The 115,343-nt window shown below is 39.1% G+C and carries 113 protein-coding genes (2 of these 113 running past the window's edge); 62 read left to right on the forward strand and 51 right to left on the reverse strand.

All coding sequences use genetic code 11. From position 1 onward, the window contains the following. From CLV94_RS00835 to CLV94_RS00845, 3 genes are all read left to right on the forward strand, one after another. Positions 1–335, forward strand: the 3' end of a protein-coding gene (locus tag CLV94_RS00835; RefSeq protein ID WP_121374573.1) for a TerC family protein. 442 nt of this gene lie to the left of the window's left edge; the window shows 335 of its 777 coding nt (coding positions 443–777); its start codon lies beyond the left edge, outside the window; it ends in the stop codon at positions 333–335. Between the two features lie 520 nt (positions 336–855). Next, positions 856–2,337, forward strand: a complete 1,482-nt coding sequence (locus tag CLV94_RS00840; protein WP_121374574.1) for a PhoX family protein — start codon at positions 856–858, stop codon at positions 2,335–2,337. Between the two features lie 70 nt (positions 2,338–2,407). After that, on the forward strand, positions 2,408–4,192 hold the full coding sequence (locus CLV94_RS00845; RefSeq protein ID WP_121374575.1) for a cytochrome-c peroxidase: 1,785 nt from the start codon (positions 2,408–2,410) through the stop codon (positions 4,190–4,192). A 41-nt stretch (positions 4,193–4,233) separates the two neighbouring features. On the opposite strand, the gene CLV94_RS00850 is transcribed toward CLV94_RS00845, so the two are convergent. The 7 genes from CLV94_RS00850 to ychF all read right to left on the reverse strand — a co-directional run bounded on the left by CLV94_RS00850 (position 4,234) and on the right by ychF (position 13,433). Continuing rightward, positions 4,234–6,882, reverse strand: a complete 2,649-nt coding sequence (locus CLV94_RS00850; protein WP_121374576.1) for a DNA gyrase/topoisomerase IV subunit A — start codon at positions 6,880–6,882, stop codon at positions 4,234–4,236. Positions 6,883–6,927: 45 nt separating this feature from the next. Next, positions 6,928–8,781, reverse strand: coding sequence for a DNA topoisomerase IV subunit B (locus CLV94_RS00855; protein ID WP_121374577.1), 1,854 nt, complete (start codon positions 8,779–8,781; stop codon positions 6,928–6,930). A 141-nt stretch (positions 8,782–8,922) separates the two neighbouring features. After that, on the reverse strand, positions 8,923–9,930 hold the full coding sequence (locus tag CLV94_RS00860; protein WP_121374578.1) for a transglutaminase domain-containing protein: 1,008 nt from the start codon (positions 9,928–9,930) through the stop codon (positions 8,923–8,925). Between the two features lie 80 nt (positions 9,931–10,010). Further along, complete coding sequence (locus CLV94_RS00865) at positions 10,011–10,694, reverse strand: TIGR02117 family protein (protein ID WP_245982406.1); 684 nt, start codon at positions 10,692–10,694, stop codon at positions 10,011–10,013. Then, positions 10,691–11,218 carry an NADPH-dependent FMN reductase gene (locus CLV94_RS00870; RefSeq protein ID WP_121374579.1) on the reverse strand — a complete coding sequence of 176 codons (528 nt, stop codon included), beginning with the start codon at positions 11,216–11,218 and terminating at the stop codon, positions 10,691–10,693. The genes CLV94_RS00865 and CLV94_RS00870 overlap by 4 nt, the downstream gene beginning before the upstream one ends. Then, entirely contained in the window at positions 11,215–12,156 is a 942-nt protein-coding gene (locus tag CLV94_RS00875) for a YihY/virulence factor BrkB family protein (RefSeq protein WP_121374580.1), read from the reverse strand. The genes CLV94_RS00870 and CLV94_RS00875 overlap by 4 nt, the downstream gene beginning before the upstream one ends. A 182-nt stretch (positions 12,157–12,338) precedes the next feature. Next, complete coding sequence (ychF, locus tag CLV94_RS00880; RefSeq protein ID WP_121374581.1) at positions 12,339–13,433, reverse strand: redox-regulated ATPase YchF; 1,095 nt, start codon at positions 13,431–13,433, stop codon at positions 12,339–12,341. A gap of 213 nt (positions 13,434–13,646) precedes the next feature. Here ychF and CLV94_RS00885 point away from each other — a divergent pair, with 213 nt between their 5' ends. Further along, complete coding sequence (locus tag CLV94_RS00885; RefSeq protein ID WP_121374582.1) at positions 13,647–14,186, forward strand: hypothetical protein; 540 nt, start codon at positions 13,647–13,649, stop codon at positions 14,184–14,186. A gap of 77 nt (positions 14,187–14,263) precedes the next feature. On the opposite strand, the gene CLV94_RS00890 is transcribed toward CLV94_RS00885, so the two are convergent. Continuing rightward, positions 14,264–14,614: a 4Fe-4S dicluster domain-containing protein gene (locus tag CLV94_RS00890; RefSeq protein ID WP_121374583.1), complete on the reverse strand. Its 351-nt coding sequence runs from the start codon at positions 14,612–14,614 to the stop codon at positions 14,264–14,266. Positions 14,615–14,728: 114 nt separating this feature from the next. On the opposite strand from CLV94_RS00890, the gene CLV94_RS00895 reads away from it, so the two are divergent. From CLV94_RS00895 to CLV94_RS00920, 6 genes are all read left to right on the forward strand, one after another. Further along, entirely contained in the window at positions 14,729–15,787 is a 1,059-nt protein-coding gene (locus tag CLV94_RS00895) for an acyl-CoA reductase (protein ID WP_121374584.1), read from the forward strand. A gap of 145 nt (positions 15,788–15,932) precedes the next feature. Then, positions 15,933–17,006 (forward strand): 3-phosphoserine/phosphohydroxythreonine transaminase, encoded by a 1,074-nt coding sequence (serC, locus tag CLV94_RS00900; RefSeq protein WP_121374585.1) that lies wholly within the window; start codon positions 15,933–15,935, stop codon positions 17,004–17,006. A gap of 17 nt (positions 17,007–17,023) precedes the next feature. Continuing rightward, positions 17,024–17,983 carry a D-2-hydroxyacid dehydrogenase gene (locus CLV94_RS00905; protein ID WP_121374586.1) on the forward strand — a complete coding sequence of 320 codons (960 nt, stop codon included), beginning with the start codon at positions 17,024–17,026 and terminating at the stop codon, positions 17,981–17,983. A 68-nt stretch (positions 17,984–18,051) separates the two neighbouring features. After that, on the forward strand, positions 18,052–18,609 hold the full coding sequence (locus tag CLV94_RS00910; protein ID WP_121374587.1) for a hypothetical protein: 558 nt from the start codon (positions 18,052–18,054) through the stop codon (positions 18,607–18,609). A 116-nt stretch (positions 18,610–18,725) separates the two neighbouring features. Continuing rightward, positions 18,726–19,151, forward strand: coding sequence for a DUF6146 family protein (locus CLV94_RS00915; protein ID WP_121374588.1), 426 nt, complete (start codon positions 18,726–18,728; stop codon positions 19,149–19,151). Between the two features lie 30 nt (positions 19,152–19,181). Next, complete coding sequence (locus CLV94_RS00920; RefSeq protein ID WP_121374589.1) at positions 19,182–19,508, forward strand: DUF6787 family protein; 327 nt, start codon at positions 19,182–19,184, stop codon at positions 19,506–19,508. Between the two features lie 50 nt (positions 19,509–19,558). Here the strand turns inward: CLV94_RS00920 and CLV94_RS00925 are convergent, their stop codons facing one another. After that, positions 19,559–19,858 (reverse strand): hypothetical protein, encoded by a 300-nt coding sequence (locus CLV94_RS00925; RefSeq protein WP_121374590.1) that lies wholly within the window; start codon positions 19,856–19,858, stop codon positions 19,559–19,561. A gap of 43 nt (positions 19,859–19,901) precedes the next feature. Further along, complete coding sequence (gene msrA, locus CLV94_RS00930) at positions 19,902–20,546, reverse strand: peptide-methionine (S)-S-oxide reductase MsrA (RefSeq protein WP_121374591.1); 645 nt, start codon at positions 20,544–20,546, stop codon at positions 19,902–19,904. Positions 20,547–20,691: 145 nt separating this feature from the next. Between msrA and CLV94_RS00935 the strand changes: the two genes are divergently transcribed. The 4 genes from CLV94_RS00935 to CLV94_RS00950 all read left to right on the forward strand — a co-directional run bounded on the left by CLV94_RS00935 (position 20,692) and on the right by CLV94_RS00950 (position 25,250). After that, entirely contained in the window at positions 20,692–21,351 is a 660-nt protein-coding gene (locus tag CLV94_RS00935) for an ABC transporter ATP-binding protein (RefSeq protein ID WP_121374592.1), read from the forward strand. Between the two features lie 6 nt (positions 21,352–21,357). Further along, positions 21,358–23,049, forward strand: coding sequence for an LIC_10190 family membrane protein (locus CLV94_RS00940; protein WP_147406545.1), 1,692 nt, complete (start codon positions 21,358–21,360; stop codon positions 23,047–23,049). A 3-nt stretch (positions 23,050–23,052) separates the two neighbouring features. Next, positions 23,053–23,817: a TIGR02757 family protein gene (locus CLV94_RS00945; protein ID WP_121374594.1), complete on the forward strand. Its 765-nt coding sequence runs from the start codon at positions 23,053–23,055 to the stop codon at positions 23,815–23,817. 80 nt (positions 23,818–23,897) lie between these two features. Further along, positions 23,898–25,250, forward strand: a complete 1,353-nt coding sequence (locus CLV94_RS00950) for a DEAD/DEAH box helicase (RefSeq protein WP_121374595.1) — start codon at positions 23,898–23,900, stop codon at positions 25,248–25,250. 8 nt (positions 25,251–25,258) lie between these two features. On the opposite strand, the gene CLV94_RS00955 is transcribed toward CLV94_RS00950, so the two are convergent. Beyond that, the gene (locus CLV94_RS00955; RefSeq protein WP_121374596.1) at positions 25,259–26,371 is read right to left on the reverse strand and encodes a lactonase family protein; all 1,113 of its coding nucleotides are present in this window, start codon (positions 26,369–26,371) and stop codon (positions 25,259–25,261) included. Positions 26,372–26,513: 142 nt separating this feature from the next. On the opposite strand from CLV94_RS00955, the gene CLV94_RS00960 reads away from it, so the two are divergent. From CLV94_RS00960 to CLV94_RS00975, 4 genes are read left to right on the forward strand one after another with little or no spacing between them, the layout of a single operon-like run. Beyond that, positions 26,514–28,454, forward strand: a complete 1,941-nt coding sequence (locus CLV94_RS00960; RefSeq protein ID WP_121374597.1) for a vWA domain-containing protein — start codon at positions 26,514–26,516, stop codon at positions 28,452–28,454. Next, positions 28,451–29,707 carry a dihydroorotase gene (locus CLV94_RS00965; protein WP_121374598.1) on the forward strand — a complete coding sequence of 419 codons (1,257 nt, stop codon included), beginning with the start codon at positions 28,451–28,453 and terminating at the stop codon, positions 29,705–29,707. The genes CLV94_RS00960 and CLV94_RS00965 overlap by 4 nt, the downstream gene beginning before the upstream one ends. Positions 29,708–29,710: 3 nt before the next feature. Next, positions 29,711–30,037 carry a hypothetical protein gene (locus CLV94_RS00970; protein ID WP_121374599.1) on the forward strand — a complete coding sequence of 109 codons (327 nt, stop codon included), beginning with the start codon at positions 29,711–29,713 and terminating at the stop codon, positions 30,035–30,037. Between the two features lie 4 nt (positions 30,038–30,041). After that, positions 30,042–30,692 carry an alpha/beta hydrolase gene (locus CLV94_RS00975; RefSeq protein WP_121374600.1) on the forward strand — a complete coding sequence of 217 codons (651 nt, stop codon included), beginning with the start codon at positions 30,042–30,044 and terminating at the stop codon, positions 30,690–30,692. Positions 30,693–30,738: 46 nt separating this feature from the next. On the opposite strand, the gene CLV94_RS00980 is transcribed toward CLV94_RS00975, so the two are convergent. The 3 genes from CLV94_RS00980 to CLV94_RS00990 are packed head-to-tail and all read right to left on the reverse strand — an operon-like array spanning position 30,739 to position 32,547. Next, the gene (locus tag CLV94_RS00980) at positions 30,739–31,221 is read right to left on the reverse strand and encodes a hypothetical protein (protein ID WP_121374601.1); all 483 of its coding nucleotides are present in this window, start codon (positions 31,219–31,221) and stop codon (positions 30,739–30,741) included. A 50-nt stretch (positions 31,222–31,271) separates the two neighbouring features. Further along, on the reverse strand, positions 31,272–31,769 hold the full coding sequence (locus CLV94_RS00985) for a hypothetical protein (RefSeq protein WP_220477617.1): 498 nt from the start codon (positions 31,767–31,769) through the stop codon (positions 31,272–31,274). A gap of 13 nt (positions 31,770–31,782) precedes the next feature. Beyond that, positions 31,783–32,547: an MBL fold metallo-hydrolase gene (locus CLV94_RS00990; RefSeq protein ID WP_121374602.1), complete on the reverse strand. Its 765-nt coding sequence runs from the start codon at positions 32,545–32,547 to the stop codon at positions 31,783–31,785. An 85-nt stretch (positions 32,548–32,632) separates the two neighbouring features. Here CLV94_RS00990 and CLV94_RS00995 point away from each other — a divergent pair, with 85 nt between their 5' ends. Next, a complete protein-coding gene (locus tag CLV94_RS00995) occupies positions 32,633–34,105 on the forward strand; it encodes a TonB-dependent receptor (RefSeq protein WP_121374603.1) in 1,473 nt (490 codons plus the stop codon). Between the two features lie 73 nt (positions 34,106–34,178). On the opposite strand, the gene bcp is transcribed toward CLV94_RS00995, so the two are convergent. After that, on the reverse strand, positions 34,179–34,631 hold the full coding sequence (bcp, locus tag CLV94_RS01000) for a thioredoxin-dependent thiol peroxidase (RefSeq protein ID WP_121374604.1): 453 nt from the start codon (positions 34,629–34,631) through the stop codon (positions 34,179–34,181). Positions 34,632–34,713: 82 nt separating this feature from the next. Here bcp and CLV94_RS01005 point away from each other — a divergent pair, with 82 nt between their 5' ends. Further along, positions 34,714–35,364 (forward strand): endonuclease III domain-containing protein, encoded by a 651-nt coding sequence (locus CLV94_RS01005; protein WP_121374605.1) that lies wholly within the window; start codon positions 34,714–34,716, stop codon positions 35,362–35,364. Between the two features lie 37 nt (positions 35,365–35,401). Here the strand turns inward: CLV94_RS01005 and CLV94_RS16960 are convergent, their stop codons facing one another. After that, entirely contained in the window at positions 35,402–35,545 is a 144-nt protein-coding gene (locus CLV94_RS16960) for a hypothetical protein (RefSeq protein ID WP_170148721.1), read from the reverse strand. A gap of 53 nt (positions 35,546–35,598) precedes the next feature. Next, positions 35,599–36,183, reverse strand: a complete 585-nt coding sequence (locus tag CLV94_RS01010; protein WP_121376189.1) for an RNA polymerase sigma factor — start codon at positions 36,181–36,183, stop codon at positions 35,599–35,601. A gap of 316 nt (positions 36,184–36,499) precedes the next feature. Between CLV94_RS01010 and uvrA the strand changes: the two genes are divergently transcribed. Next, on the forward strand, positions 36,500–39,286 hold the full coding sequence (uvrA, locus tag CLV94_RS01015) for an excinuclease ABC subunit UvrA (protein ID WP_121374606.1): 2,787 nt from the start codon (positions 36,500–36,502) through the stop codon (positions 39,284–39,286). A 195-nt stretch (positions 39,287–39,481) separates the two neighbouring features. On the opposite strand, the gene CLV94_RS01020 is transcribed toward uvrA, so the two are convergent. The 4 genes from CLV94_RS01020 to CLV94_RS01035 all read right to left on the reverse strand — a co-directional run bounded on the left by CLV94_RS01020 (position 39,482) and on the right by CLV94_RS01035 (position 45,122). Continuing rightward, positions 39,482–40,954, reverse strand: a complete 1,473-nt coding sequence (locus tag CLV94_RS01020; protein ID WP_121374607.1) for an oligosaccharide flippase family protein — start codon at positions 40,952–40,954, stop codon at positions 39,482–39,484. Between the two features lie 43 nt (positions 40,955–40,997). Then, the gene (locus CLV94_RS01025) at positions 40,998–42,272 is read right to left on the reverse strand and encodes a glycosyltransferase family 4 protein (RefSeq protein WP_394345735.1); all 1,275 of its coding nucleotides are present in this window, start codon (positions 42,270–42,272) and stop codon (positions 40,998–41,000) included. A gap of 45 nt (positions 42,273–42,317) precedes the next feature. After that, the gene (locus CLV94_RS01030; RefSeq protein WP_121374609.1) at positions 42,318–44,771 is read right to left on the reverse strand and encodes a YfhO family protein; all 2,454 of its coding nucleotides are present in this window, start codon (positions 44,769–44,771) and stop codon (positions 42,318–42,320) included. A 72-nt stretch (positions 44,772–44,843) separates the two neighbouring features. Beyond that, on the reverse strand, positions 44,844–45,122 hold the full coding sequence (locus tag CLV94_RS01035; RefSeq protein WP_121374610.1) for a DUF4834 family protein: 279 nt from the start codon (positions 45,120–45,122) through the stop codon (positions 44,844–44,846). Between the two features lie 128 nt (positions 45,123–45,250). Between CLV94_RS01035 and CLV94_RS01040 the strand changes: the two genes are divergently transcribed. Next, positions 45,251–46,216 carry a transporter gene (locus CLV94_RS01040; RefSeq protein ID WP_121376190.1) on the forward strand — a complete coding sequence of 322 codons (966 nt, stop codon included), beginning with the start codon at positions 45,251–45,253 and terminating at the stop codon, positions 46,214–46,216. A gap of 6 nt (positions 46,217–46,222) precedes the next feature. Then, entirely contained in the window at positions 46,223–47,341 is a 1,119-nt protein-coding gene (locus CLV94_RS01045; protein WP_121374611.1) for a GTP cyclohydrolase, read from the forward strand. A 57-nt stretch (positions 47,342–47,398) separates the two neighbouring features. On the opposite strand, the gene CLV94_RS01050 is transcribed toward CLV94_RS01045, so the two are convergent. From CLV94_RS01050 to CLV94_RS01105, 12 genes are all read right to left on the reverse strand, one after another. Then, complete coding sequence (locus tag CLV94_RS01050) at positions 47,399–47,866, reverse strand: hypothetical protein (RefSeq protein WP_121374612.1); 468 nt, start codon at positions 47,864–47,866, stop codon at positions 47,399–47,401. A 161-nt stretch (positions 47,867–48,027) separates the two neighbouring features. After that, entirely contained in the window at positions 48,028–49,296 is a 1,269-nt protein-coding gene (locus tag CLV94_RS01055; protein ID WP_121374613.1) for an aminotransferase class I/II-fold pyridoxal phosphate-dependent enzyme, read from the reverse strand. Positions 49,297–49,536: 240 nt separating this feature from the next. Next, positions 49,537–50,208: a DUF4339 domain-containing protein gene (locus CLV94_RS01060; RefSeq protein WP_121374614.1), complete on the reverse strand. Its 672-nt coding sequence runs from the start codon at positions 50,206–50,208 to the stop codon at positions 49,537–49,539. 442 nt (positions 50,209–50,650) lie between these two features. Next, positions 50,651–50,983: a DUF4339 domain-containing protein gene (locus tag CLV94_RS01065; RefSeq protein ID WP_121374615.1), complete on the reverse strand. Its 333-nt coding sequence runs from the start codon at positions 50,981–50,983 to the stop codon at positions 50,651–50,653. A gap of 189 nt (positions 50,984–51,172) precedes the next feature. After that, complete coding sequence (locus tag CLV94_RS01070) at positions 51,173–51,553, reverse strand: PH domain-containing protein (protein WP_121374616.1); 381 nt, start codon at positions 51,551–51,553, stop codon at positions 51,173–51,175. Between the two features lie 28 nt (positions 51,554–51,581). Further along, entirely contained in the window at positions 51,582–52,127 is a 546-nt protein-coding gene (locus CLV94_RS01075; protein ID WP_121374617.1) for a lipoprotein, read from the reverse strand. Between the two features lie 66 nt (positions 52,128–52,193). Then, positions 52,194–53,483, reverse strand: a complete 1,290-nt coding sequence (locus CLV94_RS01080) for a metallophosphoesterase (protein ID WP_121374618.1) — start codon at positions 53,481–53,483, stop codon at positions 52,194–52,196. A gap of 89 nt (positions 53,484–53,572) precedes the next feature. Next, positions 53,573–53,779: a helix-turn-helix domain-containing protein gene (locus CLV94_RS01085; RefSeq protein ID WP_121374619.1), complete on the reverse strand. Its 207-nt coding sequence runs from the start codon at positions 53,777–53,779 to the stop codon at positions 53,573–53,575. A 3-nt stretch (positions 53,780–53,782) separates the two neighbouring features. Then, positions 53,783–54,283, reverse strand: a complete 501-nt coding sequence (locus CLV94_RS01090; protein ID WP_121374620.1) for a hypothetical protein — start codon at positions 54,281–54,283, stop codon at positions 53,783–53,785. Positions 54,284–54,377: 94 nt separating this feature from the next. Next, positions 54,378–54,878 (reverse strand): hypothetical protein, encoded by a 501-nt coding sequence (locus CLV94_RS01095; protein WP_121374621.1) that lies wholly within the window; start codon positions 54,876–54,878, stop codon positions 54,378–54,380. Positions 54,879–54,901: 23 nt separating this feature from the next. After that, positions 54,902–56,908, reverse strand: a complete 2,007-nt coding sequence (locus CLV94_RS17125; RefSeq protein WP_121374622.1) for a cytidine/deoxycytidylate deaminase family protein — start codon at positions 56,906–56,908, stop codon at positions 54,902–54,904. A 464-nt stretch (positions 56,909–57,372) separates the two neighbouring features. Further along, entirely contained in the window at positions 57,373–57,792 is a 420-nt protein-coding gene (locus CLV94_RS01105; RefSeq protein WP_245982408.1) for a hypothetical protein, read from the reverse strand. A 368-nt stretch (positions 57,793–58,160) separates the two neighbouring features. Here CLV94_RS01105 and CLV94_RS01110 point away from each other — a divergent pair, with 368 nt between their 5' ends. After that, positions 58,161–60,149, forward strand: a complete 1,989-nt coding sequence (locus CLV94_RS01110; protein WP_121374624.1) for a S9 family peptidase — start codon at positions 58,161–58,163, stop codon at positions 60,147–60,149. 208 nt (positions 60,150–60,357) lie between these two features. Here the strand turns inward: CLV94_RS01110 and CLV94_RS01115 are convergent, their stop codons facing one another. After that, positions 60,358–62,748: a TonB-dependent receptor gene (locus CLV94_RS01115; RefSeq protein ID WP_121374625.1), complete on the reverse strand. Its 2,391-nt coding sequence runs from the start codon at positions 62,746–62,748 to the stop codon at positions 60,358–60,360. A 311-nt stretch (positions 62,749–63,059) separates the two neighbouring features. Here CLV94_RS01115 and CLV94_RS01120 point away from each other — a divergent pair, with 311 nt between their 5' ends. From CLV94_RS01120 to CLV94_RS01130, 3 genes are read left to right on the forward strand one after another with little or no spacing between them, the layout of a single operon-like run. Continuing rightward, positions 63,060–64,418 (forward strand): sensor histidine kinase, encoded by a 1,359-nt coding sequence (locus CLV94_RS01120; RefSeq protein ID WP_121374626.1) that lies wholly within the window; start codon positions 63,060–63,062, stop codon positions 64,416–64,418. After that, on the forward strand, positions 64,415–65,107 hold the full coding sequence (locus tag CLV94_RS01125; protein ID WP_121374627.1) for a response regulator transcription factor: 693 nt from the start codon (positions 64,415–64,417) through the stop codon (positions 65,105–65,107). The genes CLV94_RS01120 and CLV94_RS01125 overlap by 4 nt, the downstream gene beginning before the upstream one ends. 6 nt (positions 65,108–65,113) lie before the next feature. Next, positions 65,114–65,656, forward strand: coding sequence for a hypothetical protein (locus tag CLV94_RS01130; RefSeq protein ID WP_121374628.1), 543 nt, complete (start codon positions 65,114–65,116; stop codon positions 65,654–65,656). Positions 65,657–65,716: 60 nt separating this feature from the next. On the opposite strand, the gene CLV94_RS01135 is transcribed toward CLV94_RS01130, so the two are convergent. The 3 genes from CLV94_RS01135 to CLV94_RS01145 all read right to left on the reverse strand — a co-directional run bounded on the left by CLV94_RS01135 (position 65,717) and on the right by CLV94_RS01145 (position 67,735). Beyond that, entirely contained in the window at positions 65,717–65,992 is a 276-nt protein-coding gene (locus CLV94_RS01135) for a hypothetical protein (RefSeq protein WP_121374629.1), read from the reverse strand. A gap of 47 nt (positions 65,993–66,039) precedes the next feature. Beyond that, positions 66,040–66,201, reverse strand: a complete 162-nt coding sequence (locus CLV94_RS16965; protein WP_170148722.1) for a hypothetical protein — start codon at positions 66,199–66,201, stop codon at positions 66,040–66,042. Positions 66,202–66,640: 439 nt separating this feature from the next. Continuing rightward, positions 66,641–67,735, reverse strand: coding sequence for an MBL fold metallo-hydrolase (locus tag CLV94_RS01145; protein WP_121374631.1), 1,095 nt, complete (start codon positions 67,733–67,735; stop codon positions 66,641–66,643). Between the two features lie 146 nt (positions 67,736–67,881). On the opposite strand from CLV94_RS01145, the gene CLV94_RS01150 reads away from it, so the two are divergent. From CLV94_RS01150 to CLV94_RS01165, 4 genes are all read left to right on the forward strand, one after another. Further along, complete coding sequence (locus CLV94_RS01150) at positions 67,882–68,187, forward strand: hypothetical protein (protein WP_121374632.1); 306 nt, start codon at positions 67,882–67,884, stop codon at positions 68,185–68,187. A gap of 122 nt (positions 68,188–68,309) precedes the next feature. Then, positions 68,310–68,882 (forward strand): non-canonical purine NTP diphosphatase, encoded by a 573-nt coding sequence (locus CLV94_RS01155; RefSeq protein ID WP_121376191.1) that lies wholly within the window; start codon positions 68,310–68,312, stop codon positions 68,880–68,882. A 100-nt stretch (positions 68,883–68,982) separates the two neighbouring features. After that, entirely contained in the window at positions 68,983–70,881 is a 1,899-nt protein-coding gene (locus tag CLV94_RS01160; protein ID WP_121374633.1) for a DEAD/DEAH box helicase, read from the forward strand. Between the two features lie 86 nt (positions 70,882–70,967). Further along, the gene (locus tag CLV94_RS01165; protein ID WP_121374634.1) at positions 70,968–71,726 is read left to right on the forward strand and encodes a carboxypeptidase-like regulatory domain-containing protein; all 759 of its coding nucleotides are present in this window, start codon (positions 70,968–70,970) and stop codon (positions 71,724–71,726) included. Positions 71,727–71,729: 3 nt separating this feature from the next. Here CLV94_RS01165 and CLV94_RS01170 read toward each other — a convergent pair whose 3' ends face one another. Then, positions 71,730–72,407 carry a TrmH family RNA methyltransferase gene (locus CLV94_RS01170; RefSeq protein ID WP_121374635.1) on the reverse strand — a complete coding sequence of 226 codons (678 nt, stop codon included), beginning with the start codon at positions 72,405–72,407 and terminating at the stop codon, positions 71,730–71,732. Positions 72,408–72,462: 55 nt separating this feature from the next. Between CLV94_RS01170 and CLV94_RS01175 the strand changes: the two genes are divergently transcribed. The 6 genes from CLV94_RS01175 (at position 72,463) to CLV94_RS01200 (ending at position 78,624) form a co-directional block, all read left to right on the forward strand. Further along, on the forward strand, positions 72,463–72,993 hold the full coding sequence (locus CLV94_RS01175; protein WP_121374636.1) for an RNA polymerase sigma factor: 531 nt from the start codon (positions 72,463–72,465) through the stop codon (positions 72,991–72,993). Beyond that, positions 72,993–73,775: an anti-sigma factor gene (locus CLV94_RS01180; protein ID WP_121374637.1), complete on the forward strand. Its 783-nt coding sequence runs from the start codon at positions 72,993–72,995 to the stop codon at positions 73,773–73,775. Before CLV94_RS01175 ends, CLV94_RS01180 begins: the two co-directional genes overlap by 1 nt. A 67-nt stretch (positions 73,776–73,842) precedes the next feature. Next, a complete protein-coding gene (locus tag CLV94_RS01185) occupies positions 73,843–74,535 on the forward strand; it encodes an SIR2 family NAD-dependent protein deacylase (protein WP_121374638.1) in 693 nt (230 codons plus the stop codon). A 107-nt stretch (positions 74,536–74,642) separates the two neighbouring features. Beyond that, positions 74,643–75,989: an adenylosuccinate lyase gene (gene purB / locus CLV94_RS01190; RefSeq protein ID WP_121374639.1), complete on the forward strand. Its 1,347-nt coding sequence runs from the start codon at positions 74,643–74,645 to the stop codon at positions 75,987–75,989. Between the two features lie 153 nt (positions 75,990–76,142). Then, positions 76,143–76,748: an NAD(P)H-dependent oxidoreductase gene (locus CLV94_RS01195; protein WP_121374640.1), complete on the forward strand. Its 606-nt coding sequence runs from the start codon at positions 76,143–76,145 to the stop codon at positions 76,746–76,748. Between the two features lies 1 nt (position 76,749). Next, positions 76,750–78,624, forward strand: a complete 1,875-nt coding sequence (locus tag CLV94_RS01200) for a monovalent cation:proton antiporter-2 (CPA2) family protein (RefSeq protein ID WP_121374641.1) — start codon at positions 76,750–76,752, stop codon at positions 78,622–78,624. Positions 78,625–78,679: 55 nt separating this feature from the next. Here the strand turns inward: CLV94_RS01200 and guaB are convergent, their stop codons facing one another. The 4 genes from guaB to CLV94_RS01220 form a co-directional block, all read right to left on the reverse strand. Beyond that, entirely contained in the window at positions 78,680–80,152 is a 1,473-nt protein-coding gene (gene guaB / locus CLV94_RS01205; protein ID WP_121374642.1) for an IMP dehydrogenase, read from the reverse strand. Positions 80,153–80,224: 72 nt separating this feature from the next. Then, positions 80,225–82,066 carry a tetratricopeptide repeat-containing sensor histidine kinase gene (locus CLV94_RS01210; RefSeq protein ID WP_170148723.1) on the reverse strand — a complete coding sequence of 614 codons (1,842 nt, stop codon included), beginning with the start codon at positions 82,064–82,066 and terminating at the stop codon, positions 80,225–80,227. Positions 82,067–82,168: 102 nt separating this feature from the next. Next, the gene (locus tag CLV94_RS01215; protein ID WP_121374644.1) at positions 82,169–83,032 is read right to left on the reverse strand and encodes a hydroxymethylglutaryl-CoA lyase; all 864 of its coding nucleotides are present in this window, start codon (positions 83,030–83,032) and stop codon (positions 82,169–82,171) included. A gap of 80 nt (positions 83,033–83,112) precedes the next feature. Continuing rightward, positions 83,113–84,132: a quinone-dependent dihydroorotate dehydrogenase gene (locus tag CLV94_RS01220; protein WP_121374645.1), complete on the reverse strand. Its 1,020-nt coding sequence runs from the start codon at positions 84,130–84,132 to the stop codon at positions 83,113–83,115. Between the two features lie 161 nt (positions 84,133–84,293). Between CLV94_RS01220 and CLV94_RS01225 the strand changes: the two genes are divergently transcribed. The 3 genes from CLV94_RS01225 to CLV94_RS01235 all read left to right on the forward strand — a co-directional run bounded on the left by CLV94_RS01225 (position 84,294) and on the right by CLV94_RS01235 (position 86,816). Then, on the forward strand, positions 84,294–84,911 hold the full coding sequence (locus CLV94_RS01225) for an HD domain-containing protein (protein WP_121374646.1): 618 nt from the start codon (positions 84,294–84,296) through the stop codon (positions 84,909–84,911). 75 nt (positions 84,912–84,986) lie between these two features. Then, a complete protein-coding gene (gene pepT, locus CLV94_RS01230) occupies positions 84,987–86,228 on the forward strand; it encodes a peptidase T (protein WP_121374647.1) in 1,242 nt (413 codons plus the stop codon). 12 nt (positions 86,229–86,240) lie between these two features. Continuing rightward, a complete protein-coding gene (locus CLV94_RS01235) occupies positions 86,241–86,816 on the forward strand; it encodes a YdeI/OmpD-associated family protein (protein ID WP_121374648.1) in 576 nt (191 codons plus the stop codon). 48 nt (positions 86,817–86,864) lie between these two features. On the opposite strand, the gene yajC is transcribed toward CLV94_RS01235, so the two are convergent. The 4 genes from yajC to CLV94_RS01255 all read right to left on the reverse strand — a co-directional run bounded on the left by yajC (position 86,865) and on the right by CLV94_RS01255 (position 89,767). Beyond that, positions 86,865–87,140, reverse strand: coding sequence for a preprotein translocase subunit YajC (gene yajC, locus CLV94_RS01240; RefSeq protein WP_121374649.1), 276 nt, complete (start codon positions 87,138–87,140; stop codon positions 86,865–86,867). Positions 87,141–87,147: 7 nt separating this feature from the next. Further along, positions 87,148–87,624: a DUF1573 domain-containing protein gene (locus tag CLV94_RS01245; protein WP_121374650.1), complete on the reverse strand. Its 477-nt coding sequence runs from the start codon at positions 87,622–87,624 to the stop codon at positions 87,148–87,150. Positions 87,625–87,641: 17 nt separating this feature from the next. Next, positions 87,642–88,550 (reverse strand): transcription antitermination factor NusB, encoded by a 909-nt coding sequence (gene nusB, locus CLV94_RS01250; protein ID WP_121376192.1) that lies wholly within the window; start codon positions 88,548–88,550, stop codon positions 87,642–87,644. 116 nt (positions 88,551–88,666) lie between these two features. Next, on the reverse strand, positions 88,667–89,767 hold the full coding sequence (locus CLV94_RS01255) for a Glu/Leu/Phe/Val family dehydrogenase (protein ID WP_121374651.1): 1,101 nt from the start codon (positions 89,765–89,767) through the stop codon (positions 88,667–88,669). A gap of 201 nt (positions 89,768–89,968) precedes the next feature. Between CLV94_RS01255 and CLV94_RS01260 the strand changes: the two genes are divergently transcribed. From CLV94_RS01260 to CLV94_RS01275, 4 genes are all read left to right on the forward strand, one after another. Beyond that, on the forward strand, positions 89,969–91,717 hold the full coding sequence (locus tag CLV94_RS01260; protein WP_121374652.1) for an ABC transporter ATP-binding protein: 1,749 nt from the start codon (positions 89,969–89,971) through the stop codon (positions 91,715–91,717). 73 nt (positions 91,718–91,790) lie between these two features. Further along, a complete protein-coding gene (locus tag CLV94_RS01265; RefSeq protein WP_121374653.1) occupies positions 91,791–92,168 on the forward strand; it encodes a PUR family DNA/RNA-binding protein in 378 nt (125 codons plus the stop codon). A gap of 80 nt (positions 92,169–92,248) precedes the next feature. Further along, positions 92,249–93,280, forward strand: a complete 1,032-nt coding sequence (locus tag CLV94_RS01270; protein WP_121374654.1) for a WG repeat-containing protein — start codon at positions 92,249–92,251, stop codon at positions 93,278–93,280. A gap of 83 nt (positions 93,281–93,363) precedes the next feature. Continuing rightward, positions 93,364–94,515 (forward strand): DUF6438 domain-containing protein, encoded by a 1,152-nt coding sequence (locus CLV94_RS01275; protein ID WP_121374655.1) that lies wholly within the window; start codon positions 93,364–93,366, stop codon positions 94,513–94,515. Here CLV94_RS01275 and CLV94_RS01280 read toward each other — a convergent pair. Beyond that, the gene (locus CLV94_RS01280; RefSeq protein ID WP_121374656.1) at positions 94,512–94,865 is read right to left on the reverse strand and encodes a tRNA-binding protein; all 354 of its coding nucleotides are present in this window, start codon (positions 94,863–94,865) and stop codon (positions 94,512–94,514) included. The genes CLV94_RS01275 and CLV94_RS01280 overlap by 4 nt on opposite strands. A gap of 85 nt (positions 94,866–94,950) precedes the next feature. Between CLV94_RS01280 and CLV94_RS01285 the strand changes: the two genes are divergently transcribed. After that, positions 94,951–95,505 (forward strand): thioredoxin family protein, encoded by a 555-nt coding sequence (locus CLV94_RS01285; RefSeq protein ID WP_121374657.1) that lies wholly within the window; start codon positions 94,951–94,953, stop codon positions 95,503–95,505. 9 nt (positions 95,506–95,514) lie between these two features. Here the strand turns inward: CLV94_RS01285 and CLV94_RS01290 are convergent, their stop codons facing one another. Both CLV94_RS01290 and CLV94_RS01295 read right to left on the reverse strand, forming a co-directional pair. Then, on the reverse strand, positions 95,515–96,051 hold the full coding sequence (locus tag CLV94_RS01290) for a hypothetical protein (protein ID WP_121374658.1): 537 nt from the start codon (positions 96,049–96,051) through the stop codon (positions 95,515–95,517). Positions 96,052–96,151: 100 nt separating this feature from the next. Next, positions 96,152–97,084: a peptidylprolyl isomerase gene (locus CLV94_RS01295; RefSeq protein ID WP_121374659.1), complete on the reverse strand. Its 933-nt coding sequence runs from the start codon at positions 97,082–97,084 to the stop codon at positions 96,152–96,154. Between the two features lie 162 nt (positions 97,085–97,246). On the opposite strand from CLV94_RS01295, the gene CLV94_RS01300 reads away from it, so the two are divergent. The 8 genes from CLV94_RS01300 (at position 97,247) to uvrB (ending at position 105,984) form a co-directional block, all read left to right on the forward strand. Beyond that, positions 97,247–97,696 carry a DUF1569 domain-containing protein gene (locus tag CLV94_RS01300; protein WP_121374660.1) on the forward strand — a complete coding sequence of 150 codons (450 nt, stop codon included), beginning with the start codon at positions 97,247–97,249 and terminating at the stop codon, positions 97,694–97,696. Positions 97,697–97,789: 93 nt separating this feature from the next. Next, positions 97,790–98,467 (forward strand): tRNA (guanosine(37)-N1)-methyltransferase TrmD, encoded by a 678-nt coding sequence (trmD, locus tag CLV94_RS01305; protein ID WP_121374661.1) that lies wholly within the window; start codon positions 97,790–97,792, stop codon positions 98,465–98,467. A 206-nt stretch (positions 98,468–98,673) separates the two neighbouring features. Continuing rightward, positions 98,674–99,024 (forward strand): 50S ribosomal protein L19, encoded by a 351-nt coding sequence (gene rplS, locus CLV94_RS01310; RefSeq protein WP_121374662.1) that lies wholly within the window; start codon positions 98,674–98,676, stop codon positions 99,022–99,024. Between the two features lie 180 nt (positions 99,025–99,204). Continuing rightward, on the forward strand, positions 99,205–99,969 hold the full coding sequence (locus CLV94_RS01315) for a hypothetical protein (protein WP_121374663.1): 765 nt from the start codon (positions 99,205–99,207) through the stop codon (positions 99,967–99,969). 310 nt (positions 99,970–100,279) lie between these two features. Next, on the forward strand, positions 100,280–102,502 hold the full coding sequence (locus CLV94_RS01320) for an NADP-dependent isocitrate dehydrogenase (RefSeq protein ID WP_121374664.1): 2,223 nt from the start codon (positions 100,280–100,282) through the stop codon (positions 102,500–102,502). A gap of 105 nt (positions 102,503–102,607) precedes the next feature. Further along, positions 102,608–103,270 carry a thiamine diphosphokinase gene (locus tag CLV94_RS01325; RefSeq protein ID WP_121374665.1) on the forward strand — a complete coding sequence of 221 codons (663 nt, stop codon included), beginning with the start codon at positions 102,608–102,610 and terminating at the stop codon, positions 103,268–103,270. Between the two features lie 45 nt (positions 103,271–103,315). After that, positions 103,316–103,900, forward strand: coding sequence for a GDP-mannose pyrophosphatase NudK (gene nudK / locus CLV94_RS01330; RefSeq protein WP_121374666.1), 585 nt, complete (start codon positions 103,316–103,318; stop codon positions 103,898–103,900). 95 nt (positions 103,901–103,995) lie between these two features. After that, positions 103,996–105,984 carry an excinuclease ABC subunit UvrB gene (gene uvrB, locus CLV94_RS01335; protein WP_121374667.1) on the forward strand — a complete coding sequence of 663 codons (1,989 nt, stop codon included), beginning with the start codon at positions 103,996–103,998 and terminating at the stop codon, positions 105,982–105,984. Between the two features lie 6 nt (positions 105,985–105,990). On the opposite strand, the gene CLV94_RS01340 is transcribed toward uvrB, so the two are convergent. Beyond that, positions 105,991–106,392, reverse strand: a complete 402-nt coding sequence (locus tag CLV94_RS01340; RefSeq protein ID WP_121374668.1) for a TerB family tellurite resistance protein — start codon at positions 106,390–106,392, stop codon at positions 105,991–105,993. Positions 106,393–106,449: 57 nt separating this feature from the next. Between CLV94_RS01340 and CLV94_RS01345 the strand changes: the two genes are divergently transcribed. From CLV94_RS01345 to CLV94_RS01355, 3 genes are all read left to right on the forward strand, one after another. Further along, positions 106,450–107,244 carry an alpha/beta hydrolase gene (locus CLV94_RS01345; protein ID WP_121374669.1) on the forward strand — a complete coding sequence of 265 codons (795 nt, stop codon included), beginning with the start codon at positions 106,450–106,452 and terminating at the stop codon, positions 107,242–107,244. 80 nt (positions 107,245–107,324) lie between these two features. Beyond that, the gene (locus CLV94_RS01350; protein ID WP_121374670.1) at positions 107,325–107,744 is read left to right on the forward strand and encodes a DUF1456 family protein; all 420 of its coding nucleotides are present in this window, start codon (positions 107,325–107,327) and stop codon (positions 107,742–107,744) included. 3 nt (positions 107,745–107,747) lie between these two features. Beyond that, positions 107,748–108,269 (forward strand): DUF4269 domain-containing protein, encoded by a 522-nt coding sequence (locus tag CLV94_RS01355; protein ID WP_121374671.1) that lies wholly within the window; start codon positions 107,748–107,750, stop codon positions 108,267–108,269. Between the two features lie 55 nt (positions 108,270–108,324). On the opposite strand, the gene sucC is transcribed toward CLV94_RS01355, so the two are convergent. After that, on the reverse strand, positions 108,325–109,521 hold the full coding sequence (gene sucC, locus CLV94_RS01360; protein ID WP_121374672.1) for an ADP-forming succinate--CoA ligase subunit beta: 1,197 nt from the start codon (positions 109,519–109,521) through the stop codon (positions 108,325–108,327). Positions 109,522–109,757: 236 nt separating this feature from the next. Here sucC and CLV94_RS01365 point away from each other — a divergent pair, with 236 nt between their 5' ends. From CLV94_RS01365 to CLV94_RS01390, 6 genes are all read left to right on the forward strand, one after another. Further along, positions 109,758–110,171 (forward strand): hypothetical protein, encoded by a 414-nt coding sequence (locus tag CLV94_RS01365; RefSeq protein WP_147406546.1) that lies wholly within the window; start codon positions 109,758–109,760, stop codon positions 110,169–110,171. Positions 110,172–110,296: 125 nt separating this feature from the next. Continuing rightward, positions 110,297–111,517 carry a diaminopimelate decarboxylase gene (gene lysA / locus CLV94_RS01370; RefSeq protein WP_121374674.1) on the forward strand — a complete coding sequence of 407 codons (1,221 nt, stop codon included), beginning with the start codon at positions 110,297–110,299 and terminating at the stop codon, positions 111,515–111,517. 169 nt (positions 111,518–111,686) lie between these two features. Beyond that, positions 111,687–113,102, forward strand: a complete 1,416-nt coding sequence (locus tag CLV94_RS01375; protein ID WP_121374675.1) for an alkaline phosphatase — start codon at positions 111,687–111,689, stop codon at positions 113,100–113,102. Between the two features lie 96 nt (positions 113,103–113,198). Then, positions 113,199–113,879: a potassium channel family protein gene (locus CLV94_RS01380; protein WP_121374676.1), complete on the forward strand. Its 681-nt coding sequence runs from the start codon at positions 113,199–113,201 to the stop codon at positions 113,877–113,879. Positions 113,880–113,882: 3 nt separating this feature from the next. Further along, positions 113,883–114,899: a bestrophin family protein gene (locus CLV94_RS01385; protein WP_121374677.1), complete on the forward strand. Its 1,017-nt coding sequence runs from the start codon at positions 113,883–113,885 to the stop codon at positions 114,897–114,899. A gap of 6 nt (positions 114,900–114,905) precedes the next feature. Continuing rightward, positions 114,906–115,343, forward strand: partial view of a carbonic anhydrase gene (locus CLV94_RS01390; protein ID WP_121374678.1) — the 5' portion only. 195 nt of this gene lie beyond the right edge of the window; only the first 438 of its 633 coding nucleotides appear in the window; it begins with the start codon at positions 114,906–114,908; the stop codon falls past the right edge of the window.

Raw genomic sequence — 115,343 nt, forward strand, 5'->3', positions numbered from 1 at the left:
ATTCCATCCTAACAGCTGTCGGAATGACCAACGGCCTAGAAGGTGCCTTATATATTATGATTACGGCTGTAGTTATCTCTGTCGGAGTCATGATGCTTTTTGCAGTTCCTGTTGGAAATTTTGTCAATGCCAACCCATCCATCCAGATTTTAGGGCTGGCTTTCTTGATTCTTATCGGTTTTATGCTGATTACAGAAAGCATGCACCTATCTGGCGCACAATTGGCCGGACAGCACGTAGGTGCCGTTCCAAAAGGTTATTTGTACTTTGCCATTGCCTTCTCGCTTGCGGTAGAATTTATCAATATGAAAATGCGCAAGAGGGCTTCTAAATAAGCTTACAGTACATACTATATAAAACGCTTCCAGATTGGGAGCGTTTTTTTTGAAGAGCATCTGTCTTACTATCCTAGCTCAGTAAAAATGACGCTCCAAACCCCACGCTTGACGTTCAATCATCCGCCATTGGCGTTGTAAGTCCCGCGTACGGGGTTCTTAACTCCGGGCGACACGTTAGTAACCCTAAAACTGGCGTTCGCGACCCCAATTTTGGCGTCCTGAGATTGGATTTTGAGGTTCGGAACGCCAAGCGCGGGTGTCGCGACGTCAAACACGGATGATAGAACGTATCGGACGGGGCATTTTCATGCGTTGGCGGGTGTTTTTATCGGGCTCGCGGGTGTTTTTCATAAGCTTGGAGAGGAATTAGGTACTTATACCCTTTCATGCACATAAAATAACATTCCGTTGGTTTCAAAAACAATTCCTTTACGTTTAAATATACTTTTAAAAATCATTCCTTAATTTAATGTTAACGTCTCATAAATAGCTTTGTGCCAAACAAAAAACCAACAAAATGAGACAACTAAAAACAAAAAACTTCGCTTTATTGGCGACATTGAGCCTTGTGATGGCAAGCTGCCAGAACGATGACAATTCTAACGGAACTCCCGTAAACAAGGACATTGATTTTACATCGCATTCCTCAATACCGCCTTTCGTTTTTCCGATGGCCGGATTTGAAGACATGCAAATCAGCACCTTAATTACAAGTGCCGACCAACTATCGCAATCGCCAACCTTCGTGTATGGCGCGCAGCCGGATGGTGCAGGATTGATGAAAAACCCTTCTGGAGAAGGCTACATCTTGATTTCCAACCACGAAATCCTACAGGCGGTTTCTAGAGTATACCTAGACAAGACGTTCAAGCCTGTCAAAGGAGAATATATTGTTGACGGTGTTGGAGGTATGACGCGTTTGTGTTCTGCAACATTGGCTGTTCCAGAAATCCACGGATTTGGACCGATATTCTTGACGGCTGGAGAAAGCGGTGAAGAAAGCATGGTTCACGGTATCGACCCAATGGGACTTACGAACGACAGAAGCAGAACTGACCGAGTACTTCCTGCTTTAGGAAAAGCAAGTATGGAAAATGCCGTGCCGCTTCCAAAAGAAGCGTACCAAGGCAAGACTGTTATCTTGATAGGAGAAGACCAATCGTATGCTACGTCTCATGCCAGTGCCGGACAGCTAATCATGTACATGAGCAATACCGTAGGCGACCTGTCGAACGGAAAATTATATGCCTTAAAAAGAACGGACGGAAACCAAGTAGAAACGGCTATGACCTTAAACAATACGTATAATGTTTCGTTTGTTGAAATTCCGAATGCCAAAAACCTTACAGGTGCGGTAATCAACACGACGGTAAACAACTTAGGCGCTATCCGTTTTTCAAGAGTGGAAGACGTTGATTACAGAAAAGGCGGAGGCAGCAACAGCCGCGAGGTCTATTTTACAGCAACAGGTCAGGCGACATCAAACGCTCCTGTAGATGGCTATACGATGTGGGGACGTGTGTACCGATTAAAAATGGATGCCAACAACCCATTGGCTGGAACTCTTGAAGTAGTAGCCGAAGGCGACAGTACTCCGGGAACGGGATTAATCAATCCTGACAACCTTTGCGTTACCGAAAACTTCGTGTACATCCAAGAAGATGGCGACAGCTACTATGCTGCGGCACAACACGATTCGTATATCTGGCAATACAACATTGCTACTAAGCAAAACAAGCCTTGGCTGAACATGAACCATAAAAGAACGGATGCTGCTTGGAACTCTTTGTACAACCAGACAGGTGAAATGCGTTTCGGAAGCTGGGAATTTGGAGCCATGATTGATATTTCTGATGTCATCGGCGTTCCGGATACCTTCATGGTCAACGTACATCCGCACACTTGGCAGAAAGATGCTTTCCTAAATGCTGACGGAAGCGGCAGAAGCACAAACAAAGAAGGTGGCCAGACGGTAATCATCAGAAACGTACAGCGCTAATTTTCAATTTAGATATCCATAACCGACAACCCTTATCCTTCATAAGGGTTGTTGCTTTTATTCAAATTACATGAAATTGAAATACTTTGCCCTTCTCTCGCTAGTGCTTTCCTTGCTCCTTTCTAGCTGTAAAGAAGCCGTGCCTGAGAAAAACATAAAGCAGGAACTTTTGGTCGATCTTACAAAACTGAAAAATGAGATTATCCTTTTTCAAGAAATCGTGTTTAAGGAAGCTTCCCAAAAAGAAATCGTAGAGCAGTTTAAAAAATCAAGACTGCAATACAAAAGGATTGAATGGGCTGTGGAATATTTTGTACCAGAAACAGCACGATTCATGAACGGGCCAGCGTTGGACGAGATGGAATTGGAAGAAAACAAATTTTTCGTGCCTAACGGTTTTCAGGTTATCGAAGAACTCATCTATCCTGAATACAGTCCCGAAAACAAAAAAGAGGTCATCCGCGAGCTAGACATACTCCTCTCGAATGCCAAACAAGTAGAAGCTACTTTTGAAGCCATTACCATCAGCGACGATTATGTAGTAGATGCTGTGCAGCAAAATGTCTTTAGGATCTTGACGTTAGGAATTACAGGTTTTGATAGTCCGATACTTAACTCTTCTATCCCCGAAGCCAAACAAAGTCTGGCATTAGTACCGGAACTGCTTTTGCTTATCAATCCAAAAAGCAAGACTTTGGCTGAACTACAGCAAATCGTTGCCAAAGCAAAGGCCTACTGCGATTCAAACCCTGATTTTAATACGTTCAACAGGGCTGAATTTATCACGCAATACCTAAATCCGATTTCCAGAAAACTAAGCGCTTTCCAGAAAGAAGAAAAGATACCTTTCGTTGAAAGAAATCGTCCGCTAAAAGCGACGGCTACGACTTTATTTGATGAAAATGCTTTCGACGTGGATGGATTTGTGGCTTCCAACGAATACAAATATTCTAAAGAAAAAGTGGCTTTGGGCGAGAAACTGTTCTATGACAAAACCCTATCTAAAAACAACGACAGAAGCTGTGCTACCTGCCATAATCCCGAAAAAGCATTTACGGATGGATTGAAAACCAACATTTCCTTAAAAGGCAAGAACCTAAACCGAAATACGCCTACACTCACCTACGCTTCCCTGCAAAATGCCCAATTTTGGGACATGAGACAGCTCGACTTAGAAAAACAGAGCGTTGATGTTATTGAAAATAAAGACGAAATGCACGGGTCGCTGGCGGACATTCATTCAAAAGTTTCGGCAACTACAGAATACCAAAAGCTATTTAAGAAAGCTTATCCGAAATCCGAAAAGTCAGAAGCCTGGCAGATCCAGAATGCCATTGCCAGCTATGTACGTTCGCTCAATTCGTTTGATTCTAGGTTTGATTTGTACATGAGAGGCGATACAGCCAAGATGAACACCGAAGAACTTCAAGGCATGAATGTTTTTATGGGAAAAGCAAAATGCGCTACCTGCCACTTTACGCCTTTGTTTAACGGAACGGTGCCTCCGAATTTTGCAAAAACAGAACACGAAGTTATCGGCACGCCAGAAGACGCTTCCGGAAAACACCTAAGCGATGATACTGGAAGATATCTTTTCAACCAGTTGCCACAGCTCAAAGGAGCTTTTAAGACACCGACGCTCCGCAATGTTGCGGTAACGGGGCCTTACATGCACAACGGCGCTTATAAAACGTTAGAGAAAATTGTAGAATTCTATGATTTGGGAGGCGGAACAGGATTAGGCCTTTCCGTAGAAAACCAGACGCTTCCGACGGACAAACTAAACTTGACGGCAGCAGAGAAAAAGGCCTTGGTTGCCTTTATGAAAACACTCACCGACAAAAGGTATGAATAACGAAAAACGGAATGCAATTCGATTGCATTCCGTTTTTTATTTTAGTCTAAGCTTAACGTAATCTGTCCGTCGTCATCCAACTGTATGTCTCCTGAAATTTCGGTATCGCCAGACACTTCAATTTCTTCTGGGATTTCTTCTTCCGGAATTTCATACGGCAAAGGTTCCAGCAGATTGACTTGTTTTAATTTATCGGCTGTCAATTGATTTCCGATTGCTTTTATTCCTTTCACGGCAATAAAGCTTTCTAAATCAACCGTCTGATTTTCTTTCTGAACACCTTTTACCTTGGCGAATACTACCTCCGCTACAGGGCGATAATCTGTTGCAACAATTTCTAATTGTGATTTCGGATGTTCTGTAATAAAAACTTCTTCTTTGTTTTCGTTTTCGATCAAGAAACGCTTTACATAATAGCGTTCTTTTTCGCCATCATAATAAATCGCAGAAATCGGTTTTTTAGGAATCCATTTTTCCAAAACAACCATATCTTCATCAAAATGCGTCGTCAGTTCTGGAATAATCGTTTTTAATTTTCCAGACTGATTGATAATCAGCAGCCTGTCATTTGGTCGGAATTCGCCTAACAATTCGCCTCTTCCGTCTACATTTAGTTTCTGTACCGTATCGTCAAACCAGATTCTTCTTGGCTTTAAGGTCGAAATTCCTTTCTCCTTCAATTCGATTTTTTTGATCGGGTATTTGGTGACCAAATTTCCTTTAGAAGCCCTACCCTTGATGGCCAGCGTCGCAAAATCAATATCGAATTTCAGTTTTTTGATGCTTCCTACCTGGCGCAATAAGATCGTAATGACTTCCGCTTCGCCATTCGGATTATGGGAGAAATACAGTACTTGCGAGCCTGCTTTTTCTTGGGTCAGGTCATACGCTTTATCACGTGTAATTCCAGAAACGTTGAAACGTTTGATATAAGAAGGCCCGGATTTACCATCGCGGTAGATCATGTTATAAATCGTGCGCTTGTCGTTTTTATCGAAAATGGCGACATGGATAATATCCTTCCCAACGAACTTTTTATCATCGACTTTAGAAACCATCATGGTTCCGTTTCGAAGAAAAACAATAACATCATCAATATCGGAACAATCCGTAACGTATTCGTCTTTTTTCAAGCCGGTTCCGATAAAGCCTTCTTCCCTATTTACATAGAGTTTCGTATTTCTCAGCACTACTTTTGTCGCTTCGATATCATCAAAAATTCGGAGTTCGGTCTGGCGTTCTCTTCCCTTTCCGTATTTCTCTTTTAGCTTCGTAAAAAAAGTAATGGCAAAATCAATAATATGCTCTAAATCGTATTTTACTTGCTCGATGTCGCCTTCCAAAGCTTCAATCTTTTCTTGTGCTTTGTCAATATCAAACTTAGAGATTCTCTTGATTCGGATTTCTGTCAAACGGACAATATCTTCTTCGGTTACGGCACGTTTCAAATGCTGTACATACGGTTTTAGTCCTTCATCGATGGCTTTGATAACGCCTTCCCACGTTTCTTCTTCCTCAATCAAGCGGTAGATTCTTTTTTCAATGAAAATACGTTCCAAAGAAAGGAAATGCCATTGTTCTTCTAACTCGTCAAGCTGGATTTCCAACTCGCGTTTCAGCAAATCAACCGTCCTATGCGTCGATATCTTTAGCATATCGGAAACGCCGATAAACAGAGGCTTATGGTTCTCGATGACGCAACCTAACGGCGCTACAGACGTTTCGCAAGCCGTAAAAGCAAACAGCGCATCAATCGTCTTATCAGGAGAAACCCCTGGAAAAAGATGGATCAAGATTTCTACCTCAGCGGCGGTATTGTCTTCAATTTTTTTGATCTTGATTTTCCCTTTTTCGTTCGCTTTCAGGATACTTTCAATCAACGTCGACGTATTCGTGCTGAACGGAATCTGGGTAATCACCAACGTCTGCTTGTCCAATTGCCCGATTTTAGCACGAACGCGGACACGTCCGCCACGCATACCATCGTTATAATTAGAAACATCGGCAATACCCGCAGTCGGAAAATCAGGGTATAGTGTAAAAGGTTTTCCTTTTAATATTTTTATGGAACTATCAATCAGCTCATTAAAGTTGTGCGGTAGTACTTTTGTGGAAAGTCCGACGGCAATACCTTCGGCACCTTGCGCTAATAATAGTGGAAATTTTACGGGAAGATTGATGGGCTCGTTGCGTCTTCCGTCATAAGAAGCCTGCCACGATGTAATCTTTGGCGAATACAAAACGTCATGCCCAAACTTGCTGATTCGTGCTTCGATATAACGAGAAGCTGCGGCACTATCTCCAGTAAGGATGTTACCCCAGTTACCCTGCATGTCTATAATCAAGTCCTTCTGTCCGATCTGTACCATGGCATCGCCGATACTCGCGTCACCGTGAGGATGGTACTGCATGGTATGCCCGACAATGTTCGCTACCTTATTGTAACGACCATCATCCAACTCTTTCATGGAGTGCATGATCCTGCGCTGTACAGGCTTGAAACCATCTTCGATAGCAGGAACGGCACGTTCAAGGATTACGTAGGAAGCATAATCCAAAAACCAGTCTTTATACATTCCAGTTACCTTGGTAATGGTATCCTGGCTGTCCTCTTCTTGATTGTCGTAAAAATGCTGTCCTGTTCCTTCTGGCTGACCTTCTATTGGCTCTAAATTCTCTTCTTCGTCCATTTATTCAAGTTCGTTCCTTAAATTATTTCGATTGTAAATTGTATTCTATTTTTCCACCACATCCAATTCCACCTTCAAGTTATTGATGATGAATTCTTGTCGGTCTGGCGTATTTTTGCCCATGTAAAATGACAAGAGCTGTTCGATAGAAGTCAGCTTGTCCAACATAATCGGGTCTAATCGGATATCATCGCCTATGAAATGCTTGAACTCATCAGGAGAAATCTCTCCCAAACCTTTAAATCGCGTGATTTCTGGCTTCGGTTTTAGCTTTTCGATGGCGTTTACGCGTTCTTCTTCGGAATAGCAGTAAATCGTTTCCTTTCTGTTTCTAACCCTAAACAAAGGCGTCTGCAAAATATACAAATGCCCTTCTTTGATTAATTCTGGGAAAAACTGCAGGAAGAAGGTAATCAGCAGCAATCGGATGTGCATACCGTCGACATCGGCATCGGTTGCGATTACGATATTGTTGTAACGCAGGTCGCCCATATCCTCCTCTATATTCAAAGCGGCTTGGAGCAGGTTGAATTCTTCGTTTTCGTAGACAATCTTTTTGCTCATGCCATACGAATTCAGCGGTTTTCCACGCAAGCTGAAAACGGCTTGGGTATTAACGTCACGCGATTTCGTAATGGAACCCGAAGCCGAATCTCCCTCGGTGATAAAAAGCGTGCTTTCTAAGCTTCTTGGGTTTTTAGAATCGGTCAAGTGTACACGGCAGTCGCGTAATTTTTTATTGTGAAGACTGGCTTTTTTAGCGCGGTCTTTGGCTAATTTTCGGATTCCAGATAATTCTTTTCTTTCACGCTCCGCCTGCAAAATCTTGCGTAAAAGTAACTCAGCCGTTTCTGGATTTTTATGAAGGAAATTATCTAATTTATTTTTAACGAAATCATTGATAAACGTACGAACCGATGGCAAGTCCGGCCCCATATCTGTCGAACCTAACTTTGTTTTGGTCTGTGACTCGAAAACAGGCTCCATCACTTTGACACTAATGGCGCTGACAATTGATTTTCGTACATCTGAAGGTTCAAAACCTTTGTTGTAGAATTCACGAATCGTTTTTACGAGCGCTTCGCGGAAGGCAACCAAATGGGTTCCTCCTTGCGTCGTATTCTGACCGTTCACGAAGGAATGGTATTCTTCTGAATATTGTGATTTGCTATGCGTAAGGGCTACCTCGATATCGTCTCCTAGCAGGTGGATGATTGGATAGACCATATCGTCTTCGGCAATATTTTCTTCTAATAAATCCTTAAGTCCGTTATCGGAATAAAATTTTTCGCCATTGTAAATTATCGTCAAGCCCGTATTCAGGTAGCAATAATTTTTCAGCATTTTCAGGATATATTCGTTCCTGAATTTATAGTTCTTGAAAATGGCTTCGTCTGGAATAAAGGTAACTTTCGTTCCTTTTCGCTTTGTGGTATCGATTACATCTTCTTCAAGCACTAAATTACCAGCCGAAAACTCAGCCGCTTTCTGTTTGTCTTCACGAACAGATTCTACCCTAAAATAATTGGATAAGGCGTTTACGGCTTTGGTACCGACACCATTCAGACCGACCGATTTCTTAAAGGCAAGCGAATCGTATTTACCACCCGTATTCATTTTCGAGACTACATCGACTACTTTTCCAAGCGGAATTCCACGGCCGTAATCGCGTACGGAAACCGTCTTGTCCTTGATAGTCACCTCGATAGTTTTTCCGGCGCCCATAACGAACTCATCGATACAGTTGTCTAAAACCTCTTTTAATAAAATATAGATACCATCATCTGGTGAAGAACCGTCTCCTAATTTCCCGATATACATTCCCGGACGCATTCGGATGTGCTCTTTCCAGTCGAGAGAACGGATATTGTCTTCAGTATACTGATTTTGTTCTGACATTTGAAAATTATGGATTTTGTGCTAATATACAGTATCGACAAGAAAAATGAAAGTCTTGCAGGGTAAAGTTATCAATAGAATATTGACAAATGAATTGGGGATTTGTGATGGAAGATTTATGATTTTTGCTTTGCTTATCTGTTAGATTGCGGTCGATTTTCCGCGTATTATTTTGTACATGGAAACGGCTTTTTGGTTTACAAAAATAGTCAAATAACAATCTGAATTAGGAGCTACATGAACATCAAATTCTGTACTATTTCCGTTTCGTTTTAAGATGGCATTTTGAGCTTTATTGTCTGAACTCAGGACATAAAATATTTTGTCATTTTCTCCTAAATTTTCTAATTTAAATGGAATAGTGTTCGATTTTTTAAGGGACAAAATTCCGTTTTGTGGAGCAATAAATCGAAAGTCAGACTTTATATAATCGGCATAATAAAAAGGAAAGTTGGCATACTCTTTTTCGGAAAAATTGCCTAGAATCCAATTCTTTTCGTCTGGAAAATGATTCAAGACAAAGAACTCGGGCTCGGTAAAAAAATAGCCTGAATTAAACTTTGGAACAAAAGTTCTTTTTTGTTCGTTCACGACGCCTGCACCCCACGTTACATCGAGCAATTTCCATTTGCCATTGACTTTTACAGCATTCCAAGCGTGCGTGCTTTCTGTGGGCAATTTCCCGATGTCACTCGGACTTGTTTTTGCATTTCCGGTCACGACTGCACTTTCTAATCCTGACAAATTAGCAAGATGCTCATAAAGCAAGGCATAGCCTTGACAGAGCGCTACATTTGTCTTTAACACTTTATTGATTTTATCCAGCTTGATCTGCTTTTGCTTTTGTACTTTTTCTTCTTCTGTTCGGTAGCGATAAGCAGTTACGTTTGCTCCTGACCTAGAAAAAAAACTTTTTACATCGTATTTTACATTGAAAGCAATCCACGAAAAAATTGCGCGTGCTTTGTCTTCTTCCTTCGAAAAATCACGGTTAATTTTTGAAGCTAGTTCTTCTGGTTTTGAAAATGTTTTGGGATAATTGGAAACAATGGCATCCACTTTTGAAAAATCCTGCGCAAAAACAGGCAGGCACAAAAAAAGCATCCATAAAAATGCCTTTTTTAAAACGCTTACATATATCTCTTTCATAGCATGACAATTAGCAAGAATCTTGCCAAAAAATAAAGCTATAAAATGAGGAAATTATTCGTGCAATTTGTGAATTCGCATTATCTATAATGACAAAATATTCCAGTATCCGAAGGCGTCCAAACCGCGGCTTTTTGATCCGCACTTTTCAAGGCATTATTTGCCCATGTATTGCAGGTATAGAATAGGCTGTATTTGCGTTTGGCTTCGTAAAAGCTGTCATTCTGCCCATAGGTCGTCGCATGAATCAAGATTGGATTTCCATCTGCATCATACTGAAAACTATCTTCAATATATTTTATCAGCTTTGCATATTCTTCTTTGCTGATATTGATTTTTATGCAATCTTCATTCTCTTTTAATTGCTTAAAAAAAGTCGCATGCATCGCTGAAGTTCCGAGATAAAATGCAGCATTGAAAGCAGTACTGAATTTTAAATCAGACCATTCTGGCGTATTCAGATAAAATCCTTTATCGCCCCAACCAAAGCCAATAAATTTCATCGTAGCGTCTTTTGAGGCGATGTGGTCAAATTTAATTTTCTCGCTCCAATCCTTATATTCAGTCTTTATCGGAACTACGATATCGGTATGAACACCATTACTTTTGATATAAATCGCTACATCTTCGGTCGGATTCTTGTCTTCAGAATTGACTGAAAATCTTGGCAAAACCAAGGCAACAATTATATATAGAACAAAAAAAGCTAAAATCCCTAAAAGGAATTTCAGCAGTAGGCGCAGTATTTTTCTTAAGGATTTCAAAGAGGAAAGTTTTTTACGATTTCTTTCAATTGATTATCATATTCTGGGTTTGAAATAATTCGCTTTTCAACATCGAAATTAGTATAAAAGCTTGGCAACGAAAAAAGGGCTTTGATATTTCCGCCATGCCTTGGAAGGTTGCCGTTTGCAAATTCCAAAACACCTTTGCCTCCTCTTCCGCCTGGAGAAGTCGCCATCAGCAGCATTGGTTTTTGCTGGAATACTTCGTTTTCTATCCTAGAACACCAGTCGTAAATATTTTTAAAAGCGACCGAATAGATGCCGTTATTTTCCGCAAGCGAAATAACCAAGATATCGGCTTCTGCTAATTTTGCCAAAAACTTTTTTGCGATTTCGTGCTGCCCGATAACTTTTTCTCTATCTACCGAAAAAAGAGGCATTTCATAGTCGTTGAGATCTAATACTTCTACTTCCGCTTTTTCAAAAAGACCGGTAGCATAGGTTGCCAGCATTTTATTAATAGAGGTCGAGCTATTGCTACCACCAAAGGCAATTATTTTCATAGTTTGGATTTAGTATTCGTTTCCGCGTCTGTAATTTCAAAAATCTCTTTTTGAATTTCTACAGAATATTCATTCGGGCTGATGCTGCCGCCAAAAGCTTTGGCATAGACCTTAGTGAATTCTGCACCAAAGTAAAGAATTATTGCGGAATAATATACCCAAAGCAAAATAATTATCACCGATCCTGCGGCTCCATAGACAGTTGCTACTGCTGAACTTCCCAAATAAAATCCAATGGCGAATTTGCCAATCATAAACAGTATGGAAGTACTTGAGGCTCCGATAAAAGCATCTTTCCATTTTATATTTCCGTCAGGCAATGTTCTAAAGATTATGGCAAAAAGTATCGTAATTATAAGAAATACGATTATTAGATTTAAGACATAAAACAAATAAACCGTACTTTCTGGAAAATACAGCTTGAGCCTTGCGCTTAATAAATCCATGACAGAATTGACCAGCAAACTGACCAATAGAAGGAATCCCACAGAGGCAATCATCGAGAAAGACATTAATCGATTTTGAATGAATTTTTTAATTCCTTTATTCGGTTTTGCTCGAAGTCCCCAAATAAAATTAATAGAGCTTTGTATCTCTGCAAAAACTCCTGAAGCTCCAATTAAAAGCATGACACCTCCAAATATCGTTGCAAAAACATTACTATTGGAAAGCTCTACATTTTTGATCGCGTTTTGTATTTGAATAGCGGCATCATTTCCGACCAATCCATTTATTTGCCCATACAATTGTCCTGTAACCGCTTCTGTCCCAAAAAAGAAACCGCAGATAGTGATGATAATAATCATTAAGGGAGGCAATGCGAAAATGGTATAATAGGATAATGACGCGCTTAATTTGATCGCGTTGTCATCGTTAAATTCATTAAAAGTCGTCTTGAGCAAGTACCATGTTTTTGAAAGCAATCCTTTGGTTTTCATGATAATTTTTGGTTTTGGTTTACTCAAATATAACGTATTTGGGGAAGTTTAAGAATTGGTTTATGGGATTTTTAACGCAAGGAAGCTTTAGTTGAAGGATTGAAGCCACATTCTTCTCCTTATTGTCATACCATAAAAAAAAGCGACACCAAGTGTCGCCTTTTAAAATTTGTTTAAAGAGATTAAACGTTGAATCTGAAATGCATTACGTCTCCGTCTTTTACAATATATTCTTTTCCTTCTACACGAAGTTTTCCTGCTTCTTTTACTTTCGCTTCTGAACCAAAAGCTACATAGTCATCATAAGCGATAACTTCTGCACGGATGAATCCTTTTTCGAAATCGGTGTGGATAACGCCTGCCGCTTGCGGTGCCGTAGCTCCGATATTAATAGTCCAAGCACGAACTTCTTTCACACCAGCCGTGAAATACGTCTGTTGCTTCAATAATTTATAAGCTGCACGAATCAAAACAGAAGCTCCTGGCTCTGTCAAGCCCATGTCTTCTAAGAACACCTGACGCTCTTCGTAGCTTTCTAATTCTGTGATATCCGCTTCAGCGCCTACAGAAAGTACGATAACTTCTGCATCTTCGTCTTTTACCAATTCGCGAACTTGATCTACATATTTATTGCCGCTTACAGCAGAGCTTTCGTCAACATTACAAACATATAATACTGGTTTTGCCGTAATCAATTGGAAAGATTCCATCAAAGCTTCTTCGTCATTATTTTGTGGCGTTATCGTTCGTGCCGATTTGGCTTGCAAAAGCGCTTCGCGGATTCTGTTCAACAATGCTTGCTCAACCTGCGCTTCTTTGTTTCCTGTTTTTGCCGCACGGTTTACTTTCTCAAGACGTTTCTCAACAGTCTCAAGATCCTTTAGCTGCAATTCAATATCAATAGTTTCTTTGTCGCGGATAGGATTTACATTTCCGTCAACGTGAACAATATTATCATTATCAAAACAACGCAATACGTGGATGATAGCGTTGCACTCGCGGATGTTTCCAAGGAATTGGTTTCCTAGACCTTCACCTTTGCTCGCTCCTTTTACCAATCCTGCGATATCTACAATATCTACTGTCGCCATCTGAACGCGTTCTGGCTTTACCAATTCTTCCAGCTTGTTGATTCTCGGGTCTGGCACATTCACGACTCCAATATTAGGCTCAATGGTACAAAACGGGAAGTTCGCGCTTTGTGCTTTTGCATTCGATAAACAATTGAACAATGTTGATTTTCCAACATTTGGCAATCCTACAATTCCTGCTTTCATTATGATATAAGTATGATATTGATAATTTTAAGGGTGCAAATATAAGCTTTTGGATTTGAAATTAAGCGCTATTTGCATTTCTATTTTGATTCCCAAAAAATTAAAATATTCCTATTCAAAACCATATTTTACAAATACTTTATGATTTTTTATTAATTATTTTAATATAAAAAACTTAAATTTGTTAAAATAAACACTCTAATTCAAATCACTATGAAAACGATCTTATTAAGCAGTGTAGCCTTATTAGCTACAATCAGCCTTCAGGCACAGAATAAAAATGTTACTGATGTTTCCAAAACTACTGTAACCACGGTGAAGGATTCAGATGGAGAGAAAAAATATTTAAAAACTCAAGAGGTACAGGAAGTTCAAAATATCGAGTTCCAAAATGCAGATTCTAAAGCCTTAAACAAGGACATGAAAGAAACGCCTGTTGAAGTAGTTTCAAAAACCAAAGTAATGAATCCTGACGGAAGCACAAGAACTGTAGATATTGACCGTTCTTCTTATTATACTTCAAACGGAAAAACATATCAATTGACTCTAGATCCTGCCGGATATGTGATTTCTACGCAAGACAAAAAACGATTGGGAATCTTGAGAGCAACAACTACAAACAGTTATATCTATAGAGGAAAAAACCAGACTTCAGTAGGTTATTTCGACACTAACGGAAATTTAGTTGTTGAAACGTATGATGACAAGTCAGATAAAGTAAGCATTGAAACGTACGTTCGTTCGCAACAATAAGCATTTATATAAATCACTTCATAAAAAAACCTGAATTAATAATTCAGGTTTTTTTTATTTTATGTTTTAGAAGAAAGCTATTCGCCGTGCAAGAATGCTTGTCTGTTTAAAAGGGTTTCTTCGCTTTCTACATGATTATCATCCGGAACGCAACAATCTACAGGACATACTGCAGCACATTGCGGTTCTTCGTGAAATCCTTTACATTCTGTACATTTTCCTGGAACAATATAATAGATATCGTCCGAAAGTGGCGTCTGTGCATCGTTAGCATCAACTTCTTCGCCGCTCGGAAGCACTATCTTGCCACTTAATTTTGTCCCGTCTTTATATCTCCAGTCGTCCGCACCTTCATAGATGGCGGTATTCGGACATTCTGGTTCGCACGCACCACAGTTGATGCATTCGTCTGTTATTATGATTGCCATTTTTTCTTTTTTTTGCTGTAAGCTATAGGCATTCTGCTTTAGGCTTGCCTACTGCCTAGAAAAGGTTTATTTTTGTGCAAAATTACGTCCAAAACAATTCATAAGCAAATCAATATGACTTTAGAACACAAAAAAAATATTTTTGTTGAACTTGGCAAATTTCTTAGCCAATTTTCTGAAAATGAAAGTATTAAAAAAGAAAACGTTTTATATAATGATTTGTTTTTCAATGATTTCCTGGATCTGATTCAATTATCGCAATCGCATAATGGCTGGTATACTCCTGAACAGGTCTTTTTTGCCGTAAATTCTTGGGCAGAAGCGTTGACAAAAGACAATCTGGATCAATGGCTTTCCAGCTATAATTTGGAAAACACAGGAGGCAAAACCGTCGGACTGATTTTGGCCGGAAATATTCCGCTGGTAGGCTTTCATGATTTTTTATCCGTACTCATCACTGGACATAAGGTCTTAATCAAAACATCTTCAAATGACCAGCATTTGTTGCCTTTCTTGGCGAAATATCTCATCGCCATAGAACCTAAATTAGCCGAATACATTACTTTTGTAGATGGAAAACTAGAAAACTTTGACGCCGTTATTGCTACCGGAAGCAACAATACGGCACGTTATTTTGAATATTATTTCAAAGACAAACCGTCTATAATTCGTAAAAACAGAAATTCCGTAGCTGTCTTAGGCGGCTCCGAATCTAAAGAAGATTTCATTGGACTGGGTGAAGATATTTTTAGATATTTTGGTTTAGGATGCCGAAATGTCTCCAAGCTGTTTGTTCCGAAAGACTATAAATTTGATTCTTTTTTTGAAGGGATTTTCGAATATCAAGACGTTATCCACTACGAAAAATACGCTAATAATTATGATTATAACAAGGCTGTCTTCTTGATGAGCAACTTCAAATTGTTAGATAATGGATTCCTTACCATCAAAGAAGATACAAGCTATTCCTCTCCTATTTCAAGCGTTTTTTATGAATTCTACGACGATCTAGAAACGCTAAAAAACCGATTAGAAGCTGACAATGAACAAATTCAGTGCATTGTTTCAAAAGGAATTGTCGACAATAGCATTCCATTCGGAAAAACACAAAAACCAGAACTTTGGGATTATGCCGACAATGTCGATACTATTGCATTTCTTTCATCAATTTAAACAAAACATTGTATAAACATAATCTTACTATATCGTTTTCGTTAATAACCTTGTGAAATTATTACAAAAACGTAAAGGAATCTTTAATGCTAATTTCTGAAATTTGCTTTTCAGAATTTTAGACAACACTTCCTAAACACACACAATGAAAAAACACAATTATAGCGCAGGTCCTTGCATTTTACCGCAAGAAGTCTTCGAAAAATCAGCACAAGCAGTTTTAAATTTCAATAATTCTGGCTTATCGATTTTAGAAATTTCGCATAGAAGCAAAGATTTCGTAGCCGTCATGGAGGAAGCCCGAGCTTTAGTCTTAGAACTTTTAGACCTGGAAGGAAAAGGCTACCAAGCTTTATTTTTGCAAGGCGGCGCCAGCATGGAATTTTTAAGAGTCCCTTACAACTTGCTAAAAGAAAATGGCAAAGCGTCTTATCTAGATACAGGTACTTGGGCCGCTGGAGCCATCAAAGAAGCAAAGGCTTTTGGAGAAACAATCGTAGTCGCTTCTTCTAAAGGAGAAAATTACAACCATATTCCGAAGCAGTATGAAATTCCTGCGGATGCAGATTATTTCCACTGTACTTCAAACAATACGATTTTTGGAACGCAAATGAAGGATTTTCCGAACACGAATATTCCTATCGTTTGCGATATGAGTTCTGATATATTTTCACGCCAGTTAGATTTTTCAAAATTCGACCTGATTTATGCAGGCGCTCAAAAAAATATGGGACCAGCGGGCGTTACGCTCGTTGCTGTCAAAGAAGAAATTTTAGGCAAGACAGGCAGAGCTATTCCAAATATATTAAACTACCAGCAGCATATCGACAAAGAAAGCATGTATAATACTCCGGCGGTTTTTGCAGTCTATACCTCGCTTTTGACCTTGCAATGGCTTAAAAACCTTGGAGGCATTCCTGGAATTGAGAAAATCAACGAAGCCAAAGCAAAGCTTTTGTACACAGAAATCGATAGAAATCCTTTATTTATAGGAACTGCCGTAGCTGAAGATCGTTCTACTATGAATGCTACTTTCCTTCTAAAAGACGAAACCCAAGCTGCTGCTTTTGACAAATTATGGAAAGATGCCGGAATTTCTGGCATATCAGGACATCGTTCTGTCGGAGGTTATAGAGCCTCAATGTACAATGCATTACCGCTAGAAAGCGTCCAGGTATTGGTTGATGTAATGCAAGAATTTGAAAAGACAATTTCTTAAATAGTAAAGTAAAAAAAATGAAAGTATTAGCCAATGACGGTATCTCTAAAAGCGGTATCAAAGCTTTGGAGAAAGGCGGATTTGAAGTCATCACTACAAAAGTAGCTCAAGAACAGGTAGCCAATTATATCAACAAGAATGAAGTCGCTGTGCTTTTGGTTCGCAGCGCGACAAAAGTGCGTCAAGACATCATTGACAATTGTCCTTCGTTGAAGGTGATCGGCCGTGGCGGTGTCGGCATGGACAATATCGATGTGGATTATGCCCGTGAAAAAGGCATCCATGTCATAAATACCCCAGCCTCATCATCAGAATCTGTGGCTGAATTGGTATTTGCTCATTTGTTTTCCGGTGTACGATTTCTTCACGATGCCAACCGCAACATGCCTCTTGAGGGCGATTCTAACTTTGAAGGCTTGAAAAAAGCCTACGCAAACGGAATTGAATTAAAAGGCAAAACACTTGGAATTATCGGCTTTGGAAGAATCGGAAAAGCAGTCGCCAAAATTGGCCTCGGTCTTGGAATGCGCGTTATTGCCTCTGATAAATTTGTAGGCAATGCTGAAATCAAGGTCGATTTTTATAACGGGCAGTTCATTAATGTAGACATCGTTACCGAGCCTATGGAAGATATTTTCAAACATTCTGATTTTATTTCCCTCCACGTCCCTGCCCAAGATGGCTATGTAATCGGAAAAGAAGAATTTGAGCTGATGAAAGATGGCGTAGGAATCGTAAATGCTTCGCGAGGCGGCGTAATTAATGAAGTAGAACTAATTGAGGCTTTGGATAGCGGAAAAGTTTTATTTGCAGGCTTAGACGTTTTCGAAGAAGAACCGACACCTGCTGTACAAGTTTTGATGCATCCAAAAATATCATTGACACCACATATCGGAGCAGCTACTCTTGAGGCGCAAGACAGAATTGGCACCGAATTGGCAGAACAGATTATAAGTTTATTAAAATCAGACATATAAATTTATTATTTCTGTTAAATTTAAATCTTTTTTACATAGATTTGTTTTAAACTTTAAATCTATAGAAGATGCTAGAACAATTATCAGATTTAGTAAAACAATATGGAAATGAGGCGGTTGTAAACAACAATGCCGTACCAAATGAGCTGAATGAAGGTGTGATGGATGAAGCCAGCACTTCTATTTTTTCTGGACTGCAGAAAATTATTTCCGAAGGCGGAGCTGATAAAATCGGTGAATTATTCCAAGGCGAGAATGCGGGTTCTGCTTCAAATCCTGTCGTAAAACAATTGACAGAACAGTTTTCTGGAAATCTGGGTGAAAAATTCGGACTTAGCGGCGACGCAGCTTCAGGAGTTGCTGGAGGATTAATCCCAAAGGTATTAGGATCGTTAATTGGGAAGGCAAAAAATCCAAATGATAAAAGTTTTGAAATTTCCGACATCGTAAATTCACTTTCTGGCGGCCAAGGAAATTCTTCTGTCATGGACGCTATCCAAAAATATGGCGGCCAATTTGGTCTAGACCAAAACAACGACGGCAAAGTGGACATGAGCGATGCAATGGCTGCTGTCAATAAAAAAGGCGGCATAGGAGGCTTGCTAGGGAAATTATTCGGAAGATAAAAATCTATTTCTATAAACTTAGAGCTAGGCAATTGCCTGGCTTTTTTTATGTTAAAAATATAAAAATCAATAGAATCCTCTGTTCAGAATGAGTAACTTTATGCAAACTTCCCGATATGAAAAATCTGGTTTATATAGGAATTCTCTTCATCGTTATTTTTGGATGCACTGCAACTAAAAACAACAATGCAAAGACTTTTAAACAAAACGACAAAGCTGTACAAAATGACACGGTCAGGATTGCTAATGACGAACTGGAGTATGAAGTAATTATCATCGATCCAGGCTTTAACAGCTGGTTTTATACCTATGCAAAACCAAGAGATTATTATTCACAACAGTATCTAGAAGCTCGAAACCGCACCTGGGTTATCGAATGGAATGCTAGAGCTTATCGAGGCGATAGGCTTATCGACATGAGCATCGATTACCAAAACAATATCGATTATGGTTACGAAGTAAATTATATGCTCTACAATTACCTTACTTATTTTCAACTTACCAATAATATAAAGCTGGGAGGTTTTGTCCCTCGAATTTAAAATTGTAGTTTTGCATTATATTTATTAAGTATGAATAAGCTTAAAAAACGCTGGGGAATTACATCCAATTTCCAGCTTGTCATAATATTTATTGTCTTTGCCATCAACGGTTCGCTTTCTGCCCGAATTTCTTATTTCTTGATGGGACTTCTCGGAATTACAAAAGAAAATACGCATTGGTCGCTTTATTATATCATCTTATTGGTTTTGGTGCTGCCACTCTACCCTTTTATGCTGATGGTATTTGGATATCTTTTCGGTCAGTCCGGATTTTTCTTCCCGTTTGCCAAAAGAATGATCCGAAGCATGAGATTGGGGTTTTTATTGCCAAAGGAAAAAGTTGATCCCGAAAAATAAATAAAAAAGCCAGAAACTAATTCTGGCTTTTTTTATGCTAATTTGCTAGCTTACTTCTTTTCCTTACTGAAATAATATGTATAAATCCAAGTTAGGGTAAATGTCGGCAGGATGTCAGTGAAAGGAAAGAGTTCTTCTAAAAAAGAAATAATTCCACCAACAGTTCCAACAGTTCCTTTGTACATCCTTGCCAAGATAAATCCTGATATAGGAGCCCAAGCAAAATCTGCAAATTCTCCCAAGAAAGGCAAAGCATACGAAAACATTCCAATAGCATCAAACAAAAGGCTCAGCATAAGCTGTTTCTGCTTTTTATCTGACGCGGTCTTTATCTGAACTTGTTCTGTCATTTTCAATCGTTTAGTTGCTTGTATAACGCAAAACTAATGCCAATTATTTTTTCAGCTTCTCAGAGTACTGCTTTCTTACTTTTTCTACTTTTGGCGTAATGACATAACTGCAATAGGATTTCTCTTTATTCCTTGCATAATAATTTTGGTGATAATCTTCGGCAACATAAAATTTAGTCGCTGGAGAAACCTTTGTCACCACCGGCTTACCGAAAGTATTCTGAGAATCAAGTAGCTTGATATAGTCTTCTGCAATTTTCTTCTGTTCATCGCTATGATAAAATACTTCGCTTCTGTATTGCGTTCCCACATCAGCGCCTTGACGGTTCAAGGTTGTTGGGTCATGGGTAGCAAAAAAGATTTCCAGCAATTCTCCAAAACTGATCTTGCTTGGATCAAATGTAATCTGCGTTGCTTCGGCATGTCCGGTAGTTCCTGTAGAAACTTCCTCATACGTTGGATTTGCAGTCTTTCCGCCTATATATCCTGATTCTACTTTTTTAACGCCATCCAATTCTAAAAAGATAGCCTCTGTGCACCAAAAACAGCCGCCTCCAAATGTGGCGACTTCTAATCCTTTTTCTACTTCCATTTTTACGGGTTCCTTAACTTCTGAAATTAATTGTTCTTTTTCTTTTGACTGGCATGAAATTGTAATCAACGTCAGCAGTCCGATCATCTTTTTCATTGTATCATGTTTTCCTCAAAATTAATCAATCTATAAGTTTCCTAGACAGCATTAACTAAACTTTATCACTGTATCTACGAAAGAATATAGTACTAAAGATGTGAAATTTTTCAAAAACTTTGTTTCTTTGTAGAAACTGCAAAAAATGATTCAGGCAAAGAATTTACATAAATATTACGACAAGCTTCATGTGCTGAAAGGCGTTGATCTTCATATAGAAAAAGGCGAAATCGTATCTATTGTTGGGGCATCAGGAGCTGGAAAAACTACGTTGCTGCAGATTCTTGGGACTCTAGACAAACCTAGCATCGAAAATGGTACGCAGCTACAGATAAACGGAGAAAATATCTTGCAGCTAAACGATAAAGCACTTTCTCGTTTTAGAAACTTACAGCTCGGATTTATTTTTCAGTTTCATCAATTGCTACCTGAATTTACCGCTTTAGAAAATGTATGCATTCCTGCCTTTATTGCTGGAAAATCAAAATCGGAAACTGAGGCTGAAGCAAAAAGACTATTAGATTATTTAGGATTATCACATAGAATTAATCACAAACCTGGAGAACTTTCTGGAGGAGAACAGCAAAGAGTTGCCGTCGCACGTTCGTTAATCAACAAGCCTGCTGTAATATTTGCTGACGAGCCTTCTGGAAACCTCGATACCGCTTCTGCAGAAAACCTACACCAATTATTTTTTAAGCTAAGAGATGAGTTCGGACAAACCTTTGTTATTGTAACTCACAATGAAGAATTGGCAAATATGGCTGACAGAAAACTGATAATGTCTGATGGATTAATTCCTTAAAACAAAATGATCTTATTACTTTTAAGTTGGGTCTATATTTTATTTACCACCATAAACCTAGGTTTTTTTCTAGATAAAATCCTTAAGCTTAAAGTTCAGAATCTTACTTTCTTATCAATTCTTGGGTTATTCTCGACCACTATAATGGCTAGCTTTTGGGCCATTTTCGGAAGGATAAATTTCGAGTTTCATTTGGCTCTTTTGTTTTTAAATTTTGCTTTATTCTTGAGTAACAAAAAAGCTATAATTTCTATTTATAAAAACTTCTTTCTAGAATTAAAATATCTTGACAAAACCTTAAAAATTCTTCTCGGCTTAATTGCTCTTTTAATAGTAGCACAATGTGCCTCAATTCCTTTTATAATTGATAACGAATCCTATTATATTCAAACAATTAAGTGGATGAACGAATATGGCTTTGTAAAAGGCTTAGGCAATTTGCATATTTATTTAGGACAAACAAGTGGATGGCATGTGCTACAAAGTGCTTTTAATTTCTCTTTTATATATCCTAACTTTAATGATTTGAGCGGATTTTGCCTGCTTTTAGGAAATATTTTTTCCATCCAAAAACTTGACAATTATTTCAAAACAAAAAATAAAACAGACCTGATTATTGGATTATTTCCTCTTTCAAATATTTTACTTTTCCAATTTATAAGTGCTCCTTCGCCCGACCTTCCGATTTATGTTTTTACCTTTATAATTTGTTCACTATTTTTAGATAATTACAGAAAGATTAATTCCGAGACTTTCAACTGGATTTCAATTTTAGTGCTCTTCTCGCTTTACATAAAAACAACATCCATCGCATTGTCTTTGATTCCGATTCTTATTCTTTTTCAAAATTATAAGAATTTAAAAATCTATAAGATTACCAGTTTAGCTCTCGTCATCTTATTTCTCTTTATCGTTAAAAATTTAATTATCACAGGATATCCTTTATTTCCAATAACTAAAAATTTTGGATTGACCTTTGACTATCAGATTCCAGAAAAAATAGCAACATACTATTATGATCTGACAAAACATTTCGGCTATTCTTTATCGAAATCAAAATTTCAAGAAATGTCTTTTCCTGAAATTTTTATGCATTGGTTAAATCTTCCAAAACTTCACGGATTTTTTAATAAGATAAGCATTGTCTTAATTGTACTATCTCCAATTATAATTTATAAATTTTATAATAAAACTAAATTTTGGGTTTTTTATGCTGTGATGGTTCTTCAATTTATACTGCTTTTTATGTCGTCTCCGCAGTATCGTTTTGTTATGAATTTCATTCTGATTTTTAGTTTTTTACTTCTATCTTTAATACTAAATAAAAAACAAATAATTCTAATTTCACTTTCAGCTTTCACCCTCTTACTAACAATACTTGTTTTTATACCTTTGAATTTTAGCTTATTAACAAAAAACAAACATACGCTAGAATCAAGTAATTTTAGTTTTAAAAATTTCGTTTTCCCTTATACAGACACCAAATACGATACCGCTTTTGAATTGCTAAAAAATGAGAATCTATATTATTATAATCCAACAAATATTGACTTTTTCTGGGGAACTGGAGATGGTCCGTTACCCTGTGTAAGAAAGAAGCAACTCGATTATTTTGAAAAAAAATACCAAGTAAAGCCACAAATGCGAAGTGATACTATAAAGGATGGATTTTATGCAAAAGACACTTCAAAAAGATAAGAAATGACTCAAAAAGAACTAAAGATTTTCCTCGACGAAAAAGTCGAATTATATAACAAGCCTGATTTTATCGAAAGCGACCCGATTCAGATTCCGCATTTATTTTCCCTAAAAGAAGATATTGAAATTGCTGGTTTTTTGAGTTCCATAATTGCTTGGGGAAATCGAAAGATGATTATCAACAACTCTAAAAAAATGATGGATTTGATGGGGAATTCTCCTTATGATTTCATCATGACGCATCAGGAGTATCAATTGGAACGGTTAGAAAATTTTGTACATAGAACTTTTAATGGCCAAGATTTTATCAGTTTTATCAAGGCTTTGCAGCATATCTATAAAAATCACAACGGATTGGAAGCTGTCTTTTTGAAACATCAAGAAGCCTATTCCATGCAGAAAAGTATACACGAATTCAAAAAAATCTTCTTTGAAATTGAACATCAGCAAAGAACTCAAAAGCACATCTCTGATCCGCTAAATAATTCTGCTGCCAAAAGAATCAATATGTTCCTGAGATGGATGGTACGCCAAGACAAAAAAGGAGTTGATTTTGGCATTTGGAAAAGCATTTCGCCCTCAACATTATCTTGTCCGTTAGATGTGCATTCTGGAAATGTGGCACGTAAATTAGGTCTTTTGACTCGAAAACAAAATGATGGAAAAGCACTGGCTGAATTAGACCAACAATTGCGAAAACTAGATCCTAAAGATCCTGTAAAATACGATTTTGCATTGTTTGGATTGGGCGTCTTCGAAGGATTTTAGCTCATCATCTAATGGCCTAAAAATCAAACAATCCAACGAAGTCCAAATTTTAACGTACCTTTGCACAAAATTTACACATTATGTCCACTTTTGAGCAATTCAACCTTCCTAAATCCTTACAAAAAGCAATTGATGACTTAGGATTCACATCGCCTACTCCAATTCAGGAAAAATCTTTTTCTGTGATTGCGTCTGGTCGTGATATGATGGGAATTGCACAAACTGGTACAGGTAAGACTTTTGCGTATCTTTTGCCTTTATTAAAACTATACAAATTCACTCCTACACATACGCCAAAAATCGTAATTCTTGTCCCAACAAGAGAATTGGTCGTGCAAGTTGTGGAAGAAGTCGAAAAACTGACAAAATACATGTCAGTCAGAACTTTAGGCATTTATGGAGGGGTAAACATAAACACTCAAAAAACGTCTGTTTATCAAGGAATTGACATTTTGGTTGGTACGCCTGGCCGTGTGATGGATTTGGCTTTGGACAATGTTATCCGTTTTGACGAAACACAAAAGTTAGTTATTGACGAATTTGATGAAATGCTGAATCTTGGTTTCCGCGTACAGCTGACTTCCATCTTGGCAATGATGAAACCAAAACGCCAAAACATATTGTTTTCAGCTACGATGACAGATGAAGTCGATGCTGTTCTTGAAGATTATTTTGATTTTCCAGAAGAAGTTTCGTTGGTTCCATCGGGAACGCCGTTGGAAAAAATCAAACAGATCAAATACGCTGTTCCGAATTTCAACACAAAAATCAATCTTCTGAAATACCTTTTGTCAAATGATGAAAGTATGTCGAGAATCTTGATATTCGTCAATAACAAGAAATTTGTAGACATGGTTTATGACCGAATCACAGACGATTTCGGTGACCAATTTGGCGTAATCCATTCTAATAAATCTCAAAACTATCGTCTGACAACGATGGAAAACTTCCAGCAAGGAACACTTCGAGGAATCATCACCACAGACGTCATGGCGCGAGGTCTGGATATTTCGGACATTACCCATGTACTGAATTTTGATGTTTCGGAAGTTCCAGAGCAGTACATCCACAGAATCGGAAGGACGGGACGTGCTGACAAAGACGGAATCGCCATCAGTTTTGTCGGTCCGAAAGAAGAAGAATTCTTTATCGAAAGCGAAGTGCTGATGAACAAAGAAGTCGATACAGAACCAATCCCAGAAGGAGTGGAAATTTCAACCGTCTTGATCGAATCTGAAAAAGTAAGACAGCCCGTTAAGCTGTTGATGAAGAAAGTCAAGAAAGAAGGCGGAAGCGCTTTTCATGAAAAATCAGACAAGAACAAGAAAGTCAATTTGGGAGGTCCTGGTAAAACAAAACCTAGAAAAACGAAGTCTAGAAATCGTGGCGTGGAAAGATCACGTGATAAAAAACGAAAAGATAAGGACAAATAAAATTTTCCTTAAGCTTTCGTAAAAACCAAACAGACCGGAGCACACAATTCGATTCGTTTGCCTGTATCAGAGAGTTTTCCTGTCGTTTCATCAATCTTAAAAATTACGATTTCATTCGTGTACTGATGCCCTACCAACAAAAATTTACCCGTTGGATCAATCACAAAATTCCTCGGCCCTTTGCCCTTTGTGCTTACCTGATTCACCAAATCTAAAGTCCCTTTTTTATTGATGACAAAGGCATTGATTGTGTTGGCATCTCCCCTATTTGTAGCATATAAAAACTTACCGTTAGGCGAAATATGGATATCTGCAGCACTATTTTCACCTTTAAAATCTTTGGCAACGATAGTCGTTTCTTGAAGCTGCTTTAGCGAACCATTTTTGTATTTAAAGACAGTCAGTGTTCCGTCCAATTCTTGAAGCAGATAGGCAAATTTTCCATCTTTACTAAATGTCAAATGACGCGGTCCGCTGCCTGATTTTACGGCAATTCTTTCTTTTAATTCTAAAACTTTTTCAGGAGCATTTTTATCGTATTTGTAGACAGAAATCTGATCTGTTCCCAAATCATTTGCAAAAACATATTTCTTGTCTGGCGAAAAATAAACCATGTGCACGTGGGCGCTTTCTTGACGTTGGGCATTGATTCCTTTTCCTTCATGCTGTATGACTTGTTTCGCTTTATTCAAGCTGCCATCAGCATTTTTCCCAAAGACAGAAATACTTCCTCCTGAATAATTAGCTACAATGACATTTTTTTCGTCATTGATAATATAACAAGGATCGGCTCCATGGGAATCTTGGGAATTCAAGAAATTTAATTTCCCGTTTTTGGAATTAAATCCAAAAGCACTCACTTGGCTGTCGGCTCCATTTTCATTTACGCTATACAAAAATTTTGTATCGCCAGAAATAGTCAGATAGCTTGGATTTATTATTTTATCGGAAGTACTTTTCAAAGAAAAATCACCCGTATCGGTACTAAAATCATAGACATAAATTCCGTTGCTCTCGCAGGAATTAGTATACGTACCCACAACCAAACTATAGATTTTATCCTGAGCGTTGGCCGTTAGTACTAAGAAAAAGGTAGAAAGTAGAAACCCGACTTTTTTCATTTTCAATAATTGTTTACCGCAAAAATAAGGCTTCGAACCGCAAAAGCATCTTCAAGAACTGTTAATTTAATAGTTCAAAAAAATCACAAAACTAGCAATGACAACTGCCAACTAATTTGTATTTTTGACAAACTTTCAATGAATGCAGTTCAAACACCCTGAAATTCTTTACTTCCTTTTCTTATTGGTTATTCCAATTCTGGTCCATTTGTTTCAATTGCGACGCTTCAAGAAAGAATATTTCACCAACGTACATTTCCTAAAAGAGCTTGCCATACAGACTCGAAAAAGCTCAAAACTAAAGAAATGGCTTTTGCTGCTCACCCGATTGTTCCTTTTGGCCTGCTTGATTATTGCTTTTGCACAACCATTCTTCCAAGCTAAAGACAGCAAAGGAATCACAAATGAAATGTTTATCATTCTGGACAATTCGTTTTCGATGCAAGCCAAAGGAAAACAAGGCGAACTGATGAAAAGGGCTGTGCAGGAATTATTAGAAAATGCTCCGGAAAATCAGACATTTTCACTGGTCACAAATTCAGAAATTTTCTGGAATACAGATATAAAATCCATCCAAAGAGAATTGCAAAATCTAAAATATAGCGCTTCGCCATTTGCTTTAGACAACCTGATGGCGAAGATAAAATCTAGAAAATCACCTTACAACAAAGACATTGTCGTGATTACAGATGCTGTCGGTTTACAGCCAAAACAGCTGAAAAGTATTGATTCTACTTTCAATACGTATTTTATCATTCCAAAGGCCGAACAGAAAAACAATATTTCTATCGACAGCGTGTTTATCCACCAGACATCAGACAATTTTTATGATATAGGCGTAAAACTTTCTTCGTATGGCGATAATGAAAACGACATTCCGATTGCCTTATACAATGATAAAAAGCTTATTGCCAAGACCATCGTAAATTTTGAAGGCAAAGAAAAATCCATCAATTTTACGATTCCAAAAGAAGATTTTAACGGTTATGCTTTGATTGAAGACAATGCTTTGCACTATGACAATCAATTGTTTTTCAGCATTTCGAAACCGCAAAGACTGAATGTCGTCAGCATCGGGCAGCCCGAAAAAAGCAACTTCTTGAAAAAGATATATTCCGACAGCGAGTTCGTATTCAATAATTTCGACTTAAAATCGCTGGACTATAATATTCTGGAAAAGCAAGATGCTATTGTCTTGAACGAACTGCCAGAAATACCGCAGGCTTTGCAGACCACTTTAAAATCTTTTGTAGAAAAAGGAGGCAATCTAATTGTAATTCCATCAGCAGAAGGTAGTGTTTCAAATCTGAACAGCCTAATGGGTAATTTTGGGGGAATCCAGTTCAAATCTTTAGAAAACAAAGAAAAATTAGTCACAAAAATTGCTTTCAATAATCCGCTATACAGCACGGTATTTGAGAAAAAAATCGACAACTTCCAATATCCGAATAGTGCTAGTTCGTTTGGAATATCAAGTGCCTATCCATCCATATTGAGCTTTGACGACCAAAGCGCTTTCCTTACGGCTGTACAAAATCCAGTCAGTTCGGTTTATGTATTTTCTGCTCCTATAAATAAGGATAATTCTAATTTCCAAAACTCTCCGCTGATTGTGCCGACATTTTACAACATGGCACTCAGCAGCCAAAAAACGGGAATAAACGCATTGACAATCGGTGAGAACAGTCCGTTTTTGATGGATGCTTCCTTGTCAAAAGACGAAATCGTCGAAATCAGAAGTCTTTCCGAAGAAGCCAATGAAAAGTTTATTCCGATGCAGCAGATACTCAATAACAAAGTAAAATTGACTTTTAACGATTTCCCTCAAGAAGCAGGAAATTTTGGAATATACAAGCAAGACAATCTGCTAAAGAAAATTAGCTTTAACTACGGCAGGACCGAAAGTGACTTGAGCGCTTCTAACGAATCCTTATTATCCGATTATAACGTTATTGAAAGCATCGACAACGTTTTTGATACTTTACAGACGGAACGAACCGACAACGAAATCTGGAAATGGTTTGTGTTTTTGACCCTGCTGTTTCTAGTCACTGAAATATTGATACAAAAATTTGTAAAATGAACATAATCATCCGACAAGCTAAAATTATCGACCCTAAAAGCCCGTACCATAATGAAATTGCAGATCTAAAGATTGAGAGCGGCGTCATAACCAAGATTGGAAAGAAATTGCAGAACCCCGACAAGCTAGAAGAAGTATCTCTCGAAAATCTGCACGTATCTCAAGGCTGGTTTGATTCTAGCGTCAGCTTGGGCGAACCTGGTTTCGAAGACCGAGAGACAATTTCTAACGGATTAGATACTGCTGGAAAAAGTGGCTTTACGGCTATTGCGATGCAGCCGAATAGCTTTCCGATTTTAGACAATCAATCCAGCATCAGTTTTGTAAAAAGAAAAGCGGAAGGCTTTGCTACGGACTTATTCCCTATCGGAGCTTTGACCAAAAATAGCGAAGGCACCGATCTTGCCGAATTATTCGACATGAAAAATTCCGGCGCTGTTGCTTTTGGAGATTACAACAAAAGCTTGTCAAACGCCAACTTGCTAAAAATTGCGCTGCAATATGTACAAGATTTTGACGGATTGGTTATCACCTATTCTCAAGATTCCAATATCAAAGGAGCTGGCGTGGCGAATGAAGGAATTGTCAGCACACGATTAGGCTTAAAAGGAATACCGGCCTTGGCGGAAGAATTGCAGATTTCAAGAAATTTGTTTATCTTAGAATATACTGGAGGAAAATTGCACATTCCTACCATTTCGACAGCAAAGTCGGCACAATTAATTAAAGAAGCAAAAGCTAAAGGCTTGAACGTGACGTGCAGCGTAGCGGTTCACAATTTGGTCTTGACGGACGAAAAGCTAGATGGTTTCGACACAAGATATAAAGTAACGCCGCCTTTAAGAAGCGAATCGGATAGAAAAGCATTGGTTAAAGCAGTAAAAGACGGCATTATCGATATGATTACTTCGGATCATAATCCGATAGATATCGAGCATAAAAAAATGGAATTTGATATGGCTAAAAACGGAACGATCGGATTGGAAAGCGCTTTCGGAGCTTTAACAACCGTTTTGCCTGTAGAGAGTATCATTGAGAAATTGGTAGCCGGAAAAGCAATCTTCAGCATTGAGAACCTTGAAATTAAAGAAGGTAATAAAGCCAATATCACACTTTTTAATCCGGAAGAAAAATGGACATTTGGCAAAGAAAATATTTTGTCAAAATCAAAAAACTCGGCTTTCCTAGGACAATCAATGAAAGGAAAAGCCTATGGAATATACAACAACCAAAAATTAGTTCTAAACGACTAGATTATGAAAAATACAGTTGAAGAAGGAAAAAATACGGCAATCATCGCCCATCTTACGATTTTAGGAACGATTATAGCGGCAGTGCTTAACGGCGACAAGAAGAATGCTTTCGCAGGCTTTTACATTCGCCAGACCTTAGGAATATTTCTTTTGTTTTTTGCGTTAGGCTATCCCGTAGGATTGTTCGACAGCTGGATGATTTCCTCGGCATTGTATCTTTTTATTTTTATACTTTGGGCTTATAGCTTTGTGAGCGCGCTCCAAGGACAGATGAACATGATTCCTCTTCTAGGAAGCTTTTTCCAAAAAGCATTCAAAAATCTTACTTAGAATAATGAAATCAAACATAGAATACCTCATTCGAGAGCCCAGAATAAAAAAAGAAAAAAATCCTTTATTGTTGTTGCTTCACGGCTACGGAAGCAATGAAGAAGATTTATTTTCCTTTGCACCAGAACTACCAGATGAATATTATGTAGTTTCGGCAAGAGCACCATATAATTTACAGCCATACGGCCATGCTTGGTATGCCATAAATTTTGATGCCGACGAAAACAAATTTTCAGACAACGACCAAGCAAGAGAATCAAGGGATTTGATAGCAAGACTTATCAATGAATTGGTTTCGAACCTGCCTATTGACTTTCAAGACGTTACTTTAATTGGCTTCAGTCAAGGAACAATATTGAGCTATGCCATTGCGCTGAGCTATCCTGAAAAAATCAAAAACGTTGTAGCGTTAAGCGGTTACCTAAATCCAGACTTGCTGGTTTCTGGTTACGAAAAAAAGGATTTCAGCCATTTAAAAATGTTTGCTTCCCACGGAACCGTAGATCAGGTCATTCCTGTAGAATGGGCCAGAAAAGCTCCCGATGCGCTAAAAAGCTTAGGGATTGATGTGACTTATAAAGAATATCCTATCGGCCACGGAGTTTCTCCACAAAATTTTTATGATTTCAAAAATTGGCTCGAAAACCATAAATAAAAAAAGGATTCCAATATGGAATCCTTTTTTTATCATTATTTAAATTTTAGTCGTCTATTCTGTCGCTTCCTGTGATAACTTCTTCATTAATCAGCGCGCCGGCATACAATAGCGAATCGCCTTTCATAAGTTTATACCCTTTGGTAGTCTGTAGTTTCCAGTCATCCTTCACATAAGGTTTTCCTTCTGATTCTCTTACGAGCATCAAAGGCAATTTTTCGTTAGGTATAAAAAGTTCGGCTCGGTCGCCATTCTCTTCCAAGACAGCAAAAGCACTATAAACGGCATCGCCTTGCTTTATTTCTGTAGCAGGATTAAGGCGGATACCGACTTCAAACGGACGGATGCAATTCTTTTTCAGCTCAGACCAAGTATAGCCTGCCGAAGCAACACAGCCTTTATCATCCTTATCATTTCCGACCACAGTTCCCAAGCTGTCCTTCTGGATCGTCATATCAGATCCGTTGCTTAAATCCTTGCAAGAATAAGCAGAAATGACAACAAGAGCCAGCAAAAATATTTTTTTCATAATCGATTGAGGGTTTAGGCTTGACAGTCTATAAAATTATAAAAAAACTTTTATTTAAGAGTCTTCGGATAAATAAAAGTATCCATCGTTTCATATTCTGTCGGCTTGCCCTCTTCTTTAAAATATTTGATCATGACTTCTCCCCAAGCGCCGCCAATGTTAAAATCGGCTATAATCCAGCGGTTGTTCAAGATTTTTATTTTGTTAATGATTGCTTTGTTATCATTAATCTTATCATATTTTGTAAGCGGATTGCCTTCCGGCTTTTCATTCAAAGAACTGATTTCATCACGAATTTCTGCCGCCAGCTGGTTCACATCAAAGTTTTCAAAATATTCTATCGCATTGTCGTTATATTCCAACGAAAAATAATTGGCATCCATGACCTGATTGTTCAGCGCTGCTATAGAATCTTTTTTTGCTTTGGATTCTTTTTGGAAATTAGCAATCCTATCTTCTTCAAATTTTGTCTTTTTAGTAAAATACATGTACGTGAAAATATTCAACAAGACGGATAATATGAAAAGATAAAGCAGTGGTTTTTTCATAGTTTATTTCAATTTAAATAGTTATTTGCAGGTTGTCATACGCCAAAAACACATTCTCAGGAAGCTGTTTTTGTACTTCCTCATGGAATCCCATTCGGTGGCTGATGTGAGTCAGATAGGCCTTTTCGGGCTGTAGTATTTTGATAAAATCTAACGCTTCCTCAAGATTAAAATGCGAATGGTGCGGTTCTTCTCTCAAGGCATTTACGACCAATACTTTCAATCCTTTTAGCTTTTCAATTTCAGACTGTTCAATAGTCTTGACATCTGTCAGATAAGCAAAATCATCAATCCTATAGCCAAAAACCTGAAGTCCGCCATGCATGACGTTAATCGGAATTGCTATTTTATCTCCGATAGTAAAATTTTGTCCATTGACAACTTCTATCGGTTCTACAGAAGGAGCTCCGGGATACTTATCAACCGTTTCAAAAACATAATCAAACCTTCTCTTTAAAGACTCTAAAACGCGCTTGTGAAGATAGATAGGAATATTGCCTTGCCTGAAGTTGAACGGCCTAATATCATCCAGTCCAGCAGTATGGTCTGAATGTTCATGCGTGAACAAGATTCCGTCTATTTTTGGACATTCGGAAACCAGCATCTGCTGCCTAAAATCAGGGCCGCAATCAATGACAAAAGAGTGATTTTCCCAAGAAATCCAAACCGAAACGCGAAGGCGTTTGTCTCTTGGATCATTGCTTTTACATACAGGATGACTGCTTCCGATTACTGGAATGCCTTGCGAAGTTCCTGTACCTAAAAAATATACTTTCAATTGACGTTAATTTTTTACAAAAATAGGATTAATTCCCTTTAATAAAAGCCCTATTTTGTTAACTTTGCAAAGTATTATCACTATTATGAGAAACGACGAGAACGAAATCAAACTTAAAGGAGATAAGGTCATCGAGCAAATTCCTTCTATAAAGGATAAAGCCCTCCGTATTAACTTGAACGAAAATATTTATGGCACTTTTGCAGAGATTGGTGCCGGACAAGAAACCGTAAGACATTTCTTCAGAACTGGCGGTTCTTCTGGAACTATAGCAAAAGCTATGTCTGCTTATGATAAAGATTTTAGCGACGCTATTTATGGTGCTGAAACCGACGGAAGATATGTCACCGAAGCTAGACTTAAAAAAATGCTTTCGCACGAAGTCAAGCTTGTTGAACAGCGTTTGAAAAGAGACAAGCATCCGAGCAAGATGTTTTTTAGCTATGCTAATACAGTAGCCACTATCGACTTTGCGAAACAATTCAAAGGCCACGGCTGGGTTGGAATCAAATACCAGATCGAGCCAGACGAAGATTATAACGAAATCGTACTGCACATCCGCTTTAAAGAAACTGACGCAAGATTACAGCAAGAAACACTTGGTATTCTTGGTGTTAATTTGATTTATGGTGCTTTTTATAAATACAACGACCCGAAAAAACTGTTGCGTTATTTGTATGACCATTTGGACAAAGACCAATTGGAAATCGATACGATAAACTTTTCAGGGCCTCGTTTTGCTGATGTAGACAACCGTTTGATGAGCCTTCAATTGGTCAAAAACGGAATGACAGATGCCGTGATGTTTGATCCGGAAGGAAAGAATGTTTTGCCGGCCGCGATATTGTACAAGAAAAACATCTTGGCATTAAGAGGAAGCTTTCGACCTGTTACGCGAGTCAACATGGACATGTATGAGAAGTCGCTAAAAATGTTTCTTGAAGAAAATAAAGTAGAAAAGGAAAATACGCTGGTTGTTTTTGAAATTACGCTTTCCAATCTTCGTTCCGATGGAGAAATTGACGAAAGAGATTTCATGGACAGAGCAGAGTTACTTTGTTCGTTAGGACAGACCGTAATGATTTCCAACTTCCAAGAATATTATAAAGTTGTTGAATATTTCTCTAACTATACCAAAGCGAGAATGGGACTCGCCATGGGTGTCAACAACTTGGTAGACGTTTTTGATGAGAAATATTACCGTCACTTGAGCGGAGGTATTTTGGAAGCTTTCGGTAAATTATTCTACCGCGATTTAAAAGTTTTCTTATATCCGATGAAAGATGAAGACGGAGTAGTAATCAACTCAGAAAATCTGAAAGTTCATCCGCGTATGAAGGAATTGTACAAATTCTTCAAATTCAACGGAAAAGTGGTCGATATCACAGATTTTGATGAACATGACTTAGAAATTTTCTCAAGAGAAGTACTAAAAATGATCAGCAAAGGAAAACCAGGTTGGGAAAGCATGTTGCCGCAAGGTATTGCCGAATTGATCAAAAGAGACAATCTTTTCGGATATGACCCGAAGAAACTCATGGAAGAAAGCACGAATTAAGATTCAGTAATAAAAATAAAAAAGCAGTATTCAGATAAAAGTGAATACTGCTTTTTTTATGAATTCGTATAAATTACTTTAAGATCTGATTGGCATGTGCCTTGGTTTTCACATCCGAAATCACTTCATCGATAATGCCTTCTTCATTAATCACAAAAGTCGTCCTGTGGATACCGTCATACGTTCTTCCCATAAATTTCTTAGGTCCCCAGACTCCAAATGCCTGGATGACTTCTTTATCTTCGTCTGCTAGCAACGGGAACGGAAACTTAAACTTATCCTTGAATTTTCCTTGTGCTTTTTGCGAATCGGCACTGACGCCAAGAAGTTCATAATTATTAGCTTTAAAACGCTCGAAATTATCGCGCAAATCACAAGCTTCGGCAGTACAGCCTGGCGTATTGGCCTTTGGGTAAAAGAAAACTACTAATTTCTTTCCTTTATAATCTTCTAATTGGCGGAATTTTCCGTCTTGATCAAAGCCAGAAAAATCCGGTGCCTTGTCGCCTGCTTTTAATGTTGTCATATTTTTGGTATTGGGTTTTTAGAGAATCAGTCAAGGAAAACAAATATTTATCCTAATTTTACAAGTATAAAAATAGCTAAAAATGACCAAAAAAGAACGTGCAACATTTGTTATTAATACGTTAAAACAACTATATCCAACCGTCCCTGTTCCTTTAGACCATAAAGATGCCTATACGCTACTGATAGCTGTGCTGCTTTCTGCCCAATGTACAGATGTAAGAGTCAATCAAATCACGCCTATCCTATTTGCAAAGGCCGATAACCCTTACGATATGATAAAAATGTCAGTCGAAGAAATCCAAGATATTATACGTCCGTGCGGTCTATCGCCTATGAAATCGAAAGGAATTTACGGACTATCACACATACTTATCGATAAGTATAATGGCGAAGTTCCGCAAAACTTTGAAGCGTTGGAGTCGCTTCCGGCTGTAGGCCATAAGACCGCAAGCGTAGTCATGTCGCAAGCTTTCGGAGTCCCTGCTTTTCCGGTAGACACGCACATCCATAGATTGATGTATCGCTGGGGATTGTCAAGCGGAAAAAATGTGGTAGAAACCGAAAAAGATGCCAAAGCGATTTTCCCTAAAGAATTATGGAACGACCTGCATCTTCAGATTATCTGGTACGGAAGAGAATATTCGCCAGCAAGAGGCTGGAATCTCGAAAAAGATATCATCACCCGTACTATCGGAAGTAAAAAAATATTGGCCGAGCTGACCAAAAAGTAAAAAAAATATCCCGATAAAAAATTATCGGGATATTTTCTCAGTTAGCAATTGACTCAAATTTTAGCCCTTTTACTTTAATATAGCTCAAGGCTTTAGAGTAATTTAATAAAAACGATATTGTTTCTTTCTTAGGCTGCATTGGTTGTGTTGCTAATGATTTTTTAGAGTAGATTTTTGCCATATATTTATTTTATAGGTTCTTTCTACTACAACGCAACAATTATACGAATATTGTTAATTAGTCAAGATAATTTGATGCTTGTCGATAACTTTTCTCAAGTTCATCAGAGCATAACGCATCCTTCCTAATGCCGTATTGATGCTAACGCCCGTCAACTCTGAGATTTCTTTAAAACTAAGGTCTTGATAGATTCTCATCAACAGTACTTCTTTCTGATCGTCTGGAAGTTCTTCGATTAGTTTTCTCAAATCATTTTCTACTTGTGCCGTAATCATTTTGCTCTCGATATTCGGGCAGCTGTCAGACATAATCGAAAATATAGAAAAATCTTCCGTCTCTCTAAACATTGGCATTTTTTTATTTCTTCTGAAATGATCTACGATAAGATTATGAGCAATCCTCATTACCCATGGAAGAAATTTTCCTTCTTCATTATAAGATCCTGATTTTAAGGTGCGGATTACTTTAATGAATGTATCTTGAAAAATATCATCAGTAATATCTCTGTCAGAAACCTTGGAATAGATAAATCCATAGATTTTTGACTGGTGTCTTTCGATAAGTGAAGCAAGGGCGATTTCTTCACCTGCTACATATCTCTTTACCAACAAAGCGTCTGGGGTTTGAACATTTGCCATAGTATTACCTTTTAGTTTTTGGTTGTAAACGAAAAATAGAATTTCTAAAAAGTAATTTTTTGTAATAGGCAAGTGTTAAATTAAGATTAATTATGAACCAAATGTAGTATTATTTTTTTTATAGTACAAAACAAAATATTGATTTTTAACATAAATCGTACAATAAAATAAATTTTAACAATGATTATCCATTAAAACATAGCAATTTTCGACACAATTATCACTCCTTTAACATTGAAATACACACATATTTCTCAATTTTAAACCATCAACAGCTTCCTTAAATTAATTATCTTTGCATCTCTCAAAATTTGCTATGATTACTGATATCACAAAAATAGAACCAAAGACAAATATTATCATCAAAGGCGCTCAAATTCACAATCTTAAGAATTTAGATGTCGTCATTCCTAGAAACAAACTCGTAGTAATTACGGGGCTTTCAGGCTCTGGAAAATCGAGTCTTGCTTTTGATACCTTGTACGCCGAAGGACAACGAAGATATGTCGAAAGCTTATCGTCGTATGCAAGGCAATTCCTTGGGCGTTTAGATAAACCGAAAGTAGATTATATCAAAGGAATTGCTCCTGCGATTGCCATCGAACAGAAGGTCAACACCACAAATGCGCGTTCGACTGTAGGTACTTCTACTGAAATATACGATTACCTGAAGCTTCTTTTTGCCAGAATCGGAAAGACCTTTTCTCCTATATCCGGACAAGAAGTCAAGAAAGATACTATTACAGATGTCATCAATGACGTAAAATCGTTTGAATTGGAAAGCAAATGGCTGCTCCTCGCTCCTATCCATCTTGAAGAAGGACGTGCGCTTGAAGACAAGCTGAAAGTGCTTTTGCAGCAAGGTTTCGCCCGTATCCTGATCAATAACGAAATGGTGCGTCTCGATGAAATCGACGGCCATACTTTAGACAACAAGGATATTCTTTTGATTATCGACAGGATTGTTGTTAAAGATGAAGAAGAATTCTATAATCGTCTTGCCGATGCTATACAGACTGCTTTTTACGAAGGGAAAGGCATTTGTTATCTGCAAGAATTAAATACCGAAAAACGTTTTACCTACAGCAATAATTTTGAACTAGACGGCATTCAATTTTTCGAACCAAACGTACACCTTTTTAGCTTCAACAATCCCTATGGTGCTTGTCCGACATGCCAAGGCTACGGAAATATAATCGGGATTGACGAAGAGCTAGTTATTCCAAACACGGCCTTGTCAATTTTCGAAAATGCTATTTATCCATGGCGCGGCGAAAGCATGAGCTGGTACCGAGACGAACTGGTCAAGAACGGCTATAAGTTTGATTTTCCGATACACAAGCCCTACTACCAGCTTACAGAAGAACAGAAGGCGTTGGTTTGGAAAGGCAACAAAGATTTCGTGGGATTGAATGAATTCTTCAAAGAACTCGAAGTCAAAAATTATAAGATACAAAACCGCGTCATGTTATCCCGCTACCGTGGCAAGACCAAATGTCCGGATTGTCGAGGAAAACGTCTTCGCGAAGAAGCAAATTACATCAAGATTGGCGGAAAGACGATTTCCGACTTGGTCGATTTGCCAATCAAAAGACTGGTTGTCTTTTTCAAGGAACTGGAATTATCCGAATACGACCTAAAAGTAGCCAAACGATTGCTTTTAGAAATCAATAACCGATTGGCCTTTTTGACAGAAGTTGGCTTGGATTATCTTACCTTAAACCGAAATTCTGCCACATTATCAGGCGGTGAATCACAACGAATCAATCTGGCCACTTCTTTGGGAAGCAGCCTTGTCGGTTCGATGTATATTCTGGATGAGCCTAGTATCGGACTCCATCCAAAAGACACCGAAAGATTAATAAAAGTATTGCTTTCGCTTCGCGATCTAGGGAATACGGTTATTGTAGTCGAACATGACGAAGACATCATGAAAGCGGCCGATATGATTATTGACATCGGTCCAGAAGCTGGGACTTTTGGAGGTGAATTGGTCGCCCAAGGGACTTTTGACGAAATACTTCAATCGACATCGTTGACTGCGAAATACCTAAACGGGCAGGAAGAAATCAAAACGCCAAGAATCCGCAGAAAATATAAAAACTTCATCGACATCAAAGGGGCTCGCGAAAACAACCTGCAAAATATAGACGTGCGCTTTCCACTAGAAGTGCTTACGGTAATTACAGGAGTTTCGGGAAGTGGAAAAAGTACGCTTGTCAAAAAGATCCTTTTCCCAGCCATGCAGAAAGCGTTGGAAGGCGTTGGAGAAAAAGCCGGACAGTTTACCGAAATGACCGGAAGCTATCAGCTTATTAAGCATATCGAATATATAGACCAGAATCCTATCGGAAGAAGCTCGCGCTCGAATCCGGTGACGTATATCAAAGCCTATGATGATATCCGTGATTTATTTGCCAAGCAAAAACTGTCGCAGATACGAAATTATCAGCCGAAACACTTTTCCTTTAACGTAGATGGCGGACGCTGTGAAACCTGCAAAGGCGAAGGAACCATCAATGTAGAGATGGTTTTTATGGCCGATGTGCAATTGGTCTGCGATACCTGCAACGGAAAACGTTTCAAGAAAGAAATTCTGGAAGTTACGTACGAAGGAAAAAATATCGATGATATATTGACTTTGACCATAGACGATGCCGTAGCCTTTTTCAAGGAACAGAATCAGACAAAAATCATTCAGAAATTACAACCGCTGCAAGATGTGGGATTAGGTTATGTACAGCTCGGGCAATCTTCTTCGACGCTTTCAGGCGGAGAAGCACAGCGAATCAAGCTAGCGACATTCCTAGTCAAAGGTGCGACAAAAGACAAGGCGTTGTTTGTTTTTGATGAACCGACTACAGGCTTGCATTTCCACGACATCAAAAAGCTCTTGGCTTCATTTGATGCGTTGATAGACAAAGGCCATTCGATCATTGTCATCGAGCACAATCTCGATTTGATAAAATGTGCCGACTATATTATTGATATCGGTCCTGAAGGAGGCGAAAATGGCGGACACCTAATTGCATCGGGCACTCCAGAAGAAATCGTACAGAATAAAAAATCGATTACGGGAAAATACCTCAAGGAAAAACTATAGCGCTGTTTAACACTAATTTATCACTTCAGGAAGCATGACATTTTAACTTTGGCATGGAACTTGAATATACTATGATATAAAAGTTAGTTGGTTAACTGATAAAATATTTAAGAGTTTAATAATTTGGTTGATTATTAAAATTGGTTGGTTAGGTTTGTTATAAATCCCGTTGTACTGCAAAGTAGGCGGGATTTATTATTTTGAGCCCTTGCCTATTCTATTCATCACATTTTTTAGTACCAAATTAATATCCGAAGAAATAGCGAAAACATAATTCAGATATACATACGCAATCGTAATCAATATTGATTTCAAGATGATATTCACATACGGATTAAAAGGAAAATCCCAGAAATAGAAAGCACAGAACAATACGATTATAATCCCGAACGATTTTAAGGTATTTCTAGTAAACGGATAGAGATCCATCTTTTTTACCACAAACAAAAGCTTGATGGTATTGTAAACGAAGATTGAAATAAAGGTAGCCAAGGCCGAACCTGTAATGCCATACATCGGTATAAAAAGCATGTTTAATCCGATCATCATTACGACCAAAAGCAAGCCGAAAAGCAAGACCATACGATAGTATTTCGTATTGAGAATGATAGCATTGTTATTTCCTAAGATTACATCATAAAACTTTCCAAGGCCAATCAAGAAAACACTCAAAATTCCGGCTTCATAATTCCCTGGAATTACCAGATAGAGCTGTTTGATATTCAAGAAGATTCCCAGCATCACCAAACCGCCAAATACCTGCAGGCTTATGGCACTTTTTTTATACAGCTCGTTCAATTCCTCCATCTTTTCTTCGCTCATCAGGCGCGCCGTGATCGGGTAGATAATCTGCAGCATGGCACGACTCGGAACTGCGATAACCGTCGCAATATAAATAGCAACAGAATATACTGCATTCTTGCTGATTTCTTCATATGCCGGAATCATTACCTTATCAAAATCAAGCAATAAAACCGCAACGCTTCCCGATAGTATGATAAAAAAAGAATAGCCAAAAATATCCTTTACGTTTTCAGGAACCTTGACATGGAAGGTAGGCATCTTGACATACATCGCATATATAATCATCGCTAGCATCTGCAAACCATACGCTCCGGCAATGCAATAAATAAACGTATCCTTGTCAATCCATCCTAAATAAATAGAACACAAAAGAACAGTCGTCAGGATCCTTACCAAGACTTCGCTGATAAAATTTCCAAAAACAGACTTCATGTGTACTTTTACCCACGCATAAAAAATCTCAAAATAGCCCATAAACAAGCCTACGACAGGAATCAGCCACAGAAAAGGCTCGACTGTAGGGTTGTCTTCCACAATCCAAGAAGCAATCTTCTCGTAGCCAAAAATCGTAATGATGCTGATCGGAACAATCAGCAATAGCGGCATCAAGAGCATAAAGCTCAAGAAACGCTCACGTTCTGTTTCATCTTTGTATTTCGCATAAAACCGAATTAGTGTGCTATGAACGCCAAACGCCATCAGCGGCATCATGATATTGGCGGCCGAAAGCAAAAATGAAACGATTCCGTAATGCGTCTTGCCTAAAAAGCTGGTGTAGAGAAAAAGTGCATTAACAGCGCCAATACCAAAACCAAAATAGGTAACGGCAATGTTCTTGGCAGACTGATTTAATACGATTCCCATGTGAAGATTTTAGATTTTTGATTTAAGATTTTTGTTGATCTTATTACACTATTTTTGAGAGCTTTTCTGTCAGGCTTTTGCGACTGTATTGCTGTAATCCTACTGCGTAGGTTTTTAATTTTCCTTCTTTGAAAAGCGCATAATTGGCCAAGATATTAGATTTCAAGGCATCGAACTCATCGTAATTAAAAAATGCTCCTGTATTCGTTTCCTTAATGATCGTGGCAAAGTCTGAACCTTCTGGACCAATAGCCAAAATAGGCCTTTCTGAAGCCATATATTCAAATAATTTTCCAGGGATAATACTTTTAGTGTCTTCGGAATTAATTTCAATCAGCAAAAGCATTTGCGACTTTCTCTGATGTTCTACTGCCGTCTTGTGCGAAACATAGCCCAGATTACTCACGTAACGATCAAGTCGGAACTCTGATATCGCATCCAATACTTCTTGGCTTACGGCTCCGATTAATTTTAGCTCAAAATCTTTTTTGAAGTCCGGATTTTCCTTGATGATTTCTTTGAGGCATTTCCATAAGATTCTTGGGTTTCTTTCGGACAAAAAAGAACCAATATGCGCTAGGCTGAATTTTTCATCCAGCGACTGTTTTTCTACTTTTTCGACATCAAAACCATTCGTAATCACTTCGATAGGTTTTGAAGTTAGTGCTTCAAATTCCTTTTTTGTAGTATTGCTGGTCACTAAAATTTTATCAGCACCATTCAAGACAATCGATTCCAATTCCTTATGTTTTCTAGAAGCCGAAGCCGATAATTTCAATTGGGAGTGATAGCCTATAGTCGTCCACGGATCGCGGAAATCGGCAAGCCATTGCACTTTTGTTCTTTCTTTCAGCGCCAGTCCGATCAAATGAAGGCTATGTGGCGGACCCGAGGTAATTATTGTATCGATTCCGTTTTCCTTGATGTATTTTTCCAAAAACAATACCGATGGTTTTACCCAAAACACCCTCGCATCCGGAATAAAAACATTGCCACGGATCCAAAGTAAAAGTTTTTCCAAAAGGGATTGTTTCTTTTGGTTTGGGATAATGCCTGAACTGATTTTCTTGGTCTTTTTCTTCGAAAAAACAGAAGCAAAGCCATACGGCTCAAAAATCTTGTTCTTCAAGATGATTGCCTTGTCCGAAACTTCGCTAACCAATCCTTCATCTATAATCGGATAAGTCGGATTTTCGGGAACATACACTATAGGCTGTATGCCAAAGTCTGGCAGGTACTTCACAAACTTCAGCCAGCGCTGTACTCCGGGTCCTCCGGCGGGCGGCCAATAATAAGTTATGATAAGTACTTTTTTCAAAATTATGAGTTATGAATTAGGAATTATGAGTTATAACTCGATAACTTAATTTTTAGGTTCGGATTTCTTCCTTTTGTTTTCGAAATAGATGCCTCCCGCTAAAAGCAATAGCATCAATATTGAGCTGATTAACGTAATCGTGCTTCCTGTTTTTACTACTTGAGGCTCGAATTTAAACTCAATCGTATGTTTTCCTGCAGGCACTTCCAATCCTCTTAAAGTATAGTCTACCCTAAAATGTTCAGTTTCTTTGCCATCAATTGTCACTTTCCATCCTTTTGGATAATAGATTTCAGAAAAAACGGCCAGGCCTTTATTGGCGTTATTAGAAGTATATTTCAAATGGTTCGGCTTGTAGCTGTTCAGCACGATCGTTGCCGTGCTGTCTTTTTGATACGTTTTTGAAATCGGATTCTTAAACTCTTTCTGGTTGAAAACCGCTTGGTTTTTAGTATCTAATTTATCCAAAGCCTTCATCTCCTCGTCTGGCGTGTTTACGAATTTTACTTCTTTTACAAACCAAGCATTGCCGTTGGCATCAGGATTTATAATCGGATACTCCTGCCCTTTTTCATCAACTTGGATGACATATTTGGTATTCAGCATGTTCAACACGTTCAAGTTGTTTTTGCCAATCTGATAGTCAAAAAGTTGCTCTATTCTTCTCGGCCTTACGGCACTGTAACCCGACAATGATTTGTGGAAATAAGATGTTCTGGCCTGCAGTCTTCCTGCAATTTCATAGACGCGGTATTGGGTCGTATCTTTTAAAATCTGCAAATCAGAATGCGTCGGCTGAAACGGCTCGTTCACTTCTCTTGCGCTTACAAAACCAGTACTATCTAAATAGTTTTTGTCAATAAAAAACAAATCGCCGATCATAAAAAGACCGACCAAAATAACCGCAAAAGTCTGCGATAATTTATTTTTCACATGCAGCCATAACAAACCCGCAGCTACTAAGATCAATAATCCAGAACGTAGCAGGTCTCTATTATACATGCTTTTTCTATCTTCTCTTAACGCTTCCACAAAGCCAGAGCCGAAAGCATCGCTTCCTTGTGCTTGGCTAAACATTTGCTGCATTTGGGCATCATACGGTCCTGTAAAATCAAACATACTTTTAGCTACAAAAAGCAATACGATGATTCCTAAGCTTACGCCTGCAGCTAATTTCAAGGATTTCCACTGTTCGTCTTTTTCGGATTTGAAAAAACTTTGGAGTCCCATAATTGCCAGAACCGGAATACACAATTCAAGGATTACCTGAATCGACGAAACCGCCCTGAATTTATCGTACATCGGAACAAAGTCGATGAAAAAGTCAGTCATGATTGGGAAGTTCTTTCCCCAAGAAAGCAGTAGCGAGAAAATAGCTCCTGCTAAAAACGCATATTTTATTTTTCTTTTATCGTGGAACAAGGCCAAAATGCATAAAAAGAAAACGACAGCGCCAATATAAGCGGGAGCCGCCACGATAGGCTGATCTCCCCAATAAGTTTTGGCGTAGGCTTCTGTAAAGCCTTTCGCTTCTTCTGGAGTGGCTCCTTGAGCAGAGATAAACTCGTATACTTTAGATTCGCTTCCTAAGTGTTCAGAATTGGATCCTCCAAACAATCTTGGCGCAAATAGGTTCAAGCTCTCAGAGATTCCGTAGCTGTATTCCGTGATATAGTCATACGACATCGATGACGTCGTGCTGTTTTTAGAACCATCAGGATTGTAGGTCAGCTCGCTTTTGCCACGCATACTGAAGTCTGCATACTCAGAAGTCGCCATAAGACTGGTCGCATTCGCTCCAATAGCCAGAATTCCTGCCACTGCAAATACTCCAAGGGCATATAAAAATCCTTTATAATCTTTCTGCTTGATGTATTTGTATAGAAAAAAGATACCTAATATCAGCAATAAAAACAAAAGGTAATAGGTCATCTGGAAGTGGTTTGCGTTGATTTCCAAAGCGCCGGCTACCATCGTAAGCAGACCTCCCAAGATATATTTTCGCCTAAAGACCAAAACCACACCGGCTACAACCAGCGGCATATAAGCGATGGCATGGGCCTTGGCATTGTGCCCTACACCTAATATGATAATCAAATAAGTCGAAAAACCAAAGGCGAGAGCCCCGAAAAAGGCCTTGAGCGGATCGACTCTAAGTACTAATAGCAATCCGTAAAAACCGAGAAAGTACAAGAAAAGATAATCGGCAGGACGAGGCAGAAAACGCAACGCATCATCCAGCGCACCTACAAAATCATTCGGGTATTTGGCTCCTAATTGGTAAGTCGGCATTCCGCCAAAAGCAGCATTTGTCCAATACGGCTCTTCTTTTTCCTTGGCTCGGAAATCGTTCTGCTCTTTTGCCATACCTGTATACTGCGCAATATCAGACTGGTAAATCTGCTTGCCCTGCATTACAGGATAAAAATAAATTAGGGAAACCAAAACAAAGCCTAAAATGGCCAATAAGTGAGGATAATACTTGCTGATTATTTTCATACGGTGTAAATTGAAAACAAATAAATAAAGGCGTGAAGATACGCTTTACCGCAAATATATTCAAAGAAAAGTTTAGTCTATTTCTTCGTAATCGATGTACTCGCCTACTTTTTTAGTCTCACGAGGCCTGTCTGATCTTCTGTTGGTATTGGTGTTGCCGTTTACAAAATCATCTTGGCTGTTCTGTCTTTGGTAATTTTGCTGCTGCTGTTGAAAACTCTGTTCTGCTTTTTGCACTACAGTTCGTACCATGATTGGAAAAAATATCCTAGCCAACAGCTTGAAGCCGTAATAAATACAGACAAGGATAAACAAGGTTTTCAAAACTCCGTTAAATGAAGCGAATTGCATAATCTAAAATTTTAAAGCGTAAAATTAGCAAATAGAACGCTTAAATTTAAAATATCCTTCTTAAATAAATAATAAATTATAGTACTTTTGGGTTATACTAACCATTGCTAATGAAAACCACAGAGAATATGTCAAAATTAAGATTTGCTTCCTTACTGTTCTTCGCCTTCTGTTCTTCTGCGATTTATGCCCAATTTACTGACGATATCAACTCCAACCGACCTGGAGAATCCATGTCTGGATTTTCAGTCGGAAAGACCGTATTTCAGGCTGAAGCTGGAATTTATGCTTTGGCAGAAGACCATGACCTTCTAAATTACGACGCCAAAGGATTTGGCCTTGATCTGGCACTCCGTTATGGCGCTTTCCTAGAGCAGTTGGAATTCATCATGAACCTGCAATATCAGGCTGACCAGTACAATACCGTTTTAGAATCAGAAAACAGAAACGCAGTGAAAAAACTGACGCTTGGTGCCAAATACCTCATCTATGATCCTTTTAAAAATTACGAAGAAAAAGTAAACATCTATAGCTGGAAAGCCAACCACCGATTCAAATGGAGACAATTTATTCCTGCCGTGGGCGTATATGCCGGAGCTAATATCAATTTCTCCAACAATCCGTATACTTTTCCGACCGACCCGAAGATCAGCCCAAAGCTGATGGTTATTACCCAAAACCATTTCGGAAGCCGCTATGTGTTCGTCATGAATATTATTGCCGACAGGATTACTACCGATTATCCAAGCTACGGAATCATCGCGACCATGACCCGAGGATTTAACGAAAAATGGTCTGGATTTTTAGAACTCCAAGGCTACCAAAGTGATTATTATTCTGATGCCATCGGGCGTGTAGGTGCGGCTTATCTTTTGCAGCCTAACTTGCAGGTCGATGCCTCTATCAGCAAAAACATCAAGGATACGCCTTCGATTTTCTACGGAGGAGTTGGTGTTTCTTGGAGATTCGATGGCTTCTACAAAGACATCATGATTCAAGGTCCGGACAAGAGCGACAAAAAAGATAAAAAGAAGGACAAGAAAAAAGAAGAAGAGAAAAAACGAATTGACGAAGTCGGAGGAGAAAAAGAATAACAAGCAATGATAACAATTAAAGAAGCGAATACCAAAGCCCTGCTTTTGGACTACGTAAAATTTCCATTTTCACTATACAAAGACAACAAATATTGGGTTCCGCCCATCATAAGCGAAGAATTAGAAACCTTCGACAAGACTAAAAATCCAGCTTTTGCCAGCGCCGACGCCAAATTCTATCTGGCTTACAAAGACAATACTATTGTCGGAAGAATTGCCGCTATCATCAACTGGAACGAAGTCAAAGACCAAGGCAAGAAAAAAGTACGATTCGGCTGGTTTGATGTGATCGACGATATCGAAGTTACCAAAGCGCTTTTAGAAAAAGTGCACGAATTCGGAAAAGAAAACCAGCTTGAATATGTCGAAGGTCCTGTAGGCTTTTCCAATCTCGACAAAGTAGGTGTGCTTACGGAAGGTTTCGACCAGATCAGTACCATGATTACGTGGTATAATTTCCCTTACTACAAAGAACATTTCGAAAAGCTCGGAATGACGGTCGAAAAAGAATATGTCGAAAGCAAATTTCCGTTCAGCAACGTAAAGCCTGAATTTTTCCTCAAGGTGAACGACCTTATCATAAAAAGGTACCAGCTCAAGCCGCTGAATTTCAAATCTACTAAAGATGTGATGCCGTATGTAGACAAGATGTTCGACCTGTTCAACAAGAGCTATGCCGACTTGGCTTCTTTTGTGGCGATAACGGATATCCAGAAAGAATATTTTAAGAAAAAATACATCAGCTTTATCAATCCAGAGTTTATCAAGTTTATCGAAGATAAAGACCAGAACATTGTTGCTTTTAGTATCGTAATGCCTTCCTTTTCTGAAGCACTGCAGAAAGCCAAAGGAAAGCTATTCCCTTTTGGATTCTTGCACCTGCTTAAAGCCAGGAAGAACAGCAAGGATATGATTTTCTACCTGATCGGCGTTGATCCGGAATACCAGAACAAGGGCGTAACAGCTATCATCTTCAACGAATATTACAAGACTTTTACAGAAAAGGGAATCCAAACCTGCTACAGGACACCGGAACTGACCGACAATACGGCCATCCACAACCTGTGGAAGCACTTTGAGCCTGTGATCCACAAAAGGAGATGCACCTATGTAAAAAACCTATAACATAAAAAAGTTCCAGCACTTTCGTACTGGAACTTTTTTATACTTAATTAATTCAATCTATTCGCAGGCTACTTTTTTCAGCGCCATCTTCTCATCGAATTTCACTGATTTCTTGTCTTTAAAAACCTGCTTGTTATCTTTTTCGGTTATGTCTCCAAAGCCTTGCAGCAAGGCATCGCCTTTACGCAAGAAAACGGCTTCTCTTACGGAAGTCATGCCTTCCGACTGGAACATATAATCGGCATACAAAGTATCGCCTTTAAACATACCCGTAAACGTCCCTGTATTGCCGTCTTTTTCAAACAGGGCATACTTGAGGTCGCCCGATACATTATTGCCATTGGTTATGGCCAATGATAGACTAATCGTGTCTTTGCCGTTGGCATATTCATAACATTCTTTTGCAGGAGCCGTTATTTCCGGCTGTTCCATTTCAGGCTCTGTGACAACTTGCGTATCTTCTGCTTTTTTATTGCAGGCCGCCAAGCTGATAATCATTCCCAATACTAAAAATCTGGTTTTCATAGGTGTTCTTTTTGTGGTTAGCAGTCCTAAAGGTAAAATTTTTAAGCGAGGCTTTTGTTAATTAAGTCGTAAAGTTGGAAAGCCTGAAAGTTGGGAAAGAGCAAATACTAAATAAAAAAAGCCACCCTTTTCAGAATGGCTTTTTTGCAATGTTTTCTATTTTATCGTTCGTCGCTTACGTCAACCGTAGTCTTGGCAGCGATTTCTTTGTAGGTTCCGTTTACCAGTTTTTCGCGTATCGCTTCAAAAGCAGACAGCGTTTCTTCGATGTCTCCAAGAGTATGCGAAGCCGTCGGAATCATACGCAACAAGATAATACCTTTAGGGATAACTGGATACACTACGATAGATAAGAAGATACCGTAGTTTTCTCTCAAGTCGTTTACCATTACCATAGCTTCAGGGATGCTTCCTTCAAGATATACCGGAGTGATGCACGTATTGGTATCGCCAATGTTAAAACCTCTATCCTTCAATCCTTTTTGAAGCGCGTTTACGTTTTCCCAAAGCTTGTCTTTTATTTCAGACGAGTTGCGCAGCAATTCCAGACGTTTCAACGAACCGATGGTTTGGATCATCGGAAGCGCTTTCGCGAACATTTGCGAACGCAGGTTGTATTTTAGGTAATCGATAATGTCTTTATCTGCAGCCACGAAAGCTCCAATATTCGCCATTGATTTGGCAAATGTAGAGAAATAGACGTCAATTCCATCTTGGCATCCTTGCTCTTCTCCGGCACCGGCACCTGTTTTTCCAAGCGTACCGAAACCATGCGCGTCATCTACCAAAAGACGGAAATTGTATTTTTCTTTCATCGCCACGATCTCTTTCAGCTTTCCTTGCTGTCCTCTCATCCCAAAAACACCTTCTGTGATAAAAAGGATTCCTCCACCTGTTTCGGTAGCCATTTTAGTGGCACGCTGCAGGTTTTTCTCCATGCTTTCCAGATCGTTGTGCTTGTACGTAAAACGCTTGCCCATGTGAAGACGGACTCCGTCAATGATACACGCATGCGAATCTACGTCATACACTATAATATCGTTTTTAGTCACCAAGGCATCAATAATAGATACCATTCCTTGGTAGCCGAAATTCAAAAGATAAGCCGCCTCTTTCATTACGAAGGTAGCAAGCTCGTTTTCCAATTGTTCGTGATACTTGGTATGTCCGCTCATCATACGGGCACCCATAGGATAGGCCGCTCCATAAGCTGCTGCTGCTTCCGTATCTGCCTTGCGTACTTCAGGGTGGTTGGCCAGTCCCAAATAATCGTTAAGACTCCAGTTCAAAATATCCTTTCCGTGAAATTTCATTCTCGGCCCTAAATCACCTTCCAATTTAGGAAACACATAATATCCTTCTGCCTGTGAAGCCCATTTTCCAAGAGGCCCCTTATTTTGCTGTATTCTTTCGAATAAATCTTTTACCATAATATGATAGTTAATTTTCTTTTATTGGAATCGAGTCTTTTAGACTCGCGTGCAAAAATAAATATTTATACATTATTACGCTCCCGAAAGCTGATTTATTTTACCTGCAAATGTATTCTTTCCATCTACAGCCTGCTAGCTTCAAAAATAAAACCGCTCCTGTGCAGGGGAGCGGTTTTCATTAGGGTTGGGTCAAACTTGTGGTATAAATGGAAATTTTTGGTTATTCTCTCTTAATGATCAATCTTCTGCAGATGCTGTGTCAAGCCCATGCATTTCTGCTTTCAGCAGCTTGATTTCGTCTTTCCAGACTTCTATTTTTTTATTGGCAGCTTCTATTTCTTGCTGCCTGACATCCGACATCCTCAAAAACTGAAAGTACCTGGCACCCATAAGCTCTTGCTCTGCCGCTGCCAGATTTTGGTCTGCTATAGCAAGCTCAATCTCAATCTGCGCTATCCTTTTGGTTGATGCCTTTTTCTCTGCCAGCAACAAGGGCTGCTTTTCGGGCAAGGCTTGTACCGATACCACACGCTCTTGCATAAACAGCTCTTTTGATTCTTGAAGCTCATTATGGCTTCGCTGCTCGTCTTGCGTGATGGTGCTCGTAATGTAAAAACTATAAAACAGTATGCCAAAACCTAATAACAATCCCGCAGCTACAAAAAGCAGCAGGCGGTCCTTAAAAAAAGAAGCTGTTTCGTCATCTACCGATTCGCGGAACCCTCCTTCCCTCCTCTTCAAGCTTGTCCGAAACAGCTCTTTTAATTCTGGAATGCTTCTGGCTCTTGACCAGCGCTCCAATCCGAAAAACCAGACTAGAGTATCCCTGTCAATTCCTTTAGATTTCAAATCGTTGAGATCGAAAGGACCCAGATTTTGCTCCCCATTATTTATGTAATACTTTTTCATAAAAGAATAGTGACTTCAAAATTGCAACCTGAGGCAGGCAACCTACATCAAATGTACTATCACAAAAACCGATTTCCTTACGGGTTTCCGTAAAAAGGCTTCTTTTTTGAAAAAATTATTTCTAGTAATGCCGAAAAGCTAGAAAGTACTGCTAAATGCTGCTTGTTCTTTTTATTTATTTTCTCTTTTTCAATGCGAAACGTATAGTTGCATGATGTACAGCAAGAACAAAAAAACCGCCCGAAGGCGGTTTAATCTGGATTCGCATCACTATTATGGCAAGCTCTGCGTGTCCCAACTGTTAATCAAAATATACTTAACACCAAATATAAAGTCCTAAGTTGCTCTTTCCTTACGGCTATCCGTAAAAGCGTTTCTTTTTTGATAAATAGTTTGACAGATGGGAAGAATACGTATTTATTGAAGTCCAAAAGACCTGTATTTATAAGCTAAGACGCATGAAAAAGAAAATAATCGTGCCCGCAAATACAAGCACAAAGAGCAGTAAAAATTTATCGATATGTTTTAGGAAAAAAGATTCTTCTTTTTCCATCTTGGCAATATAATAATTCTCCAGTCCTTGTCGGCCCGTCAGTTCGTGACGCGGAAGGCTGTTAAACAGTACATGAAGTTCTCTGATGTCTTTTGCCGGCGTCCAGCCGTCTAGCCCTATAAACCATACCATCGTTTCCTGTGTAATCTTGTGGTCTTTTAAGTCTTCGAGGCTAAAAGGGCCCAAATTTTCGTTACCCCTGTTCAGATAATACTTCTTCATGGTTTACAATTTACAATCTATATCGCTTTTTGTTACATAACGCCAAAAATAGCCGTCAAAAAAACAATTCCCTTACGGATTCCCGTAAATCTTATTATTTTTTTTATTTGTGTTACAAATTAGTAAATAAAAAAACCCGAAGCAATGCTTCGGGCTATTATTTTTCTTAAAAAAGCAATTACTCTTTTCTTACTTTAACACATGGTGCGCCAATACTTTTTGCACTTCATATACGTTCACCGACTTGTTGAACTGCTTCTTGATACTCGGGTTGGCTTCGCTAGATACCCAGATTTTTAATTCGGCATCCAATTCAAAAGTACCTGCCGTTTCTACGCTAAAGCGACTGATGGCTTTATAAGCGATTGACTTGTATTCGGTCTTGCTTCCTGTAAGTCCTTGTTTGTCAATCAAGATCAATCTCTTGGTCGTAAAGATAAAGGTGTCGCGGATCAGCTTAAAGCCCAGCTCGATGTTCTCATCGTCCGTTAGCAGCTGTCCGTATTTCTTTTGAAGTTCCTCTTGGCTCACCGCACCTGCGTTGCCCAATAAAGCAGAAAATAATCCCATTGTTGTATGTATTTGAGTTACGTTAAATTTATTCTGTTACAGTCATCAGTGCCTTCTCGATCTTTTTGTCGGCACCAAATTCATCATGATAGGCTTTCGTAGCGGCATCAGGAGCATCGGTTACCGTAATCTCGGCCTTTTCTTCTTTCAGGCCTTTTGGATCGGTATCATAAATAATGCCTCTTGACTTTTTTCGCAGCTTTCCCTGCGCATCAATCACGATCGTGCCAATATAATACGACTTGCCTGCTTCGGGAACCGCAATGTTCGCATAGCCGATCGGAAGGTTGATCGAGCCATAAGGCGTATAGATGTATTTTACAAAATGATTGCCTTTTGGCAGCTTCATGACCAGCAGTCCGTGTTCGGACAGTTTATACGACAGCACTCCTTTCTCATTTTCGTCAAAATAAATCTTGGCATTTTTGGTCACGTCCTTGCCTTCGTTTAAGATCTTGATTTCACCCAAAATGATGGTTTCGGACTCCGAAAGCGCGTCCGATTTCGACAGTCTTCCCGTACTGCAGGAAGCCAGCAGAGCGGTAAAGCACAGCAAGAGGATGTATTTTTTCATGGCAGAATATTTCCGCTAAGGTACGAGTATTTGTTTACAATTCCTCCTTTTTCAGTACCCTCCAGGCTATAACTTTGTCTTCCTGCCGAGGTCATCAACAGCATATTCTTTCCCTTGTTCGATAAGCAGTCCTAGGGTCTTGCCGCTGCTTTTTTCGGTTCCGTGCTTTACGTCAATCTTAAAAACCCTGCCCTCATAATCGGCGGTAATCTCATCGACAACCGAATGTCCGATGACCAGCTTTTCGCCTCCATAATAGCGCAGCACGCCTTCCAGCTCTTCTTGCGAAGGCTTGTGCGTAGGCGCATTAGAAGGGTCATTAAAGAAATAGACCGCGCGGTAGAGCATAGTGAGCGACAGGCTCCTGTCCCAATACGGACTGTAATACGAACTGAGCACCAGCGCTTCGCGTGGGTTCTCCAGCTTTTGGTCAGGATAGACTCCATAGTATTTTCTGGCAATGGCGTTCATTTCCGAAAACGACAGCTTTTCAGCGACATGCTTCGTATTCAGTCCGGCGTGCACAAAAAGGTAGGGACCGATCTTTTCCGCTACGTTTTTGGTACGGAGCCACTTTCCCAATTCTGAATCGGCAGAAAACAGCCGCCGTAATCCTTGGTCCCAGCGCGTCGTCTCGGCAATGCGTTTGGCAGCTTCCATATATTTGAAATCGCAGTACGATACGTCACCGTAAAGATTCATGATTTCGTGATTGCCCAAGATATAATGCACCTTGCCGCCCGCTTTTTCGGCTTCTTGTTCCAGCCTGTAGATCAGCCATAGTACCTGCGTGGTATTCTTGCCGCGGTCTACAAAATCCCCGTCGAGTACCAGATGTCCTTTGCCGAATGTCCAGCGGTACTGCTTGTCCATCACGCCGTTGGCCATCAGAAAACTATAAAAGCCATCAAAGTTGCCTTCAATATCCGAAATAGCGAGCAGCTTTTCGGGAAGCGGAAACTGATCCGGACCCGTTGCATAACTATTCCGAAGGCTAACGCTGAATTCATCGTTGTCTGCATTAGCTGCTTTTACGATTACGCTGCGCGAACTGTCAAGCGGTTCTACATACAGACTGTTCGTGCTATCCACTCGATAGATGGTGTCACCAAACACATAAGGTCCGTCTTCGCCGTCTAGCTTGGTCTCGAAGATTTCGTTGTGCTTAAAGCCGAACTCCTTGTCGTCGCGCCAAAGCGCATTCAGTCCCGACCAGTAATAGATATAGGTTCCCTCCCGCTCGTCAATGTCGGAATAGCCAAAATACAGTGTGGTGCCGACCCAGTAGCCCAGCACGACGATAGCCGTCCATTTTATAATTTTTTTTGCTCGTTTTTTGAATTTTGATGATAGCATGATTGCTAATTTTAGTGTTATTTTTTGGACATACGAATCCTATCCGAGCCTTTGGGGCTCAGCAATTAGTATGGCAGTACGGTCGGGGATTAGTCTTCCTGGTATTCCAGCAGATCGCCAGGCTGGCAGTCAAGTGCCTTGCAGAGCGCTTCCAAGGTCGAAAGCTTTAAGGCCTTGGCCTTGCCTGTCTTTAGCACCGACAGGTTGCCCTGCGTGATGCCGATCTTTTCGGCCAGTTCTTGCGACTGCATCTTGCGCCTCGCCAGCATGATATCGATGTTGATGATGATGGCCATTCGTTATATGGTTAGTTCGGTTTGAGACTGCAGCTCATAACCTTCTTTAAAATAGGCCAGCATAAAATAGATCACGATGCCCAGCACGAGGTGCAGTACTATATAGGAGTCGTTTCTTGCATAGGCTTCGTCCTGAAACTGCAAAAAGCCGAGCAATAACAGTAAAGGCACTGCCAGCACGTTAAGCAGGGCAAAGCACTTGAGCCAGGCAATGACCTCTTGATTAAAGGTGATTTCAGAACTCATGCCATGGAAAATCTTGCACAAGAAAAACGTAAAGACGGCATAGAAAGCCAAATAAAACAGTGCCATGCCCAAGTTGGCAAAATTGGCGCTGGCAACCAGCGCACCACCCTTAAATGGAATCTCGATCTGCTTTATGCCTGTAGCTCCCGAAAAGTAAGCAAAGGCAGCATAACCCAGGTTCAACAATTGCAGGGCAAAAGCAATAAAGCAGCCGTGTACCAGCAGCCGCGAAAGCGAATTTTTTCCGATGAGTTTCATTTGCGATAGAATTTATTACCGCAAAAATAGAATAATTTACCGTATTAAGGTAAATTTATTTCGTATTGGAGTAAAATTTAACATTTTACGCTTACTAAAGTGCTTCGAGTAAAACTGTCATTTCTGTTTGGACTTTCGGGTCTTTTGATTTTGCGGTTATGGTTCGCAGTACGGCTTCTATAAAAGCGATTTCATCTTCGTGCCTATCGTCCAATTGATCAAGGTTTATTGTTTTTCCGTCGTTCGTGTGGGCTTCTATAGATGACAGCATTCCGTTACCATGCAGCGTGCGTTGTTGCGGAGCCCTATCGATGGCATTAAAAAGGTTCAGGATCTCCGTAAGCGAGGTTTCATCAAGAGGCACGGTTTGGCTATCTGACGGATGGTTCTTCACATCGGCAGACGCTGCTACTACGCTATTCAGGTTCTTAACCTCGGCAACCCCTTTTTTGCTATTGATGGTAATCTGTTTGGGATATTTGGCATGGCTTAGGTTGATGATGATGGTTGAAACGCTGGCGAGTTCTTCTTTTCGCTGCTCTTTTTGGGAGCAGGAAATACAGGTTAGCAATAAGAGGAAAAGTATGTTTTTCATAATTTATCTATTATCTTTAAAATTTAGGCTTTACTTTTTAACCCTCTTTCTATTAAATCAATAATGTCTTCATTTGTTATTCCCTCTGTTTTTTCTTTTAAATAATCCTTAACAAATTGAGAATCAATTTTTTTTAAAACATTTTTAAACTGTATGCCTATGCCATTTTTAGGATTAATATTTAATGTCATTGAAATTTCATCCTTATAAGCAAGGAAAGGCTCATATAATTTATGATATACTGTACCTATAGCTCCAGAAAAAGGAATCATTTTTGGTCTTTTATCCATATCCCCTCCTTTTAATATTTGATCATTTGAAATTCCTGGATATGGGTCTATAAAATAAATTTTCCTTATCCCTAATTGATAAGCTTTTTTTGAGCATAATTCGCAAGGACTTGCCGTAGTAAACAAGGATCCATTCACAACCCCTTGCCCTCCAAGTTTAGTAATTTGTAGCATCGCATTTTCTTCTGCATGTAAGGATCTCGTATGTACTTGATTTGCTTCTCCTTCATAATGATTGTGGATCGTTTTAAAACAGAAAGAACAGTTTTTACCATTTAAATCTTCTTTATTTTGTTTTAACGAATCATTAAAATAATCAATTAATACCGCTTTGAAATTACCTAACTTTTCATTTTTATATTTGAAATTTGATAAATTTGAAACTATTCCCTTTTCAAAATCACTATAATGTACACTTTTGTTAAGTTCTTTTTCATCTCCAAAATAGTCTTCAACACTTCTTAAATTACAAGGAGTATGCCCTTTGGCTACATCATTCCATCCGCAAGACATAAGATAATAGTTTACGTCAGTAATAACAGCTCCGACCTTTCTCGAGATACAGCCAGAATTTAATTTTGCCGTATTGGCAATTTGCATACTTCTTTCAAGAGAACTGGGCGTTATTAATCCAGGCTGCTGAATAAGAGCTATAAATTTCATTAACTGTTCTTCACGAACTAAAAAACCATTTTTATTTACATTCGTATTATCAGTAAATTTTTTTATTTGATTCTTTTTAAGATTAAATATATGATAATCACTTTTTTGTATGCAATTTTCTACATCAGGGGATGAAAATTTACCACTTGCAAAATCATTAGTTTTATATTCAGTTTCGTCCAACTCTAATAGTTTTTTTACAACTTTATCTCTCTCAATATCATCTTTTATTTTGTTCTTTAAACGAAATTCTATTCTTCCTTTTGCATTATTTAAAACATCTTTCGTAGCAAGCATGTAAAAAGCCGAATATCTTTCTTTAAAAAACATAATCTCTAAAGAATTTCTTAGTGAATCAATTACAATTTTTGTCGGTTTGTTACCATTAAAATCCTTACGTGCTTTCACCAATTTATTAATTAATAATGCTATAGAAAAAATACTGTCGATATTAACATGCTCATCATCTAAGGGATCTCCATTGCTCCTTATATTACATGAAACAGAATGTAACAAGCGTGTTCTCCTATAATATCCATGATTTTCTAATAATTCGAAAATCTTCTTTGATAAATTTTTAAAATTACCTTCAAAATATAAATCATTTAATTTTTTTAAATCAGGTACTGAATTTATTGATTCAAACTTTTTTAATTCTCTAATTTTCTTTATTGTATCTTTATATTCCTTGTCTAGCTTTTGAATTTCTTTCAATATTTCACTTACAGCCTTGCCGTTATTATCTGTTTTTGATTCTCTAAAAAATTTTCTAAATAAGCTCTTCATTTTGGAATAGTCCCCTCCATATCTATGTAATATATAAAAAAGGAGCACACTTTTATATTTAATTACTTCAAATGGTTGCCAATTACCCTTATGGGATAAAAAAGATTTTGTAATCTCATATTTTCTTCTAAATATCACATCATCAAATTCACTTTCTTTTCTTAAACCTTTCAATGATTGAAAATCTTTTGATAAAAATTCAGATATCATTGTACATCCAGACCCGGTCCTTCCAGTAATACCAATTAACGTAAATTCTTTTCTTAATGAATATAAATTATCTAGCTTCATTTTTTACATTTTTTTATAAATAATTAAAAATTAAAAACTCAATATTATTAATAATTAATAAATAATTAACTTTTTTTTTAAATAAAAATAATACTCCAAAAATACTAAATCATAAAAACACCCCTTACGGTTTCCCGTAATCTTCCTAAAAATCTCCACCAACCCCTCAAAATACCCCGCGCGATACGTTCTATCACCCGCGTTTGGCGTTATACAACGCCACGGATGGCGTTCGGAACGTAAAAATTGGCGTTCAGAACGCCAAAATCCACGTTAGGTAACGCCAAATTTGGCGTCGGGAACGTGTCGCGCGGGGTTCCGGACGCCGCGCGCGGGGTTCGGAACGCCAAACGCGGGCGATGGAACGCCATCCGTGGCGTTCCGGACGCCAAATGCACATAAAAAAACCTGGGAGCTTTCGCTTCCAGGTTCACTATATATACGGTTTTAGGGGTAATTAAGAGCTATTCAGACTTAGGGCCTGAATCTGGCTGGCTTGTAGCAGGGCCGCCACCTTTAAAAAACTGCTTTAGTTCTGATACCTTAGCTTCAAAACCTCCCATACCCGACGCCACTTTATATTTGGTGTAGTCGTAGTCGGTAAGCGCAGCTTGATAATTGTCCCAGTCATGAAGGATTTTCGAGCTGTCAAGCCCGATCTTCAAGTTGTCCAGTCGCATCAGCAGTCCCTGAAGGAACGAACGGCTGTCAAAATCCTTCTTGAACTCTACCCAGTCCACATCCGGACTGGCTAAACTACTCTGGGTGTCATAAAAGTCATTGACCTTGTTAATCACGAGCTTGTTCTGCTCGTTCACGCTTCCGTACAACATACGTTCTTGTGGCGTCAAGGCTGACAGTTTAGGGGTCAGCGCTGCCTCCATGGCAGCAAGCGCATTTAACACCGCCGTCTTTTCTTCGGGGGTGAAATGCTTCGAATTTAAATTTACAAACGGCATTGAAAAAAGTATTAAGTTATTACTACCACATGAACGCATAAAAACAACAAAAAGTATAGTTATAGTTAAATTTTACTATATTTAATTATAAATTAACAATTACACAAACAAATACACACCAAAAAAAAGCATACACAACATAAATTCCAAATCAAAAACCCTAAATCAAAAAATCACCAATCCTAAATCCCTCCATGTAACAAAACACAACAACCCACGACATATACCTTTGAACGGCAGCACCTTGTACGGCTTCCGTTTTCTATTACCGTTCAACCTTAAACAACTAAATCATGATCAAAAAAACAACAGTGATGCTGTCGTTATTGGCCCTGTCGGCAGCCCATGCCCAGACCCAAGACAGTCAGCCGGGCAACAAGTCCCTGCCATCGAGCAAAGAAGAGCTTGCCAAGCTCGCCGCCTTAGAAACAGGCACCTACGGCTATTCTGTAGACGATTATTTCAAGAGACCTGCACAGAGCAGCTTCCAGTTTTCTCCAAACGGACTTTATTTTTCGTATAAGGAACGCGACGACAAGGGCAAGAACCATGTCTATATCAAGAACACCGCTACCGGCAAGGTTGTCAAGGCCATCGAAGAAAAAGACGAACTGATCCGCGGCTACGGCTGGGCGAACAATGAGCGCCTGATCTATGTGCAGGACAAAGGCGGTAATGAAAACTTCCACATCTATGGCGTAGACCTTGACGGCGGCAACAAGATGGACCTTACTCCTTTTGAAGGCGTTCGTGCAGGCATCATCAAGATACTGAAAGAGCAGCCTGACTATATGATCATCCAGATGAACAAAGACAATCCGGAAATCTTCGAACCTTTCAAGCTCAACATCAAGACCGGGGCGCTGGTCAAATTGTTCGAAAATAAAGATGCCGCCAATCCGATTGGAGGTTATGATTTTGACAAAGACGGCGTGCTGAAAGGCTATACCAAACAGCACAACGGTACCGAGAACGAAATCTATTACAGAACTGCCGAGGACAAGCCTTTTGAAAAGATTGCCACGACTACCTGGAAAGACCAATTTTCGATCATTGCCTTCGACTATACGACACCGAATCCGCATGATGCGTATGTATTGAGCAACTTGGAGAGCAACACGGCCGAGATCATACTATACGACTTTGCTACCCGCAAGACCATCAAGAAAGTATTCTCGAATCCTACGTTTGACGTGGGCGGCCTCAGCACTTCCCGAAAAAGAGGCTATGAGGTAGACTACTACAGCTATACCGGAGAGAAAAACGAAACCGTGCCCGTGAGCGCGACCTATAAGAAATTGCATGCCAAATTCGAAAAACAATTCAGCGGCAGAGAATTCGGCATCAGCGGGGTAACCGACGATGAGGACAAATTCTTACTGTATGTTTCCAGCGACAGACTCTATGGCAGCTACTACCTGTATGATGCTAAAAAAGACAGCTTTAAAGAAATCATGAACCTGATGCCGCAGCTTAAAGAAGGCGACATGGCCGAGATGCGTCCGATTAAATTCAAATCCCGCGACGGACTTGATGTGTATGCGTATCTGACCATTCCGAAACAAGCCACGCTGGGCAAGAAAGTACCATTGATCGTGAATCCTCACGGCGGACCTTACGGCGTAAGAGACGAATGGAGCTTTAACCCAGAAACACAGCTGTTTGCAAGCAGAGGTTATGCTACGCTACAAGTCAACTATAGAGGTTCTGGAGGCTATGGCAAGAAATTTTTCTTGGCAGGTAACAAGCAGATCGGCCGCAACATGCTGAACGACCTAGAAGACGGCGTGGCTTATGTCAAGTCGCTCGGATTGATCGACGACAAAAAAATAGCGGTATATGGCGCCAGCTATGGCGGACTGGCTACTTTGGGCAGTTTGGTAAAAACACCCGATTTGTATGTATGTGGCGTAGACTATGTGGGCGTATCCAACCTGTTTACCTTCTTCAAGTCGTTCCCACCCTATTGGAAACCTTTCTTGGCACAAGTATACCAACAGTGGTATGACGAGAACAGCGCCGAGGACCAAAAAATCATGCGCGAGGTATCTCCAGCCCTGAATGCAGACAAGATTACCAAACCGCTCTTTGTAGTACAAGGCGCCAACGACCCAAGAGTCAACATCAACGAATCTGACCAGGTTGTCGAAAACCTCAGAAAACGAGGACTGGACACACCGTATATGGTAAAATATAACGAAGGCCACGGCTTCGGCCGCGAAGAAAACCGCATCGAGCTCTATAAGTGCATGATGGGCTTCTTTGCCAAACATTTGAAATAAAAAAAATCCCGCTTTTACAGCGGGATTTTTTATTTAGGATTTTTTTATTTAGGATTTTTGATTTTAGATTTAGAAGTTGATAGTTGATAGTTCATAGTTGATAGTTGATAGTTGATAGTTCAAAGTTCGCAATTCCTAATTCAAAATTCGTAATTCTCAAAAATCCTAAATCAAAAATCCTAAATCCTAAATCAAAAATCTAAAATCCCTAAATTCTCCTCTGCTCTTCCGTCTGCTCCTTATTTCTTTCTTTTAATTTCTGATTCCCGAAACTATAACGGAAGCCCAGCCTGAAATTCTGCGTGTCGCCATAAGAATCAGATGAATTGTATTGGTTGCCGTAGTTGGTCGTTATGGTAATTTTTTCGCCGCGGTAGATGTCCGAAAAGATACCATACACCTCTCCGTTGCCTTTTAGTATCTTTTTGCGCAGTGCCAGCGACAGGTTGGTCGTAGACGTAAAGACAAAAGTACCCTGTACCGAAGACGAATTGTAATAAAAATTGATCTCGCCATTAAAATCTTTCTTTTTGTTCAATGCAAAACGATTGTTGATGCTCGCATTATACGTCGGCTTTCCGTTTTTATACAGCTTGCCATCAATCCCTTGAAAACGATCTTCTACATAGCTCAACCCAGACTGGATTCCCGCATCCCACCAGCCCGTAAACGCCAGATTGGTATTGAACTCCAAGCCAAACGCATAATCCTTGTCGATGTTCGTAAAATGATACACAACGGTATTCGTCTCGTAATCCTGGTACGAAATCTCCATCGACGGGTCTTTCTCCAATCGGTAGAACAAGTCGAAATTATACTTGCCTTTTAGCGTATACAGCAAATTCAGGTTGTGCGTGATGGTCGGCAACAATTTTGGATCGCCCGTGAAATACGAATAATTATTGTTGTAAACGCGAAACGGATTGAGCATGCTGTAGCGCGGCCTGCTGATTCTCTTGCCGTACGAAAACCCGATCTCATGATTTTCAGAAGGCTTATACATCGTATAAAACGTAGGGAAAAGCTTGAAATAATTTTGGTCGTTCACTTCAGAAGTGGTAACCGAGTTGCCTTCGAGCGAGGTATATTCGCCGCGCAGTCCGGCCTTGACGCTCCATTTGCCAAATTCCCTGCCATAGCTCACATAACCCGCATAAATCCACTCGTCATACAGAAACTTGCTCGTGCGCCCTTCATTCGGCACCAATACCCCGCCGATAGCATCGCGGTAATCTAAGTTGCTATTGGCCGATACATTGCCATATTTGATTCCCGCCTCTAACGCACCGTTTGTCTCGTTGCTGTAATCCGCCTGTGCCGAGAACAGCTTGATGCCTTGGCGGCTCTTGCTCACAAAACGCACATCGCGGTAAGGGGCGCTGTCTGGCAACGAAAAAGTCGTATTGATATCCTGATTGTCCTTAGACAGATAGTTTGTAAAATCAGAATTGAAGACCAGCTTCGATTTTTCCGAAAGCTTGCGTTCGTATAAAAAATTGTACGCCGCATTACGGGCTGGATTCTTGCGGTTGTTCATCGTGACATAGAGCGAATCAAGCTGTCCGTCGGCACCCGTGATAGAAGTCGGGGCTGCATACTTTCCGTGCTGTTCTGGTGCTTGGAAACCCGTAGTACCGATAGAAAATAAATTCAGTGAATCCAGTTCATACGATGCCTCCAGACGGTACGAATGCTGCTCTAGCGATTTGCTCTTGCGGCGCAGCAAGCTCTTCCATTCCGATGCCGTGTTGCCGTTTTCATCATAATAGCGCACAATGTCGGTACTTTCGTCAACATATTCGCCCATCCCAAAACTGTAGCGCCCCATCAAAGACAGCTTCTTGCCTTTGTAGATATGTCCTGTAGAAGTTATCGCTTTCGGATACATCGACTGCACGTAGGCCGTATTGATAGATCCTTTGTAGCCTGGGGAAATCGCCTTCTTGAGCTTGATGTTGAGCACCGCGCTGCCCTGCGCATCATATTTGGCGGGCGGGTTCGTGATGACCTCAACCGACTTTACGTCTTCTCCGCTCGTATTTTCAAGATATTGTTTCAGCTCGTCTCCCGACATGTATACTTTTTTGTCGTTGATGGTTACCAGTATGCTCTGGCTGCCGCGAATGGTGATGCCCCCGCCTCCCGAAGTAGTCACGCCTGGCGTTTTGGAAACAATCTCCCATGCATTGTTAGACGCCAGCGACGAGTTTTCGACCGTAAACTCCATACGGTCGACCAGCCTTTTTACTACCGGGCGCTTGGAAACGATCTCTACGCCTTCTAGCATTTCAGAAGCACGGGCCAGCACGATATCGCCCAGCTCCATGTCGCCTGTAACCTCTATATTTTTGTAGGCAGTAGACATTCCTACCGAACTTGCCTTTACAATGTAATTTCCTTTTTCGACCGCTCCTATCTCAAAACGCCCGAGCTCGTCGGCAAGCGCCGTCCTGTAGGCAGAAGAGTCCTGTGCTTTTAGCAACGCCATGTCGGCAAAAGGCACTGCCCTGCCCTCGGCATCCTTAACGGAACCCGAGAGCCTGTGCTGTGCCATGCTCCCGAAAGGAAGCAGTAATAAAAAAATAACTAACTGTTTCATGATTTGATTGATGATTGAAATTCGATTGATTGACTTGATTGATGATGATTGAAACTCGATGATTGATGGTGCAAATCTCTGCAAACCCTTTCTGCAATCGGGTTAACGAAGGGTTAATGAAGGGTTAAACACAAAAGCGCTGGCGGCTGCCTATTTAACAAAGCAAGCTATCCCGTGACGCCCTGCCGTGCAGCGTGTGGCATGGCGCAAGGCTGCCCTTTCAAATTTGGTTAAAGAACGGTTAACGGTTTGTTTTTTAGCACAGCCAAGCCAAGAAACCCCTAGCTTTGTCCCAACAAACCAGCTTTGCCATGAAACGAAAAATAATGCTATTGATAGGAGCCTGTATCTTTACGGTAGCTGCGCTGGCAGCCATCCAGGGGTATTTTATATACAATACCTACCTGCTGACCGAAAAAGAAGTAAGCGCCAAGATCAAGAAACAGCTGATAGAATTAGAAGATACCGAAGAATGGTACGAGCTCAACGACAGCTGGATGAACCAAGCGGGCCAGTTTGTCAGAAACTATACTTTTGAAAGGCTCGAGAAAAAGGACTTTGTGGAGTTTATGAAAAGCAAATCCGATTCGCTGTCTACCGTAATGACAGCGTATATGAACCAACGCAAGCGACCAGGCGATTTTGATATCGGGTATTCCATCTATATCACCTCGGCCACCATCAAAAAAGACAATACGATTGACAGCCTCTATCGCGGAAAATTATTCGTGCTGGGTAACAACGTAAAAAACAAAGACGAAGTGGTAGCCTCTACCGGACGATGGGAAGGCGAAAAAGAATATGTAGACGACAGGGCAGCTGTGCCCATCAAGAAAGCAGTCGATTTTGAAATCAAGAGCGAACGCTATTACAGCATTGCCAACTGGGGGCAGACAATCATCCGCCAGATGGCAGGATTGCTTATCTTTTCATTGCTGCTGATGGTCTTTGTGGTCTATCTCTATTACCTGTCGCTTAAAAACCTTATCGGCCAAAAAAGAATCGCCGATATCAAGACCGACTTTGTGAACAATATCACGCACGAGTTCCAGACACCGCTTGCTACGATGGACATTGCCATCAAGACGCTGCAGCGCAAGGAAAACGAAATGACTCCAGAGCACTACAGGCATACGCTTTCGATGCTGGAAAGACAGAACGACCGATTGCAGAAGCTGTTCCGACAGGTGACCGAGGCTTCGCTGACGCCTACCGTAAGCCGCAATGCAAAAATGGAAATCGGCTGCAGCGAGATTCATAACATCATTGATGATTTCAAATTGTCGCATCCGGCTACGGAAATCCGCTGTCATCAGGAACAGGAAAACATCACGGCCAAGATCGATCCTTTCCACTTGAACACGATTATCGTGAACCTTATGGAAAATGCCGTAAAATATGGCGCGACAGAAATCGACATACGAATGGAAAAACAGCATGGCCGCTTTGCCATGGGCATCAAGGACAACGGAAAGGGCATCGCGACCAAAGAACAGACGGCTATTTTCGATAAGTTTTACCGTATCGAAAAAGGAAACATACACGAAACCAAAGGACTCGGCCTCGGGCTGTTTTATGTAAAACAGCTGGTGGAGTCGTATAAAGGAACCATCAAGGTAGAAAGCGAAGAAGACAAAGGAGCTTTATTTTTAATCACCATTCCCTCATGAAAAAGCACATCTTATTAGCAGAAGACGATTTTGATTATGCTTCCATACTGAAGCAATATCTTGAATTTTCAGGCTTTACGGTCACTTGGGCCAAAGACGGCAAGGAAGCGCTCAAGCTTTTTCCCGATGCCCAGCCCGACATCTGCGTCTTTGACGTGATGATGCCGCAGATGGACGGCTTTACGCTGGCCGAAAAAGTCGTAGACGCCTATCCCGAAACGCCTTTTATCTTTTTGACAGCCAAATCGATGAAGGAAGACAAAATCAAGGGATTGAGGCTCGGGGCCGATGATTATGTCATCAAGCCTTTTGAAGTTGAAGAACTGATATTGCGGATTACGAATATCCTGAAGCGCGTGCAGAAAACGGCGCCACAGCATGTGTCTGAAAAGAAATTCAAGATCGGACAGTATCTTTTTGACAGCGAAAACTATCTCTTAACGCATGAAAAAGCGACGCACCGCATCACGGAAAAGGAAGCCCACCTGATCCAGTTCTTGTATGCCAGCAAAAACAAGCTCGTTAAAAGAGAAGACATCTTGAAAGAAATCTGGGGCAACGACGATTTCTTTTCCGGCAGGAGCATGGATGTCTTTATCAGCCGACTGCGCAAGTATTTCAGCGAAGATCCTGCCATAGCTATTCCAAGCGTGAGAGGCTTGGGCTTTGAGTTTAACATTAAAGAATAAAACATTATGAGACTATTTATCATCATCGCATTTATTGTCTGCAGCCATCTGGTTAGCGGACAGGTCAGGACTACACCTCCAACGCCTCCTACACCTCCTACACCGGCAACCCCTGGTACCAAGGTGACGGTCAATTCGAACACTAGCGTAACGATTAACGGAAAGACGTATATATCCAGCAGCACTTCTTCTGGAAAAGGAGAGGCTTCCAACTCGAAAGTCAAAATCAAGCAGAACAGCTCGAGCAGCTCTACTTCGGTATCTATCGACAATTCAGACATCACCTACAGTATCAGGGCGAGCTTTGACGACCACAAGACCGAAAGAATCAAAAAACTCTTGATGGAGAACCTTGAAAAGGAACACCTGACCGCAAAAGGGGATTCTTATGTCTGGAAAAGAATTGAAGACGAAGACATAGCGTACAGCTTTGCATTGTCTGACGGAAGACTGAGAGCCTTCGTGAACAAGGAACTCAATTCTAAAAGCTCTATCGAACGTTTCGTAGCGCTGGGCGAAAAGATTTCAGACGCGCTCTCTGAGAAATAAGCATAAAAAACGGCTTGCTGATAATCAGCAAGCCGTTTTCAAACTAACAAATGAATCAAATCAGCTTACAGCGTTTGACGTTTTGTCGTTTAGTCCGGCAGCGGCATCGATAGCCTTACCGGCAATGTTTTTACCTTCTTGGATAACCGTATCTGCTTCGGAAACTGCGGCCTCTTTTATTTTGCTTAAAGAGCCTTTTACTTTTCCGGCAATGTCGCCCGCTTTGTCAAGCATCGATCCAAAATTGATATATCCTTTTTTGTTGCAAATAATTCCTACTACTGCTAGGGCAGCGACTCCGGCCGCAATCCCTATAATCAGATTCTTGTTTTTCATAGCGCTGTTTTTATATAATTTGATTCGAAATTGTTCTTTTGTTATGCCTAGATGAAAAGCGGAAAGCCATATTCCTCATCCTGACCGTCTAGTTCTTGATCTTCTTCCTCTTCTTCATTAAAGATTTCCATTCTGTTCATTACCGTCTTTATTATAGTCACCAGAGAGAGACTCACGATTCCGATTAGCAAAAGGCTTTTTGTTTTCATTTTGGTTGCGATTTTTGAGTTTGTAATTATTAATTCGTCATGAAGATACGACAAAAGACCCAATGAGAATGCGGATTTAATATAATTTTAATACAAAAACAGTGTATTTTGTAACCAAAAGGAAGAAACGTGTAATGAGATTTTTTAGGAAACGCTGTGGAATTTCGGATTTTTGATTTTTGATTTATGATTTGGGATTTCGGTCTTTCAAACTTTAGACTTTCCAACTTTCGACTTTCGATTTGCAACTTTCCAACTTTCGACTAAAAAAACTAAAATAAAACTTGCAGTTCTACTAAATAAGACTACTTTTGCAGCGAGAGACCTGGAAACAGGGTTACGCTCTCACCGCTAAAGTCGATCGCTCCAGGTCGGCTTTTGCATTTTTTAGGAATTACGAATCTTGTTCAGATCCTAATTCATAATTCCTAATTCGTAATTAATCAATCCCTTCCCACCATTTTTTTCTGCTATCTAAAAGATCAAGATCCAGCGTTTCACCAATCATCGGGTGCACGATAGGCTGTCCTGCTGTTTCGGCTGCGGCTGCGGCTCTCTTGATAGGTTCGTCCCAAGCATGCAGTGCCAGCGGGAACTTGCCCCAATGCACCGGAAGCAATACCTTGGCGTTAAGATCTTGCGCTGCTTGTACAGTCTGTTCAGGCATCATGTGGATAAATTTCCAGCTCTTGTTGTATTGCCCGCATTCTAGTATGGCCAAATCAAACGGACCAAAAGCATCCCCCGTTTGCTTGAAAAAAGTATCATAGCCAGAATCACCGCCTACATAAATCCTGCGCTGCGGCGTGTCTACTACAAATGCCAGCCATACCGCTTGGTTTCTTTTGAAACCTCTTCCGGAGAAATGGCGCGCGGGAACCGTATTGATCTTGAATCCCGAACCGAGGTCGAGCGATTCGTGCCAGTTAAGCTCATCTACAATATTTTTATCAAAATTCCAGCGTTCGAAATGTTCGCCGGTTCCTATGCCCGTGATGATTCTTTTCACTTTTGGTTTCAGCTTGAGCATCGTATCATAGTCCAAATGGTCCCAATGGTCGTGGGAAATCAGCAGAAAATCAATGTCCGGCATGTCGTTGGCCGAATACACATTGGCACCTTTGAACGCATTTACCGTAAAAGACAGCGGCGAGGCATGGTTGCTGAAAACTGGGTCGACAAGGAATGTCTTTCCAGACAATTGCATGAAATAAGACGAATGTCCGAACCACACCAACACATCTTTGCTTGGATCTAGATTTTTAAGATCTGTCTTTTGAGAAGGAATGCGTCCTGCGGGAATATTTCGCTTGCTCTTCCCGAAGAAAAAATCTTTGAGTACTGTATAATAGTTCGCGCCGTCTGTCAGATCGGGCGTGTTTGAAATATTTTGGAATTGTCCTTGTCCGTAATTAGACATTTTTTTGATTCGTTCGAGTCTTCCGTTAGACGGCCTTCTCCCAAACTTAGGATGGTTGAAGAATAAAAAGACATAGAATGCCAGCAGAATGCAGAGTATAACGGTAAAAGTCATTGTTGTAATTTTAGCTTTGCCAAAGCTATTGATAAATTAAATCCAAAAAATAAAAGCACTGCTAAATATAACTTAAGAAAGCTATTGGGGTGGCAATTTCATTTTTAAATCGTATATTAGTAAGGCAATTTTATACATCCGCTACCATGAACGATAATTTCAAGACCATCATCGAATCGCTGATTATGAACGGTTTCATAGAATCAGAACAGCACGTCAAGGAACTTGGCGGCAAGCTTGATTTTAAGATTACGCAGTATTCCCTAAATACGCCGCTGAGTTTCAAATTCCATAATAGCGAGGAATTTATCACTTTCCTCAACTTTTCAAGCCCGGAAGAAATCGACGAGGAAAAAATAGGACTCATCAATGCCGCCATCCTCGAGCAAGGACTAGATCCAGATGATTTCTTCTACGTCAACTTTTATAAGAAAGAAGTCAACGAGTTATAGGATTTTTGATTTGGGATTTTTGATTTGGGTTATATTTGCAGACACTATTTACATCATAAATCTCAAATCACGAACTCTAAGGCTAAAGCCTAAATCTAAAATCACAAATCTAAAATAAAATGATGCAGCTCGTTTTCGCTTCCAACAATAAAAACAAGATTAAAGAAATACAAAGCCTGCTTCCTGATGATATACAAATCCTAAGTCTGGAAGACATTGGCTGTCATGAAGATATACCCGAAACTGCCGATACGATTGAAGGCAATGCTATATTAAAAGCAGATTACGTGACCAAAAACTACGGTTACGATTGTTTTGCCGACGACTCCGGTCTCGAAGTCAATGCCTTAGAAGGTGCTCCTGGTGTCTATTCTGCCCGCTTTGCCGGAGAACATAAAAATGACCACGACAACATGGACAAACTGTTGCGTGAATTGGAAAATACGACAGACAGGTCTGCCAACTTCAAAACTGTTATAGCGCTGAACCTTAACGGACAGCAAAAATTATTTACCGGAAAAGTATTCGGAACTATCCTTTTTGAGAAGAAAGGAACGAACGGTTTCGGCTACGATCCTATCTTCCAACCTGATGGATTTTCTTACACGTTTGCACAACTTTCGCTCGACGAAAAGGGTGCTATAAGCCATCGAGCTAAAGCAGTGAAGCAACTCATCGCCTACCTAAAAAACTAACTTTCTGATTTTCAATTATTCATAAAAAAATAAACTTCCAATTCGGATTAGTTTTAATGGTTTTTTAAACGTACCTTTGCAGCCTATTTTAAATACATATATGAATAAATTTGAACAATTAGGATTGAGTGAGTCGCTACTGAGGGCGATTTTAGATCTAGGATTTGAAAATCCGACCGAGGTACAGGAAAAAGCGATTCCCCTATTATTGGCACAAGACACAGACATGGTTGCGTTGGCTCAAACAGGGACAGGAAAAACAGCAGCGTTTGGTTTTCCGCTTATCCAAAAGATTGATGCCGACAACAGAAATACTCAGGCGTTGATTTTATCACCGACACGCGAACTTTGTTTGCAGATTACAAATGAAATTAAAAACTACTCGAAATACGAAAAAGGTATTAATGTAGTTGCGATTTACGGCGGTGCCAGCATTACAGAGCAGGCTAGGGAAATCAAGAGAGGAGCACAAATTATCGTGGCTACTCCGGGAAGAATGCAAGACATGATCAATAGAGGTTTGGTGAACATTTCACAAATCAACTATTGCATACTTGACGAGGCAGATGAAATGTTGAACATGGGATTCTATGAGGATATCGTGAACATCCTTTCTACATCGCCAGACGAAAAAAGCACATGGTTATTCTCGGCTACAATGCCGCAAGAAGTTGCCCGAATTGCAAAACAATTCATGAGCGAGCCATTGGAAATCACTGTAGGAACTAAAAATTCAGGTTCGGCTACAGTTTCACATGAATTTTATTTAGTAAACGCTCGTGACCGTTACGAAGCTTTGAAAAGATTGGCAGATGCAAATCCGGATATCTTTTCTGTGGTGTTCTGTCGTACCAAAAGAGACACGCAGGCAGTTGCTGAAAAATTAATCGAAGACGGATACAGCGCTGCAGCTTTGCACGGAGATTTATCTCAAGCACAAAGAGATGGCGTAATGAAATCGTTTAGAGGAAGACAAATCCAGATGCTTGTAGCAACAGACGTTGCAGCACGTGGAATTGATGTTGATAACATTACACACGTTGTAAACTATCAGCTTCCTGACGAGGTAGAAACTTACAATCACCGTTCTGGTAGAACCGGACGTGCTGGAAAACTAGGAACTTCTATCGTAATCGTTACTAAAAGTGAATTGCGAAAAATCTCTGCGATCGAAAGAATCATCAAGCAGAAATTTGAAGAGAAATCAATTCCTTCTGGAATCGAGATCTGCGAAATCCAATTGTTGCACTTAGCGAACAAAATCAAGGATACAGAAGTTGACCACGAAATCGACAACTACCTTCCAGCAATCAACAATGTTCTTGAAGATCTTTCAAAAGAAGAATTGATCAAGAAAATGGTTTCTGTAGAATTCAACCGTTTCATCAACTATTACAAGAAAAACAGAGATATTTCTGCTCAGTCTGCTGGCGAAAGACGCGAAAGCGACGGCGCTCCAAGAGACAACAGCGGTGCAGTTCGTTATTTCGTGAACATCGGTTCTAGAGATAACTTCGACTGGATGTCGTTGAAAGATTTCTTGAAAGAAACGCTAGATCTTGGACGTGATGACGTTTTCAAAGTAGACGTAAAAGAAGGTTTCTCTTTCTTCAATACAGATGCAGAACATTCTGCTAAAGTAATGGATATCCTGAACGGAATCGAATTGGAAGGAAGAAAAATCAATGTAGAGATTTCTAAAAACGACGGTGGCGGCAGAAGCAGCTCTAGAAGAGACCACAACGGAAGAAGCGGTGGTTTTGGCGGAGGCAGATCTGGCGGCGGAGGCGGTTTTAGAAGCGACAGAAGTTCGGCTCCAAAAAGAGAAGGCGGCTTTAGAAGCGACAGAGGCGGATCATCTGACAGACCAGTTCGCAGAAGCGAAGGTTTTTCATCTGACCGACCAAGAAGAGAGGGCGGATTTTCTGAAAGAGCTCCACGTCGTTCTGAAGGAACAAGATCTGAAGCTCCAAGAGCAAGAAGACCGAGAAGAGACTAAATCTTTTAGTTAATTTTCTTATAATTATAAACAGACTGCAAAATATCTTAAAGAGTTTTATTACTTTTAACGCTTCTAACAAGGCTATGAGATATTTTGCAGTTTTCTTTTTCTTATTCGTAACCTCTTTTGCTTTTGCACAGGATACAAAAATTTCGGCTACAGTAATTAACGACAATACTTTGCTCCCCCTCGCAGACGTCAGCATCATCAACCTCAACAAGGTGAAAGGAACGACGACAAACGCAAGCGGCTACTTTGAATTGGTTGCCGAAGTAAACGATACTCTTCACATTTCGACTCTAGGATACAAATCCATCAAAGTAAGAGTCACCAACGACTGGTTTAAGACCAAAAGCACAAAAATAAAAATGACCGAAAAGGCCTATGCCTTGGAAGAAGTTGTCATTAACCAATACAACCTGACCGGATATCTTGAAATCGATTACAAAATCATTCCGATTAAGGAAAACTTCAGATATAGCATTTCCGGATTGTCACAAGGCTACGAAATGGGAAGATACGCCCCTGGTGCTTTCTCAAGAGTCGTAGGATCTATCTTCAACCCTGCCGACATGCTTTATAATTTCTTTGGAAAAAAGCCTACAGAGCTGAAAAGGCTGAAAGAAATGAAAAAGGACGATGCGGTAAAAAATCTTCTTTCGTCTAAATTCGACCGAGAAACTTTAGGAGCCCTTTTAGGTGTCAGCCCGAACGAGATTGCTGAAATCTTAGAGCGTTGCAACTATTCCGAAACTTTTATCAAGACCGCTAATGACCTCCAGATTATGGATGCTATTAACGAATGCTATGAAGAATACAAAATCTTAAAAGGCAAGAAATAATCTTTACAAGAGATTATTGATTTCCTTATAGCGCTGTTCAATCCGCTTGATATCTTTGATCGAATTTTTGGTCCAGGCCAATCTCCTTGAAATTGTTTCCTCTTCCGTAAGCTTCCAATCTACATCCGATTTTCGCAATCGGCTCATGATACTTTGTATGATGATAGCCGCAGAAACAGAAATATTCAAGCTTTCGGTAAAACCGGCCATCGGTATCTTTAAAAAGCCATCCGCTTCGTTCATGACTTCGTCCGAAAGTCCGTTCCTTTCTGTACCAAAAAAGATAGCCGAAGGTTTTGAGATATCAAAATCATCGAGCAGGCAGGAATTGTCATGCGGCGTTGTCGCGATAATCTGATAGCCTTTTTCTTTTAAAGCCTTCAGGCAATCCATATTGGAATTGTAACGGCTCACATCGACCCATTTCTGCGCTCCCATCGCAATTTCCTTGTCGATTTTCTTTCCGTATTTTTCTTCGACCACATGAAGATTCTGGATGCCGAATACTTCGCAGCTGCGCATGACGGCACTCGTATTGTGCAACTGAAAGACATCTTCTATAGCGATAGTAAAATGATTTGTGCGCTGCTGAAGGACTTTTATGAATTTTTCTTTTCTGTTTTCTGTTATAAACTCTTCTAAATAGGCCAAATATTCGACTTCGGATGTTTTTTCTTTCATGCATGAATGGATTTATAAAATAGTTTCCTTAAATTGGCTTACCTAAAATTCGGCTATGACTCAGGAAGAATTACTACCACAAATTTATAAAAAAGACGACAGAGCATTCACTTTGATGTATGATATGTATTCTAAAAGTCTCTACAGCGTGATTTACAATCTCGTACGCGACAATGAAGAGGCCGAAGATATCCTTCAGGAAACTTTTGTGAAAATATGGAAAAACATTGACAGCTACAACGAATCTAAAGGAAGATTCTATACGTGGATACTCAATATTGCTCGCAATACTTCTATCGATAAGCTTCGTTCTAAAGGCTTTAACAATCGGCAGAAAAACCTTTCGTCTGATAATTTCGTACATCTACTCGACGACAGTAACAAACTGAGCAATAAGATTGACACGATTGGAATCAAGGAATTTGTCAAGAAATTAAAACCTAAATGCATCCAGATTTTAGACCTTTTGTTTTTTAAGGGATACACTCAGCAAGAAGCCTCAGAAGAATTGCAGATTCCGCTTGGGACTGTAAAGACCCAGAACAGAAACTGCATCAATGATTTAAGAAACTTTTTAAAAGTATAATGGACAAACAAGAATACATAGAGTCAGGTATTTTAGAACTGTACGTCTTTGGGCAATTGGACGAGCCGGAATTCAGCGAAGTCACAAAAATGGCCGAAAAAGACGAGGACATACGTAATGAAATTATTTCTATAGAAAAAGCGATTATCAATTTTTCAGAAAGCGTTGCTCCTTTCCTATCGTCAGGAAACTATGAAAAAATACGCGAAGCATTGATGCTCAAACACGGAGTTGTCGATATGAAGCCGAAATCGAGCATCTATCTTTATTTGGGATGGGCGGCTTCTATTTTACTGCTGATTGGCGTAGGATATCAATACGTACAACTGGAAGACAAGAAAACTAAAATAGAAACGGTAGAAACCGAAAAAAGCAAGCTGCAAGAATCGGTAGTGGACTTGACCCTTCAGAATAAAAATAACGAGGCTACTTTGGCCATCATTCGCGACAACAGCAATACAATAGTAAAGCTGGAAGGGCAAGAAGTTTCGCCGCAATCGTATGCAAAAGTATATTGGAACAAAGACACCAAAGCTGTCCATATCGATGCCGCTGGACTTCCAGAACCGCCTGAAGGCATGGTCTATCAAGTATGGGCTTTAAAACTGAATCCTCTGACACCGACAAGTATCGGACTTTTAGAGAATTTCAAAGGCAATGCAAAACGAATCTTTACAGTTGAAAATGCCAATGAAGCCGAAGCCTTCGGAATCACACTGGAACCAGCTGGCGGAAGTGCATCGCCTACATTGGAACAATTATATACTTTAGGAAAAGCATAATCAAACACTATTTTTAGAGCGGAAATGGCATTAGTAATGTCCGTTTCCGCTTTATATTTTTAATTCTATGAAAAAGAAACTTGTAGTCCTTACTGGAGCCGGAATCAGCGCCGAAAGCGGCATCAAGACCTTTCGCGATTCAGACGGCTTGTGGGAAGGCCACGACGTCATGGAAGTCGCATCCCCAGAAGGCTGGAGAAACAATCCTGCTTTGGTCATGGATTTCTATAACAAGAGAAGGCAGCAATTAAAAAAAGTCGTGCCTAATGCCGCACACTTAATTTTGGCCGAACTGGAGCAACATTTCGACGTACATATCATTACCCAAAATGTAGACGACCTTCACGAAAGAGCCGGAAGCTCTAATGTGCTTCACCTTCATGGCGAGCTGCTGAAAGCACGAAGCACCAAAAGAGAAAATTACATATTGGATTGGACAGACGACTTAAATTTTGGCGATCTTGACGATAACGGACACCAGCTCCGCCCGCACATTGTGTGGTTTGGAGAAGCCGTCCCTGCTCTAGAAGAAGCGATCAGCATCACCAACGAAGCCGATTTCTTTGCCGTGGTAGGAACATCGCTCCAAGTCTATCCAGCAGCCGGACTGGTTGATTTCGCAAAACCTGGGACTCCCTTGTTTTATGTCGATTTAAATCCTGCCCGTATTCCAAACCTCAGAAACGAATTAGAAGTGATTCCAACAACAGCTTCCGAAGGGATGAAACTGCTAAAAGAAAAGCTGCTGGCCCGTTTATAATCCAAAAAGGTTATAAAACCGGAAGAAAAAGCAGTACAAATCGCATTTATCTTTTAATACTTCAGACATATAAAGTATATTTGCGCTTATCTGAATAACAACACAAAATGACAACTTTAACTGAACTGAACGCTATATCTCCAATTGATGGACGGTATAGAAACAAAACGTATTCTTTATCACAGTATTTCTCTGAAGAAGCCTTGATAAAATACCGCGTACTTGTTGAAATAGAATACTTTATCTCGCTTTGCGAAATTCCGCTGCCGCAGCTAAAAACGGTGGATGCTTCGGTTTTTGACAGCTTGAGAAACCTCTACAAAAATTTCAGTGCCGATGATGCGAAAGCCATCAAGGAAATCGAAAAAACAACCAACCACGATGTCAAAGCCGTAGAATATTTTATCAAGACTGCGTTTGACAAATTGGGCTTATCAGAATATAAAGAATTCATCCACTTTGGACTGACTTCTCAAGACATAAATAATACCGCAATTCCATTATCGACAAAAGAAGCTTTTCAAGAAGTCTACTTGAAATCATTAATCGAATTGACTTCAAAGCTTAAAGATTTAAGCACAGAATGGGCCGACGTGCCAATGCTAGCCAGAACCCACGGACAGCCTGCCTCTCCTACCCGTTTAGGAAAAGAAATTGCTGTTTTTGTAGAAAGATTGGAAGAACAAATGCGTCTTCTTTTTAATGTTCCTTTTGCTGCCAAATTTGGAGGCGCAACCGGAAACTTCAATGCGCACCACGTCGCTTACAAGCAAATTGACTGGAAACAATTCGGAAAAGATTTCGTAGAAGGAAATTTAGGCTTGCACCATTCTTTCCCGACTACACAGATTGAACATTACGATCATTTTGCTGCATTTTTTGATGCGCTGAAAAGAATCAACACCATTATCATCGATTTGGACAGGGATATCTGGACTTATGTGTCAATGGATTATTTCAAGCAAAAAATAAAAGCTGGTGAGGTAGGTTCTTCTGCCATGCCGCACAAAGTCAATCCTATTGATTTTGAAAACTCAGAAGGAAATTTAGGAATTGCCAATGCTATTTTTGAGCATCTGGCCGCCAAATTGCCTTTATCAAGATTGCAGAGAGACTTGACCGACAGTACCGTTTTGAGAAATATCGGCGTGCCGATGGGCCATACGATTATCGGTTTTGAGGCTACTTTAAAAGGGTTGAACAAGCTACTTTTGAACGCTCCAAAATTCGAGGAAGACCTTGAAAGAAATTGGGCTGTTGTTGCCGAAGCCATTCAAACCATCTTGAGAAGAGAAGGCTACCCGAATCCGTATGAAGCCCTGAAAGGCCTTACGAGGACCAATACCGTGATGAACAAAGAATCCATTCATGAATTTATCAAGACGCTTGAGGTTTCGGAAAACATTAAAGCAGAACTATTGCAAATTACGCCAAGCAATTACCTAGGAATCTAAAATAGTACTTTGTATAGAAAAACAATCTCGAGCAGGAATACAACAACTTCCTTCTCGAGATTTTTTATTTTTGGATGGCCTTGATTTTTTTCCGATATTAGTTAACAAAATCCCCTAGCCTTGTAACACACCCTCGAATTCAAATTAAAATTGATGTCGAAGAACAAAATACTAATAGTGTTTGCCCATCCCTTATTCGAAAAATCTTTTGCGAATAAAATTTTAGCGGAACATATACCACCCTCCAAAAACATTACCTTCCATGACTTATACGAAATCTATCCTGAATTCGACATCAATGTCAAGTACGAACAAGAATTGCTAAAAAACCATGACATTATCATCTGGCAGCATCCTATGTATTGGTATAGCTGTCCGCCCCTGCTAAAACAATGGATCGACATGGTTTTGGAATACGGCTGGGCCTATGGCAAAAATGGATTGGCGTTACAGGATAAAATTATCTTCCAGACTATAACTACCGGTGCCAACATGGAAAATTATTCCACAAAGGGAGACAACTTGTTTACATTACCTGAATTATTGCGTCCTTTCAGCCAGACCGCAAAAGTCTGCCGAATGGAATACCTGCCGCCTTTTGTAATCCACGGTACGCACAAAATGGAAGAAGAGGCCTATTACGAACACGGGGCTTCTTATGCAAGGCTTTTGAACTATCTTGAAGCTAATGAAATAGACGCCAAAAAAATACAGCAGTTTTTTTACATGAACGATTGGATGCAATCTAAAAATATTTGACATGGAAAATAGTTTTTTTCTTCAGGCAATAATTTATCTGGCCGCTGCGGTAGTTTGCGTTCCTATCGCAAAAAAGATCGGACTGAGCTCTATTTTAGGCTACTTGTTTTCTGGAATTATCATCGGCCCCTTTGTATTAGGATTTATTGGCTCGGAAGGCCAAGACTTGATGCATTTTGCTGAATTTGGTGTCGTAATGATGCTTTTTCTGATCGGACTGGAACTCGATCCTTATAAGTTCTGGAAAATGCGACGATTCATATTAGGAATGGGCTCGCTACAAGTTGGGATTACTTCATTAGTGCTTTTCATCTGTTCATCGATTATTTTCGATTGGAACTGGCAGACAGCCCTGACTATTTCCCTAGCCTTATCGCTTTCTTCAACAGCTATAGTATTGCAGACGCTCAAAGAAAAAGCAATGTTGCAGACTTCCGTCGGACGTTCTTCTTTTGCCGTATTGCTTTTTCAAGATATTGCCGTCATTCCGATCTTGGCTATCATTCCTTTGCTTGTTTCGAGTTCAAATATAATTCCTGATGAAGATATTCACCATTCGTTGATTTCAAATTTAGACGGCTGGCTGCAGACCTTAATCGTAATTGGCGTGATTGCTGTGATTTATTTTGCGGGGAAATATGTAATTGTTCCTATTCTACATGTAGTCGCAAAAACAAGGCTGCAGGAATTGTTTACCGCGTCGGCTTTATTATTAGTATTAGGCGTGTCCTACCTTATGCAATTGGTCGGATTAAGCCCTGCTTTGGGTGCATTTATGGCTGGAGTCGTCTTGGCCAATTCTGAATTCAGGCATGAACTGGAAGGCGATATCGCCCCGTTTAAAGGCTTGTTGCTTGGCTTATTTTTTATAGGTGTCGGCGCTTCGATCAATTTCAGGCTGATTATCGACAATCCTGCCTTTATCTTGATTTTTGGTTTTATACTGACCATGATCAAGTTCTTTGTTTTCTTGGGAATCGGAAAACTCTACAACAAAAAAATCGACCAGAATTTTATCTTTTCGATTGGCTTGAGCCAAGCTGGAGAATTTGGGTTTGTAATCATGAGTTTTTCTATGGAACTGAATATTATTCCGAATATGCTCGCCAATCAGATCATGGCAATCATCGCGATAAGCATGATTTCTACTCCTTTCTTACTGCTGATTAATGAACGTTTGATCGATCCTTATTTTGGGGTAAAAGAAAAAGAGCCCAAGACGTATGACGAAATCAACGAAAACAACGAAGTCATCATCGCTGGTTTTGGAAACTTCGGAAGTACCATAGGCCGTTTGCTAAAGACCAACAAGATTCCAGCTACCATATTAGATTTAGATTCAGACCGCGTGGATTCCTTACGAAAAATGGGCTTTAAGGTATATTATGGTGATGCGACCCGTCTGGAACTATTAAAAGCTGCCGGTTGCGAAAATGCAAAATTGTTTATTGCCGCCATCGACAACCCGACCGTGAACCTAATCGTAATTGAGATGCTGAAAAAACATTTTCCGCACCTGAAAATCTTGGCTAGAGCCAGAAACAGAAATGATGCTTTTGAAATTATCGACATGGGAATAGAAAATATCTACCGTGAAAATTTATATAGTGCCGTACATTTAGGCGTCGATGCTTTGGTTTATTTAGGCCATCGCCGTTATTCGGCTACAAGACAGGGACAGCGATTCATTAAATATGATGAGGATGCTATTTTCAGGCTGGCCAAAAAACGACATGATAAAAAAGCGTTTATGATTTCGGCTATGGAAGAAATCGAAATGCAGGAACAGCTTTTTAAAAGCGACCTTTTCAATCCTATTGGCCCGGGAGATCATGCTTGGGACAGCGAAAATTTGAAAAAGGATACTTCTGCATAACAAAAAAGCCGAAGAACTTGAAAGTACCTCGGCTTTTCTTTTATGAGTAAGAAGCTTATCTTGAATAGTTTGGTGCTTCTTTCGTAATTGTAACATTGTGGGGATGGCTTTCTCCGATACCGCTTGCAGTAATTCTAACAAAGCGTCCGGTTTCTTGCAACGTCTCTATATTTTTTGATCCGCAGTAGCCCATTCCTGCTCTCAAGCCTCCGATAAATTGGAGCATGCTTTCGAACAGTTCACCTTTGTATGGAACACGTCCAACGATTCCTTCTGGAACTAATTTCTTGATGTCGTCTTCTACATCTTGGAAATAACGATCTTTCGAACCTTCTTGCATCGCTTCAACCGATCCCATACCTCTATACGATTTGAATTTTCTTCCTTCAAAAATGATAGTTTCACCTGGGGATTCTTTAGTACCTGCTAAAAGAGAACCTAACATTACACAGTCAGCACCAGCAGCGATCGCTTTTGGGATATCTCCTGTATAACGGATTCCACCGTCAGCAATGACAGGAATTCCAGAACCTTTGATGGCCGCGGCTACTTCTAAAACCGCAGAAAATTGCGGGAAGCCAACACCAGCCACAACTCTAGTAGTACAAATTGAACCAGGTCCGATTCCTACTTTTACGCCGTCGGCACCATTTTCAACCAAATATTTAGCTGCTTCAGGAGTCGCGATATTTCCGACGATAACATCTAAATCTGGGAAATTTTTCTTTACGTCTTTCAAAACATCTACAACGCCTTTGGTATGTCCGTGAGCGGTATCAATAATAACAGCATCTACTCCAGCGGCAACTAATGCGCCTGCTCTTTGAACGGCATCAGCCGTAACACCAAGGGCAGCCGCTACTCTCAAACGTCCGAACTTATCTTTGTTGGCGATTGGTTTTTGCGTCAGTTTTGTGATATCTCTAAAGGTAATCAGTCCGACCAGCTTATAGTCAGAATTCACTACCGGCAGTTTTTCAATTTTGTTTTTCTGAAGGATGCCTTCAGCGACTTCCAATGTAGTTCCTTCCCCAGCAGTGACAAGCTTTTCAGTCGTCATAACTTCTAGAATAGAACGGGTATTATTTTTTTCGAAACGCAAATCACGGTTTGTGACGATTCCTTTTAAAATTTGATTTTCATCTACGACAGGAATACCTCCGATACTGTATTCTCTCATTACTTGTTTTGCATCGCCAACGGTTGCTGTCAAAGGCAAAGTCACAGGATCTATGATCATTCCAGACTCGGCTCTTTTTACTTTTCGCACTTCAGCTGCCTGCTGTTCGATGGTCATGTTTTTATGCAGTACGCCGATACCACCTTCTTGAGCCATAGCAATCGCCATAGCGCTTTCGGTAACTGTATCCATTGCTGCAGAAACAATAGGAACATTTAATGTAATATTGCGGGAAAATTTAGATTGAATGCTTACTTCGCGTGGTAAAACTTCAGAATAATTGGGGATCAGGAGGACATCGTCGTAGGTAAGACCTTCTCCTATAACTTTAGTTGAGTGTGCTTTCATTGTTGCAATTTGTAGTTAAATTGCGTGCAAATGTAATCATTTTTAGGGAGAAAAGGAAATCTACAGCTTTATTTAGAAATATTTAGCTTTTGGCAATGAGGCAATGAATTCCGTCCCGCCTTCTTGATGGTGGACAATATCGAGCTGTCCATTATTATCTGACAAAAATTGTTTTACCAAAAGCAGTCCAAGACCGGTACCTTCTTCAAAACCAGTTCCTTTTTCGGACACTACTCTTTTGTCAAAATTCAGGATTTCTTCAATCTTGGCTTGAGAAATACCTTTGCCCGAATCATTGATATGCATATGGATAAATGTTCCGTCTTCAGAATATCTGATTTCAATAGTTCCGGCTATAGGAGTGAACTTTATTGCATTAGACAGCAAATTATTTAGTATGATTTGGACATGTCCTTTATCTGCATCGACAACTGTGTCTTTTTCTGAATTTGTATGGATAAACTTTATTTCTTTAGCTTTCGCCATAAGGTTCAATCCGGCTATGGAATCTTTGACCACTTTTTCTAAATCAATATTCTCTTTATTGATTTTTGCTCCATCGAGCTGTGTCATAGACCAATGCAATATATTATTCAGCATGATCGAAGTACTATCGACTTGAGTAATCAAGTGTTCGGCCAATACTTTCAGTTCTTCACTGCTGATTTCGCCTTCGCGTAGCAGTCCGAGAACTTGCTGAATAGAAGCAATCGGGGATCTCAAATCATGTGACAATATAGAGAACAATTTGTTTTTTGTTTGATTTAACTCGCTCAAGTTATGGTTCTGTGCGGTTATCAGCATTTGCTGGCTTTCGATATCTTGGTTTTTAAGCTCTAATTCTGAATATAGCTTCTCCCTTACCTTATTATTCTTGGTATACTGGTATATGATGGTCAAAAGATACAGCATGAAGAGAATTACGGATACTGAAAATAGTCTTGTGTTTTTGAGCTTGTGCTGTGCCGCTTCATTTTTGGCAACGAGTTTTTCGTTTTCGGCTTCTTTTCTTTTTAGCTGCAGCAAGTTGATTTCTTTTAATTTTGCGTCGTTAAAAAGCGAATCATTATAGCTTTTGCAGATGGCCAGATACTTAAAAGCCAGTTCATAATTATGGTCATTTTTATAAGCAATCGATAAGATTTCTGCAGCCCTGGCAATATCCCATTTGGCTTGTGTATTTTTTGCGGCTTCAAAGCCTTTCAAGCCATATTCTTCTGCTTTTTTATAATCGCCTTTTTTAATATAGACTTCTGAAAGCCCCGTGTTTGCAAACGACTTTTCCCATTGATTGGCTTGACTCGCATCAAGTACTTTTTTGTAATAATAAACAGAAGAATCTAAATCGTTCCGAAGATAATGGAGGTTTCCCAACCTGTTTTGGGAAAGATGCTCCATGTTGGAATCTTTATTTTGGACTGCTAATTTTAAAGATTTATGAAAATTATCATACGACTCGTCTATTTCCTTTAATTCAATTTGCGAAATGCCTATATTCAGATACACTTTGCTCTCTAATACGGTATCGTTTAGTTCTTTGATAATCGTATTTGCCTTTTGGAATAACTTTATGGCTTCTTTATTTCTGCCAATTCCTTGCTGAATAAGACCTTGGCCTATAAGACATTTTGCAATCCCGAGCTTATTATCGGTTTCTTCATATAACGACAAAGCCTCCATAAATTTCTGCAGGGCTATATCATACGTTCCAACGATATAATAGCTTGCGGCATAATTATGGGCAACATCTGCAATCAGATTAGGGTCTTTGGATTTTTTTGCGATAGCTTCGGCTTTTACAAGCGACTTTTTTGCGGCTTTAAAATCGCTGTATACCTGCTTTTTAGATTCTTCAAGATAGTAACGGACAGAATCTTTCTGGAGATTAAAAGAATAGCTCTCGGTTTTTGGCAAAACCAAGCAAATTAATAAGGTAAAAAAGCTTATTATAGAACTGGGCAAACTATCGTTAAGTTAAAATTACTCCGCGATAAAGATACCAAAATTTGGTCGGAATTAGTGGTATACCGTAAAAATCTTTGTCGCTTCGTTATAGGCGCTTTCAAAACTCATGGGGCTAGTTTCTGTTGAAGCTTTTTGCGTCGTAAAATACGAAAGCATCTTTTCGGTCGGCATATTTCCTGTCAAATCGTCTTTAGCCATAGGACAGCCGCCAAAACCTTGGATAGCGCCGTCAAATCTTCGACAGCCGGATTTATAAGCTGCATCTACTTTTTCGAACCATTTATCTGGCGTTGTATGCAAGTGCGCTCCGAACTCGATATGCTTGTATTTTGGGATCAGGTTCGAAAAAAGATAATCAATTACTTCTGGTGTTGAAGAACCAACGGTATCTGAAAGCGACAATATTTTGACGCCCATGTTGGATAATCTTTCTGTCCATTCGCCAACAATTTCAACATTCCACGGATCACCATATGGATTTCCGAATCCCATGGAAAGATAGGCCACGACTTCTTTGTCTGTAGCATTGGCGATATCCAGAATTTCTTGTAGAGTAATTAAAGATTCGGCTATGGTCTTATGAGTATTCCGCATCTGGAAATTTTCAGATATAGAAAACGGATAACCTAGGTACTGTATTTCTTTGTGTTTTGAAGCCATTTCTGCGCCTTGCGTATTGGCAATAATTGCTAAAAGCTTGCTTCTTGTCTGAGAAAGGTCAAGCTTGGCTAATACTTCAGCCGTATCGACCATTTGAGGAATGGCTTTTGGCGAAACAAAACTTCCAAAATCTATGGTATCAAAACCAACACGCAATAAGGATTGGATGTAGTCCACTTTTTTTTCTGTCGGGATAAATGCCTTGATTCCTTGCATCGCATCCCTCGGACACTCTATAATTTTAACTTGTTCCATAGAAGTCCAAAGATAGGAAAGAATTCTATTTTACGAAATCGTTTTTTCCTAATTTTATACTAACGAACTATCGAATTATCTTACTTTTCTTTTAGTATCTTTTGGTTGATTTTTTTGATCAGAGCTGGGCCTTCATAAATAAATCCAGTATACAGTTGCACTAAGCTGGCACCTGCTTCTAATTTCTCAAGCGCGTCTTCGGCAGAATGAATTCCTCCTACTCCAATTATCGGAAAGGATTTATTGCTTTTTTCGGAAAGAAAGCGGATTACTTCTGTAGAACGTTTTGTCAGAGGCTTTCCAGACAAGCCGCCTGTTTCTTTTTTGTTTTCGGATTTCAGCCCTTCTCTAGAAATAGTCGTATTGGTAGCAATTACGCCCGCAATTTTTGTGTCGTTTACGATGTCAATAATATCCAAAAGCTGTTCGTTTGTCAAATCAGGTGCTATCTTGAGGAGAATCGGTTTCTGTTTTGGCTTTGTGACATTCTTATCTTGGAGAGATTGCAACAACTGTGTCAGTGGTTCTTTATCTTGTAATGCACGAAGATTTGGCGTATTCGGAGAACTTACATTTACGACAAAATAATCTACATGATCATATAAGGCATCAAAGCAGATTTCATAATCTGAAGTTGCTTCTTCATTTGGAGTCAGCTTATTCTTCCCGATATTTCCTCCAATCAGCACGCCATTATTTTTTTTCAGTCTTTCGACAGCTTCAACCACACCGCCGTTGTTAAATCCCATCCTATTGATGATTGCCGAATCTTCTTTTAGGCGGAAAAGGCGTTTTTTAGGATTTCCCTCCTGTCCTTTTGGCGTGAGCGTACCGATTTCGATAAAGCCAAAACCAAGATTCGAAAGTTCTTTATATAACTTTGCATCTTTATCAAATCCGGCGGCCAGGCCAACAGGATTTTTAAATTTCAAGCCAAAAACTTCACGTTCCAGTCGTTTATCTTCTATTTGATAAAGCGATTTGAAAATTGATTTCGAGCCCGGAATCTTGTTTAGAAAACGCAGTGTTGAAAAAGTAAAATAATGGATTTTTTCCGGATCAAACCCGAAAAGAAGTGGGCGGATTAGTGATTTGTACATTTTAGCTGTGTTGTGTTTTGCAAAAATAGAATTATCAATCCGATTATTAAATGTTTGGCAGATTTTTTTGTAGATGTTATCAATTGTTTATTTTATATTTAGCCTACAAAATCTCTTCTGTAGACTCTCAGAATGAGCATTGATACTTTCTAAATTTAGATATGTTACAACAAAACTTCAATAGTCTCTTTCAAAAATACAATCAAGATATTTCTTTACAAGTGAAGCTTTGGCTAGAAATCAAGAAAAATCATTCTTCTAAAAAAAGACATTATCACAACCTGTCGCATTTGGAAAATTTGTTCGAAGAATTAATTCCTATTAAACAAGAATTTGAGGATTGGGATACAATACAGTTTTCAATATACTATCACGACATTGTTTACAAAACTACACGAAGCGACAATGAAGAAAAAAGCGCTCAGCTTGCTGTGGAAAGGTTGGAACAGATTAGCTATCCTGAAGACAAAATTCAAAAATGCAAACGCCAGATTCTTGCCACAAAATTGCATGCTGTCGCCGATCCAGATACGAACTTATTTACCGATGCCGACTTATCTATTTTAGGAAAAAGCTGGGAAGTTTATGCAACTTATTACCAGCAAATTCGAAAAGAATACAGCATCTATCCTGATTTCATGTACACTAACGGCAGGAAAAAAGCGCTACAGCATTTCTTGGACATGGAATATATTTTCAAGACGAGTTATTTCCAAAACAAATACGAAAGTCAAGCTAGAAGGAATCTAGAAAAAGAGCTTCAAATTTTAGGCAAATAATCGTTAAACCTTGCGCTAAAAAAGGGAGAAAACTTAAATAAATTGTAACTTCGCGTCACATTTTAAACATATATTATGCAACATATTATTGACCGTTTTATCAGTTATGTTACTATTGATACGGAATCGGACCCAAATTCAAATACAACTCCAAGTACAGCAAAACAGTGGGACTTAGCGAACAAATTAGTTGAAGAGCTAAAAGCAATCGGATTGGAAGATGTTACGATTGACGAAAATGCGTATATCATGGCGACTTTGCCTAGCAATGTAGACCATGAAGTTCCAACCATCGGATTTGTTTCGCATTTCGATACGACACCTGATTTTACGGGAGCCAACATCAAGCCGCAAATCGTAAAAAATTATGACGGTGGCGATATTATCTTAAACAAAGAGCAGAATATTGTTCTTTCTCCAAATTATTTCAAAGATTTATTACAATACAAAGGCCAGACGATTATCACGACAGATGGCACGACATTACTTGGTGCTGATGATAAAGCTGGTATTACCGAAATTGTGACGGCTATGGAATATCTGATCCAGCATCCAGAAATCAAGCACGGAAAGATCAGAGTCGGATTTACTCCTGATGAAGAAATCGGTCGCGGTGCTCATAAATTTGATGTGAAAAAATTCAATGCCGACTGGGCTTATACAATGGACGGAAGCCAGATTGGCGAGCTTGAATATGAAAATTTCAATGCTGCTGGCGCTAAAATTACCTTCAAAGGAAAAAGCGTACATCCAGGTTATGCGAAAGGAAAAATGATTAATTCTATGTTGATCGCAAACAAATTCCTTTCAAAATTACCAAAAGACGAAGTTCCTGAAAGAACAAAAGGCTACGAAGGATTTTTCCACGTACACCACTTAAACGGAACAATCGAAGAAACTACATTAGAACTGATCATTCGTGACCACGACAAGAATAAATTCGAAAAAAGAAAGAAACTAGTCGAAAAAATCACGAAAAAAATCAACAAAAAATTCGCGGCTCAATTTGGTGAAGATATAGCAACTGCCGAAATCAAGGACCAGTATTACAATATGAAGGAAAAGGTCGAGCCAGTCATGCATATTGTTGATATTGCCGAAAAAGCAATGAAACAACTTGGAATTAAGCCAATCATCAAACCGATTCGTGGCGGAACTGATGGCTGCCAGCTGTCTTATATGGGACTCCCATGTCCTAATATTTTTGCAGGCGGACATAATTTCCATGGGAAATACGAATACGTTCCTGTAGAAAGCATGCAGAAAGCGGTAGAAGTTATTGTGAAAATTGCCGAGCTGACTGCAGAAAAAAAATAATTTTTTTTGCCGATGGAAGAAAAACACATATGGGACAAGACCAATCAATGGGAAGAGGAATTGGAGTATCTAAAATCGATAATTATCAAGACAGAGCTTGTTGAAATGGTAAAATGGGGAGCACCGGTTTATACCTTAAACAATAAAAATGTATTGGCAATCGGAGGCTTCAAGAACTTTTTTACCATCTGGTTTTACAATGGCGTTTTTCTGAAAGATTCAAAAAAAGTATTGGTGAACGCTAATGAAGGCGTTACCAAAGCTTTAAGACAATGGCATTTTCAATCCAAAGAAGAGATTGATGAAAAACTCGTTCTTTCTTATATACAAGAAGCGATTGAAAATGAAAAGGCCGGAATTTCAAGCAAGCCAGCAAAAAAAGAAGCTATCGTTTCGGAATTTATGGAAGAGCATTTTAAATCAGATATGGCACTGAAAAAGGCTTTTGAATTGTTCACTCCTTTTAAGCAAAGAGAATTTCTAGAATATATCGAAACTGCAAAACAGGAAAAAACAAAAATTTCAAGGTTTGAAAAAATCAAGCCCATGATTTTAGAAGGAATTGGCCTGAATGATAAATACAGATAACAAAAAAGTCCCGATAAATCGGGACTTTTTATTTTATAGAAAAGCTTATTATTTAGCTTCGTTTGCCATTTTGCTCAATTCCAAAGAAATTGCAGAACGCTCCATTTTTAATTTTCCAGACATCGTTTCAAGAACAATTGTTCTTTCTGCCAGTTCAGAAATTTTTCCGTGAAGACCACTTTTAGTAATGACTTTATCTCCTACTTTCAGTGCTGATTCGAATTCTTTTTCTGCTTTTGCTCTTTTTTGTTGAGGCCTGATCATGAAAAAGTACATGACCACGAACATTCCTCCAAATAATAATATATTTCCGTATTGTTCCATGATAATTTTAGTGATTTGTTACTCCAATGCCACCAGCTTTTGGCGTCACTTCTGCTTTGATTGTTAATAATTCGTTTCCAGAAGCCGTATTCGCTGTAATGTTTACAGATTTTTGTTGTTTTCCAGGTTTTCCAGTAGAATCGAAAGTTACTTTCATCGTGCTGGTTTCACCCGGCTTGATTGGTTCTTTCTTAAATACAGGAACCGTGCAGCCACAGCTTCCTTTAGCATCTGCAATGATCAAATCTGCATCGCCCGTATTAGTGAATGTAAAAACGTGCTCTACTTTATCTCCTTCTTTAATCGTTCCAAAGTCGAATTCTTTTTCTGTAAAGCTCATCACAGGAACTTTTCCAGTCGACTCTTCGCGCATTGCTGTTTCTTGAACGTTAGAAGCCTCTACTTTTGAAGACGCATTGTCTTTGCAAGAAACGGTTAAGACTAGCGAGGCAATTGCCAGCAAACCTACAGTTTTTCTAATCATAATTACTAGTATTTAAGTTACATCAAACCTCTTCCGGTTTTGTTAAGTTTATTTGCGGTTTGGTAATCTTTTACAAGATTATCTAAAATTCCGTTGATAAAAATACTGCTTTTTGGCGTAGAATATTCCTTTGCAATTTCTAAATATTCGTTAATAGTTACTTTTACAGGAATAGACGGGAATTTCAATAACTCGCAGATAGCCATTTTTAATATAATGGTATCGATTTCAGCTATCCTGTCCGAATCCCAATTAGGTGTCTTGTCGATAAATTCTTTAGATAATTCTGGTTCGTTTAAAACTGTTTTACGGAATAAGTTTTTCGTAAAATCTTTATCTTCAGAATCTTTATACACTTTCGGGATTGAAAAATCTTCATCTGTAGATTTCAATGCCTTTAGTTGTTTTACGATGTGCGTATTGACTAACGGAATATCATCTACCCAAGTCAATTTGTTATCTTCAAGGTATTCGTACAGTTTTTCGTTAGGAGCAATTAAATCGGTAAAAACAGAAACGATGAATCGTTTGTCTTCTTCAAAATTGTTCACCCGATTGCTCATGTAAGTCTTATAAAGATCGCTGTTCTTGATTTCTTCCAACAGGATTCTTATATAGTCTTCATTCAAATGCCAGTCGTTGATTTTTCGATTCTCTAAGGCCATGCTTAAAGAATTGCTCTCTACCAACAGCTGCAGTACTGAATTATTGATAAATTTTTTGTTTGGATTTCGTTCTTCGGCTGTCACGAGATGTTTCTTGCTTGATTTATCAAGAAAATCTTCTTCTCTTTTTTGGATTTCTATCAGCGAAGACAGCATGATAAGGTATAAATCTTGAATATTTTCGATACTGTAGAATAAGAATTTTTCTTCTTTTTCAAGATTATCAGAATTGTTTTGATGCATGGCATATACTGACTGCATTACTTTCACACGGATATGTCTTCTATTTAACACCTTATAAGAACTTTTAAAAATTAACAAAGCGAAAGAGATTTTCTTTCGCTTTGCAAAAATAAGAATATTATTGAAACCCTAAATTATTTAGCGTTTTCTTTTTTTCTGTCGTCAATACGTTTTTGAGCAATCGATAAAGCAGCTTGGTGCGTAGTGATTCCGTTCGTTTCAGCAAAACTGAAGATTTCCAATGTAGTATTGTAGATATTTTCAGTTCTTCTTAATGCTTCAGCACTGTCATAACCTACGATTTCAGCATATACATTGATAATTCCACCAGCATTGATCAAGAAATCAGGAGCATAAGCAATACCTCTGTCTTTCAAGATTTTTCCGTGGATTTCTTCGTTTGCCAATTGGTTATTAGCCGCACCAGCAATAACTTTAGCTTTGATTTTGTTTACAGTTTCGTCATTGATAGTAGCTCCAAGTGCACAAGGCGCATAAATATCAACATCAGCACCATAGATATCGCCAGTATAAATTTGAGCACCGTATTTTGCATTAATTTCTTGTAATCTAGCCTCGTTGATGTCGGTCATTTGAACCAAAGCACCTTCAGCAGTCAAATGCTTGATAAGCGTTTCCCCAACGTTTCCAGTACCTTGAACTAAGATTTTTTTACCGCTAAGATTATCAGAACCGAATTGGTATTTTGCAGCAGCTTTCATTCCCATGTACACACCATAAGCTGTTACAGGAGAAGGATTTCCAGAACCGCCTCTAGCTTCAGAGATTCCCGTTACATAAGGCGTAACGTCTCTAATTAAGTCCATGTCTGGAGTTGTAGTCCCTACGTCTTCTGCCGTAATATATTTACCGCTTAATGAATTGATATATTCACCAAACTTTGTGATCATTTCTGGAGTCTTGTCCACTTTTGCGTCACCAATGATGACCGCTTTTCCACCACCAAGGTTTAAACCTGAAATAGCAGATTTGAAGGTCATTCCTCTTGAAAGTCTCAAAACGTCATTAAGAGCTTCCCATTCGTTGGTATATTTCCACATTCTCGTTCCACCCAAAGCTGGTCCTAAAACTGTGTTATGAATGCCGATTATTGCTTTCAAACCAGTATCTTTGTCATTACAAAATACGATTTGTTCGTGATTGTCAAATGATAATTGTCCAAAAACCGGGTCGATTTTGTGAAGCTCACTTGCTTTTGCTACTTCTGTTATCATACTATCTTTATTAAGTGGTTAATTATGATTTCATCAAAAAGATGTGGCAAAATTAAGATTTAAATCAAAACTTTGCAATGAAATTAACTTTTATTAGCAATCCACTAATGAGATTAGCATTTTTGCATTTTAAATAAAAAATCATTTTAAATATATTTTTAACATATAAACACACTTATTTCCCTATTTTTATATAATACAATGAAAGAACTTCAATATTTAAACAAATATTTCGTCAAATACAAATACCATTTTTTATTAGGAATTGTCACCACAATTATTGCGCAGATATTTTCCCTATATACTCCTAAATTAATCGGAAATTCCATCAATGCTTTGACTAGTAATGAGTTTGATGCAGAAACAACAAAAAACATCCTGCTCGAAAATATCTTATGGGTATTAGCAACCACATTTATTGCCGGAATACTTACTTTTTTAATGCGCCAAACGTTGATCGTAATGTCACGTTATGTAGAATTCGACTTAAAAAATGAGGTTTTCAGGCAATATGAAAATCTTTCGCAGAATTTCTACAAAAGAAACCGCACGGGCGATTTGATGAACCGCATCAGCGAAGATGTTGGAAAAGTAAGGATGTATGTTGGTCCTGCCGTGATGTATACGCTGAATACCTTCATCCGTTTTGCAGTCGTAATTGTTCAGATGTATATTATTTCACCGAAACTTACCTTATATACTTTGCTTCCGCTGCCGATATTGTCTTACCTTATATTCAAGCTGAGTAACGAGATTAACGTAAGGAGCGGTATTTTTCAACAGAATCTTTCTCAGCTTTCGAGCTACACACAAGAAATTTTCTCTGGAATCCGCGTCATAAAAGCCTACAGCCTGGAAGAAAAATCACATAATGAATTTTCGGATTTGTCGGAAGAAAGCCGTGAAAAGAGCATGAAGTTAGCCAAGACCAACGCATTGTTTGGCCCCTTGATGATTTTGCTTATCGGAATGAGCAACTTGGTCGTAATCTATGTCGGAGGTATGATGTATATCAACGGTTCGGTAAAAAGCATCGGCGTTATTGCGGAGTTCATATTATATGTAAACATGCTGACTTGGCCGGTAGCCTCGTTAGGATGGGTATCTTCGATGATTCAGGAAGCCGAAGCTTCGCAGAAAAGAATCAACGAGTTCCTTAAAATACAGCCTGAAATCAAGAACAAGACTTTAGAAAGTTCGGTAATCGAAGGAAAAATCACTTTCAACCACGTGAGCTTCACATACGAAGATACCAATATAACAGCGCTAAACAATGTAAGCTTTACGATACAAAAAGGAGAAACGCTGGCCATATTAGGAAAAACAGGTTCTGGAAAATCGACGATACTGAGCTTAATCAGCCGACTGTACGATATAAAAGACGGCGAGATTACCATAGACAATCATAACATCAAAGGACTCAACCTTCATGATGTCAGAAACAGTATCGCTTTTGTACCGCAGGACGCTTTTTTATTTTCAGATACTATAATGAACAACATCAAGTTCGGGAAAGAAGACGCGACAGAAACAGAAGTTATGGAAGCAGCTAAAAAAGCGGTGGTCCACAACAACATCATGGGCTTCAATGATAAATACCAGACGGTTATCGGCGAAAGAGGAATTACATTATCCGGCGGACAAAAGCAGCGTGTTTCAATTGCTCGAGCTATCATCAAGGATTCAAAGATTTTATTGTTAGACGATTGCCTTTCGGCCGTTGATACAGAAACAGAAGAAGCGATCTTGAACAACCTTCTCGAGTTCTGCAAAGACAAGACGACAATTTTGGTGAGCCATAGAGTATCATCAGCTAAAAACGCTGACAAAATCATTATTCTAGAGGATGGAAAAATCATCCAACAAGGTTCTCATAATCAATTGGTAAACCAAGAAGGATATTACAAAGACCTATATCTAAAACAGCTTTCTGAAAAAGAAATCCTATAAAAATGTTGTTTAATTCAGCTATTTTTTAGATTTTTGGTTCAAGATAACACACAAACCATTTGAAAGAAGGATTATGAGAGAAAATGACATGCTAGAAAAAGAAGAGATTTTTTCTAAAGTATTGAGAGCCGGAAGAAGAACCTATTTCTTCGATGTTAGGGCTACAAAAGCTGACGACTACTATATCACAATCACGGAAAGCAAAAAATTCACTGAAGAAGACGGATCTTTTCATTTCAAGAAACACAAAATCTATCTTTACAAAGAAGACTTTGCTGCATTTTCAGAAATCTTAGAAGAAATGACTTCGTATGTCTTAAACCACAAAGGCGAAGAAGTAATCTCTGAAAGACACCAGAAAGATTTCAAGAAAGAATTCTACGCAGAGAAAGCGCCAGTTGAAACCTCCGCGACGGCAAGCTTTACAGATATTGATTTTGACGATATTTAATCGATTTACAATACCAAAATTCCCGAAATAACCTTTCGGGAATTTTTATTTAGAGAAATAACTAATTTTCTTTCAGCTATATGAAATACCTGATCATCTGTCTTTTGCTTGGGAATTGCCTTTTGGCGCAAACTAAAATTGCTGGCATTTATGATAAAAGCACAAGAACATTCATTCCCACTGACAAAACTTACAAAGTACAGTATTTTATGAAAGGCCATGCTACAGTTTCAGATGGCAAATCTTTTGGAATAATAGATAGCACAGGCGTTATTGTCGTTCCTATTATTTATGAAGATGCAAATGGCTTTTCAGAAGGTATGACACGCATTAGAAAAGGAGGACTATATGGCTTTCTAAACAAATCTGGTAAAGAAATCCATTGTGTTTATGAAGAGGCCAAAGGCTTTTCGGAAGGCCGAGTCTGGGTAAAAAAAAATGGAAAGTGGGGACGTATCGATACCGATGGCAAAGAAGACATTCCTTTTATTTACGATACCGCAGGCTTTTCTTCGGAAGATATGATGCAAGTCAAGAGAGAGGGAAAATTTGGCACTATCAATAAAAAAGGTCAAGAAGTAATTCCTTGTATCTATGATGGGATTGGCTTTTTTAAAGAAGGGCTTGTAGTGGCCACTAAAGGAAAAAAAAGTGGTTATTTAGATAAAACAGGAAAAGTAATTATTCCTTTTATTTACGATTTGGCAGATGACTTCAAAGATGGATTGGCAATTGTCAGAAACAATAATAAATGTGGTCTCATAGATAAAAAAGGAAAAGAGATAACACCGCTTATATATGATGGCATGGATAAGTTCGGTAACGACCAGTCCGGACTGGCAAGAGTCCAAAAGAATAACAAATGGGGTTTCATCAATAAAAGCGGAAAAGAAATCGTTCCTTGCGCCTACATCAAAGCCAACTTTTTTCACGAAGGTCTAGCATTGCTTGTCAAAGTAGACGGAAAATCCGGTTATGTGGATGCTTCAGGAAAAACAATAATCCCTTTTACAGAGTATACTAGTGCTGAAAACTTCAGAAATGGAAAGGCTGAAGTCCGTAAAGACAATACTATCTTTTTTATCAATAAGCTCGGAGAGCCGATTAAGTAATCTGATTCATTAATTTTAATTTCCTTTTTTAATTACAGCAATCAGAAAGTTTCGATTTCCAGCTTTTTATTATCAAACATCTTATGCGAAATTTAATTTTAGTTTTCTCCATACTATCTATTATTCTTGGCTGTAATAAAAATTCAGAATTTTCAGCAAATAATGATTTCCGAGATTCATTGATTGGAGATTGGGAAGAAATTATAAGAATTGACAGCAATCATATTTACATAGAACCTATCTTTTCTCCAACTGGTTATTCATTTTCCAAAGACAACATTGAGTTTTTTAACGGACTATTTGATATTAAAAACGATACTTCAAAAAGATATAGGACCGTAAAGTATTTAGGAAACTTCAAGAAATATAAAATTGAAGGCAATCAATTATTTACAAAAAATTTGAAGACTAAAAAATGGCAGGAATTCTGGAAAATAAAACATATAAAAAACGACACTTTATTTATAATAAATGAAGGCAAATCCATTGGAAAACTAAAAAGATTAAAGTATAAAATTGAAGAAAAAAATGATTTTGACAAAATAGTGTACTCTTCTCTTGGCTGTTATGGAACCTGCCCTATCATAGACATATCGCTTGACAGATCAGGAAATATTAATTTTCAGGGCAACAGATTTGTAGATGAGATTGGTTTCTATAAGGGAAAACTTGATAAAAAAACAACTGCTTTTATTTTTAGAAAATTTGAAAAAGCTGACATTACAAATTTAGAAGACAATTATTCCGACGCCGTTACCGATTCACAAACAATAACAACAACTTTCATAAAAAACGGCAAGATTGTAAAATCAATTCAAGATTACGCATTTTCATCAACAAAAGAATTGATATGGGCATATGTTCCAATAGGAAATATTTTCAAAACAATGACACTTACCAAAATTACCCCTGAATCAAACTTTACAGACATAGCTTTACTATCATTTAGTAAAGGAGAAAAAACACTTAATATAAATGGTTCGGAAGGATTTTTTCTTTGGACAGAATTACAAAAAGGCCAGCTAACAAGAATAAACTTTGCTCCAACTTATAAAATATCGTATACGCAAAATAAAAACACTAACTTAAAAGAGATTAGTTCCGACGGTCGCTTCTATAAACTTGAATTTAAAAATAATCATACAATAACCTATGATCTGGGATACAACTTCATCGAAAGAAATTTCAAAGAAAAAGACTTTGAAAAAGAAAAATCCTTAGAAGATTTTTTCTAGCCAATCCTCAAGCCATTCTCCACTTTTAAATCCGGAGACAACAAAACAACCGATCCTTCTTCGCCTACAGCTCCCAAAACCAAACATTCGCTCATGAATTTTCCGATCTGTTTTTTAGGAAAGTTTACGACAGCAACAATCTGTCTTCCGACTAAATCTGCTTTTTCATAGTGCTTAGTAATTTGCGCCGAAGTTTTTCTGGTTCCAATTTCATTGCCAAAATCAATGACTAATTGGTAAGCTGGCTTTCTGGCTTCAGGAAAATCATTAGCTTCGAGAATAGTCCCGACACGCATTTCGACTTTTTCAAATTCGGTCCAAGATAAATTGTTCTGTGCTTCTGGATTCATAATTTTAGTTTTCTATACTGATTGGATTGTCCAAAGTTCGGAATTTTCTGCTTATATTTAAACCTCAATTTCATTTCAACGCGCCATGTCAAAAACTCCATCCAATATGCTCTCACTGGGAACTGCCGCTCCGCAATTCAGGCTAAAAGATACCAATTCCAATTTCTATTATTCTTTTGAAGACCTCAAAGGAAGCAAAGGAACCTTGGTAATGTTTATCTGCAACCATTGTCCGTATGTTATCCATGCTTTGCCGGAAATTTTGATGATTGCTAACGATTACAGAGTACAGGGCATCGGAATCATCGCCATCAGCAGCAATGATGTAGAAAAATATCCGCAGGATGGACCGCAAATGATGACTGAGTTTGCCTTTAAAAACAGTTTTGATTTTCCTTATTTATACGACGAAACGCAAGAAGTTGCAAAAGCCTTCGATGCAGCCTGTACGCCAGACTTTTATCTTTTCGACGCTCAGGAAAAGTTATTTTACAGAGGGCAACTGGACGATTCAAGACCTTCAAACGGAATTACTTTAAGTGGAAGCGACCTGAGAAATGCTATCGACGCGTTGATCTACAACCGAAGCCTTGCTGCCATCCAAAAGCCAAGCTTGGGTTGCAACATCAAGTGGAAGTAATTAAAATTATTACTTTTCCAACACAATATCTATCGGACGGTTCATTTTTGGACCGAATTGCACTTCACGGGCTTTGCTCGAACACAAGACATACATATTAAAGCTGTTCAGTTTTACGACCTGCGTCTTGAAATGCCCTCCATTTTCATCCCCATCAACATCCTCAATCTTGAGGCTGAAATCATCCGCAGGAAAGGTACTTTTTATGGAAAGCAGGTAATTGTCTTTTGCAAACGGAAAAAACCAGCGTTCTTTTGAAACTTGAGAATCTGCCGTTATCCTATTTCCTTTGTCATCTACTTTATAATTAGCCGTAAAAACCAAGGGCTTGCCGCTGTTGGTCCAGCTGTACAGATTATTTGCATTGAGCAGGTCCATGCCCAATCCGTTGATAATAGTAATTTTCAGTCCAGAGATGTTCTCTTTTTTGCCCGATTCATGGACATTCAGCACAAAATACGAAGTAAAATCATAACCGCAATGCTGTGCAACTTGGGCTTTTGAGGAAAACGAAACCAGAAAAAGTATAAAAAATAAATAGCGCATCAGATCAATTTATAGAGTGGCAAAAATACAAAAGCAAATAGCATTCCAATAAAAAAGCACCCTGAAATAGAGTGCTTTTAACTTTATAGGCAGAACGCAATTATTTCACGTCCATCAATTCTACATCAAAAATCAAGGTAGCATTTGGAGGAATCACGCCGCCTGCGCCACGAGAACCATATCCTAAGTGCGATGGAATCACAAAACGTGCCTTATCGCCTACTTGCAACAAAGCAATTCCTTCGTCCCAACCTTCAATAACATTGCCTCTTCCTAAAGGAAATTCGATTGGTTTTTTTCTTGGATAAGAAGAATCGAATACTTTTCCATCCTCCAATTGTCCTGTATAATGCACAGAAACCGTCTTGCCGTTTTCTGCTTTTTTACCATTTCCTTTTTGGATCATTTTGTAACGAAGCCCGCTTTCAGTTTTGTCGAATCCGGCTGCTAATTTTTCCATCTTAGCTTCTGCTTCTTCTTTTGCTTTAGCTTCGCGTTTGGCACGAGAACCTTCAAATACTCTGAAAGCTTCAATAGCATTCCATTTTTTTGCTTCTTCGCCTTCGCGGATGATTTCGATACTTTCAATTTCATCGCCTTGAGCGATAGCGTCTACCACATCTTGCCCTTCAACTACATGTCCGAAAACCGTATGCTTGTCATCCAACCAGTTCGTAGGAACGTGCGTGATGAAAAACTGAGAACCGTTAGAACCCGGACCTGAATTAGCCATAGACAATACTCCTGGCTTGTCATGCTTCAATTCTGGGTGAAACTCATCATCGAATTGGTACCCCGGGCCGCCTGTTCCTGTTCCTTGAGGACATCCTCCTTGGATCATAAAATCAGGAATCACACGGTGGAATTTCAATCCGTCATAATACGGCTTTCCTTGTGGTCTTGATTTGTTTTCTAAATTTCCTTCTGCCAATCCAACAAAGTTGCCAACCGTTCCTGGCGTTTTATCGTGAGTCAATTTCACTAAAATCGAACCTTTTGGAGTATTGAATTTTGCGTATATTCCGTTTTCCATCTTATTTGTTTTATTTTTGAATTGCCAAAATTACGAATTAAAATGTGAAAATAAATACAATTTAATGACCTATGTCAAACAAACAAGCTTGGTATTTGCTTAAATTTGCATCACAGAAAAAAAGACAATTATCTGCTTTGAAAAAATAAAACCGCCGACCACATGAACAGTATTTTTCATCCAGAAGGAAATAAAAAATTAATCGAGCGTATCGAAACGCTTACGCCGATTACGCATAACGAATGGGGAACGATGAACGTGAGCCAGATGCTTGTGCATTGCCAGATGCCTATCAAAGTAGCTTTTGGAGAACTAAAAATCAAGGCAGGACTTATAGCGATTTTCTTCGGAAAGTTAGCAAAGAGAAACTTGACCAGTAAAAATCCTATCAAGAAAAACCTTCCTACCGCCAAAGAATTTATCGTAAAGGGTCATCCTGATTTTGAGCAGTCAAAAGCCGATCTAGTCTCTATGATTACACGATTTGCCCATGAAGGCCCAAGCGTTATAAAAAATACCAAGCATCCTTTTTTCGGACACCTGACAACCGAAGAGTGGGATTATATGCAATGGAAGCATTTGGATCACCACCTGAAACAGTTTGGAGCTTAATTCATTTGTTATTTTTGATTTAAGATTTTAGATTTAGGACTGTCTGAAATCTAAAATCTTGAATCCAAAATCATAAAACCCTAATTTCCCAAGATGAGAATCGACATTATTACCGTACTTCCCGAATTATTAAGAAGCCCATTCGAAGCCTCAATCATGAAAAGAGCTATCGATAAAGGACTCGTAGAAGTCCATTTCCATAATTTGAGAGACTATACTACCAACCGACAAAAAAGCGTAGATGACTACCAGTTTGGCGGCGGTGCGGGAATGGTAATGATGATCCAGCCGATTGACGACTGCATCGCAAAGCTGAAAAGCGAACGCGAGTATGACGAAGTCATCTATATGACTCCCGACGGAGAAACTTTAAATCAAGGCATGGCCAACAAGATGTCGTCTTTAGAAAACATCATTATCCTGTGTGGCCATTATAAAGGTGTAGACCAAAGAGTACGCGACCATTTTATCACCAAAGAAATTTCTATCGGCGATTATGTACTTTCGGGCGGCGAATTAGGCGCATTAGTTTTATCAGATGCATTGATTCGATTGATTCCCGGCGTATTGAGTGACGAGACTTCGGCCCTGACGGATAGCTTTCAGGACAACCTGCTCTCTCCTCCTATCTATACCCGCCCTTCAGAATACAAAGGTTGGAAAGTGCCCGACATATTGCTCAGCGGCCATTTTGCCAAAATCGATCAATGGCGCGAAGAAAAAGCCTTTGAACACACGAAAAACAGAAGGCCGGATTTATTAGATAGATAATTTTGAGGTTTCGGATTTGAGATTTTAGATTTCAGTCTGAAGTAATTCGTAATTTTTAATTCATGATTCTTTTTTCTTTCCATAAAAAAATCCCTGATTCATAATTCATAATTCATAACTTTTTATATCTTTGCACCCACTTTGGACCAACCTCTGGCGAGAACCGTGAATGTTGCTCTGATAATCAAATACTTAAATCAAACAAAATGGCAGATTTGATGAAATTCGTTAAAGACGAATTTGTAACAAAAAAAGATTTCCCAGATTTCGGTGCTGGAGACACAATTACAGTTTACTACGAAATTAAAGAGGGTGAAAAAACAAGAACTCAGTTCTTCAAAGGAGTTGTAATCCAAAGAAGAGGTTCTGGAACGACTGAAACTTTTACAATCCGTAAAATGTCTGGTGCTGTTGGAGTTGAGCGTATCTTCCCAGTGAATATGCCAGCTTTGCAAAAAGTTGAAATCAACAAAACTGGTAAAGTTCGTAGAGCTAGAATTTTCTACTTCAGAGAACTTACTGGTAAAAAAGCTAAAATTAAAGACAGAAGAAGATAATTTATTATCTCTTATCTATAAAAATCCCGAAGCAGTTCGGGATTTTTTTTTGCCTTTTTCTATCCTTTCAGCCCTAGAAGATTTTCGGAGAAAACATACCTTGAATATTTATAGATTGATATAAACTAAAAAATTATACCTTTACGTTCAAGTAGGCAAACCTCCTTAAAACCAAACATTATGAAAAAAATAGTTTTATTATCCAGTCTTGTGGCACTTCTATTTTCATCTTGTTCTAGCGATGACTCGCCGTCACACGAGGACACATCGAATGTGCTGCTGCAAAAAACCATAACTTATGGCCTTGATGGGAGTTACGAAACCCTTTATAAATACGACGGCAAAAAATTGCTGGAAGCCCGAAGCAGTAAAGAAAATAAAAAGTTTAGCTATCAAGGCGAGAATATCTCAAAAATCAGCTGGTATGACAATCCGGATACCGACAACACACTTTCTCAATATGTAGATTTTGAATATACTGCCGACGGGAAATTAAAAAAATTCAACCAGCACAGCAGCTACCCTTTAGCTGTTGACTTTACCTACGCTGGCCGCGATACCGTAAACTTCGTTGCAGTTGCTGCAAGAAGCGCTTATAATTTCACAGGCTATTTCTTAGTAAAAGACAATGAAATCACTGAATATGTCTACTTGAACGGAGGGACGCCTAGGCCATCTGTACGTTATCAATACGACAACAAAAACCATCCTTTGAAAAACGTAACAGGATACAACAAGCTATCCCTATTCCATTACTTTTACAATTCGGCGCATTTTAATGGCTTTACGACAAATATCGGAAGCTCCAAAAACTGTATCAGCAACAGCCTAATTGCCAATCCAAACGTAGTTGAAATCATGAATACCTACGAATACAACGACAAAGGATTCCCTAAAACGATCAATAAAGACAGTAATACAGCGGCTGACCATCTGTTTTATTAAAAATACATCTTTACAATTCCAATAGCAGCTATAGGTTCTTTCCTTATAGCTGTTTTTTTACTTTGAAACCCAGCTACCTGCCACAGCTTGACTGACCATTACCGTTACTTTCAAGTGCTAAAATATTTTGATGTTATAAAATATCCACGTTAAAACTTTCTACTTATTTGTCGATTTCGCAGTAATCAATCTTTTAATTATCAATTCCTTAAATCAAACGTTTTCGCTTTCTCCAAATTCTTAAATTCGCGTTGCTTTTCTTATATTTGCAATCCTTACAAGTAAAATAAACAAAACAAACTTTTCCAAAATGTCAGATAAAGCAACCATTTTTTATACGATTACGGACGAAGCGCCGATGCTTGCCACACATTCCTTTTTACCTATTGTAAAATCCTTTACGGCTCCGGCTGGAATCACCGTAGAAACCAGAGACATTTCCTTAGCAGGAAGAATTATCGCGAATCTGGCGGAGTATTTAACTCCAGAGCAAAGAATCAATAATGACCTGATCGAATTAGGAAAGCTGGCAACGACTCCTGAAGCAAACATCATCAAATTACCGAACATTTCCGCTTCGGTTCCTCAATTAAAAGAAGCCATCAAAGAACTTCAAGCTCTAGGATACAAGCTTCCTGAATTTCCTGAAAATCCGCAAACTGACGAAGAAAAAGCCATCAAGGCAAGTTATGCAAAAGTTTTAGGATCTGCTGTAAATCCAGTACTTCGCGAAGGAAACTCTGACAGAAGAGCTCCGAAAGCCGTGAAAAACTATGCTAAAAAACACCCGCATTTTATGGGCGCTTGGAGTGCAGACTCTAAAACGCACGTAGCCAGCATGAGCGAAGGCGATTTCTACGGAAGTGAAAAATCAGTAACGGTAAAAGATGCTGATACTTTCAAGATTGAATTCGTTGGCAATGACGGAACTACAAAAACATTAAAAGATACCTCTCCGCTTAAAGCAGGAGAAATTATAGACAGCGCAGTCTTGAGCATGAAAGCACTAAAAAGCTTCGTATCTAAAGAAATTGAAGATGCGAAAGCAAAAGGCGTTCTGTTCTCAGTACACTTGAAAGCTACGATGATGAAGGTTTCCGACCCGATTATCTTTGGAGCAATCGTAGACGTTTTCTTCGCGCCGGTTTTTGAAAAATACAAAACACTATTTGCAGAACTAGGAATAGACACTAAAAACGGTTTAGGCGATGTGTATGCTAAAATTGCAGGACATCCGAAACAAGCTGAGATAGAAGCTGACCTAAATGCTGTATACGAAAACGGACCAGCCATCGCCATGGTTAATTCAGACAAAGGAATCACGAATCTTCATGTTCCTTCAGACGTAATTGTTGATGCCTCGATGCCAGCAATGATCCGTACCTCTGGACAAATGTGGAATAAAGATGGTAAAGGCCAAGATACCAAAGCAATCATTCCAGACCGTTCGTATGCAGGCGTATATGTAGCAACGATCGATTTCTGCAAAAAGAATGGCGCTTTTGACCCAAAAACTATGGGAAGCGTTCCAAACGTAGGCTTGATGGCGCAAGCTGCTGAAGAATACGGCTCGCATGACAAGACCTTCCAAATGACTGCTGACGGAACTGTAAAAGTTATCAATTCTAAAGGAGAAGTCCTTACAGAACAAAAAGTTGAAAAAGGTGATATTTTCAGAATGTGTCAAGTAAAAGACGCTCCGATTCAAGACTGGGTAAAACTAGCCGTGAATAGAGCAAGATTGTCTGACACTCCGGCTGTTTTCTGGTTGGATGAAAATAGAGCGCACGACAGACAATTGATTGAAAAAGTAAAAGTATACCTAAAAGACCACGATACGAACGGATTAGACATCCGAATCATGAATCCGGTAGACGCTACTAATTTCTCGTTAGAAAGAATCAAAGACGGAAAAGACACGATTTCAGTAACAGGAAACGTTTTGCGTGATTATTTAACTGACCTATTCCCTATCCTAGAATTAGGAACTTCAGCAAAAATGCTTTCTATCGTTCCGTTGATGAACGGCGGAGGCTTGTTCGAAACCGGAGCAGGAGGTTCAGCACCAAAACACGTAGAGCAATTCGTTGAAGAAGGCTACCTGCGTTGGGATTCGCTTGGCGAAGTATTAGCTTTAGGTGCTTCTTTGGAGCATTTAGGACAGACTTTAAACAATTCAAAAGCGTTGGTATTATCTGAAACTTTAGACCAGGCAACAGAAAAATTCTTAGATACCGACAAATCTCCTGCAAGAAAAGTAGGCCAAATCGACAATAGAGGCTCTCACTTTTATATTGCCTTATATTGGGCACAGGCTTTGGCGGCACAAGACAAAGATGCTGAATTGAAAGCTACTTTTACTGAAATTGCAAAAGAACTGACAGAAAACGAAGCCAAAATCAACGAAGAGTTGATCGGCGCTCAAGGCAAACATCAAGAAATTGGCGGCTATTACAAGCCCGATTTCAAATTGACGGACAAAGCCATGAGACCAAGCGAAACGCTTAACAAAGCTTTAGCTAAATTAGCGTAAGGCTTTAACGTATTTTATAAAAAAAGACGACTGGAAACGGTCGTCTTTTTTATATTTTTACGTCTCAATCCTCCCAATTCCTAATTCATAATTCATAATTACAAAATGTCAAGCCACCACATTGTCCGAGACGACCAAGAACCTGCCTTAATCATTGCCAACGGTGCCGCCTGCAGCAACGAATTGTTAGGACAGCTGCTCGAATGGTCGCCCCTAGTAATCGTATTGGATTCTGCGATCGAAAGAGTTTTGGAATTAGGCATAAAGGTCGATGTGCTGTTAGGTGATTTTGACTATGGCTTTGATCCGGAATATTACAGAAATCTGCAGTTTCCGCTAGAAATTGTCTATACTCCTGACCAAGAAAAGACCGATCTAGAAAAAGCTTTTGATTATCTGATCGAAAAAGGACATAAAGCCGTGAATGTAGTCTGGGCAACCGGACGTAGAGCCGACCATACGATTGTGAATATGACCAATATCGTGCGTTTCCAAAATAAGCTGAAAATTGTCATCTTAGATGATTATTCCAAAATTTTCCAGCTTCCGAAACGCTATGAGAAATGGTACCCGAAAGGCTTTCCGATTTCACTGATTCCCGTAGGAACCGTAAACGGCGTTACCTCTACCAACCTTGATTACCTATTGCATGACGAGACGCTGACCATGGGCTATCGCACCGGAAGCAGCAACCATGTAGCACAAGACGGCATAGTAATTATCGAGCACAAAGAAGGCGATCTATTGATGATGGAATGCTTTGACTAATGGCTCCACCCAAATAAATACAGTATAAACCAACCCTAAAACGAAATGACAAATCCTGCTATAAAAATCAAGAGTTCAGAAATTCTTTCTGATAACTGGTACATCCTCAAGAAGATTGTTTTCGATTACCAGAAAAAAGATGGCAGCTGGGAAACCCAGTCCCGAGAAGTTTATGACCGTGGCAATGGCGCGACCATTCTGCTTTACAACAAAATTCAAAAAACCGTCATCCTTATCCGTCAGTTCCGCATGCCCACTTTTGTAAATGGCAACGAAACCGGAATGGTTATCGAAGCCTGTGCTGGCCTTTTGGAAGAAGAAAATGCAGAAGAATGCATCAAGCGCGAAACGGAAGAAGAAACCGGCTACAGCCTGACCGAAGTCAGAAAAGTATTCCAAGCCTATATGTCGCCTGGTTCGGTTACTGAAATCATACACTTCTTCGTGGCAGAATATTCCAAAGACATGAAAGTAAGCGAAGGCGGCGGATTGTCGACCGAACATGAAAATATCGACGTGCTGGAAATTCCCTTTGAAAAAGCCATGCAGATGATTGAGAACGGCGAAATCAAAGACGCCAAGACCATCATGTTGTTGCAATATGCCAAAATCAACAACCTTTTGGGTTAGACAATCCATAGAGAAAGCTTTAAATTTTTAAGTTTTCCTAAAGTCTTTTTTCGTATTTTCCTTTGTAACTTTGTTACTTAAACTTCTATCTCCAAATGAAATTTCAAGTCGTATCAGATTACAAACCTACTGGCGATCAGCCACAAGCCATTGAAAAATTAAGCAAGGGCATCAATGACGGCGAACGTTTTCAAACGCTTTTAGGAGTGACAGGCTCTGGAAAGACTTTTACGATGGCCAATGTCATCCAAGAAGTACAACGACCTACCTTGGTACTGGCGCACAACAAGACGCTGGCGGCACAGCTGTATTCTGAATTCAAGCAGTTTTTTCCGAACAATGCGGTAGAATATTTCGTTTCCTACTATGATTATTACCAGCCGGAAGCTTTTATTCCCGTAACCGGAACGTATATCGAAAAAGACCTGTCTATCAATGAAGAATTGGAGAAGATGCGACTAAGTACGACCTCTTCACTCCTTTCAGGACGCAGGGATATCATCGTGGTTTCTTCCGTTTCCTGCTTATACGGTATCGGAAACCCTGTGGAATTTCAAAAAAATGTAGTCTCTGTAGCCAAAAACCAGATTATTTCTAGGACAAAGCTATTGCATCGACTCGTCCAATCACTTTATGCAAGGACAGAAGCCGAATTTAATCCCGGAACATTCCGAATCAAAGGCGATACGGTCGAAGTTTTCCCGAGTTATGGCGACGAGCCTTTCCGAATTCACTTTTTTGGAGATGAAATTGAAGAAATAGAAGCTTTTGATGCCAAGACATCATTAGTCTTAGAAAAATATACAAATCTGAACATCTACCCTGCCAATATGTTCGTGACTTCGCCTGAAGTTTTGAACGGCGCTATTTGGGAAATCCAGCAAGATTTGGTGAAACAAGTCGATTATTTCAAAGAAATAGGAAAACATCTGGAAGCAAAACGTTTGGAAGAACGAACCAATTTCGACTTAGAAATGATTCGAGAATTAGGCTATTGCTCTGGAATCGAAAATTATTCACGATATCTCGACGGACGTCTGCCTGGCACAAGGCCGTTCTGCCTGCTTGATTATTTCCCAAAAGATTATCTTATGGTCGTTGATGAGAGTCACGTAACCGTTTCGCAAGTCCATGCCATGTATGGCGGCGACCGATCTAGAAAAGAAAATCTGGTAGAATATGGCTTTCGCCTCCCAGCAGCTATGGACAACCGTCCGTTAAAGTTTGAAGAATTTGAGGCTATGCAGAACCAAGTCGTCTATGTTTCTGCAACGCCAGCCGATTATGAGTTGGAAAAATCAGAAGGAATATACGTAGAGCAGATTATACGTCCGACCGGGCTGTTGGATCCGATTATCGAAGTACGCCCGAGCCTCAATCAAATCGACGACCTAATTGAAGAAATCCAACAACGTGTCGAATTGGACGAAAGGGTGCTTGTCACCACGCTGACCAAAAGAATGGCGGAAGAACTTGCAAAATATCTTACCAAAGTAGCTATCCGCTGCCGCTACATCCATTCCGAAGTCGATACGTTGGAACGCGTAGAAATCATGCAAGATTTGCGAAAAGGATTATTCGATGTGCTGATTGGCGTAAACCTCTTGAGAGAAGGACTGGATTTGCCCGAAGTATCTCTTGTGGCCATATTAGATGCCGACAAGGAAGGCTTTTTGAGAAACAACCGTTCGCTGACGCAGACTGTAGGAAGGGCCGCCAGAAATATCAACGGTAAGGCGATCATGTATGCTGACAAGATAACAGCAAGCATGCAAAAAACAATCGACCAGACGAATTACAGGAGAGAAAAGCAGATGAATTATAATACGAAGCACAATCTTTCGCCAAAAGCGCTGAACAAAAAAATAGAAAGCACTTTGGCAAAAAATTCTGTTTCGACGCAGTACTTCGAAAACCAAGCCTTAAAAGCTGCCGAACCCGAAAGCAAATACCTAACCAAGCCCGAAATCGAGAAAAAGATTCGTGAAGCCAGAAAAGCAATGGAAAAAGCGGCTAAAGATTTAGATTTCATGCAGGCAGCGAAATATCGTGATGAGATAAAAGCGCTGCAGGAGAAAATATAGAGCTTTCTAGTTTAGCTGTTCCCTAAAAATTTCAATCAATACTTCGGGTGCTATCATGCCGTTAGGTGATTCTTCCATAGCTTTCAAGATTCTTTTGATGGCAAAAGGATTCAGTCCCATATTGACGCCCATCTGCTTGATGGCTATTTCCTCCTTTTCATGAAGGACACCGTCGCAATGCATCAACAAGGCTAGCCTGTAGAATTGCTGTATACGCTGTTTTTCTGATTTTATAGGAATAGCAATTAATTCTTGGTGGAAAAGATTCTTGAAATCTTCTTTTGTAACTTTTAATTCTTGGGCAACGATGCTCAAAAACTGGTATTCTCTATCGTGGAGCTTCCCATCGACGATTGCAAAAGCAATCATTTCGGCAAGGAGGCTTAATTTCTGTTTGTAAGTATTCATTAAATCCTTATTTTTAGCTAAAATATTCTTTTTTGTCCAATCCCAAAAATCATTCGTTTGAGATATTTATTCACAATTTTCTTGTCCTGCTTTTTTCTAAATGTAAAAGCACAGGAAAGCACGGCCTCGCCGCAGGTCAGTACTTTTGAAATAGAAGCCCCTCAATTAAAAACCGTCAAGAAAATATGGGTCTATCTTCCGAAAGGCTATGCGACTTCTAAAAAAAAATGTCCTGTGATCTATATGCATGATGCACAGAACCTGTTTGACGCAAAGACTTCGTATGCGGGCGAATGGAACGTGGATGAGACGCTGGACAGTCTGAAAACGCAAGCCATTGTTATCGGCATCGAGCATGGAAATGAAAAACGTATGGATGAGCTGACTCCTTTTCCGAACAAAAAGCATGGCGGCGGCAAGGCAGATGATTATTTAGATTTTATTGTCAACACCTTAAAACCCTATATAGATAAAAATTACAGGACAAAAACCAATGCCAATAATACTATAATTTTTGGCAGTTCTTTGGGAGGATTGGTTTCGTATTATGCCGTCCTGAAATATCCTGACGTTTTTGGAAAAGCAGGTGTCTTCTCGCCTTCGTTCTGGTTTACGGATGAAATTTATACGATAACAGAAAAATCAAAAAAGATCAAAGCCAAGATTTATTTTTTATATGGCGATTCTGAAAGCGACGACATGGTCATCGATGCCCAAAAGATAAAAAAGCTTTTAGACGAAAATAGATGCTACTGCCTGAAGCTTGACAAGACTGTTATTGTAAAAGGCGGACAGCATGGCGAAAAATTATGGAGAGAAGGCTTTGCCAAAGCAATTTTATGGTTGTTGTAAGTAATTCCAACCCTGTCAGAGTTTTGAACTCTGACAGGGTTATTCATAAAATAAATCTATCTTTGCAACAAATTAAGGATATGAACAATAACGATATTTTCAAAAAGCTTCGCGTAGCATTGCAATTGCGTGATGACCAAATAGCAGAAATAATGCAATTGGTAGATTTCAGGATTTCTAAAGCGGAATTGGGCGCTTTTTTCAGAGCAGAAGATCATCCGAATTATATGGAATGTGGCGACCAAGTATTGCGTAATTTCTTAAACGGACTGATCATCCACCTACGAGGCACAAAAGAGAATCCAAAGAATGCGATGGATGTTATCAATGAAAATAGAGCTCAATTAAAATCGGCTACTAAAAAAATTGTTCCGAAAGAAAATGTAAAAAAGCCCGCGCCTAAAGCTCCTGGAAAAAACTTCAAGCCTAAAAAGGTTGAAAGCAAAGTCAATCCGGTTGAGAAAGTACGTTTTAACAACGGAAAGAATAAAAAAGCGTAAGGTTTGATTGATTTTCTGACCTTAGACTATCTCAAATCAGGAAACAAAAGACAACAGCAAGCCTTTGAAATCTTGATAAGGCAAGCCGTTTTTGAAAAGCTTTCTGAATTTTCTCCTGTCTTAGTCGGGACTATTCCTATCAATATTGACATTGCTTCTAGCGATTTAGACATTGCCTGTTATTGGAATGATAAAAAGTATTTTACAGCTCAAGTCACGCAAGCTTTCGGAAATGAAATTGATTTTGAAATTACCGAAACTTTAATTTCTAACAGAGAAACAATTATTGCCAGTTTCTTTATAGACAATTTTGAGATTGAAATCTTCGGACAGAATATTCCTGTGATAGAGCAATATGGCTATCGCCACATGCTCATCGAAAATAAAATTTTAGAACAAGAAGGCAAACAATTCCGAAAAAAAATAATAGCGCTTAAAGAACAAGGTTATAAGACAGAGCCTGCCTTTGCCACACTTTTAGGCTTAGAAGGAAATCCTTACGAAGCACTTCTGGAACTTGAATAAAAACAAAAAATCCTAATCTTTCGATTAGGATTTTTTTTATGAATATAATCTTTTATTATTTGCTCAAAGCTGCTTTCACTTGGTCAGCTGCTTCTTGGAATTGTACTGCAGACAAGATCGGCATTCCAGAGTTGTCAATCATTTCTTTAGCAAGTTCTGCGTTAGTACCTTGCAAACGAACAATAATTGGCACTTTTATGCTGTCTCCCATGTTTTTGTATGCATCGATAACACCTTGCGCCACGCGGTCACAACGAACGATACCACCAAAAATGTTAATCAAGATTGCTTTTACATTAGGATCTTTCAAGATGATTCTGAAAGCCAATTCTACACGTTTTGCATCGGCTGTTCCACCAACATCAAGGAAGTTAGCTGGCTCAAAACCTGCATATTTAATCAAGTCCATTGTTGCCATCGCAAGACCAGCACCGTTAACCATACAGCCTACAGTTCCGTCAAGATCCACATAATTCAAGCCTGCAGCTTTCGCTTCAACTTCGATTGGATTTTCTTCGCGAACATCACGCATTTCAGCTAAAGCTGGGTGTCTGTACAATGCGTTATCGTCAAGATTTACTTTCGCATCTACAGCAATAATTTTGTTGTCAGATGTTTTTAATACTGGATTGATTTCGAACATTGAAGAATCAGAACCGATATATGCTTTATACAAAGAGTCAACGAACTGAACCATTTCTTTGAAAGCATTTCCTGAAAGTCCAAGATTGAAAGCAATTCTTCTCGCTTGGAAAGCTTGCAATCCAACATTAGGATCGATTTCTTCAGTAAAAATCAAATGAGGTGTTTTTTCGGCAACTTCTTCGATATCCATTCCACCTTCTGTAGAATACATGATCATGTTGCGTCCTTTTCCTCTGTTTAACAAAACTGACATATAGAATTCTGAAGTTTCGCTTTCGCCTGGATAGTAAACATCCTCAGCAACCAAAACTTTGTGTACTTTTTTTCCTTCAGCAGAAGTTTGTGGCGTAATCAACTGCATTCCGATGATTTGTTCTGCCAATTCTTCAACTTGTTGCAAGTTTTTAGCCAATTTCACACCACCGCCTTTTCCTCTTCCACCTGCGTGAACTTGAGCTTTGATAACGTGCCATCCCGTTCCTGTTTCAGCTGTCAATTGTTTTGCAACTGCTACAGCTTCTTGCGGGTTGTTAGCAACATAACCACGTTGAACTTTCACGCCATAACTGGCTAATATCTCTTTTCCTTGGTATTCGTGTATATCCATATTAAAGTTTTTTGACTTTTTAAAAGTGCCACAAAAATAGCAAATTCCATCTAATCAGCGAAAGGAATTATCTTTTTTATTTGATGCTTGGCAAGTGATTTCTGCTGAGCCTTTTTAGATTTTCCAAATCTTCTTTTTGCAATTAAAAATCTTCTTTCAGAAGCAACCTTTTTACCATTTTAACATCTTTAGTATATATCAAAAAACAAACAGGACACTAATCAAAACAAATAATCATGAAAAATATTAAAATCTTAAGCTTATTTGCACTATTGATATTGCTCGGCTGCAATGGTGACGACGATAATCGAAATGATATTACATTAAGCGGTGAATGGAAATTGATAGAAGTGAATGGCACTATCGCTGGCATAAGACACCTATTTGTGCCTGGAATCATCAAATGGAATTTTAATACTTCAAACCATACGTTTACAGTCGTAAATAACAATACTGATGAAACCAAGCAAGATGTGTTAGAATCTGGCACCTATACTTATTCTATCGAAGGCAATGATGCCACGCCTGAACTATGCAACCAGACTTTAGTCTTAGACGGAACAAATTACGGCTGTTATTCTATCACAACTACCACTTTGCAGATTAATCAAGGTGAAGCGGATGGAATTATCATCAAACTAATTCGTTAGAAAAAATTGTTTATTAGTAAAAATAAGTTATATACGTAACTAATTGTTGTTTTTTGTTATTTTCAGTTATCTATTTTGCATAAGAAGAAATGGAGTTATAGCTTTGCAGAAAGAAATTTAAAGTTATGCAAACCAAAGATTTATTGCATCTGGCAGAAGAATTTGGAAGTCCACTCTATGTTTACGATGCTGCAAAAATCCAATCTCAATACACAAGACTCACAAATGCTTTCTCAAAAGTAGAAAGCCTGCGAATAAATTATGCCGTAAAGGCCTTATCGAATGTTTCTGTTCTAAAACTTTTGAAAGAGATGGACTCTGGATTAGACACTGTCTCCATCCAAGAAGTCCAATTAGGATTATTGGCTGGATTTTCACCAGAAAAAATAATCTATACGCCAAATGGCGTTTCTTTTGAAGAGATTGAGGAAGTAGCGCATCTTGGCGTTCAAATCAATATTGATAACTTATCTATATTAGAACATTTCGGGACAAAATACCCGTCAATTCCTGTCTGTATTCGAATCAATCCGCACGTCATGGCTGGCGGAAATGCCAACATTTCGGTAGGTCACATCGACAGTAAGTTTGGAATCTCTGTACACCAGATGCCGCATATCTTGAGAATTGTAGAGAATACAGGCATGCACATCAACGGAATCCACATGCATACAGGCTCTGATATTTTGGATATTGAAGTCTTCTTATACGCTGCAGAAATTCTTTTTGATACAGCAAAACATTTCAGCAATCTGGATTTTCTTGATTTCGGAAGCGGTTTTAAAGTACCTTACAAAAAAGACGATATCGAAACCAACATCGAAGAATTAGGCAAAAAATTGACCAAAAGGTTTAATGCTTTTTGTAAGGAATACGGACGCGAACTAACATTAGCTTTCGAACCTGGAAAATTCTTGGTCAGCGAAGCCGGTTTCTTTCTTGCCAAAGTAAATGTCGTAAAACAGACGACTTCTACAGTTTTCGCAGGAATAGATAGTGGTTTCAATCATTTAATCCGTCCGATGTTATACGGTTCCCAACACCATATCGAGAATATTTCCAATCCGAAAGGTAAAGAACGATTCTATTCTGTTGTCGGTTATATATGCGAGACAGATACGTTTGCCAACAACCGAAGAATTTCAGAAATCAAGGAAGGGGATATCTTATGCTTTAGAAATGCAGGAGCGTACTGCTTCTCAATGTCGTCTAATTACAATTCCAGATTTAAGCCAGCCGAAGTCCTTTGGTACGAAGGAAAAGGACACTTGATCAGAGAAAGAGAAACTTTTGACGATTTGATCAAAAATCAGGTCATTTTGGAATTTGAAAAAACCATGAGTTAGTTTCCCAAATTAGTTTGGTAAATATATTTTGCGTGAAGGCCTCATTGCTGCCGCTTTGAGGCTTTCTGGCGTCTAGAAACTTCTAAAAATAAATAACAGATAGTTAATCTGCATAAAATGATTGTTCATTATATTTGAACTTTATAAACCCAAAGAAGTATTTTTTCAGATGGATAGAAGGAAATTTTTCAGAAACGGTTCGCTATTTACAATCGGAACAGCGGTTTTGAATCCTTTTCAAGGCAACGCCAATGTTTTGGATTTCGAAACCCTAAACAAGAATAAGAAAGCCAAGAATATCATTTTGCTTGTAAGCGATGGTATGAGCACAGGAACTCTTAATATGGCTGATTTGTTCCTAAACAGGAAATACGGCAAAGGTTCCAATTGGATCCAATTATATAAAGACAATAGAGTTTCGAGAGCTTTGATGGATACGGCTTCGGCTAGTTCTATCGTCACAGATTCAGCAGCAGCAAGCTCTTCTTGGGGCGGCGGTTTTCGCGTGAATAACGGTTCATTGAACGTTGGCCCTGACGGACAAGCGCACTTGCCAATCTGGCAAAAATTCAAAAAATCTGGAAAAATGGCGGGATGCGTAACCACTGTTCCGATTACCCACGCAACCCCTGCTGGTTTTTGCGTGAACAGCAAAAGCAGAAATAGCCAAGAAGATATTGCCGAACAATACCTTGATTTAAATTTCGACATTATGATGGGCGGCGGACTTAATTATTTCGCGCCAGAATTACGAAAAGACAAAAAAGATATGTTTGCCGCTTTCAAAGAAAAAGGATACCAGGTAGCAAAAACACGTTCAGAAATGTTCAACGTTTCAAACGACTCTCCTATTCTTGGTGTTTTTTATGAAGACGGACTTCCTTATTCCGTAGATAGAAATAGCGATGAAAACCTAAAGAAAACGATTCCTACTTTGGCCGAAATGGCTCAAAAAGCAATCGACCGTATGAAAAACCATAAAAATGGATTCGTACTCCAAATCGAAGGCGGTAAAGTAGACTGGGCGGCACATGCTAATGATATTGCGGCTTTAATACACGACCAGATTGCTTTTGATGAAGCCGTGAAAGTCGCCATCGATTTTGCCGAAAAAGACAAAGAAACTTTAGTCATTATTACTACTGACCACGGAAATGCAAATCCAGGAGTCATTTACGGAAAAGATGCTAACGATAATTTTGACAGCATCCAAAAATATACGCAGACCAACGAATGGATCTTGAACCAAATCAAGCCCAACTTCTCTATTACCGAAGTAAAGGAAATTATTGAAAAGGCAAATGGGCACACTTTAGGTGATGAAGATGCGAAAACCGTATTAAGCTACTACGACGGGCTGCATAAAGAAGACGGATTGTACAATTACAAAAAACTTCCGTATAAAGCATTTTCTGAAATGCAGCAGAAGACAAATTCTGTCGGATGGATTAGCATGGATCACTCTGCAGACTATGTGGAATTGGCTATGTTTGGCCCTGGGAGCGAGTTTTTGAAACCTTTCGTAAAAAATACAGATTTGCACTATTTGATGTTGCAGGCTGCTGAAGTTGAAAACAAATTTTAAGAATAATTAAAATAAAATTCAAGGACTGTCTTTTTAGGCAGTCTTTTTTTTATATTTAACATAAAGTTGTAACTAAAACTACGACCTGTCGAGAAGATGAATATTCCGAAGATATTACATAAAAGAAAGTATGAATTTTTATTAGCAGCATTGCTGATTCATCTTTTTATTGCTGTATTGCTGTATGATTTGGATTTTTACACCAACATTATTTGGCCTTTAAACATGCTCATTTTAGGAATTTTTAGCTTGGGAATTTTTTCAGAAAAATCAAGAATGCAGCTCATTTTCAAGAATATTCTTCTCGCATTGATCATCTTCCTTCCTATTTCTATCATTTACTTGAAACCGACTCCGTTGATGATGGAGTTGATCAATATTGCCCATATCGCATTCTACTGCTATATTTTTATTGAAGTCTTGCGTTATTTGCTAAAGCCGAGCTATATTAATTCTGATATCGTTTCTGCTTCAGCTTGTGGCTATTTGCTGCTGATAGAAATCGGAATCTTTTCGATGCAAGCCATTTATTATGGAACTACCAATCCGTTCAAAGGTATCGATACCACTTCTTTCACTACCATATATCTCGATATTGTTTATTTTTGCAGCATTACGGTTACCAGCATCGGATTTGGAGACATTGTGCCTTCTAATCATTATGCAAAACTGGCAACGTCTATTTTGGGAATTGCAGGTCAGTTTTATTCGGTAGTATTGGTGGGAATAATGATTAGCAAGTATACTTCGGAAACTGGAAATTCGTCTAAAAAATAAATTATGCATTCAGGAAAACAATACTCCCTAAAAGAATTTATCATCTGGACCAGAAGAGACATCTATTGGATTTTTCTGCTCGCTGCGATTCCGACTGCTCTTTTTGATTTTTTCGAATTTAAATGGCTCGCCATTCCTTGGGTTCCGATTGCCATGATCGGCACGGCAGCAGCATTTATTGTAGGTTTCCGGAACACGCAAACGTATAACCGATTATGGAAAGCAAGGCAGATTTACGGAAGCATCGTCAATACGAGTCGTACCTGGGGAATCATGGCGAAAGATTTTATAACAAACTCACTTACTTCAACTGCAACCGAAGAAGAACTTCATTCGATACGCAAGACACTAATCTACAGACATATTGCATGGCTCACGGCACTGCGTTTCCAACTAAGAGAAAAAAGAGCTTGGGAAAACATGGACAAGCCATCTAACAAAGAATACCAGCAATTGTACAAAGTCTTGGAATACGAAACCACACTAGAGACAGAACTTCAAAAATACCTAAGCCAAGAAGAGCTGAATTATATCGTAAGTAAAAAAAATAGGGCGACCCAAATTATAACCCTGCAATCAAAACACCTTAAAGAACTTGCCGAAAAAGGACTCTTAAGCGAATTTAAGCACGTAGCTTTGGAAGACCGACTTAAAGATTTATTCGACCATCAAGGAAGATGCGAACGCATAAAAAACTTCCCTTATCCGCGCCAATTTGCAAGTATAAATATGTTTTTCATCCGACTGTTCGTCATCATGCTGCCGTTCGGCCTCATCAATGAATTTGCTAAATTAGGAGAACATTGCGTATGGTTTACCGTTCCGTTTAGCGTCATCGTCGGCTGGGTATTCAATTCGATGGAACGCGTTGGCGAAAGCACTGAAAATCCTTTTGAAGGAAGCGCAAACGATGTTCCGATTACCGTAATGAGCAGAACTATAGAAATAGATTTAAAAGACATGCTGGACGAAACCGACCTGCCTCCAGCCATAACACCAATCAACAATATTTTAATGTAAACTATTATGGAATTAGAAAAAGTATTCAAAAATAACGAAAAGTGGATCGCTGAAAAATTAGAAAAAGATCCAGACTATTTTGCAAATTTGTCGAAAGGACAAAGTCCTGATATTCTGTATATCGGATGTTCGGATAGCCGCGTTACGGCAGAAGATTTGATGGGAGTTTCTCCTGGTGAAGTTTTCGTACACAGAAACATCGCCAATATGGTCATCAGTATTGACCTGAATGTAATGTCGGTCTTAAATTATGCCGTAAATTATTTGCATGTAAACCACGTGGTAGTCTGCGGACATTATTTCTGTGGAGGTGTAAAAGCAGCGATGCAGGCAGAAGATTTAGGCGTGCTCAATCCGTGGTTGCGAAATATCCGTGACGTTTACCGCCTTCATAAGAACGAGCTTAACGCAATTGAAGACGAAACTCAAAAATACAACCGATTG

Source organism: Flavobacterium endophyticum (assembly GCF_003634455.1).
GTDB lineage: Bacteria > Bacteroidota > Bacteroidia > Flavobacteriales > Flavobacteriaceae > Flavobacterium > Flavobacterium endophyticum.

What these genes read in the sequence shown, in the direction of transcription:
- nusB (WP_121376192.1), bottom strand. Translation starts at nt 88,550, where the DNA reads ATGCAGTCAGTATATGCCATGCATCAAAACAATTCTGATAATCTTGAA.
- CLV94_RS01125 (WP_121374627.1), top strand. Translation starts at nt 64,415, where the DNA reads ATGAAAAAGCACATCTTATTAGCAGAAGACGATTTTGATTATGCTTCC.
- CLV94_RS01215 (WP_121374644.1), bottom strand. Translation starts at nt 83,032, where the DNA reads ATGGAACAAGTTAAAATTATAGAGTGTCCGAGGGATGCGATGCAAGGA.
- CLV94_RS16960 (WP_170148721.1), bottom strand. Translation starts at nt 35,545, where the DNA reads ATGGCAAAAATCTACTCTAAAAAATCATTAGCAACACAACCAATGCAG.
- CLV94_RS01165 (WP_121374634.1), top strand. Translation starts at nt 70,968, where the DNA reads ATGAGATATTTTGCAGTTTTCTTTTTCTTATTCGTAACCTCTTTTGCT.
- CLV94_RS00890 (WP_121374583.1), bottom strand. Translation starts at nt 14,614, where the DNA reads ATGGCAATCATAATAACAGACGAATGCATCAACTGTGGTGCGTGCGAA.
- CLV94_RS01365 (WP_147406546.1), top strand. Translation starts at nt 109,758, where the DNA reads ATGAAAAATATTAAAATCTTAAGCTTATTTGCACTATTGATATTGCTC.
- CLV94_RS01110 (WP_121374624.1), top strand. Translation starts at nt 58,161, where the DNA reads ATGATCAAAAAAACAACAGTGATGCTGTCGTTATTGGCCCTGTCGGCA.
- CLV94_RS01315 (WP_121374663.1), top strand. Translation starts at nt 99,205, where the DNA reads ATGAAAAAAATAGTTTTATTATCCAGTCTTGTGGCACTTCTATTTTCA.
- CLV94_RS01195 (WP_121374640.1), top strand. Translation starts at nt 76,143, where the DNA reads ATGTCGAAGAACAAAATACTAATAGTGTTTGCCCATCCCTTATTCGAA.
- CLV94_RS00960 (WP_121374597.1), top strand. Translation starts at nt 26,514, where the DNA reads ATGCAGTTCAAACACCCTGAAATTCTTTACTTCCTTTTCTTATTGGTT.
- CLV94_RS01010 (WP_121376189.1), bottom strand. Translation starts at nt 36,183, where the DNA reads ATGGCAAATGTTCAAACCCCAGACGCTTTGTTGGTAAAGAGATATGTA.
- CLV94_RS01135 (WP_121374629.1), bottom strand. Translation starts at nt 65,992, where the DNA reads ATGAAAAACAAGAATCTGATTATAGGGATTGCGGCCGGAGTCGCTGCC.
- CLV94_RS01245 (WP_121374650.1), bottom strand. Translation starts at nt 87,624, where the DNA reads ATGATTAGAAAAACTGTAGGTTTGCTGGCAATTGCCTCGCTAGTCTTA.
- CLV94_RS01275 (WP_121374655.1), top strand. Translation starts at nt 93,364, where the DNA reads ATGCGAAATTTAATTTTAGTTTTCTCCATACTATCTATTATTCTTGGC.
- CLV94_RS01145 (WP_121374631.1), bottom strand. Translation starts at nt 67,735, where the DNA reads ATGACTTTTACCGTTATACTCTGCATTCTGCTGGCATTCTATGTCTTT.
- CLV94_RS01105 (WP_245982408.1), bottom strand. Translation starts at nt 57,792, where the DNA reads ATGGAGGCAGCGCTGACCCCTAAACTGTCAGCCTTGACGCCACAAGAA.
- CLV94_RS01235 (WP_121374648.1), top strand. Translation starts at nt 86,241, where the DNA reads ATGGAAGAAAAACACATATGGGACAAGACCAATCAATGGGAAGAGGAA.
- CLV94_RS00965 (WP_121374598.1), top strand. Translation starts at nt 28,451, where the DNA reads ATGAACATAATCATCCGACAAGCTAAAATTATCGACCCTAAAAGCCCG.
- CLV94_RS01265 (WP_121374653.1), top strand. Translation starts at nt 91,791, where the DNA reads ATGAGAGAAAATGACATGCTAGAAAAAGAAGAGATTTTTTCTAAAGTA.
- CLV94_RS01155 (WP_121376191.1), top strand. Translation starts at nt 68,310, where the DNA reads ATGCAGCTCGTTTTCGCTTCCAACAATAAAAACAAGATTAAAGAAATA.
- CLV94_RS00950 (WP_121374595.1), top strand. Translation starts at nt 23,898, where the DNA reads ATGTCCACTTTTGAGCAATTCAACCTTCCTAAATCCTTACAAAAAGCA.
- CLV94_RS00920 (WP_121374589.1), top strand. Translation starts at nt 19,182, where the DNA reads ATGAATAAGCTTAAAAAACGCTGGGGAATTACATCCAATTTCCAGCTT.
- CLV94_RS01320 (WP_121374664.1), top strand. Translation starts at nt 100,280, where the DNA reads ATGTCAGATAAAGCAACCATTTTTTATACGATTACGGACGAAGCGCCG.
- CLV94_RS00955 (WP_121374596.1), bottom strand. Translation starts at nt 26,371, where the DNA reads ATGAAAAAAGTCGGGTTTCTACTTTCTACCTTTTTCTTAGTACTAACG.
- trmD (WP_121374661.1), top strand. Translation starts at nt 97,790, where the DNA reads ATGAGAATCGACATTATTACCGTACTTCCCGAATTATTAAGAAGCCCA.
- CLV94_RS01225 (WP_121374646.1), top strand. Translation starts at nt 84,294, where the DNA reads ATGTTACAACAAAACTTCAATAGTCTCTTTCAAAAATACAATCAAGAT.
- CLV94_RS00935 (WP_121374592.1), top strand. Translation starts at nt 20,692, where the DNA reads ATGATTCAGGCAAAGAATTTACATAAATATTACGACAAGCTTCATGTG.
- CLV94_RS00845 (WP_121374575.1), top strand. Translation starts at nt 2,408, where the DNA reads ATGAAATTGAAATACTTTGCCCTTCTCTCGCTAGTGCTTTCCTTGCTC.
- CLV94_RS01080 (WP_121374618.1), bottom strand. Translation starts at nt 53,483, where the DNA reads ATGCTATCATCAAAATTCAAAAAACGAGCAAAAAAAATTATAAAATGG.
- CLV94_RS17125 (WP_121374622.1), bottom strand. Translation starts at nt 56,908, where the DNA reads ATGAAGCTAGATAATTTATATTCATTAAGAAAAGAATTTACGTTAATT.
- CLV94_RS01170 (WP_121374635.1), bottom strand. Translation starts at nt 72,407, where the DNA reads ATGAAAGAAAAAACATCCGAAGTCGAATATTTGGCCTATTTAGAAGAG.
- yajC (WP_121374649.1), bottom strand. Translation starts at nt 87,140, where the DNA reads ATGGAACAATACGGAAATATATTATTATTTGGAGGAATGTTCGTGGTC.
- CLV94_RS01285 (WP_121374657.1), top strand. Translation starts at nt 94,951, where the DNA reads ATGTCAAAAACTCCATCCAATATGCTCTCACTGGGAACTGCCGCTCCG.
- CLV94_RS01290 (WP_121374658.1), bottom strand. Translation starts at nt 96,051, where the DNA reads ATGCGCTATTTATTTTTTATACTTTTTCTGGTTTCGTTTTCCTCAAAA.
- CLV94_RS01375 (WP_121374675.1), top strand. Translation starts at nt 111,687, where the DNA reads ATGGATAGAAGGAAATTTTTCAGAAACGGTTCGCTATTTACAATCGGA.
- CLV94_RS01160 (WP_121374633.1), top strand. Translation starts at nt 68,983, where the DNA reads ATGAATAAATTTGAACAATTAGGATTGAGTGAGTCGCTACTGAGGGCG.
- CLV94_RS01260 (WP_121374652.1), top strand. Translation starts at nt 89,969, where the DNA reads ATGAAAGAACTTCAATATTTAAACAAATATTTCGTCAAATACAAATAC.
- rplS (WP_121374662.1), top strand. Translation starts at nt 98,674, where the DNA reads ATGGCAGATTTGATGAAATTCGTTAAAGACGAATTTGTAACAAAAAAA.
- CLV94_RS01220 (WP_121374645.1), bottom strand. Translation starts at nt 84,132, where the DNA reads ATGTACAAATCACTAATCCGCCCACTTCTTTTCGGGTTTGATCCGGAA.
- CLV94_RS01280 (WP_121374656.1), bottom strand. Translation starts at nt 94,865, where the DNA reads ATGAATCCAGAAGCACAGAACAATTTATCTTGGACCGAATTTGAAAAA.
- CLV94_RS00975 (WP_121374600.1), top strand. Translation starts at nt 30,042, where the DNA reads ATGAAATCAAACATAGAATACCTCATTCGAGAGCCCAGAATAAAAAAA.
- CLV94_RS01385 (WP_121374677.1), top strand. Translation starts at nt 113,883, where the DNA reads ATGCATTCAGGAAAACAATACTCCCTAAAAGAATTTATCATCTGGACC.
- purB (WP_121374639.1), top strand. Translation starts at nt 74,643, where the DNA reads ATGACAACTTTAACTGAACTGAACGCTATATCTCCAATTGATGGACGG.
- pepT (WP_121374647.1), top strand. Translation starts at nt 84,987, where the DNA reads ATGCAACATATTATTGACCGTTTTATCAGTTATGTTACTATTGATACG.
- CLV94_RS01340 (WP_121374668.1), bottom strand. Translation starts at nt 106,392, where the DNA reads ATGAATACTTACAAACAGAAATTAAGCCTCCTTGCCGAAATGATTGCT.
- CLV94_RS01175 (WP_121374636.1), top strand. Translation starts at nt 72,463, where the DNA reads ATGACTCAGGAAGAATTACTACCACAAATTTATAAAAAAGACGACAGA.
- CLV94_RS01045 (WP_121374611.1), top strand. Translation starts at nt 46,223, where the DNA reads ATGATAACAATTAAAGAAGCGAATACCAAAGCCCTGCTTTTGGACTAC.
- CLV94_RS00940 (WP_147406545.1), top strand. Translation starts at nt 21,358, where the DNA reads ATGATCTTATTACTTTTAAGTTGGGTCTATATTTTATTTACCACCATA.
- CLV94_RS00870 (WP_121374579.1), bottom strand. Translation starts at nt 11,218, where the DNA reads ATGAAAATAATTGCCTTTGGTGGTAGCAATAGCTCGACCTCTATTAAT.
- CLV94_RS00925 (WP_121374590.1), bottom strand. Translation starts at nt 19,858, where the DNA reads ATGACAGAACAAGTTCAGATAAAGACCGCGTCAGATAAAAAGCAGAAA.
- CLV94_RS01050 (WP_121374612.1), bottom strand. Translation starts at nt 47,866, where the DNA reads ATGAAAACCAGATTTTTAGTATTGGGAATGATTATCAGCTTGGCGGCC.
- CLV94_RS01005 (WP_121374605.1), top strand. Translation starts at nt 34,714, where the DNA reads ATGACCAAAAAAGAACGTGCAACATTTGTTATTAATACGTTAAAACAA.
- CLV94_RS00855 (WP_121374577.1), bottom strand. Translation starts at nt 8,781, where the DNA reads ATGTCAGAACAAAATCAGTATACTGAAGACAATATCCGTTCTCTCGAC.
- CLV94_RS01200 (WP_121374641.1), top strand. Translation starts at nt 76,750, where the DNA reads ATGGAAAATAGTTTTTTTCTTCAGGCAATAATTTATCTGGCCGCTGCG.
- CLV94_RS01295 (WP_121374659.1), bottom strand. Translation starts at nt 97,084, where the DNA reads ATGGAAAACGGAATATACGCAAAATTCAATACTCCAAAAGGTTCGATT.
- CLV94_RS01270 (WP_121374654.1), top strand. Translation starts at nt 92,249, where the DNA reads ATGAAATACCTGATCATCTGTCTTTTGCTTGGGAATTGCCTTTTGGCG.
- CLV94_RS01090 (WP_121374620.1), bottom strand. Translation starts at nt 54,283, where the DNA reads ATGAAACTCATCGGAAAAAATTCGCTTTCGCGGCTGCTGGTACACGGC.
- CLV94_RS00970 (WP_121374599.1), top strand. Translation starts at nt 29,711, where the DNA reads ATGAAAAATACAGTTGAAGAAGGAAAAAATACGGCAATCATCGCCCAT.
- CLV94_RS00985 (WP_220477617.1), bottom strand. Translation starts at nt 31,769, where the DNA reads ATGAAAAAACCACTGCTTTATCTTTTCATATTATCCGTCTTGTTGAAT.
- CLV94_RS01085 (WP_121374619.1), bottom strand. Translation starts at nt 53,779, where the DNA reads ATGGCCATCATCATCAACATCGATATCATGCTGGCGAGGCGCAAGATG.
- CLV94_RS01020 (WP_121374607.1), bottom strand. Translation starts at nt 40,954, where the DNA reads ATGGGAATCGTATTAAATCAGTCTGCCAAGAACATTGCCGTTACCTAT.
- CLV94_RS01255 (WP_121374651.1), bottom strand. Translation starts at nt 89,767, where the DNA reads ATGATAACAGAAGTAGCAAAAGCAAGTGAGCTTCACAAAATCGACCCG.
- guaB (WP_121374642.1), bottom strand. Translation starts at nt 80,152, where the DNA reads ATGAAAGCACACTCAACTAAAGTTATAGGAGAAGGTCTTACCTACGAC.
- CLV94_RS00840 (WP_121374574.1), top strand. Translation starts at nt 856, where the DNA reads ATGAGACAACTAAAAACAAAAAACTTCGCTTTATTGGCGACATTGAGC.
- CLV94_RS00905 (WP_121374586.1), top strand. Translation starts at nt 17,024, where the DNA reads ATGAAAGTATTAGCCAATGACGGTATCTCTAAAAGCGGTATCAAAGCT.
- CLV94_RS00910 (WP_121374587.1), top strand. Translation starts at nt 18,052, where the DNA reads ATGCTAGAACAATTATCAGATTTAGTAAAACAATATGGAAATGAGGCG.
- ychF (WP_121374581.1), bottom strand. Translation starts at nt 13,433, where the DNA reads ATGAAAGCAGGAATTGTAGGATTGCCAAATGTTGGAAAATCAACATTG.
- CLV94_RS01350 (WP_121374670.1), top strand. Translation starts at nt 107,325, where the DNA reads ATGAACAATAACGATATTTTCAAAAAGCTTCGCGTAGCATTGCAATTG.
- CLV94_RS01070 (WP_121374616.1), bottom strand. Translation starts at nt 51,553, where the DNA reads ATGGGATTATTTTCTGCTTTATTGGGCAACGCAGGTGCGGTGAGCCAA.
- CLV94_RS01185 (WP_121374638.1), top strand. Translation starts at nt 73,843, where the DNA reads ATGAAAAAGAAACTTGTAGTCCTTACTGGAGCCGGAATCAGCGCCGAA.
- CLV94_RS00885 (WP_121374582.1), top strand. Translation starts at nt 13,647, where the DNA reads ATGAAAACGATCTTATTAAGCAGTGTAGCCTTATTAGCTACAATCAGC.
- CLV94_RS01130 (WP_121374628.1), top strand. Translation starts at nt 65,114, where the DNA reads ATGAGACTATTTATCATCATCGCATTTATTGTCTGCAGCCATCTGGTT.
- CLV94_RS00860 (WP_121374578.1), bottom strand. Translation starts at nt 9,930, where the DNA reads ATGAAAGAGATATATGTAAGCGTTTTAAAAAAGGCATTTTTATGGATG.
- CLV94_RS01180 (WP_121374637.1), top strand. Translation starts at nt 72,993, where the DNA reads ATGGACAAACAAGAATACATAGAGTCAGGTATTTTAGAACTGTACGTC.
- CLV94_RS00850 (WP_121374576.1), bottom strand. Translation starts at nt 6,882, where the DNA reads ATGGACGAAGAAGAGAATTTAGAGCCAATAGAAGGTCAGCCAGAAGGA.
- CLV94_RS00945 (WP_121374594.1), top strand. Translation starts at nt 23,053, where the DNA reads ATGACTCAAAAAGAACTAAAGATTTTCCTCGACGAAAAAGTCGAATTA.
- CLV94_RS01380 (WP_121374676.1), top strand. Translation starts at nt 113,199, where the DNA reads ATGAATATTCCGAAGATATTACATAAAAGAAAGTATGAATTTTTATTA.
- CLV94_RS01060 (WP_121374614.1), bottom strand. Translation starts at nt 50,208, where the DNA reads ATGAAAAAGTATTACATAAATAATGGGGAGCAAAATCTGGGTCCTTTC.
- CLV94_RS00980 (WP_121374601.1), bottom strand. Translation starts at nt 31,221, where the DNA reads ATGAAAAAAATATTTTTGCTGGCTCTTGTTGTCATTTCTGCTTATTCT.
- CLV94_RS01150 (WP_121374632.1), top strand. Translation starts at nt 67,882, where the DNA reads ATGAACGATAATTTCAAGACCATCATCGAATCGCTGATTATGAACGGT.
- CLV94_RS01040 (WP_121376190.1), top strand. Translation starts at nt 45,251, where the DNA reads ATGTCAAAATTAAGATTTGCTTCCTTACTGTTCTTCGCCTTCTGTTCT.
- CLV94_RS01075 (WP_121374617.1), bottom strand. Translation starts at nt 52,127, where the DNA reads ATGAAAAAATACATCCTCTTGCTGTGCTTTACCGCTCTGCTGGCTTCC.
- CLV94_RS00995 (WP_121374603.1), top strand. Translation starts at nt 32,633, where the DNA reads ATGAGAAACGACGAGAACGAAATCAAACTTAAAGGAGATAAGGTCATC.
- CLV94_RS00875 (WP_121374580.1), bottom strand. Translation starts at nt 12,156, where the DNA reads ATGAAAACCAAAGGATTGCTTTCAAAAACATGGTACTTGCTCAAGACG.
- CLV94_RS01115 (WP_121374625.1), bottom strand. Translation starts at nt 62,748, where the DNA reads ATGAAACAGTTAGTTATTTTTTTATTACTGCTTCCTTTCGGGAGCATG.
- CLV94_RS16965 (WP_170148722.1), bottom strand. Translation starts at nt 66,201, where the DNA reads ATGAAAACAAAAAGCCTTTTGCTAATCGGAATCGTGAGTCTCTCTCTG.
- bcp (WP_121374604.1), bottom strand. Translation starts at nt 34,631, where the DNA reads ATGACAACATTAAAAGCAGGCGACAAGGCACCGGATTTTTCTGGCTTT.
- CLV94_RS01300 (WP_121374660.1), top strand. Translation starts at nt 97,247, where the DNA reads ATGAACAGTATTTTTCATCCAGAAGGAAATAAAAAATTAATCGAGCGT.
- CLV94_RS00895 (WP_121374584.1), top strand. Translation starts at nt 14,729, where the DNA reads ATGACTTTAGAACACAAAAAAAATATTTTTGTTGAACTTGGCAAATTT.
- CLV94_RS01065 (WP_121374615.1), bottom strand. Translation starts at nt 50,983, where the DNA reads ATGAAGAAGTATTATCTGAACAGGGGTAACGAAAATTTGGGCCCTTTT.
- CLV94_RS00915 (WP_121374588.1), top strand. Translation starts at nt 18,726, where the DNA reads ATGAAAAATCTGGTTTATATAGGAATTCTCTTCATCGTTATTTTTGGA.
- serC (WP_121374585.1), top strand. Translation starts at nt 15,933, where the DNA reads ATGAAAAAACACAATTATAGCGCAGGTCCTTGCATTTTACCGCAAGAA.
- uvrB (WP_121374667.1), top strand. Translation starts at nt 103,996, where the DNA reads ATGAAATTTCAAGTCGTATCAGATTACAAACCTACTGGCGATCAGCCA.
- lysA (WP_121374674.1), top strand. Translation starts at nt 110,297, where the DNA reads ATGCAAACCAAAGATTTATTGCATCTGGCAGAAGAATTTGGAAGTCCA.
- CLV94_RS01055 (WP_121374613.1), bottom strand. Translation starts at nt 49,296, where the DNA reads ATGGTAAAAGATTTATTCGAAAGAATACAGCAAAATAAGGGGCCTCTT.
- CLV94_RS01035 (WP_121374610.1), bottom strand. Translation starts at nt 45,122, where the DNA reads ATGCAATTCGCTTCATTTAACGGAGTTTTGAAAACCTTGTTTATCCTT.
- CLV94_RS01030 (WP_121374609.1), bottom strand. Translation starts at nt 44,771, where the DNA reads ATGAAAATAATCAGCAAGTATTATCCTCACTTATTGGCCATTTTAGGC.
- nudK (WP_121374666.1), top strand. Translation starts at nt 103,316, where the DNA reads ATGACAAATCCTGCTATAAAAATCAAGAGTTCAGAAATTCTTTCTGAT.
- CLV94_RS01325 (WP_121374665.1), top strand. Translation starts at nt 102,608, where the DNA reads ATGTCAAGCCACCACATTGTCCGAGACGACCAAGAACCTGCCTTAATC.
- CLV94_RS01095 (WP_121374621.1), bottom strand. Translation starts at nt 54,878, where the DNA reads ATGAAAAACATACTTTTCCTCTTATTGCTAACCTGTATTTCCTGCTCC.
- CLV94_RS01120 (WP_121374626.1), top strand. Translation starts at nt 63,060, where the DNA reads ATGAAACGAAAAATAATGCTATTGATAGGAGCCTGTATCTTTACGGTA.
- sucC (WP_121374672.1), bottom strand. Translation starts at nt 109,521, where the DNA reads ATGGATATACACGAATACCAAGGAAAAGAGATATTAGCCAGTTATGGC.
- msrA (WP_121374591.1), bottom strand. Translation starts at nt 20,546, where the DNA reads ATGAAAAAGATGATCGGACTGCTGACGTTGATTACAATTTCATGCCAG.
- uvrA (WP_121374606.1), top strand. Translation starts at nt 36,500, where the DNA reads ATGATTACTGATATCACAAAAATAGAACCAAAGACAAATATTATCATC.